The sequence below is a fragment of the Amycolatopsis sp. NPDC026612 genome, assembly GCF_040638285.1.
In the GTDB taxonomy this organism is placed as follows: Bacteria; Actinomycetota; Actinomycetes; order Mycobacteriales; family Pseudonocardiaceae; genus Amycolatopsis.
Window position 1 is genome coordinate 1 of the sequence record NZ_JBEZYB010000034.1, and the last position, 83,254, is coordinate 83,254.

The window sequence follows — 83,254 nt, forward strand, 5'->3', positions numbered from 1 at the left end:
GGGCGGGGGGGGGGGGGGGGGGGGCCGGCGGCCGGCCGCCGGCGGGGGCGCGGGCGACGCCGTGTCGGTGATCAACGCGCGCCGGGCGTCGGTGTACGACGGCGACAACAGCACGTCCAGGGGCACGTCGGTGTCGCCGTACCAGGCCTCTCGGTCCGCGAACGCCAGCTTCGCCGCTTCGGTCGCCAAGTGCACCGTGCGCTCCGACGGTACTCCGTCCACATAGGACAGCTCGTCGCGGAAGCCGTGCAGCAGCAGCGCCTGCTGGAGCAGCGCCGGGCCCTGCGTCCAGCCGCCCAGCTTGACCAGGCGCCAGTCGCCGACGTCCGCGAACGCCGGCTCTTCGTACGACGCCGACCACGACGCCAGATCGTCGCCGGTCAGCAGGCCCGCGTGGTCGCGGCCCGAATCGTCACGGAACGCGCGACGGCTGAACTCGTCGATCGCCTCGGCGACGAAGCCCTGAGACCAGGCACGACGTCCCGCGTCGATCTGCGCTTCGCGACCCGGGACCGACTCCGCCTCGCGCAGCAGCCGCTCCCACGTGTCGGCCAGCGCCGGGTTCCGGTGCAGGCCGGACGCGGGCCGGCCGTCCGGCATCCAGAGCGCCGCCGACGTCGGCCAGTGCTCGACGAACAGGCTCGAGACGGCGCGGATCGTGTCGGTGACCCGCGACACCAGCGGCACGCCGTTGCGCGCGTAGCCGATCGCGTACTTCAGGACTTCGCGAAGCGGCTTCGTGCCGTAGTCGCGAAGCAGCAGGAGCCAGCCGTCCCAGGCGCCGGGGACGGTCGCCGGGAGCAGGCCGCTGCCCGGGATCAGGTCCAGCCCCAGCGAGGCGAAGTGTGCCGGCGTGGCCCCCGCGGGCGCCGGGCCTTGGCCGGCCAGTGCCCGCGGGGTCGGGTCGTCCGCCGTCACGAAGAGGCCGGGTACCTGGCCCGCCGGGCCGCACAGGTGCGGTTCGGCGACCTGCAGGACGAAGCCGGCGGCGACCGCTGCGTCGAACGCGTTGCCGCCGTCTTCCAGCACCGCCATCCCGGTGGCCGAAGCCAGCCAGTGGGTCGATGCCACCATCCCGAAGGTGCCGGCCAGCTCCGGCCTCGTCGTGAACATGGTCCCGATAGTACGCATTGCTAAGGAACTGGCACCAGACAGCGTTTACCAGGACGTGGGCCGCCGCCGGTCCGGCTCGTACGGCTGCGTGATGATTTCCATCCCGTTCCCGCCGGGATCGAGGAAATAGACGCCACGGCCGCCGTGGTTGTGGTTGATTTCGCCGACCTGCTTCCCCATCGGGTCGGCGTGGTAGGTCACGCCGGTTTCGACGAGCCGCGCGAAGACGGCGTCGAAGTCGTCTTCCGGGATCAGAAAGCAGTAGTGCTGCAGGCGGAGGTCCTCTTCGGGGATGGTGGCGAAGTCCAGCCGGACGCCGTTGCGCACCTCGACGGGAATGAACGGACCCCATTCCTCCCCGACTTCGAGGCCGAGCAGGTTCGCCAGGAATTCGGCGGATTCCCGGTTGTTCCGGGACGGGACGATCAGGTGGTTCAATTCAACGGATACGGATACTGACACGGTTGAAATGCCTCCAGGGCACTCCCGCCACCTCCATGCCTCACCCAGCCGGTGACCGACACGCGATGCCGTGCGGCCAGCCTAACCAAGATCGAGCACTCAAGAAACCTTGATTCGTGCCGCCGCCCGCGGCCGTCCGACGCCCTGCCAGGACAGCCCGGCGTCGACGATCACCCGCGGATCGAGCAGGTTGCGCGTGTCGACGACGTCGGTGCCCTCCATGAGCTCGGCCATCGCCGCCCAGTCGAGGTGCTTGAACTCGGCCCACTCGGTCAGCACGACGACGGCGTCCGCGTCCTTCGCGACCTGGTAGGCGTCGTCGACGACGGTCATCCCGGAGAGCTCGCCGTCGACGGCGGGGTCGTAGGCGACCAGCTCGGCGCCCAGCGCGCACAACACCGACGAGACGGCGAGCGCGGGCGAGTCGCGCAGGTCGTTGGTGCCCGCCTTGAACGCCAGGCCCAGCACGCCGATCCGGGCACCGGCCAGCGTCCCGCCGACCGCGCCGGCGATCTTCGCGACGATCCGGTCGCGCTGGGCGAGGTTCTCGTCGATGGCGGAGGTCAGCATGGTGAAGTCGTAGTTCACCGACTCGGCCACCTTGACCAGCGCGCTGGTGTCCTTCGGCAGGCAGGAACCGCCCCAGCCGGGGCCGGGCTTGAGGAACGTCCGCCCGATGCGCCGGTCGTGGCCCATGCCCTCGGTGACCAGGTCGATGTCCGCACCCAGCCGTTCGCACAGCTCGGCGATCGAGTTGACGTAGGACAGCTTCAGCGCGAGGTAGCAGTTCGCGGCGTACTTCACCAGCTCGGCGCTCGCCGCGTCGGCGATGACGACCGGCGCGTCGAGTCCGGCGTACAGCTCGCCGACCCGGCGCGCGGCGGCGAGGTCGTCCGAGCCGACGACGATCCGGTCGGGGCCCAGGAAGTCCGCGACCGCGGTGCCTTCGCGGAGGAACTCGGGGTTCGACACCACCGGCACGTCGGCCCGGCCGACCAGCTCCCGGATCCGCTTCGACGTCCCGACCGGCACGGTCGACTTGGTGACCAGCGCACAACCGGCGGGCAGGACGTCACCGATCTCGGCCGTCACCGCCTCGACCGCCCGCAGGTCCGCGGAGCCGCCGGCGCCCATCGGCGTCGGCACGCAGAGGAACACCGCCTGCGCGTGGCGAACCGCGTCCCGCGCGCCGACGACGAACTGGAGGCGCCCGCTCGCGATCCCGCGAGCGACCAGGTCGGCCAGCCCCGGTTCGAGGATGTCGACGCGGCCCGCGCGCAGCCGGGACACCTTCGCGCGGTCGACGTCCACGCAGGTGACGCAATGCCCCAGACTGGCCAGGCAGGCCCCCGTGGTCAAGCCGACGTAACCGGTCCCTACCACCACGATCCGAGCTGGCGTCATGCCGCTGAAGGTGACAGCCGGAGTTGGCCACCGCGCTAACGGAACCGGTCGGGCCCGGAAGCGGTGAGCGAAGACACGAACCGCGCGTGCGAACGAGCGTTAACCTGAGTCGGCGAATCGGAGGACGAAGGGAACCGCACAGATGCAGATCACCGACACCGCGGCGCTGGTCACCGGAGGCGCGTCCGGCCTCGGCGGGGCCACGGCGAAGGCGCTCGCGGCCAAGGGCGCGCGGGTGTTCGCGCTCGACCTGGCGGCGTCGATCGAGAAGGCCGAGCAGATCGACGGCGTCACCTACGTCGAGGCCGACGTCACCGACGTCGAGCAGGTCGAGTCCGCGGTCGCGACCGCTTCGGGCGCCGGCGTGCCGCTGCGGACCGTGGTGAACTGCGCCGGCATCGGGCCGTCCGCGCGGATCCTGTCCAAGAAGGGCCGCCACGACCTCGCGCTGTACGCGAAGGTCATCCAGATCAACCTCGTCGGCACGTTCAACGTGCTGACCATCGCGGCCGAGGCGATCGCCAAGACCGAGCCCCTCGAGGACGACGCCCGCGGCGTCATCATCAACACCGCCTCCATCGCGGCCTTCGACGGTCAGATCGGGCAGGTCGCCTACTCGTCGTCCAAGGGCGGCGTCGTCGGCATGACGTTGCCGGCTGCGCGGGATCTGGCCTCGCACGGCATCCGCGTGCTGACCATCGCGCCCGGCATCGTCGACACCCCGATGCTCGCCACCGTGGGCGACGACTTCCGCGCGTCGCTCGCCGCCGGCGTCCCGTTCCCGAAGCGGCTCGCGCGCCCGGACGAGTACGCGCAGCTCGCGCTGTCGCTGATCGACCACGACTACCTGAACGGCGAGGTCGTCCGGATGGACGGCTCGCTGCGGATGGCCCCGCGCTGACGCCGAGGGCGGCACTTTCACGTGAAAGTGCCGCCCCCAGGTCGTAGCTTTCACGTGAAAGCTACGGTTCAGCGGGTGAGGCGGACCTCCAGGCCGAGGCCGTCGACGGTGACCGAGCAGCCGCCGAACGCGCTTTCCGCGGCCAGCGCCTCGAACTGCGCGGGCGTGAACGCGCGGCGCCGCAGCCACGACAGCGTCTGCCGCACGGTGAAGCCGCTCACCACGCCGACCTTCATCCCGGCGACCTCGCGGTCGATGTCCGCGCCGGTGGCCTCGTGGTTGAGGTCGTGGATCACCGCGAACCCGCCGGGCCGCAGCACCCGGTGCATCTCGTTCAGCGCGGTCACCGGCTGCCGGAAGTTCTTGAACGCGGCCTGGCAGATCACGAAGTCGAACGACTCGGCCGCGAACGGCGCCTGCGTCACGTCCCCCTGCCGGAAGCCGACGTCCACCCCGGCTTTGCGTGCCTCTTCGAGGGCGATCTCCACCATCGTGTGACTGATGTCGAGCCCGGTGACGCGGTAGCCGCGCTTCGCGAGCTCGACGGCGAAGAAGCCGGGGCCGGGCGCCACCTCGAGGATCTCGGCGCCGTCCGCCAGGCCCGCGGTGACCTCGGCCGCCTGCCGCCGGTACTGCGCGAGCTGGGCTTCGGTACCCCGGTTCTTGGCGTACCAGCGGGCCTGGAAGCCCTCCATTTCGGGCACTTTGTGCTTGCGGGTCGTCTCCATGGATCTCTCCTCTTCGGTTGAGCCGAACCGAAGAGCGCACCCGGTTATCCTTGCGGTGCCACCTCGTGACCGGGCGTGCTCGGTTCGGGGTCGAGGACCCCGGGCGGTGTGCCAGCACCTCCCGGGGTCCGTGCTATTCCTCTTCCAGGAGCTCCCCCACGTCGTCGGGGATCTCGCCGGTCTCGTGGTAGCGCCGCCACGCGTCGATCCCGGGCACGGCGCCACTGGTCAGTTCGCCGAGGAAGGCGTGCGTCCAGCGCTCCTCGGCCTCGGTCATCGCGAGGTCGTACTCGACCTCGACGAGGAACAGCCGCGGCAGCAGCGGCCGCAGCTGCTCGAGCATCGCCCGCTGGGCCTCGATGCGTTCGGTGAGCTGCTCGATCCGCTGCCGGAGCAGGGCGATCGTCTGGTCCGGGCCGAGGACGCCGACCATCGACAGCCCGGCCTGGAACCGCGGAGGTTCCTTCTCCACCGTGCCGACCAGCTCGCGGACCCAGTCTTCGAGTTCCTCGCGGCCGGCCGAGGTGATCCCGTAGACGGTCCGCTCGGGCCGTCCGCCGTCCTTGCGGCTTTCGACAGCCTCGAGGAAGCCGTGCTTTTCGAGGTTCGCGACGACGGTGTAGAGCGAACCCCACTTGATCGGCATGTCGGCGTCCTTGCCGCGCTCCTTGAGCACGGCCGCCATCTCGTACGGGTGGCGAGGACGGTCCAGCACCGCGGACAGCACAGCCAGGCCGAGCATGTTGCCGACCTTCCGCCGCTTCATCACTGCTCCTCGTCCACGAGTATTCGCAGACGAGTATCACCGAGGACGCGTCAGCCGGCAAGTGTCTCGGCCGATGAACAACTCAGAGGTCGAACATGTACGGGACTTCGGCCTGCGCCCGCGCGTCGATCCACCCGCGCAGCGCCCGCGTCGCCAGGACGTCGTCCTCGTTGTAGCGCAGCAGCCGCTCGCGCTGGTCGTCGTCCGGCGTTTCGCCGTCCATGCCCACGGCGTCGCGGTACCAGCGCATCGACGCCTCGCCGCCCGCCTCGGGGTCACGCCAGGAGAAGCCCGCCACCGGCGCGATCACCTTCAGCCCCTTGCCGTGGGAGCACAGGAACTGGTCGGTGACGCTGCGGAAGAGGTCCACCCACTGGTCGGAGTCCACAAAGGACTGGATGTCCTTCTTCGACGGCACGCCGGGGTGGTCGCCGAAGCGCTCCACGGAGCCGAAGAGCCAGCGGTTCTCGGCGAGCGCGTTGTAGCAGTAGGCGCGGAAGGTCAGGCCCGCCGCTTCGGTGCGCTCGCGGACGTCGGTGAGCCAGGCCCAGAACTCGGCGAAGGACCGGGCCTCGTCGCCGGTGGGCAGCGGGTCCCACGTCGCGAAGGCGCGATAGCCCTGCGGGATGCCGATGTCGGCGCCGCTGAGCAGGCACCCCCAGAGGTACGCACCGGCGTCGCCGAAGCTCTCCATGTCGACGTCGACCTCGACGTCGCCGCGCGGCACTTCGACCCGGTCGACCCGGCGCACGAGGGTGAGATCGGCCAGCCAGGCCCTGGCGAGGACGACGGCGTCCGGGAAGGTGATGCCCGTCCAGTTCACCGCCGGCGGCTCGCCCGCCGGGTCGAGTTCCGCCAGCTTGTCCACAGTGGACACGCCGGCGCGGCGCAGCTCGACGGCGTCCTCGCCGCGGACGACGAGGCTGACGTCGCGGGTTTCGGTGAGCACGACTTCGCACGTCGGCCACCACGGGCAGCGACGGCACTCCAGCACGCGCGACGGCTCCGCGAGGGGCTCCTCGCCGTTCGCGGCCGCGGTGGCGATGGCGAGCCGGTCGGCGAACCGGACCTGGTACTCGGTGAGCGCGTTGCGCCCGCCGGGCCAGGTGCCCGCCGTGAGGTCGTGCCAGACGACGACGTCGGCGTCGAGGCCGATCACGCCGCCGAGGGCGAGGCTCTCGTCGGCCTGCCCGAGTGTCTGCAGCATGCGGCGGATGTGCACGAGCCGGAGCTGGTCACGCGGCTGCGACCGGACCTTGCGGCCCTCGTCCGCCTTCCGGTGCGCCGGGTCCAGGTCCGTCATCCCGGTGACGATCGCCCCGGTGCCACGGTCGGTGATGCGGTGGCGCACGACGAGCACCGGGACGTAGCCGCGGCCGGTGCGGACGAGCAGATCGGTGCCGCCACGCCGGTGCCCGGCCGCGTCGACCGGCAGCAGCGCACCCCAGACGTAGCGCGCTTCGGCGGCGAAGGCCTGGAGCGTCTGCTCGACACGCTCGTGGGCGGGCAGGTCACGGCCGATCTTCACCCAGTGGTCCGGGTTGGCCGCCATCAGCCGGGCGACGATGTCCTCGCGGTGGGCGGTGGCGTCGTCGATCCGCTGCTGCGCCGTGGGGTCGGGCGGCGAAAGCGGCACCTCGCGCATGGTGGGATCGTGTTCGAGGTGCACGCGCCGGCGGCAGCGGCTGACCGCGCCCGCGTCGAGTACCACCTCGGTGTTCATGGAGATCACTCTAGATTCCCACCGCCGAGCCGACATGCCCGCCACCCGGGCGACCAGTAAGTTCGACCTCGACACGTCGCAGGAGGTGCCATGGCGCGCAAGGCCAAGGTCGAGGGTGATGCCAGGTTCACCCCAAAAAGGGCGAAGAACGCGCTCGCGGTGGCGAAGGTGCTCGGCCCGGCGGTGATTCCGGTGGTGGCGCCGTTCGCGGTGCGCGCCGCGGGGGTCGCCCGGGAGGCGTACGACCGCTACCAGGCGCGCAAGCTGGGAGTCTCGATCGACCGGCTGGGCGAGTACACCGGCCGCGGCGCGGCCCTGCACGCCCGGATCGCGGGCTTGGCCGAGGGCTGCCGCGACCTGCAGAAGTCGGAGAAGGCTTCCAAGGCGGACACGGAATTCGTGAAGGACTCCCTGGGGACGTTGGAGCAGCTGTCGGCGACGGTCCGGGCCGCGGAGCGGATGCCGGCGGTCCGCCGGAAGCCGGCGCACCGGGCGGTGGCCGGGGAGCTGGAGCGGCTCGAAGGGCAGCTGCTGCACCGGCTGGGGATCTGACACTACCGGCCGGCACCACGAAACTGTCGGTGCCGGCCGGTAGTGTCGAGAACGGGGGGCGCCCCCCGCGGGCTACTTGATGAAGCCCTTCTTGACCATCCAGTCGTGGGCGACCTTGCCCGCGTCCTGGCCGTCGACGTCGACCTGCTTGCAGAGCTGCACCATCTGCTCGTTGTCGATCGCCGCGCTGATCTTCTCGAGGGGGCCGCGGACCTCCGGGTGCTGGTTCAGCCACTCCGTGCGCAGCGTCGCCACCGCGTTGTACTGCGGGAACGCTTTCTTGTCGTCCTCCAGTACCCGCAGGTTCAAGCCCGAAATGCGGCCGTCGGTGGTGAAGACCTCGCCCACCGGGCAGGTTCCGCTCGCCACCGCCGAATAGATCGTGCCGATGCCGAAGTTCTTCACCGTCGGCTTCTGGAAGCCGTAGGCCTTGACCGCTGCCGGGAAACCGTCCTGGCGGCTGGTGAACTCCGTCTCCAGGCAGAACACCGCCTGATCCGGCTTCTGCTTGATGAAGGCCGCCAGATCGGACGTCGTCTTCAGGTTGTTCTTCGCGCCGTACTCCTCCGTGACCGCGAACGCGTACTGGTCGTTCAGCGGCGAATAGTTCAGCCACGTGACGCCGAACTTCTCCGCGTCCGCCTTGGCCGTGGCCTCGTACTGGGCCTTTTCGCCGCCGGGGACGGGGAGCTCGTTGCCCTGGTAGTTGATCCAGCCCGTGCCCGTGTACTCCCACGTGACGTCGGTCTGCCCGGACAGCAGCGCCTGGCGCGACGAGTTGGAGCCCTTGATGTCGGACAGGTCGACCACGTCCGCGCCCGCCGCCGTCAACGCCATCTCGGCCATGTACGCCAGGATGATGTTCTCGGTGAAGTCCTTCGACCCCACCGTCACCTTCAGTCCCTGCAGGGACGGGATCGGCTGGATCGAGCCCGGGTGGATGTCGTACGGCACGGCCTGGTTGACCGTCAGCCCGCACGCCGAGAGCGTGCCGCACAACAGGGCCGCGGCGAACGCCGCGGTGAACCGGTGGAGTTTCATCGCAGCCCCTTCGGCCCGAAGTACTGTTCGGCGACCGCGCCCAGCCAGTCCACCAGCAGCGCCAGCGCGACGGCCAGCACCGAGCCGGTGACCAGCACCGGGGTCAGGTTCAGCTTGTAGCCGGTGTCGATGAGCAGCCCGAAACCGCCGGCGTTGACGAACATGCCGAACGTCGCCGTGCCGACCGCCAGTACCAGCGCCGTGCGCAGGCCGGCCAGGATCAGCGGGACGGCCAGCGGGAGCTCGACCCGCCAGAGCACCGCGGTCGCCGACATCCCGATGCCGCGGCCCGCGTCGATCAACGCCGGGTCGACCTGCTGGATGCCGACCATCGTGTTCCGCAGCACCGGCAGCAGGGAGTAGAAGGCCAGCGGCAGCGCCGCCACCCAGATCCCGCCGGTGGCGCCGGTGACGATGAACCACAGCACCAGCACGCCCAGCGCGGGCGCGGCCTGGCCGATGTTCGCGATGGCGAGGAAGACCGGGGCCAGGAACCGGGCCCACGGCCGCGTCACGATCACCCCGACCGGCACCGCGACCAGCACGACGATGGCCGTCACCACGAGTGTCATCAGCAGGTGGTCCCACAGCGCCGTGAGCAGCGACGACGCGTTGAGCGTCTCCTTCTCCGTCGCGCTCAGGCTGCTGGAGAACACCGACACCAGCGTCACCGCGACGATCACCAGCACCACGACGGGCTGGGCGAACAGCCGGACGCGTTCCGCGCGTTTCGAGCCGGACTCGGTGCTGAAGCCGGTATCGACGGCCACCGTCATGCGGGCACCTCTTCACCGTTCGTGTGCTCGTCGCGCAGCTGCTGGATGGTCGCGATCACGGTGTCCAGCTGGATGGTGCCCGCGTACTCGCCGCGCGCGCCGGTGACCGGCACCGAGCCGCCTTCGGCGAGCATCGCCTCGAGCGCGTCCTGCAGCGTCGACTGCAGGCTGACGATGTCGCGCAGCGGCTTGCCGACGGAGGTCAGCGACGTCGCCGCCGCGAGCTCGCGGGCGTGCACCCAGCGGATCGGCCGGCGGCGCTGGTCGAGCACCAGCGCGAAGTGCTTGCGCTGCTCGTCGAGCTTCGTGCGGACGTCGGCCGGGTCGTCGGTCACCGTCGCCGTCAGCGCGTCCTGCTGGAGCTCGACGTCGCGGACCCGCAGCAGGGTCAGCTGCTTCAGCGACGCGCCCGCGCCGACGAACCCGGCGACCGTGTCGTTGGCCGGATTCGCCAGGATCGCTTCGGGGGTGTCGTACTGCAGGATCGACGACTGGTTGCCGAGCACCGCGATCTTGTCGCCCAGCTTCACGGCCTCGTCGAAGTCGTGCGTGACGAACACGATCGTCTTCTGCAGCTCGGTCTGCAGCCGCAGCAGCTCGTCCTGCAGGTTGCCGCGGGTGATCGGGTCGACCGCGCCGAACGGCTCGTCCATCAGCAGCACCGGCGGGTCCGCGGCCAGCGCCCGCGCGACGCCGACGCGCTGCTGCTGCCCGCCGGAGAGCTGGCGCGGGAAGCGGTCGCGGAAGTCGGCCGGGTCGAGGCCGACCAGGTCCATCATCTCCTCGACCCGGTCGTTGACCTTCTTCTTGTCCCAGCCGAGCAGGCCCGGCACCACCGCGATGTTCTGCGCGACGGTGAAGTGCGGGAACAGCCCGGCCTGCTGGATGGCGTAGCCGATCCGGCGGCGCAGGGTGTCGACGTCGAGCTTCAGCGCGTCCTCACCGCCGATGGTGATCCGGCCCGACGACGGCTCGATGAGCCGGTTGATCATCCGCATCGTGGTCGTCTTGCCGCAGCCGGAGGGACCGACGAAGACCACGATCTTGCCCGCGGGGACGACCATCGAGAAGTCGTCGACCGCGGGCTCGCGGGTGCCGGGGTACCGCTTGCTCACGTGCTCCAGCTCGATCTCGACGCCGGAGACTTCCTCGTTCTCAGCCACGGACACCCCTAGAGATGGTGAAGCGCTTGATCAGGACGTAGACGCCGTCGAGGAGCAGGGCGAGGATGACGACCCCGACCGTGCCGGTGACGGCTTGGTTGAGGGAGTTCGTGCTCCCCGCGTTCGTGAGCCCGGAGAAGACCTCGGCGCCGAAGCCGGGCCCCTTCGCGTAGGCGGCGATCACCGCGATGCCCATCAGCATCTGGGTGGCCACCCGCATGCCGGTGAGGATCGCCGGCCACGCGAGCCGCAGCTCGACCCGGGTGAGCACGCCGAAGCGGCTCATCCCGATGCCGCGGGCGGCGTCGGTGATCGCCGGGTCGACGCCGTCGAGCCCGACGATGGTGTTCCGGACGATCGGCAGCAGGCCGTAGAGCACCAGCGCGATCACGGCCGTCGTCGGACCGAGCCCTGAGATCGGGATCAGCAGGCCCAGGAGGGCGAACGACGGCACCGTCAGGATCGTGCTCGCCAGCGCGGTGGCCACCGCCGAGCCGATCGGGCTGCGGTACACCGCGACCCCGATCAGCACGCCGAGGACCGCGGCGATGATGGTGCACTGCACCACCATGCTGGTGTGCAGGTAGGCCTCCAGCCACAGCTTGCTCGCGCGGTCGGAGATGTAGTCGAAGAGGTTCATCCGTGTTCGCTCTCCCGCCCTTCGTACAGGCCTTCACCCGAATGGGCTAGTTCCTGACCGACGGCTCAGTACCCACCGCACGAGCCGCCCAAACCCCCGTCTTCGGCCCACCGTGGCCCACCCGGCCGTGATCGGCAACAACTGGGCTGAACCACGGCGTGGCGCGGGCCGTGAACTCGGTGTGTGCTCACTCGACGAGATCACACGTTCACGGCCGAGCAGATCCCTTAGGCTGCTCCGCATGAGCGATCCGGCACGGCGTCCCGCCGTGCTGGGTGCTACCCGTGGCGTGTTGCTCGCCGTGAGTGCTGCGGTACTTTCCGTGACCGCGCACCGGTTCGCCGACGGCGGGCTGCCGGACCCGGCGATGACGGTGCTGCTCACCAGTCTCTTCGGCTGGACCGCGACCGCGCTCGCCCGCAAGGCCCGCGGGGCGCTGGCCACGGTCGCCCTGCTCGGGGTCGCCCAGCTGGTGATGCACCTGCTGCTCACCACCCTCGCCGACCACCACATGCACGACCTGGCCGCGCAGTCCGGCAGCACCGGGCCCGGCATGATCGCCGCGCACGCCGTCGCGACCGTGCTCACCGCGCTCCTGCTCGCCCGCGCGGACACGATGCTGCTCACCGTGCTGGCCGTGCTGCGCGCGATCCTGCCGCGGCTGCTGACGCCGCTGCCGGTGCCGTCCGCGGCTCCCGCGCTCATCCCGGCCCGCCTGGGCGGTCCGGACCACCTCGTCGGCGTCGACCTGCGCCGGATCCGCGGGCGGCGTGGCCCACCCGTGCACTCCTGAACCCAGCTCGTCCCCGAACCGGCCGGTCCCCGAACCGAGCCGTCCCTTGTTCTTGAGTTCATCAGGAGTGAACCCATGTCCCAGCACGTCTTCAAGCGCGCCGGTTTCCTCGCCGCCGCCGTCGGTGTCGCCGGTCTTCTCGGCGCGGGCGTCGCCTCCGCGCACGTCACCGCCAACGTCTACGGCCCGCAGCCCACGAAGGGCGGCTACGCGGCGATCGTGTTCCGCGTGCCGAGCGAGGAGCCGAACACCATGACCACCAAGGTGGCCGTCGACTTCAAGGCCGACTACGGCATCGGCAGCGTGCGGACCAAGCCGCTGCCCGGCTGGACCGCCGAGGTGACCAAGTCCAAGCTGCCCACCCCGATCACCAAGGACAACGGCACGCAGATCACCGAAGCCGTCACGGCGGTGACCTGGACCGCGCAGCCGGGCAACGAGCTGAAGGCCACCGACTACCAGGAGTTCTCGGTGAGCTTCGGCCCGCTGCCGACCAATGTGGACGAGGTCGAGTTCCCCGCGCACCAGACCTACAGCGACGGCAAGGTCGTCGACTGGAACCAGGCGACGCCGCCGGGTGGCGAGGAGCCGGAGCACCCGGCGCCGGCCGTCAAGCTGGCCGCCAAGGCCGAGGGCGACGGCGACCACGCCGGGATGGCCCCGGGCATGGCGGCCACCACCGGGGAGCACACTGAAGCCGCGGCGAACACGTCGGACAGCACGGCCCGCTGGCTCGGCGGGGCCGGCCTGCTCGTCGGCGCCATCGGCCTCGGTGTCGGGGCCGGCGCGACCATCCGGGCCCGCAAGGCCACGGCCAAGTCGGGAGGCAACAGCTAGATGCGCGGTGTGCCTATCGTTACCAATCCGACCGGCAGTCACGGCGGAAACCCTCGCCTGGCGCGGACCGGCCGCGGACCGCGTCCGCCTGCTTTCGGCCGGATTGGTAAGGCGCTCGTCGCGCTGGCGTTGACCGGGGTGGCCGTGCTCGGCACGGCCACCCCGGCGCTGGCCCACAACGTGCTGATCTCCTCGGACCCGGCGAACGGCTCGTCCGTCGCCGCCGGCCCGCCGACGATCAGCCTGACCTTCGACCAGTACGTGCAGGGCGCGGACGTCAACCAGATCGCGGTGACCGGACCCGGCGGCGGCCAGTGGGCCGAGGGACCGATCAGTGTGGTGAACAACGTCATCAGCGCGCCCCTGCGGCCGCTCGGGCCGGCCGGGAAGTACACCATCGGGTACCGGGTGCTGTCCGCGGACGGCCACCCGGTGACCGGTGAGCTCACCTTCACCGTGACGACCGCGGGCACCGGCACACCGGCGACCGTCGACGCGGCGAGGTCACCGGGCAGCACCGGGCAGGCGTCCTCGCAACCGGCGTCGAGCGGGGTACCGATCTGGGTCTGGATCGCCGGCGCGGTCGTGCTGCTGGCGATCGGGCTGACCGTGGCCCTGCGCGCGGGCGGCAAGGCCGTCGACGAGAAGAACTAAGGCGATGACCCAGGCCGAGACCACCGCGAAACCCCGCTATTCGACGCTGCTCTGCGTCGTGACGGCGGGCCTGCTGGGCGCCCTCATCGGCGTCGCGCTCACCGCCACCACCCCGGTCCCCGGCGTGGTGCAGCCCGGCGCGGTGGTCTCGGCAGGCATCCCGGTCGTCCGGGTTCTGCTCGACCTCGCCGCGGTCACCACGATCGGACTGGCGCTGCTGTCCGTGCTCGTCGGGTACGACCGGCCGAAGCTCACCGAGCCGATCATGCGGCTGGCCCGGCCGGCCGGGGTCGCGGCCGCGCTGGTCTGGGCCACCGCGGCGGTGGTCGCGCTGATCCTGCAGACCGCGGAATTCAAGCCCGGTTCGTCGACGCTGTCGCCGCGCGACATCGGCCAGTACATCGCGGCCGTCGGCGCCGGCAAGGCGCTCGTCATCGTCGCCGCACTCGCCCTCGGCCACGCCGGCATCGGCGCACTGGCGCTGCGCTTCGGCGAGAAGGTGCCCGCCGAAGTCCGCGTCGGGCTCGGCCTGTTCGCGCTGCTGCCGCTGCCGGTCACCGGGCACGCGTCGAACTGGAGCTACCACGACTACACGATGATTTCGATGGAGCTGCACGTGATGAGCGCCGTCGCCTGGACCGGCGGCCTGGGCGCGATGACCGTGCTCCTCGTCGCGAACCGGACGCTGCTGGCGCACGCGCTGCCCCGGTTCTCGAAGCTCGCGACGCTCTGCCTGGTCCTCTCCGCGGCGACCGGCCTGTTCAACGGCCTGATCGAAATCTCGCTCAACCCCACCATCGGGTTCTGGGCGGCGATCTTCACGACGCCGTACGGGCAGCTGCTCATCCTGAAGGCCGCGTGCACCGGCGTGATCGCCCTGCTCGGGGCAAATGTTCGCTGGCGCCTGCTGCCGAGGGTCGTCCGGCACGACCGCACGGCGCTCGCCGCCTGGGCGACGCTCGAGCTGACCGTCATGGGACTGGCCTTCGGGTTCGCCGTCGTGCTGACGCGGGCGCCGGTCGTCGCCTCCTGAACCGCCGTCCCCGCAGGTAGACCCCGGTGCAGTGACCGCCAGTAGCTGCAACTTGCGCATTGGGATGACTGGTGATCCATTGGGGGTGACCGGTCGGGCTGAACTTTCTACCCAGAGCGGGCCGCCTTTCGGATGCGACGAACGGTCATTCGCGGCCGTCGAATGCACGTGCAGATTGTGGTCTCGATCACACCAAGTGACAGATCAGGGTCAGCGGTAACGCGTCCACCGGGTGTCGGTCCGCCCGTTCCGGAAGTCGTCCAGACGCCGGTACAGCTCCGGCCGCACCTGCGGCCGGCTGCGCAGGATCGGCAGCACGCTTGTCGTCAGCTTCAGCTCACGGATCCCGCGGAGGACGGCGAACCCGGGCCACGACGTCACGTCGAAGCCGTACGCCGCGGCGAACGTCCGGTAGCCCACCGGCGGGTCACCGAACCGCTCGCGGCCGACGGCCAGCGGCGTCAGGTCCCATTCCGGGGGGCCCACGCACGACGAATCGAAGTCGCAGAGCACCGGCCCGTCGGGGCCGGGGATGACGTTGCCGGGGTACGCGTCGCCGTGGACCAGGCCTCTGGGCAGCGGAAACTCCAGTTCGGCCAGTGCGGCTTCGAGCTCGGCACAGCGGTCGAGCAGGAATTCCCGGTCGGCATCGCTGATCTCCTCGGCGTCGGACACCCTGGCCCGCACGGCGGCGAACGGCGCCCACTCGGCGAGGCCGGGCGGCGCGGGCAGCGCGTGCACCTGGCGCAGCAGCCGGGCCAGGTCGGCGGGCGTCGCCGGCCTGCCGATGCTCGGCACCTGGTGCCACACGGTCACCAGGTGCCCGCCGACTTCCAGCGGCTGCTCGACGTCGCCGAGCAGCCGGATCGCCGGGACGCCGTGGCTTTCGAAGTGCCGGGCCACGCGCACGACGGTGCCGACGCGGTGCCGCAGCTGCGTCGAGCCGACGATCCGGATCACGAAAGGGGCGGTGACCAGCGCGTACACCGCGTTGTTGGTGAACCGCAGCAGCCGCGCGCCGGTGGGGTCGAGATCCAGCTGCGCGCAGGTCGCGGCCAGCACGCCGCGCAGCTTCCCGGCGGTGAACCGGCCGGCCAAGACGGTCCCGGTGTCCCCACTGCCGCCGGGACTATGCGGCGTAGAAAGCGTGGAGGCGATCGGCGAGGTCACGGGCGTCGACGTTGTTGCGGCGGCGCTCGGCCTCCTGCTGGAGAGGCCGCATCCGGTCCTTGACCCGCTCGGACTTGATGCCCTCGGCGCAGTCGATGGCCTTGCCGCCGACCTTGGAGCCGTGGTCGAGGTCGCCGTCCAGCAGGTGGTTGGTGGCGAGCGCGCTGAGCATGAAGGTCTTGGAGCGGGCCATTTCGTCGTCATAGGACTCGACGGCCCTGGTCAGCGCGGGGATCGCGTACTTGGTGTGCTCGGCGTTCTTCTGCGCGAGGACCGTGTGGACGGTGCCGACCATGGCGTAGACGTCGGTTTCGGTGAAGAACTTGACCCACGACTCGGCTTCGGCCAGGTTGGCGCGCTCGAACTCGTCCTTGCTCCGGCCGAGCAGCTTCACCGCCTGCTCTTCGTTGCCCATCATCGCGTAGGCCCACGCCTCGTTCGCGCACAGCACGGAGACGGCCAGTTCGGAACCGCTTTCCTGGGCGGCGATCTGGCCGAGCTGGAACAGCTTCAGCGCGTCGTTCGGGGCGTCCTGGTGCAGGTAGACGCGGCCCATGCGGTAGAGCACGTTGGCCACGAGCGGGTGGTTTTCGCCCTGCTTGGCCAGGTCCAGCGCGTTCGCGAAGTGGCCGCGGGCGGAGTCCATCAGGCCGGTGTCGAAGGAGGTCCAGCCGGCCAGCGAGTGGAGGTCGGCGAGCGCGACGTACAGCCGGTTCTTCACCAGGTCGGTGCCGTGCGCCTCGAGCATCTGCTGGCCCCAGGACAGCTGCGCCACGACGGCGTCGCGGCAGAACCCGCCGCCGTACTGGTAGTCCAGGGCCCGGAGCGCGCGAGTCGCGGCTTCGACCTGGCGCACGTCGGTCATGCCGATGCGGCCGGGCGCCGGCGTCCTGGCCGGTCCGGCCGCCCACGTGCCCGACTCCGGACCGAACACCGCCGCACCCATCGTGACCTGGGCGGCGTGCGCGAGGAACCTCCGTCGCTTCACGGACTCGTCCTCCTCAGCCTGCTGGCCGTCGGCGGAGCCGACGACCCGTATCGCCGTGGCCTCGTCGTAGGCGAGACCCATGTATCCACGGGGGACGCCCAGGCCATCGGCGATCCTCGTGAGCACGTCGTAGGCCATGACCTGGCGACCCTTGAGGATCTCCGACACCTCGGACTGGGATTGGCCGGTCATCGCGGCGATCTGGCGCTGCGAGACACCGTGCTTGCGCAGGAGCCGGTAGACGGCGCTGATCTCGCGTGACGCGAGAGCCGTCCTCATCTCCGGCTGCTCCCACGCGTCAGCGGGAACTGCGTGGCTCTGCCGGGCTTCGGCACTGCCACCGTTACTGGCGTCCATTGCGCCCCCTCCACTGTCCGGTCGGGCGTCTGTGAACCAGCGTAGGCAAACCTGCGGAACCGTGGGAACAGCCGGACTGACGCCCTGATCGGTCCGGCCGAAGTTCGCTGACCGCTTACCGTGGAACCGAGTCCAGTCACCGCTATGACGCCGATTCCACCTTCTATCGCCCTCGGTTTCACCTCACTGTAGTTGTCAGATCTCCGTCACCGCCCGGACACCGGTAGCGATCACGGAGAGCTACGAAAACCCGCAGTGTTGTCCCGGACGCGGCGACGTACCCGGTGCGACGGTGCAGAAGCATCTTCGAAGACTTCCGACAGAGCGGAGAAGGGCGTGGAGTTCGTGGACTCGTTCGCAGGGGGACATGCCGGCACGGCCACCCGCGCCATGCGGCCGGCGGTCGCAACGGTCTCTCCCGTCTCCGCCGTCCGCCCCGTCACCCCCGCCGCGGCGGTGGACCCCCGCACCGCGAGCGTCCGCCACTACGAGGGCGGTCAGCTCGTGTGGCGGGTGCAGTGCGGCGACCTCATCAGCCGCGAGCGGGCGGTGACGGTGTTCGTCGAGGACAACCAGGTGGTACTGGTCTCACCTCCCGGTGAGACCGCGCGGCTGACGTCCGGCCAGCTCGGCCAGCTGCGCGCCGCGCTCAACGAAGCCGCCAAGATGGCGGAAAGGTAACGGTGAGCTGACATGGATCAGGTACTCGGGCAGGTCCTCCGCAATGCGGTCTGGGAGCGCCTCGACATGCTGACCGACCTGGCGAACCGCGCCGACGCCCAGTCGCTCGTCTCGGTCGCGCGCTCCGAACTGCCCCGGTTGACCGAGGCGTGGCGCGCGATGCTGAAGATGCACGAGCCCGACGAGCGCGGTGACTGCCCGACCTGTTCGACCCGGTGGCACCGCTGCAAGGCGCCGTGCTCGGTCTGGCAGGTCGCCCACGAACACCTGGTGGCCGGCGGGCTGGCCCCGCAGCAGCAGTCCACCGTGGACAGCCGGCTGCAGGGCCGCCGCAAGAGCCCCGTCCCGACGCACCCCACGCCGCCCACCCCGGCCGAGACCACCGGGCGCCACGCGCTGGTGAATCCGCGCCGAGCGGTCACGGCCTGACCCCCTGGACCGGCGAGCGCGGCCGACCGATCGCCCCATCGGACCCGCTCTGCACTCGCCGCGGCCGAGGACTGTTTCGCCCGCACCCCCGAGCAGCGCGAACCAGTCCTCGGCCAACACCCCGGCCCCACCGCGATTAATCGAAAAAAATCCGCGTTAGCCCTAGCCCAGGCGGTAATCGCCCGCTAGATTGATCACCACACCCAGCGACGATCATGCAGGTGATCGCGCTCGTGAACCGCCTTGAGCGGCCCTGAATTCCGCGGGCCGGTGCCGTTGCACTCCCCTCCCCCGACCGGCACCGGCCCGCGGTTCCACGTCCGAATACGGGAAGGCCCCCGAGAGGAACTCCAGGTTCCTCACGGGGGCCTTCCCGTATGTCGGGCTAGCGGACGGCCTTGACGCGCAGCACCAGCACCGCGGCCAGGAGTGTCGCGACCGCTGAGGCCGCGAACAGTCCCGAGTACCCGCCGAGGTACGTGAGCACCAGCGGCGTCACCAGCGGGGCCAGCACCTGCGGCAGTGAATTCGCGATGTTGATGACGCCGAGGTCCTTCGCGCGGTCCTGCGCCGTCGGGAGCACCTGCGTCAGCATCGCCAGCGCGACCGCCATGTACGCCCCGAACCCGATGCCCAGCAGCGGCGACGCGGCGAGCGCGACCGGCCAGCTCTGCCAGATGACCAGCAGCAACGCGGCCGCGGCCATCACCCCGGACGCCAGCAGGACGTACGGCTTGCGGCGTCCGGACTTGTCGGAGAAGTGCCCTGCCAGCAGCGCGCCGACCACGAGCGCGACGCCGTACAACGCCATCATGATGATCAGCCCGGTGTCCGGGTCCGGGTAGTGCACCGAGTCCTTGAGGAAGAACCAGAGGTACAGCGTCCCGAACGCGTTGCCGAGGTTGATCATGAAGTGGCACGACCACGCCCACGCGAAGTCCGGGAACCGCCGCGGCGAGACCCAGAGGTTGCGGACCACCTCACCGGCTTTGGACGACGGCCGGAACTCCACCGGCAGACGCGCGTCCGGCGTGCGGAGGACGAAGAACGCGGCGCCGGCCACGACGATCCCGGCGCAGACCGCGTAGGCGAGCGGCAGCCCGGCGAGGTCGGCCACGGTGACGACCACGATCGCCCCCGCCACCGTGCCGAGCATCTGCGCGATGCCGACCAGGCCGCCGACCTGGGCCCGCTGGCCGACCGGGACGCGGTCGGCGATGGCGGACATCAGCGTCGCGAGCATCCCGTTCAACCCGGCCTGGACGAGGCACCAGCCGACGACCATCAGGGCGACGTTCGGCGCGAACGCCAGCACCAGCAGCCCGACGGCCGCGACCGCCGCGCCGATCACCGTCCACGGGTGGCGACGTCCGAACCGCGAGCACGTCCGGTCCGACAGCAGCCCGACCGTCGGGTTGACGACCAGCGCCACGGCCGCGCCGACGCCCATCACCAGGCTGAGCACGAACTCCTTGTTCACCTGGTCGAGCAGTTCGGACTGCTTCGGCAGCAGCACCTGGATCGGCGCGTAGACGCCCAGCCACAGCGCGATGTTCGCGAAGAACAGCAGGCTCATCCAGCCCGGCCGCACCCGCGCGACCGGCTCGGCGAGAGCTTCCGGCACGCCGGTGGCCTCGGTCGTCTCACTACTCATTCCGCACCAGCTTCCGGTACCAGTGGAACGAGTCCTTCGGCGTCCGCCGCAGGGTCTCGTAGTCGATGTGCACCAGGCCGAAGCGTGGCGCGTAACCCTTGGACCACTCGAAATTGTCCATCAGGGACCAGCAGAAGTAACCACGGACGTCGACACCGGCGTCCATCGCCTCGCGGAGCGCGACGAGGTGGCTGTGCAGGAAGTCGATGCGTTCGGGGTCGTGGACACCGCCGTCTTCGGCGACTTCGTCGGCGAAGCTGCAGCCGTTCTCGGTGATCTGGATCGGCGGCAGCTTGTCGCGGTAGCGGTGGTGGAAGTCGAGCAGCAGCTCGCGCAGGGCGTGCGGGACGATCGGCGAGGCGTTCGTCGTCATCGGGTAGCCCTCGACGTCGCGGAGTTCGAACGGCAGCGGGTTCCCCGGGCCGGGCGCCGCCACCCCCTGCGGCTCGTAGTAGTTGACGCCGTAGAAGTCGAGGGGCTGCGCGATGGTCGGCAGGTCGTCGGCGAACCCGGCGGGGAGGTGCTGGTGAAGCTGCTCCGGATAGCTGCCGAGCAGCACGGGGTCGGCGTAGAGCCGGTTGAGGAGCGCGTCGAGCCACTCGGCGGCCGCTTCGTCCGCCGGGGTGTCGGCAGCGGGCCAGATCGGCGAGTGGTTGTTGGCGGTGCCGACGGTGGTGGCGCCGGCCGCGCGCAGGGCCTGGACGGCGAGGCCGTGCGCCAGGTTCTGGTGGTGCGCGGTGGGAATGGCGTCGAGCAGGAGCGTCTTGCCGGGCGCGTACTCACCGATCCCGTAGCCGAAGATCGACGTGACCATGGGCTCGTTGATCGGAATCCACAGTTTCACCCGGTCGGCGAAGCGGTCACCGATGATCCGGGCGTATTCGGCGAAGCGCTCAGCGGTGCTGCGGGAGAGCCAGCCGCCTTCGTCCTCGACGGCCTGCGGGGTGTCCCAGTGGTAGAGCGTGACGGCGGGCGCGATGCCCGCTTCGCAGACGGCGTCGATGAGCTTGTCGTAGAAGCCGAGCCCTTCGGGGTTGGGCGCGCCCTTGCCGTCGGGCTGGATGCGGGGCCACGCGATGGACATCCGGTAGGCACCGACACCGAGCTCCCCCATCAGCGCAATGTCTTCGGGGTAGCGGTGGTAGTGGTCGGCGGCTACGTTTGCTTGTTCACCGCGGGCGATCTTGCCCTCGGTCGCGGTGAAAGTGTCCCAGATGGACGGTCCGCGCCCACCTTCGCTGGTGGCACCTTCGATCTGGAACGCCGATGTCGAAACACCCCAGAGGAAGTCGGACGGGAAGATCGGGTTCTGCACTGGCTGCTGACCCCTTCGTCTGGCCACCCCTACGGGTGAACATGAAAAGTTCTCATATACTAGGTCTTCACTCGTCCGTGGGGAAGCCCGTCGGCACGATAAAGTCCCAGATCAGACGAGGAGGAGTGCCGTGTCCGACATCCAGGCCGCGAAGGTGCCGGCAGAAGCCACCCCCTTACGCCGTCAACCGGTTCAGCAACGCAGCGCGAAGCGGGTCGAGCAGATGCTCGACGCGAGCGCGGCGTTGATCGACGAGCTCGGTTACGACGCGCTGACGACGACCTTGATCGCCAAACGAGCGGGCGTCGCCGTAGGTTCGCTGTACCAGTTCTTCCCGGACAAGCGCGCGGTCGTGCAAGCGCTCACGGCCCGCAACCTCGAACGCTTCGTGGGGGCGGTGAACGAGCGGCTGACGCAGCTGGGGCCGGAGCACTGGTGGGACGTCGTCGACTCGATCCTCGACATCTACCTGGAGATGCACCGCACGGTCCCGGGCTTTTCGAAGGTCCACTTCGGCGACATCATCGACCGCCAGCTGCTGGACGAGACGCGCGACAACAACGCGGTGATCGTCGATTCGCTGACGGACCTGGTGGCCAAGCAGGTCGATCGACCGGTCGAGGACCTTCGGTTCGCCATCACGATCGCCAACGAGGTCGCGGACGCGCTGTTGAAGCTGGCGTTCCGGAAGGAGCCCAGCGGCGACGAGAAGTTCGTCGCCGAGGCGAAGTACGTGGTGAAGGGGTATCTGGCGGCTCGGTTCGGGGAGCGCTCGTAACTGTCCACAGAAGTTGTCCACAGCTGTGCCTGCCTGTGGACAACGTCGTGGTTCCGAGCCGGGTTGTCAGTGGGGGCCGATAGACTGGAAGCGGGGGTTCCCCCAGGGAGGGTGGGCGCGCGCGTGAGGGCCGAGCGGCGCAGCACTGCCGACCAGGGGCCCGGGGAAATCGGGCCCGGTGACATCTACGAGGACTGCTCTTTCCACCCCGTGCTGTGCACCTACGTCGATGACGGCGACGAGATCGGGGGCATCTCGCTGATCGACGCGAGTTCTCCCCGGGCGTGCTCGCTCAGCGGGTGCGCGGTCGTCAAGCTCTCGATCGACGACGTCATCGCGGCACGCGCTGACTGGCCCACCTACCTCGCGCGCCGCCAAGCGGAACTCGACGCCTGACTCGGTCAGCCGAAGTTCTGGTGCTCGCCCCGGTACGTCGGGACCGTTCGTTCCACCCGGTCGCCCAGCAGCAGGTGGTAGTGCGTGAACCGCTCCGCCAGCTCGCCCGCCTTCGCGTGGCGCAGCCACACGCGGTCGCCCAGCTTGAGAGTGCGCGCCGCCCGGCCGGTGACCGGGGTCTGGACCTCTCCCGCTCCCTCGAAGCCGAGGAACTTCAAGCCCTCCGGCAGGTACGGCTTGGGCTGGCGGGACGGTCCCGTCGGCCCCGAGGCGATGTACCCGCCCGAGAACAGCGTGGCGATCTTGCGGGTCGGGCGCCGGACGACCGGCAGCGCGAACAACGCCGCCGGGCGGGGCTTGAAGCGCGTGTAGCCGTCGAACAGCGTGGGGCCGATCAGGCCCGAACCGGCCGCGATCTCCGTGACCACCGCGTCCGCACCCGTCGACTCGACGCTGCCCGTGCCGCCACCGTTGACGAACTCCAGCTGCGTCACCGCCTGGACCGCGCGGACCACTTCGCCGCGACGGCGGGCCAGCTCGGCCGCCGACCGGCGCTGCATCCAGCCGACCAGTGCCTGGTTCAAGCGGCGGCCTGCCGCGTCGCCGAGGCCGGCGATCTGGCCTTCGTACGCCATCACGCCCACCAGGCGGAAGCCCGGCCGGGCGACGACCTCGCGGGCGAACGCCGATGCCTGCTTCGGGGTGAACAGCGGGGAGCGCCGGGTGCCGACGTGGATTCCCGGCAGGGGGCGCCACGACGCGTCCAGCTCCAGGCACACCCGCACCTCCGGGTGGCCGTGGCCGAGGGCGGCGTCGACCAGGTCCAGGTGCTCGGTGGAATCCACCATGATCGTGATCGACGAGCGGGCGCGGTCCGACGCGGCCAGCCGGCGGAGGGCTTCGTGGTCGGCCGTGGGGTAGGCGACGACGATGTCATCGGTCGTGCCTTGCTCGGCGTGCCAGATCGCTTCGGCGAGCGAGTAGCACATCAGGCCTTCGAATCCCGGCATCGCGAGCACGCGTTCCAGCAGCGCGCGGCAGCGCACCGACTTGCTGACGACGCGGAGCGGCTTGCCCGCCGCTCGGCGCCGGAGGTCGGCGGCGTTCGCGTCGAACGCGGCCAAGTCGACCACGGCCAAGGGCGGATCGAGGTCCTTGGTCGCCAAGTCGTACACCGTCGCACTGGTCACGAGGTCTAAAGTACGACACGAAGGCTTGAAACGCGAATAGTATTCACTTACTGTTTCGAGCACTCGACCGATGAAGGGTGCGCTCGCATGACCCGGTGGACCAACTGGGCGGGCACGGCCTCCGCCTCGCCGCAACACGTGCACCAGCCGCGCAACGCGGCTGAGATCGCGGCGGCCGTCGAGCGCGTCGCCGCCGCCGGCCGCACCGTGCGCCCCTGGGGCAGCGGGCACTCCTTCACCGCGATCGCCGTCGCCGATTCGGACGCGCTCGACCTGCGCCACTGGACCGGCATCGAACGCGTGGACCTCGAAACCGGCCACGTCACCGTCCGCTCGGGCACGACGATCCGTGAGCTCAACACCGCACTCGACGCGCTCGGGCTGGCCATGGCCAACCTCGGGGACATCGACGCGCAGACCATCGCCGGCGCGATTTCCACCGGCACCCACGGCACCGGCGCGAAGCTCGGCGGCATCGCCACCCAGATCGTCGCGCTCGAACTCGTCCTCGCGGACGGCTCGGTCGTCACCTGCTCGGCCGGCGAGCGGCCCGACCTCTTCGCCGCGGCCCGCGTCGGTCTCGGCGCGATCGGCGTGATCACCACCGTGACCCTGCGCTGCGAGAAGTCGTTCTACCTGCGTGCCCAGGAGCGGCCGGAGCCGCTGGAGCAGGTGCTCGAAGGCTTCCACGACTTCGCCGACGACAACGACCACTTCGAGTTCTACTGGTTCCCGTACGGCAAGAACGCCCTGGTCAAGCGCAACAACCGGTGCGAGACCGCCCAGCCGCTGAGCAAGGTCCGGGAGTTCGTCGACTACCAGATCATGGAGAACGTCGCCTTCGGCGGGCTCTGCCGGACCGGGCGGCTGATGCCGCGGCTCGTGCCGTCGCTCGGCAGCTTCGCGTCGAACGCCCTCTCCGCCCGCGAGTACAGCGACCTCTCGCACCGCGTCTTCGTCACCGCACGGAACGTCCGGTTCACCGAAACGGAATACGCTGTTCCACGTGAATCAGTGCTCGACGTGCTCGCCGAGCTGCGCGCCCTGGTGCCCAAGCTGAAGGACCCGGTGATGTTCCCGGTGGAGGTGCGGGTCGCCGCCGCGGACGACATCTGGCTGTCGACCGCGCAGGGCCGCGACTCCGCCTACATCGCGATCCACCAGTTCGTCGGCATGCCGTACCGCGAGTACTTCAGCGCGTTCGAGAAGATCGCCGGCGCTGTCGGCGGCCGCCCGCACTGGGGCAAGATGCACGACCTCGACGCCGGCGTCCTCCGCTCGCGCTACCCGCACTTCGACGACTTCCTGCGCGTGCGCAAGGAAACCGACCCGAGCGGCGTCTTCAGCAACACCTACCTGGACCGGGTGCTCGGGCCGGCCTAGAACAACGCCGACACCGATTCGCCGTTGTGGATCCGGCGGATCGCCTCGGCCAGCGCCGGCGCGATCGACAGGATCTTCAGCTTCTCGGTGCGTTCTTCCTCGGGCACCGGCACGGTGTTGGTGCAGACGATCTCCAGCACCTCCGGCCGGCTGCCGATGCGCTCGATGGCCTTCGCCGCGAACAGCCCGTGTGTGCAGGCGACGCGGATCGAGCGTGGCTTCAGCTCGGCCAGCCGGTCCAGCAGCTCGAGCACCGTGCTGCCCTTGGCGATCTCGTCGTCGAGCACGATCACGTCCCGGCCGGTGACCTCGCCGATCACCGAAGTGATCTGGACGCGGTCGTCGGGGAAGCGTTCCTTCGCGCCGGCCGCGACCTGGACGCCCAGGAGCCGCGCGAAGTGCGACGCCTCCTTCGCGTTGCCCAGGTCGGGCGAGACGACGGTGGCGCGCGAAAGGTCGTACTGGCGGAAGTGCTTGGCGAGCTCCTGCAGGGCGTGCAGGTGATCCACCGGGACGCTGAAGAAGCCGTGGACCTGCGGGGAGTGCAGGGTCATCGCGAGCACGCGGCTCGCCCCGGCGGTCACCAGCAGATCGGCGACCAGGCGGCCGCCGATGGAGATGCGCGGTGCGTCCTTCTTGTCCGAGCGCGCGTAGGAGTAGTGCGGCATCACGGCGGTGATGCGGGACGCCGAGGCACCGCGCGCCGCGTCGAGCATAAGCAGCAGCTCGACGAGGTGCTCCTGCACCGGCTTCACCAGCGGCTGGATGATGAAGACGTCCCGCTCGCGGCAGTTCGCCTGCAGCTGCACCTCGAGGCAGTCGTTGGCGAACCGCTGGATCTCGACCGGCCGCAGCGGTACGCCGAGGTTGGTGCAGATCTCTTCGGCGAGCTCGAGGTGCGCGCTGCCGCTGAAGACGGCGATTTCTCTGGATGCCTGGGTGATCACAGCGCGGAGACCGCTTCGCCGATCGTGGCCTCACCGGAGATCAGCGTCAGGGTGCGGTGCACCGAAGCAGGCGCCTCGAGCAGGGCGGCGAGCACTGCGGCGACGTCGTCACGCGGGATCGGGCCGCGGCCGGTGTCCTCGGCCAGCAGGACCAGGCCGGTCCCGGGGTCGTCGGTCAGCTGGCCCGGCCGGAGGATGGTCCAGTCGAGGTCGCGGGCCTTGAGGTCGTCCTCCGCCGCGCGCTTGGCGCGCAGGTAGTGCCGGAATTCCTCGGTGACGTCGGGGTTTTCCGGGTTGTCGGCACCGATGGACCCGACCTGGATGTGCCGCCGGACCCCGGCTCGCTCGGCTGCTTCGGCGAACAGGGCCGCGGCACCCCGGTCCACAGTGTCCTTCCGGGCGGTGCCGCTACCCGGGCCCGCGCCCGCGGCGAACACCGCCGCGTCGGCGCCCTTCAGCACCTCGGCGACGGTGTCCACATCGGAGTTCTCCAGGTCGAGCACCGCGGCCTGGGCGCCGGCGGCTTCGAGATCGGCCGCTTGGGCGGGGTTCCGGATGAGGCCGACCGATTCGTCGCCGCGCTCGGCAAGCAGCCGCTCGAGCCGCAACGCGATCTGACCGTGTCCACCAGCAATGACGACTCGCATGAGCCCGACACTAGTAGGGATCCGGCAGGACCGTCAGTCGAGCGACGCGGGGGCTTCGGCCGTGCGGAGCAGGTGGTCGTAGACCAGCTCGTTCACCAGGCGGGAGACCGGGTCCTCGGCGAGCACGACTCGCTCGGTGCGGCCCTCGAGGTCGAGGTCGACGACCACGTTGGGGTCGGCGGTCACGATGGCGAGGCCGTACGCCCGGGCACGCGGCAGGCAGTTGCCGACGTAGTCCTCGGTCAGCACGACCGGCGACGGCAGCACCATCGCGGCCTCGCCGTAGCGGGCGAACGGAACCGCGGAGGCCATCGCGGTGCGCCAGTGGCGCGCGACGGCCAGGACACCGATGATCTCGGCGGCCGGGGCGGGGGCGGTTCCGGCCAGCTCCGGCCAGGTCCAGGTGTCGACGGTGGCACGGTCGGCCACCGGGCCGGCACCCATCGCGATGCGTTCGGCGTGCACGTCGGTGCGAAGCTTGGCGACCACACAGACCTTGCGGCCGAGGATCGTGGTCTCGGGGAGGACGATGCCGTTCCAGCCCAGCTGGGCGGCCGCCGTGCGGGCGAGCTCGTCGACGCTCGCGGGGAGCTCGATCGGCGGCACCACGCGGCTCGGCATCGACCGGCTGCGCTTCGCGCCACCGGCGACCGTCGAGCGCTCGGTGTTCTGAGGTGTAGCCGCCACGAGTCCGCCTCCTTCTAACCCTGCACCGCCTTGTGACCGGGGGAAACCGGCACCTCACTTGTCTAACAGCGCGGCGGCGCGGCGTCGCCGGGTAGCAGGAGTGGCTGCGATCGGCGGCGCCCATCGGTCGATGACCGGTCGGTAGGCGGTCATCGGACTTCGGTCGAACGGTGCGGCCAACCGAGTGAGAGCAAGGTGAGTGGCATTACCGTCCGCCCGCGATCGACTACCCGGAGCATGAACCGCGAAACCCGGATCACCCACCCGGGACTAGCCCGTTCGGCGCAACCCGCCCTGGATCCACAGTGGACGCGGGTCGCTGAGCTGCGGATGTCCGCCGTCACCCGCTCGGCGGTGAGCTACGCCGCAGCGGTGTCCCGCGCGCCGGACTAAAGTTACCCACCAGTCACTTAGCCGCCGCCGTGGAGGACCGATGCGCTCCCCGAAGGACTTCTTCGCCCCGCTCGCCCTGGGCGCGCCCGCCCCCGTGCGGGAGATCCCGGTGACGCCGTCCCGGATGATCCACTTCTTCGACCCCGGCAACGAGAAGATGGCGGCGAAGGTGCCGGACATCGCGAAGAAGGTCGACGTCCTGCTCGGGAACCTCGAGGACGCCGTCCGCGCCGACCGCAAGGAAGCCGCGCGCGCCGGCCTGGTCGCGATCGCCAAGGCGAACGACTTCGGGAAGACGCAGCTGTGGACGCGGGTGAACAGCCTGGACTCGCCGTGGGTGCTCGACGACCTGGTCACGCTGGTCACCGAGATCGGCGACAAGCTCGACGTGATCATGGTGCCGAAGGTCGAGGGCGCGCAGGACATCCACTACGTCGACCGGCTGCTGGCCCAGCTCGAGGCGCGCGCCGGGCTGACGAAGCCGTTGCTGGTCCACGCCATCCTCGAGACGGCGAGCGGCGTGGCCAATGTGGAGGAGATCGCCGGCGCGAGCCCGCGCATGCAGGGCATCTCGCTCGGCCCGGCCGACCTGGCCGCGAGCCGCCGGATGAAGACGACCCGCGTCGGCGGCGGGCACCCCGGCTACCTGGTGCGGACCGACCCGACCGGCGACGACCTGACCGAAGGCCGGACGACGTACCAGCAGGACCTCTGGCACTACACGGTGGCGCGGATGGTCGACGCGTGCGCGATGCACGGGATCCTGCCGTACTACGGGCCGTTCGGGGACATCCGCGACGTCGTCGCGTGCGAGGACCAGTTCCGCAACGCCTTCCTGCTCGGCTGCGTCGGCGCGTGGAGCCTGCACCCGGTGCAGATCGACATCGCGAAGAAGGTGTTCTCGCCTTCGCCGTCCGATGTGGCCTGGGCCCGCCGGGTGATCGCCGAGATGGGTGACGGCACGGGCGCGGTGATGATCGACGGGAAGATGCAGGACGACGCGTCGGTGAAGCAGTGCCGCGTGGTCGCCGAACTGGCCGACGCCCTCGCGGCGGACGACCCCGAACTCGCTGCGGCTTACGACGCGGCCACCAAGGAGGCCCTCGGATGACCACGCCCCGGCGCTCTGTCCTCTACATGCCCGGCGCGAACGAACGCGCGCTGGAGAAGGCCAAGACGATCCCGGCGGACGCGCTGATCCTCGACCTCGAGGACGCCGTCGCTCCCGACGCGAAGGAAGCGGCCCGCGAACGGGTCTGCGCGGCGGTGGGCCACTACGGCGAGCGCGAAGTGACGATCCGCGTCAACGGTCTCGACACCGAATGGCACGACGCCGACCTGCGCGCGGCCGCGTCGGCCGGCCCGGCCGCGGTCGTCGTGCCCAAGGTGAACTCGGCGGCCGAGGTGCACAACATCGAGCGTGCGCTGGAGCTGGGCGGGGCGCCGGACCACACGAAGATCTGGGCGATGGTCGAGACGCCGGTCGCGATGCTGCACGCCGAGGAGATCGCGGCGGCGTCCGAGCGGCTGACCGTGCTGGTGATGGGCACGAACGACCTGGCCAAGGAGCTGCACGCGGAGTTCGTGCCGGGCCGCGGCCCGCTGCTCGGCGGGCTCTCGCTGTGCCTGCTGGCCGCGCGGGCGACCGGCAAGGTGATCCTCGACGGCGTCTACAACGACGTGAAGGACCTTCCCGGTTTCGAGGCCGAGTGCGAGCAGGGCCGTCAATACGGCTTCGACGGCAAGACGCTGATCCACCCGGCGCAGGTGGAGCCGTGCAACCGCATCTTCGCCCCGTCCGAAGAGGAGATCGACCGCTCGCGGCGGATCATCGAGGCCTTCGAGGAGGCCAAGGCAGCGGGCCGCGGCGTGGTGACCGTCGACGGCCGGATGATCGAGAACCTGCACGTCGACAACGCGCGGCGGGTGCTGGCGCTGGCCGAGGCGGTCAAGAACTGAACCCCGGTGGCCGGGCGGGTCGCCCGGCCACCGGTGCGGTTCACTTCGGCAGCGAGTCCGTCCAGTCGGCACTGACCTGCGCGCCCTGCGGGTCAGCGACCTGGTAGATGGCGCCGTCCGGGGCCACGTACATCGACGTCCGGTTGATGCGGCCGGTCGACGGGTCGACCACCAGGCGGTAGTCGTCGGGCAGCAGGAAACCGTGGCCGCCCGGGACGGGGCCGAGGTCCTTAACACCGGGGTACGCCGCGATCGAGCGGAAGGCCGCTGCTCGGACGGCCGGCGGTGCGGGCAGGGTCGACACCAGCGAAACCATGGACAGCAGCAGCTCCCGTTCCCGTTCGCTCGCGGTCAGCGGGCCCGCGCTCGTCCGGGTGTCGCTGTGCGCGATCGCGTTCACGAGCCAGTCCCGCAGCGCCGCCGGGTCGGCGGGCAGGGTCCGGAGCTGCTCGAAGGTCACCTCGATGGCCGCCAGCCGCAACGGGAAGCGCCCCAGCGGCTGGACCCGGCCCTTGGTCTTCTCACCGCGGAACCACATGTGGCCGTCGGCGTTGAACCAGTACTCGTAGACGCCCTTGTCCGAGACGGTCTTGATGTACCAGTAGTTGCCGGTGCCGGCCGGGGCGTGCTCGGCCAGTGTGGCCGCCGCCAGCAGAACCTGCTGGCCGGTGACGACCGGTGCGACAGCCTGCGGGGGCGGCCCTTCGGCCGGGGCGCCGGGCAGGGTCGCCACCACGACGGCCGCCGCGGCCGCGGCGGCCACCAGACCGGCCCCGATCGCGTACGGGCGCACCCGGCGACGTGGTGCCGCCAGCATCCGGTTCTGCAGCCGGTGGCGGCTGCGGTCGACGACGTCCTGGGCCGGTCCGGCGGGGATCAGCGTGGCCCGAAGGGTCTGCAGGTCATTCATCGGACGCCTCCTGGGCGAGAGCGGGGGTGAGCTTCTTGCGGGCGCGCGTCAGCCGGGAGCCGACCGTGCCCGGGGAGATGCCGAGTGCTTCGGCCACTTCGGCGTATCCGAGGTCGCCGAGCGCGACGAGCAGCAGGACGTCGCGCTCCCCGGCGGACAGCTGGGACAACGCCTTTCCCAGCCGGGCAACCGTCACCGAAGCGACAACGCGGCTTTCGTGCCCTTCGGCGGCTTCGCGCGGGTCGAGCCGCGAGAGCGCGCGGTAGTGCCGGGCCTCCTTGCGGCGGTGCCGCGAGACGAGGTTCGTCGCGATGCCGAACAGCCAGGCCCGCAGTTCACCTCGGGAGGCGTCGAACGTCTTCCGGCGGTCGAAGGCGACGAGGAACGTTTCGGCCGCAACGTCCTCCGCGGCCTGCACGCCGAGGCGCCCGGCGACGTACCGGTAGATGTCCGCGAAGTAGCGATCGTGCACCTCCGGGAAGTGCTCGCTGTCCAGCACGGGGGCCGCCGTCATGGGGCTGCCTCTGTCATGGGGATTCCTTCCCGTCGGCGACATTCACCCCCACTTCGCCGAAGGTCCGGAACTTCTTCCCTACCCGATCGGCCAGGGCCGCTGCGGTGGGCGAAGCCGCTCGTACGCCGCAGCCGCGCGGAGGACGCCGACGTCGTCGAAGCGGCAGCCGGCGAGCTGGAGGCCGATCGGGCGGCCGTCGTCGGTGTACCCGCAGTTCAGCGACACCGCGGGCTGGCCGGACATGTTGTACGGCACGGTGAACGCGATGTGCTCGAACGGCCGGGCCGGGTCGTTCGTCGGGGACGCCCACTCCGCCGGCGGCGCCGCGACCGGGCAGGTCGGGGAAAGCACCACGTCGAAAGCGGAAGTCGCCCGCAGCGCCGCGACGCTGATCACGTCGATCTGGGCGAAGCCGCGGTAGACGTCCACCCCGGACACGTCCGCGCCGCCCGCCGCCCAGTCCGCGATGTACGGCAGGACCTTCGCCCGGCGCTCCGGCGGCAGGGCCGCCAGGTCCGACCAGGCCCGCGTGCGCCAGAAGACGTCGAGGCCATCGAGCATTTCGCGGGTGAGGAACGGCTCGACCGGCTCGACGACCGCACCCGCCGCTTCGAACGCCCGGGCCGCCGCGGTCACGGCGTCGCGGATCACCGGGTCCACCGGAAGGCCCGGACCGGACTCGAGCTGCAGGCCGACGCGCAGGCCTGCCACCGCGAGATCCAGCGAAGCCCAGTCGAGGTCCGACGGCGGCAGGCTCAGGTGGTCACGCGGGTCCGGGCGCGAGAGCACGCTCATCAGCAACGCCGTGTCGGCGACCGTGCGGGTCATCGGGCCGGCGACGCGGCCGAGGAACGGCGGGTCGACCGGCACGCGGCCGAAGCTCGGCTTCAGCCCGGTCAACCCGCACCAGCCCGCGGGCAGCCGGATCGAGCCGCCGATGTCCGTGCCGACGTGCAGCGGGCCGTACCCCGCCGCGGCCGCGGCGCCCGCGCCCGCGCTGGACCCACCAGGCGTGCACCGCACGTCCCACGGGTTGCGGGCCGTGGTGTGGAAGCTCGAGAGCCCGGACGTCAGCATCCCGTAGTCCGGCATGGTCGTCTTGGCCAGCAGGACGCAGCCGGACTCGCGGACCCGGGCGGCCGCCGGGGCGTCCTCGGCGGCCGGGGTCAGCGCCGTCGCCGCCGTGCCCAGCGGCACCGGGATGCCGCGGGTCGCGATGTTCTCCTTGAGCGTGAGCGGAACGCCGTCGATCGGGCCGAGCGGTTCGCCGGCCGCCCAGCGATCTTCGGACGCCTTCGCGTCGCCAAGAGCGGTTGAAGGGTCGTACTCGTACAACGCGTGCAGCTCCGGCTCTCGCGCTTCGATGCGGGTGAGAACGGCTTCGGTCACCTCGACCGGCGAGAGCGTCTTCGCGCGGTACTGCGCGACGAGCTCGACAGCGGTCAGGTCAGGCAGCTCGGTCATGAGCGCTCCTTACGAGGCAGGCGGTTCGAAGCGGCCGTCGACGGCGGTCCAGCCGCCGTCCACGGCCAGTACGGAGCCGGTCACGAACGACGAAGCGTCCGAAGCGAGGTACACGACCGCTCCCGCGAGCTCGTCCGGACGCGCCCAGCGGCCCAGCGCGCCTTTCGCCGCGTAGGCGTCGTACCACTCCGGGTTGGCCTTGATCTGCGCGGTCAGCGGGGTTTCGACGACACCGGGGGCGATGGCGTTGACCCGGACACCGGACGGGCCGAACTCCGCCGCCGCCGTCCGGAGCAGCTGGACGAGCCCGGCCTTCGTCGCCGCGTACGGCCCCTGGCCCGGCTCGACGGTCGTGCCGCGGATCGACGAGAACCCGATGATGCTGCCCCGCCCCCGCGCGGCCATGCGGGTGCCGAACGCCCGCACGACGTCGAAGCTCGCACCGAGGTTCAGCGCGATGACCCGGTCGAACTCCTCGCGGGTGTACTCCGCCAGCCGCTTGCGCACGTTCGTCGCGGCGGTCAGCACGACGACGTCGACGGCTCCCAGCTCGGCCGCGGCGCGCTCGACCGCCCCGGGGGCCAGGAGGTCGATCTCGTACGGTTCCCCCACCCCCGCCTCGCGCGCGGCTTCGAGGTCACGATCCGCACAGACGACGTCAGCGCCGTGCGCGGCCAGTGCCCGCGCGGCTTCGCGGCCGATGCCGCCCGCGCCGAGCACGACGGCCCGCCGCCCGTCCAGCCGGAACAACGTCGAGTAGTTCACGGACGCAGCACCGCCATCCTCGTCACGGTCAGTTCCCCGACGGCGAACCGCGGCCCCTCACGGCCGATGCCGGAGTCCTTCACGCCGCCGTAGGGCATGGTGTCCGAGCGGAAGCCGGGCACCTCGTTGACCACGACCCCGCCGACCTCCAGCTCGTCCAACGCCCGGAACGCCGTGGTCAGCGACTTGGTGTAGACGCTGGCGTGGAGCCCGTAGCGGGACGCGTTCACCGCGGCGAACGCTTCGTCCACATCGGACACCGTCCGCAGGCAGACGACCGGGCCGAAGATCTCTTCGTCCCAGGCTTCGACGCCTTCCGGGACGTCCAGGAGGACGGTCGGGCGCAGCACGGTGCCGTCGGCACCCCCGCCGATCCGGCGGGCGCCGGACTTCTCGATCCACGCGGCGACGCGGTCGGTGGCAGCAGGGTCGATCAGCGCGGACACCCGCGTCTTCTCGTCCCGCGGATCGCCGGCGACGACCTCGTCGAGCCGCGCCAGCAGCCGTTCGGTGAACTCCTCGGCGACCGGAGCGACGACCAGGACCCGCTGCACCGAGATGCACGCCTGGCCGGACGCGTAGAACCCGCCGCGCAGCACGGCGTCCACCGCGGCGTCCAGGTCGGCGTCGTCCGCGACCACGAGGGCCGCGTTCGAGCCCAGCTCCAGCAAGGTCTTCGTCGGGGCCGCGTCCCGCGCGATGCGGTGCCCGACCGCGGCCGAGCCGGTGAAGGACACCGCGCCGATGCGGCGGTCGGTCGTCAGCGCCGCGCCCACGGCGGCGTCGCCGGTCACCAGCTGGACCATCGCCGGGATCGGCGCGGCCGCGCGGACCAGGTGCACCAGCCACAGCGTGGCCAGCGGGGTCTGCGGCGCCGGCTTGACGATCACCGGGCAGCCCGCGGCGATCGCGGGAGCGATCTTGTGCGACGCCAGCAGCAGCGGGTAGTTGAAGCCGGCGATGCCGACGACGACCCCGATCGGCTTGCGCTTCCAGAACCCGACCAGGCCGTCACCCGAAGGCAGCAGGTCGAGCGGCACGGTCTCGCCGTGCAGCCGCGACACCTCTTCGGCGGCGGCTTCCCAGGTGACGATCGTGCGCGCGACCTCGACGCGGCAGTCGACCAGCGGCTTGCCGGTCTCCAGCACGAGCAGGTTCTCGAACTCCGCACGCCGCTCCCGGACAGCGGCAGCGACGTCGTTGAGCAGCGAACGCCGAGTTCGCGAAGGCAGTGAAGCCACTTCGCGCGCGACAGCGACAGCTTCGTCGACAGCGCGGGTAGCCAGCTCCGGTGTGCCGACCGGGGCGCGGCCGACCACGCTCCCGTCGAACGGGAAAACGATTTCCGACACGTCCACAGTGGACACCCAGCCGGCACCGACCGGCAGGCCGTCCGGGTACTCAGCCATCTCCACCTCCGCTCAGCCGGGCCAGCTCCGCGCGCAGGTTCGGCGCGGCGGCCAGCAGTTCCCGGGTGTACTCGTGCTGTGGCGACTCGTAGACCTGCGCCACGTCACCCAGCTCGACGATCTCGCCGCGGCGCATCACCGCGACCCGGTCGCAGACGTGCCGGACGACGCCGAGGTCGTGCGACACGAAGATCAGCGTCAGCGCGAACCGCTCCACCAGCGAGCCGAGCAGGTCGAGGATCTGACCGCGCACGGAGACGTCGAGGGCGCTGACCGGCTCGTCGGCGATCAGCACGCTCGGGTTCGGCGCCAGCGCGCGGGCGATCGAGATCCGCTGCCGCTGACCGCCGGAGAACTGGTGCGGATAGCGCCGGGCCGCGTCGGCGGGCAGGCCGACGGCGGCGAGCAGCTCGGCGACGCGCTCGGGCTGCCGCCGGCCCAACGGCTCGGAAATGATGTCCAGCACGCGCATCCGCGGGTCGAGCGAGCCCATCGGGTCCTGGAAGACGATCTGCAGCTCCGACCGCAGAAAGCCGAGGCGGCGTTCGGGCAGGTCGTCGATGCGGCGGCCGTTGAACGACACCGTGCCTGCCGTCGGCTTGTCGAGCGCCGCCAGCAGCCGGACCAGCGTGGACTTGCCGGAGCCGGACTCGCCGACGATGCCGAACCGCTGCCCGGCTTCGACGTCGAAGGTGAGGCCGCGCAGTGCGTGAACGTCCCGCCGGGCGTACCGGCGTTCGAGGTCGCGGACTTCGATGATCATCGCCGGGCCTCCAGGTCCGAGGCGTCCAGGAGCTTGCGCGTGTAGTCGTGCTTCGGTGCCGTCAGCACTTCGCGCGTCGAGCCCGCTTCGACGATCTCGCCGTCCAGCATCACCAGCACGCGCTCACACACCGAGGCCACCACCGCGAGGTCGTGGGTGATGAACAGCAACGCGCTGTCGGCGGGCAACGACGTCTTGATCAGCGAAAGGATCTGGGCCTGCACCGTGACGTCGAGGGCGGTCGTCGGCTCGTCGCAGATGAGCAGCGACGGCTCGTTCGCCAGCGCCATCGCGAGCACCACCCGCTGCCGCTGCCCGCCGGACAGCTGGTGGGGGTACGCGCGCGCGGTGCCCGGCAGGCCCACCGCGGCCAGCAGGTCTTCGGCGCGCTGACGGCGGCCGTGGATGCGGCCGGGCTCGGTGACCTGGCGGCCGACGCGCATGGCCGGGTTCAACGCCGTCATCGGTTCCTGGAACACCATGGCCAGCTCGTCGCCGCGCAGCCGGGACAGGTCCTTTTCGGACAGTTCCAGCAGCTCGCGGTCGTGCAGGACGACCGAACCGGACGCCGGCAGCTCTTCGGGCAGGAGGCCCATGATCGCCAGCGCCGTCAGCGACTTCCCGGACCCGGACTCGCCGATCAGGCCGACGCGCTCACCGGCACCGATCTCGAACGAGACGTCCCGGACCAGCGACGAGACGCTGAGGCCGCGCACCGAGAGCGTCATCCGCGGGCCGCCAATCGGGGATCCAGGCGGTCGCGGAGGCCGTCGCCGAGGAGGTTGAAGCCGAGGACGGCGACGGCGATCGCGATGCCCGGCACCAGCGCCAGCCGCGGCTGCACGGTCAGCAGTTCCTGGGACTCCTGCAGCATCCGGCCCCAGGACGGCGTCGGCGGCCGCGTGCCGAAACCGAGGAACGACAACGCCGCCTCGGCGAGCACGGCGATCGCGAACGACACCGACGCCTGCACGATGAGCAGGCCGGAGATGTTCGGCAGCACGTGCCGCAGCGCGATGTTCAGCCGCGACCGCCCGCCTGCGCGGGCCGCCAGCACGAACTCCGTGCTCATCACCTGCAGCGTGCCGGAGCGGGCGATCCGCGCGAACGACGGGATCGTGGCGATGCCGATCGCGACCATCGCCGTCAGCGTGTCGGCCCCGAACACCGCGCCGAACATGATCGCCAGCAGCAGCGCCGGGAACGCGAGCACCAGATCGTTGACGCGCATGACGAACTCGCCCAGCCACCGCGGGGACATCCCGGCCAGGATGCCCAGCGGCGTGCCGATGACAGCGGCGATCCCGACGGCGACGACGCCGACGTACAACGTCGTCCGCGCACCGACCATGAGCTGGCTGAGCAGGTCGCGCCCGAACTTGTCGGTGCCGAACCAGTGGGACGCGCCGAAGCCGAGCAGCCGGTGGGTCGCGTCGACCTTCACCGGGTCGAACGGCGTCCACGCGAACGACAGCAGCGCGGCCAGCACCACCAGGGCGACGAGCACCGAGCCCAGGACCAGATTGCGCATCACGAACCTCGCAATCGCGGGTCCAGCACGGTGTAGAGGAGGTCGACGACGAAGTTGACCAGCAGCACGCCGACCACCAGCACCAGCACGATCCCCTGCACGGTCAGCAGGTCACGCGCGGCGACGGCGTCCAGCAGCATCGAGCCCAGCCCGGGCAGCACGAACACGCGCTCGACGACGACGGCACCGATCAGCAACGTGGCCAGCTGCAACCCGAGCACCGTGACCACCGGCACCGACGCGTTGCGCAAGCCGTGGCGCACCAAAGCCTGGCCGGGCCGGAGCCCCTTCGACCGCGCGGTGCGCAGGTAGTCCTGGCCGAGCGTGTCGAGCACCGCCGACCGGACGTACCGCGTGAGGACCGCGCCCTGCACCAGGCCGAGCGACAAGGCGGGAAGCACGAGCCCACGCGCGAACTCGCCGAAGTCCTGGTCCGGCGGCGTCCACCCGCCCGACGGCAGCCAGCGCAGCTGCACGGCGAAGATCTGTACGAGGACGATCCCGGCGAGGAACGCGGGGATCGCGACGCCGATCTGTGACAACCCCGAGACCCCCGCGCCGGACGCCTTCCGGTGCTTCACCGCGGCGAACGTCCCGGCCGGCACGGCGATCACCAGCGCCACCAGCATGCCCGCGCCGACCAGCCACAGCGTGACGCCGAGGCGGTCGAGCAGCTGCGGGCCGATGGTGTCGCGCGTGACGTACGAGCGGCCGAAGTCGCCGTGCAGCACGCCACCGATCCAGTCGAAGTACTGCGTGCCGAGCGGACGGTCGATGCCGAACTCCGCGCGCGTCTTGGCGAGCAGCTCCGGCGTCGCGTTGACGCCGAGCGCGACCTGCGCCGGATCGCCGGGCAGCACGGCCATGAACAGGAACACCACGATCGACGCGACCAGCACGCTGACCACGAAGATCGCCACCCGGCGCAGCACCCTGGCCGTCATCGCGGCGCCAGCCCGGTGAGGTCGAACGACTCGCTGACCTGGTTCCGGACGAACCCGCCGACCTTCGCCTTCGCGACGATCACGTTGGGGAACAGGAACAGCCAGTCGGCGGCCGCGTCGGTGTTCAGCTGCCGCGCCACCTGCTTCATGTCCGCGACCTGCTGCTCCGGCGTCCCGCTGTCGGCCTCGGCGAGCAGCTGCTGGACGCGCTTGCTGTCGTAGCCCCAGTAGTACTTCGGCTTCCCGAACGTCGTGATGTCGCGGGCCTCGACGTGCTGGATGATCGAGAGGTCGTAGACGTGGTCGGTGAACACCTGCTTGAGCCAGACCGCGGGGAAGTCGAGGGGCTCGATCGTGGTCCGCACGCCGACGTCGGCGAGCTGCGACTGCACGACCTGCGCCGCCGACACCGCGTACGGCAGGTTCGGGATCCGCAGGCGCAGGTTCAGGTTCGTCGTGCCGGCCTCGGCCAGCAGCGCCCTGGCCTTCGCGGGGTCGAACGGGTGGACCTGCGCAAGGTCCTCGTACCAGGGGTCGGTCGGCGGGACCATGCTGCCGATCAACGTCCCGCGGCCCGCCCACGCCGTGTCCAGCAACGCCTTCCGGTCGATCGCGAACGTCAGCGCCTGGCGCACGCGGACGTCGTTCAGCGGCGGCCGCGCGTTGTTCATGGCCAGCGTGACCTCGGAGTTCGTCGTGCCCTGGACGACCTGGAACCGGTCGTCGGCCTGGAACTGCGGGATCGAGTCGGGTGCGGTGATCGCGGAGATGACGTCGATGCCGTTGCTGTAGAGCGCGTTGTTCAGCGCGGTCGGGTCCTTGACGTACTTGAGAACCACCGTGGAGTACGCCGGTTTCCGGCCCCAGTACGCGGGATTCGCCTTGAGCACCACGGAGTCGCCGCGCTTGCGCGCCGCCACGACGTACGGCCCGGTTCCCACGGGCTTGTTCGCCAGGTCGGCGACACCGGTGGGACTGAACATCGCGCCGAGCCGGCTGGTGAGGCTGAACAGCCAGCCGTTGGACGGCTTCGAGAGCACGACCCGCGCGTGGTCCGGCGCCATGACGTCGACGTGGTCGACGACGTCCATCGTGGACTTGATCGAGATCGTCCAGTCCGTTTTCACCCGCATGAGCGAGAACTTGACGTCCTCTGCGGTGAAGGGTCCGCCGTTGCTGAACTTGACGCCCTGCTGCAGCTGGAAGTCGTAGGTCTTCCGGTCCGGGCTGATCGTCCACGACTTCGCGAGCAGCGGCACGATCCGGCCCTGCGCGTCGAGCTTCACCAGGCCTTCGTAGACGTTGTAGAGCAGAGCCTGCGGGATCGCGGCGCCGTCGGTGCGGGTGAAGTCGAAGTTCGCCGGCTCCGCCGTGAAGCCGACGGAAAGCGTGTCCGGACCAGCGGAAACGCTGGCCGACGAGCCGGCCGAGCACCCGGACACCACGAGCAGCAGCGCCGCTGCCAGCACGGGAATCCGGGCTTTCATCTGGCCTCCAGGTAGGTACACTGGTCTGACCAGTAGCCTGCACGCGACGGACGTCGAGGTCAAGGGATGCGGTTCGAAACGGTGGCTCCGGTCCGCGCGTACGAGCGGGTCGTCGAGCAGATCGAGCAGGCCGTGGTCAGCGGCGCGCTCAAGCCGGGCGAACGCCTGCCGAGCGAGCGCGAGCTGATGACGCAGTTCGGCGTGGGCCGCTCGACGGTCCGCGAAGCCCTGCGCGTGTTGCAGGCGGCCGAGATGATCCGCTCCCGGCCCGGGGACCCGCGCGGCCCGGAGGTACTGGCCGCCTCGCCCGTCGCGTTGCACCGCTCGATGCACCGGCTCGCGCGCGCCGACCACGTCGGGCTCGCCGAACTGCTGCAGTTCCGGATGATCCTCGACGGCTCGGCGCACCTCCTCGCGGCCGAGCTGCGCACCGACGAGGACCTGACCGGCCTCGACACGGCACTGGAGTCGATGCGCGAAGGCGTCTCCCGCGGCTATGCCGACTTCAGCCGCGCCGACGTCGCCTTCCACGAGGTGATCGCGCGCATCTCCCGCAACCCCCTGCTGGTGGTCAGCGAAGAAGTCGTCCGCGGAGTCGTGCTGGAACTGATCGAGGACAAGCTCGAGCACGCCAGCAACCGGACGTCGCTGATGCGCACGTGGCTCGCCCACCACGCCGAGGTGCTCGACGCGATCCGCGCGGCCGACGGCGCTGGTTCGGCGCACCTGGCCAAACAGGCGTTGTACGACAATTACGCCGATTACGTCCCCGCCGGGCAACGGCCGCTGCTCACGCCGTTGCTCCGGCCCTAAACTCGGCGAGGTGGACGCGGCGAAACGGGACGGTGTCGGCCTCGCGCTTTCCGGCGGTGGCTATCGGGCGATGCTTTTCCACGCCGGCGCGCTCTGGCGGCTCAACGAGCTCGGCTGGCTGCCGAAGCTGACCACCGTCTCCAGCGTCTCCGGCGGTTCGATCGCGGCGGGCGTGCTGGCGCACGCGTGGCAAAAGCTGTGGTTCGGCGCGGACGGCGTGGCGGAGAACTTCGGCAAGGAGGTCGTGCAGCCGATCCGGAAGCTGGCCCGCACCAACCTCGACGTGCCGGTCACGCTGAAGGCGATGTTCATGCCCTGGCGCAGTGCCGGCGAGGAACTCGCTCGCCGGTACGCGAAGCACCTCTTCGGCGACTGCTGCCTCGCCGACCTCGATCCGGCAGGCCCGCACTTCGTGTTCACCGCGACCAGCCTGCAGGACGGCTCGCTGTGGTGGTTCTTCCGGCAGCCGGGCCCGCACGGCCGGATCCCGCTCGCGACCGCGGTCGCCGCGTCGTCGGCGTTCCCGCCGATGCTCTCGCCGGTCGTGATCGACGACCCGCACCAGGCCGGCCACAAGATCGTGCTCAGCGACGCGGGCGTGTACGACAACCTCGGCTTGGACCCGATCGAGAACCAGCGGGCGACCGTCCTGGTCAGCGACGCCGGCAAGAAGATGAAGCACGAGGACAAGCCCAGGCACAACTGGCCGATGCAGCTGCTGCGGGTGCTGACGGTGATGGACAACCAGGTCCGCGAGCTGCGCACCGGCTCACTGCTGAAGTCCTACGAAGACAAGGTCTACGCCGGGACGTACTGGGCGACCTACAGCGACATCGAGCACTTCGAGCTGCCGGACGCCCTGCCCGCCCCCGTCGCGCAGACCAGACGGCTCGCCGAGACCAAGACCCGGCTGACCAGGATGTCCGAAGCGACGCAGGACCAGCTGATCAACTGGGGGTACGCGGTCTGCGACGCGGGCATGCGGCGCTGGGTGTGCCCGGAAACGACCGGGCAGCCGGAATTCCCGTACCCCGGCTCAGGCGTCGGCTAGGTTCGCGTAGACGACGATGTTGTCCTTGTAGCTGTGCTCGGCGTGGTCGAACGCACCACCGCAGGTGATCAGCCGCAGCTCCGGCTTGGCGCTGTTGCCGTAGACGGCGTCGCGCGGGAACGTGTCCTTCGGAACCTGCGTGACGTGGTCGACGACGAACTTCAGCTTCTTCCCGTCGCTGCGGTCGACGTCCACCTCGTCGCCGGGGGCGAGATCCTTGAGCTTGAAGAAGATGCCGGGCTTCTTGTCGCCGTCGACGTGCCCGAGCACGACCGCCGGGCCGACGTCACCGGGCACCGGCGAGAGCTGGTACCAGGCGGCCTGCATCGGCTTGTGCACCGACGGCACGGAAATCGAGCCGTCGGTCTTGAGGCCCACCGAGATCAGGCTGGAGTCCGCGCCGATCTTGGGGATCCGCACCGACGTCGGCCGCAGGCCCTTGAACGGCGCGGTCACCGGAACCGACGACGGCACCGATGCTGCTTTGGGGGGATCCGTCGCGGAGCCGCAGCCGGCGAGCGTCAACGCGAGGGCGAGCGCGACGGCCGCCCGGCGGACGGTCACGGGGCCGTGCCGCCGAAGCCCGTCTCGATCCCGCCCTTGGGCGCGACCTTGACCTGGGCCTTCGGTGCCGCGTTGCCAGGAGCGGCCGAGGCCGGGGTCGCCGTGGTGACCGGCGCGGTGCTCGCCACCGCGGTGGTGACCGGCGCGGTGCTCGCCGTCGCGGTGGCGACCGGCGCGGTGCTGCTGTCCGGCGGCGGCGCCTGCTCGAAGACGACCACGCCCTCGCCGTCGATGCCGTCGCAGGTCCAGCTGAACTTGCCGGTGGTCGTGCCCGGCGGCAGCTGGTCGACGCGCACGGAGTAGTGCCAGATCCGGCCGTCGGCCCCGTCCTGGTCCGGGCCGCCGGTGACGCTCAGGTACTGGGTCGCCACGTTGCCAGGCGCTCCGGCTGCGCAGTTGATGGTCAGGCTGCCTTCGCCGCCGACGCCGACGAAGCCGGCCCCGGTGTTGTCCTGGTAGTCGTCCTTCGGCGGCTCGGACGTCGCCGTGGTCGTGTCCTCGGGAGTGGTGGTCCCGGGAGTGGTGGTCGACGTGACGTCGGTCGTCGCCGGAGCCGAGGTGGTGCCGGTCGTCGTGACCGGCACCGACGATGCCGTGGTCTCGGTCGTGGTCGGAGCCGTGGTGGTGGTCGTTTCCGACGTGGCCGTGGTCGTCTCGGACGTGGGGGTCTCGTCGTCGGCCAGCGCGGCGGGCGCCGCGGCGAAGGTGATCAGCGCACCCGCGGACACGATTCCCGCGACCCGGCTCAGCGTTCTACCCACGGTGACTCCCAACGGCGGTTGACCAAGACGTCGCGACTATCGACGATTCAACCACCTGCGTTACTCCGAGAGGGCGAACGCCAGGTCGCGCCACAGGTCATCCGGGTCCTCGAGGCCGACGCTGAACCGGATCAGCCCGGGCGGCACACGCTCCTCGCCCGCCAGCCACGCCCGCCGCTCGACCAGGCTTTCGACGCCGCCGAGGCTCGTCGCCGACCGGATCAGCCGGACCGACGCGCAGCACCGGTCCGCCGTCTCGGCGTCGGCCAGCTCGAAGGCGACCATCATGCCGAAGCCCGGGTAGCGCACCCGCCGCACCGCGGGGTGCCCGGCGAGCCGCTCCGCCAGCAGCGCGGCCGTGCGGGACTGCTCCGCCAGCCGGACGGGCATGGTCCGCAGCCCCCTGAGGGCGAGCCAGGCTTCGAGGGCACCCGGCGTCGACCCGACCCTCGTCCGCGCGCCGCGCAACTCGGCCGCGACGGCCGGGTCCTTGGCCACGGTGATGCCCAGCAGCAGGTCGCTGTGCCCGCCGATGAGCTTGGTGGCGCTGTGCACGACGACGTCCGCACCCAGTTCGAGCGGCCGCTGCTGCAGGGGGGTGGCGAAGGTGTTGTCGACGACGACCCGGCCGCGCGCCGCGGCGGCGATCGGCTCGATGTCCATCACGTCGAGGGTCGGGTTGGTCGGCGATTCCAGCCAGACCAGGTCGGCCGTCGCGGCCTCGGCGACCCAGGCATCGGTGTCCGTCGGCTCGAGTTCGGTGACGGCGAGCTTGCCGAGCTTCTGCGCGTGGGCCAGCACCCCGCGCGTCACCGCGTAGCTGAACGTCGGCACGGCGACCCGCGACCCGACCGGGAGCAGGTCCAGCACCGCGGACAGCGTGGCAACCCCGGACGCGAACGCCGTCGCCTGCCCGCCTTCCAGCGCCCCGACGGCTTCTTCGAGCGCGTGCCAGGTCGGCGTCCCGTCGCCGCGCGCGTACACGAAATCGCCACCGGCCTGGTAGGTGCTGGTGGCGACGAGCGGGGTGTTCAGCGGCTCACCGGGGCCGTGCGGCCGGCCGGCGGCGATGGCCTTGGTGCGGGGCGTCCAGTCGTCCATCCGCCCAAGATAAGGGGAGGCCGGGGCACCCACGCGTCCGCGAGTGCCCCGGCCGGGCTTTCAGGGTCGGCAGCTCAGTGCGCGTACACCTCGAACTCGTACAGCGAGTAGCCGTACTTGGTGCCGCGCTGGACGCCCTGCAGCTTGACGAACCGGGCCGGGGTCGCGGCGAACGAGAGGTTGTCCTGCCCGCCGTCGCCGTCGGTCACCACGGCCGCGTCCGTCCAGTGGACGGCGTCCGGCGAGGTCTCGATCCGGTACTCCTTGCCGTACGCGGACTCCCAGTTGAGCATCACCCGCGAGACCTGCTGGACCGAACCGAGGTCGACGGTGATCGCCTGGTCGTCGCTCCAGTCACTGGCCCAGCGGGTCGAGGCGTTCCCGTCGATCGCGTTGGACGCCGGCGAGGGGTAGAAGCCGGTCTCGGCGCTGGTGGCGCTGACCGTCTTCGTCGCCGCCAGGTTCGCGACGTTGTCCCCGCGGTGCGCGGCGTATTCGACGACCTGCTGGAACGTCGGCCGGTTCTGCCAGCTGATCTTGTCCTGCGTGATGCCGCCGAGCGGGTTGTGCACGATGGTGTCGGCGCACCACTGGTCACCCGCCGAGCAGTTCGCATCACCGGGGTAGACGGCGTTCGCGGGCTGGCCGGCGGCGGTGGTCAGCGAGTCGACGAGCGCCTGGCGGCACGCGGTGACGTCGCCGCCGCCGCAGAACGTCTGCCCGAGCGGACCCGCCACCGGCTGGCCGAGCACCTGCCGGATGTCCTTGCTGACGTAACCCCACCAGCCGTACTGGAACGACGAGCCCTTGTGCGGCTGGCCGGTGTGCTGGCCGTTGCCGTTCTGCCACCCGGACGGGCTTTCGTTGATGCCGAGCACCGCGGTCATCGCGTTGTAGGCGTTGTCGCCCATGCCCGGCTTGAACTCGGCCTGGACCAGCAGCGGCCACCAGGCGTCGAAGATGCGGATCGCGTCGGCGTCCGCGTACGCCTTGCTGCCCGCCGAGGACTCGGTGCGCAGGTGACCGTGGGAGAGCCAGGTCTTGAGCTTCGCCTCGGCGTCCGCCGCCGCGCCGGTGGCCGGTGTCTTGTCGAGCACCTGCAGCAGCAGCGGCAGCACGCGCTCGGCCCGCAGGTCGGCCAGCGCCGCCTCGGACATCGCCTGGGTCAGGTTGACCCGGGTGACCTTGGTGCCACTGTTGATCAGCTGCTTCACCCGCGAGTCGAGCAGGTCGACGCGGTGCACGGCCGACTTGTCCGCACCGGCCGCGGCGTAGCCGTTGGCCTGGGCGTTGTTCCAGCTGACGTAGTAGTCCTGGTTGATCGACTGCGGGTGCTGCGACGCCGGCGTGTAGTTCGCCAGGTTGCCCGCCGGGTTCCAGCCCACCCAGTCGTGGCCCTGGTCGCCCCACACCGGCATGTTCGGGTCCACGTTGGACTGCCGCACCGGGTTGCCGCCGGAGTTGAAGTAGGCGATGTCCTTGGAGTCGGCGTAGAACCAGTTGAAGGTGTAGTTGATGTCCGCCGCGGCCTTTTGGAAGTCCTGGGCCGAGTGGACGAAGGTCGGGTCGTTAAGCTCCTGGAAGCCGATCAGCGAGTCGACTTCGTGGAAGTAGGACGACCGCAGCGCCGTGTACGCCACCGGTTTGCCGCCGACGGTCGCCCGGCTCATCACCGGGCCGTACTTGGTCCGGTAGCTCCGCAGCGTGTACGAGCCCGCCGCGGTGCCGTCGGCCACGGTCGGCTTCCAGGCGTTCTTGACCTCGATGGTGTCCATCGGGACGCACTTGCCCTGGTAGGTGTAGTAGTTCGAGTCCTTCGTCGGCGCGTTGCCGCTCGGGTCGCACAGCTGCAGCGCGTAGGTGTCGATGATGTCCTGCGCCGACGTCGTCGCGCTCCACGAGTAGTCCTGGCCGCGGCCGAGGAGCACGTACAGGCTGAGGCCCGCGAACGCCGCACCGCGGGCACTGATGCCCGGACCCTGCAGCTCCTGCAACATCAGCAGCTGCGGAGCGAAGTAGCCGGTCTGCGGGCCGAACACCGCGACCGGGTGGCCGCTGGCGGTCTTCGCGCCGGAGACGACCAGCGCGTTGGACATGCCGTGCTTCTCGCTCAGCATGTTCCCCGGTAGCACGCCGTTCTCGAACATCCCGCGGGCGGGCTCCTGCTCGGCAGGGGCAGCGACGTCCACAGTGGACGCCGTCGCGGCCGCGGCCGACCCGGTCTTGTCGAACACCACGGGCTGTGGCGTCACCGAGCCGTTGTCCGGCAGCGCCTGCCCGACCGCGTTGGCCGGCGTCTTGCCGTACGGGAAGGTCTGGCCGTCGTGGAGCGTCTTGACGGCTTCGGGGTCGTCCTCGGCGCGCAGGCTCTGCCACACCTTCTCGCCCTGGACGACGCCGTACTTCTCCTGCATCGCGAGCTTCGCGATGGCGTTCTGCACCTCACCGCCGCCGCCGGCGCCGAACTCGGCCCCGACCAGCGAGGCGAGCGCGACCAGGTCGGTCAGCTTGAACGGGTCGATCGAGCCCGCGTTGGTGATCGAGTCGATGTGCCCGGTCAGCACGTACTCGCCGGGGAAGTACCGGCCGCTGTAGGAGTCGCTGATGTACTTGTTGATGCCGTCCACGTACGCCTGCGCGTCGGCGAGGCCCTGAGCGCCCCGCGGGCCGCTGGCGGAGACCTTGTCGATCTGCTGCTGCAGCTCGGCCTCGGTGTACGGCGCGTTCGAGAAGAACTGCTGCTCGAGCTCGCGGTTGGAGGCGGCGCCACCGGCGAACGGCGAGAGCTGCCCGCGGGCGGCGTGGCGCAGCACGTCCATCAGCCACAGCCGGTCCTGCCCGGCCGCGTACCCGGCGCCGAACTCGGTGCCGGCGCGGGTGGTCCCGGTGATGTGCGGGACGCCGAGGGCCTTGTCCCGCACGATCGTGACGTCCGCACGCGGCTTCGTGGTGCTCGCCACCTGATCGGCCGGGACGCCGAACGAGGAGTCGTTGAAGTACTGGTTGATCGCGCCGGTGGTCAGCGTCTTGTAGCCGTTCGCCAGCGAGGAGTACTTCCCGAGCTGGTCGGCGGCGTGCGCCGGGCGGGTGCCGAGCAGCTTGTGCGCGAGGATTTCCGCGAGGGTGGCACTGCCCTGCTCTCCGGGCGGGAGGATGTCGCTGCACTGCCCGCCGCAGTAGTCATCGGGCGACACGGCCGCTTGCGCGGCCGGCGCGGTGACGGCGACCTGGGTGAGTCCGGCCACGAGGGCCCCCAGTGCCGTAACGGTCAGGGCGCGGATGCGACGACGCATGCCGGGCTCCCCTCAGTCCAGAAAAGTGACGAAGCGCACGCTACCCAGCAGTAGCCGAAGTGTGAAGACTTTTCGCGTTTTTCCCCTCCTTGGGTGTAGTCCGATCGGCGCAGCGTCAGGGCCGTCGGTACGGTGAGGGCCATGACCTTGGAAAAGCCCCTCATCGACCGCCCGGACGGGCCCGCTCCGGCCGAACTGGAAATCACCGACATCACCGTCGGTGACGGCACGGAAGCCACGCCGGGCAAGAGCGTCACCGTGCACTACGTCGGTGTCGCGCACTCGACCGGCGAAGAGTTCGACGCGTCCTGGAACCGCGGCGAGCCGCTGCGCTTCGGCCTCGGCGCCGGCCAGGTCATCTCCGGCTGGGACCAGGGTGTCGCGGGGATGAAGACCGGCGGCCGCCGCAAGCTGGTGATCCCGCCGCACCTGGCCTACGGCGACCGCGGCGCGGGCGGCGTGATCAAGCCGGGCGAGACCCTCATCTTCGTCGTCGACCTGGTCGGCGTGAACTGATCCCGCTGGCCGGGTGTCACCCGATGGTCCACCGGGTGACGCCCGGCCAGGGAATTCCCCGTCCGCGGCGGCGGCCCTAACGTCGAACGTCGATCACCGACTCGACGAAGGGGAAGAATGCGCCTGCGCGCCTTGCTCGCCGCTGCCGTTTTGACCATCACGACCGCCCCCGCCGCGCTGGCCGCGCCCGGGGTCGCGCACGGTTCCGACGTCCCACCCGGCCAGTTCGGGTTCGTCGCGAAGCTCGCGATGACGAAGATCCCGCGTCCGGACGGCTCGACGTACAGCAGCTACTGCACGGGTGCGCTCATCGCGCCCACCTGGGTCGTGACGACCGGTCACTGCTTCCACGACGCCCACCGCAACCGGGTCTCGGGCAAGGTCCCGTACCCGACGACGGTGACGTTGGGCCTGGTCGACGAAGCGACGGAGTCGGGCATCGCCCGCCGGGCGACCGAGGTCCTCCAGGCCGAGGAGAACGACGTGGCCCTGATCCGCCTCGACTCCCCGGTGACCACGGTGCCGCCTCTGACGGTGGATCGCACGCCCCCGAAGATCGGCCGACGGTTGACCTTGGCGGGCTGGGGCAGCCTCACGGGCACGGATCCCCGGCCGGCCACCCGCCTCCAGCAGGGCACGGTGACGATCGCGAAGGTGGACGCAACGACCCTGGGCGTCCGCGGCGAGTCCCCCGAAACGACGACGAGCGCCTGCACCTACGACTCGGGAGCCCCCTACTTCACCGGCACCGAGCTGGTCGCCCTGGAAGCAACGGGCCCGAACTGCCCCCACGCGGGCATCGAGACAACAAGCCGGGCGGACGTCCTAGCCACCTGGCTCACCACCCACACGGCGTAACTTCGCCCAAGCGAACAGAGGTGACATAGCCCACGAGCCGTCAAAGCGGCCCACAAGCCGCCCACGGGTGCCTCTCCCGGCACCTCCCGGCGCCTCCCGGTACCTCCCCGGCTCCCGCTGGAAGGTGACGGGAGGCACCGTGGGGGGTCCGGGGGGCTCGGCCCCCCGGGAGAAGCAGGGCCAACGGGAAAGGGCCCCGATCGCGCTAGCGATCGGGGCCCTGAACAGCGTGGGCGAGGAGGGAGTTGAACCCTCACGTCCTTTCGGACACACGGACCTGAACCGTGCGCGTCTGCCATTCCGCCACTCGCCCGAGCGCTTCCTTGCTTCAGCGATGAGAAGACTATCAGGTGGTTTCCACGGGTTTCACCGGGGGCCGTGTCGAGGCTCGCCCACCCGGATAGGATCGGTGCGGAAGCACACGTGTGAGGAGGTTTTCCCCGGTGGGCCGCGCCGAACGATTTGACAGGCGACTCGAGAACCTGGTGGGGAACACTTTCGCGCGCATGTTCGGTGGCAATGTCGTCACGCAGGAAGTGGCGATCGCCCTGGAGCGGGAGAGTGAGGAGAACGTTCGTGAGCTGGCAGGCGGTCGGCAGCTCGCCCCGAATCACTACATCGTGTCGTTGGGGACGGCTGACCACGAGCGCATGGCCGGTGACGAGCAACGCGTCACTCAGGTGCTGGCCAAGGCGGTGGCGGAACACCTCGCCGCCGAAGGCCTGGACACCTATGGTGACGTCGTCGTATCACTCGAGCGCAACGAGGCGCTGCATACTGGACAGTTCAAGACCCGTTCGTCCGTCGATCCCGACGCCCGCCCCTCAGGCGCCGGTTCACCGCGGTCGGCACGACCCAGCAACGCAGGAGACCCAGCAATGAGCCAGCCCCCCGGCTACGGCCAATACGACCAGGGTGACCCGTACGGCCAGCAGGGCCAGTACGGCTACGGACAGCAGGGTGGCCAGCAGCCCGGGTACGACCAGGGTTACGGCCAGCAGGGTGGATACGACCAGTACGGCGCCCAGCAGCCGGGTGGTGGTTACGACCAGTACGGTCAGCCGCAGGGTGGGGGGTACGAGCAGGGCGGCTACCAGCAGCAGCCGCCGCCTCCCCCGGGCGGCGGTTACGACCAGGGTGGCTACGCGCAGCCCCAGGGTGGCGGCTACGAGCAGGGCGGCTACCAGCAGCCCCAGGGTGGCGGCTACGACCAGGGTGGCTACGCCCAGCCGCAGGGCGGTGGCTACGAGCAGGGCGGCTACCAGCAGCCCGGCTACGACCAGTACGGCCAGCAGCAGCAGGGCGGCTACGACCAGTACGGCCAGCAGCAGCAGGCGTACGGCCAGCCGGCCGCGGACCCGTACGCCCAGCAGCAGGGCGGCTACGGCCAGCCCGCGCCGGGCCGCCAGCTCGCGGCGAGCCTCCAGCTGGACGACGGCTCGAACCGGACGTACTCGCTGAAGCAAGGCGGGAACGTGGTGGGCCGGGGCCAGGACGCGGACTTCCGCCTGCCGGACACCGGTGTTTCGCGTCGTCACCTGGAGATCACCTGGGACGGCCAGAGCGCCACGCTCGCCGACATCGGCTCGACCAACGGCACGACCGTGAACGGCACCCCGGTCCAGACCTGGCAGCTCGCCGACGGCGACGTCATCCGGGTGGGTCATTCGTCCCTCGTGTTCCGTACACAGGGCTGACTCGGGACCCGGAATACTGTTCCCGCAGAATTGACGTGCGGGGGGACCGCGGCGTACCCGCGTCGCGGCTGCGCGGAAGAGTCGGGAGCGGACACACCAAGTGCCAGAGCTGGTCGTACAACTCACCAGGGTGGGCTTCCTCGTGCTGCTCTGGCTCTTCGTGTTCGCCGCGCTCAGAGTCGTCCGTTCGGACCTCTACGCGGCGTCCGGCATGCGCGTCCAGGTGCCGACCTTCGGGCGCAAGAAGGAGAAGAAGCCGCGCAACAGCAAGTCGCCGCAGCAGCTCCTCGTGACCCACGGCGCGCTGGCCGGGACACGCATCGCGCTCGACGGCAGGCCGATCCTGATCGGCCGCGCCGACGACTCCACACTGGTCCTCGACGACGACTACGCGTCGACCCGGCACGCACGGATCGCGCAGCGCGGTGAGGACTGGTACGTGGAAGATCTGGGCTCGACGAACGGCACCTACCTGGACCGGGCTAAGGTCACTGCACCCCTCCGGGTCCCGCTCGGAGTCCCCATCCGGATCGGCAAGACGGTGATCGAGCTTCGCCCATGACTCTCGTCCTCCGCTACGCAGCCCGCAGCGACCGGGGCCTGGTGCGTTCGAGCAACCAGGACTCCGTGTACGCCGGCCCTCGCCTGCTCGCGCTCGCCGACGGCATGGGTGGGCACGCGGCGGGTGAAGTGGCCAGCAAGGTCGTCATCGCCTCCCTCGCCCCGCTCGACGACGACGAACCGCGCGACGACCTGCTCGCCCAGCTGCGCGAAGCGGTGGCGAACGGCAACGCCGCGATCGCCGAGCTCGTCTCGCAGGACCCCGACCTCGACGGCATGGGCACCACGCTCACCGCGGTGCTGTTCGCCGGCACCCGGCTGGGGCTGGTGCACGTCGGCGACTCGCGGGCGTACCTGCTCCGCGGCGGTCAGTTCGCGCAGATCACGCGCGACGACAGCTTCGTCAACGAACTCCTGGAACAGGGCCGGATCACGCCCGAGGAAGCGGCGGTGCACCCCCAGCGGTCGCTGTTGCTCAAGGCGCTCACCGGGCACGAGGTCGAGCCCAGCTTGACCGTGCGCGAGGCGCGTTCCGGTGACCGGTACCTGATTTGCTCGGACGGCCTGTCCGGCATGGTCAGCGACGAGACGCTGGCCGAAGCCGTGCAGATCCCGGACCCGCAGCGGTGCGCGGACCGGATGATCGAGCTGGCGCTCAAGGGCGGCGGCACGGACAACGTCACGGTGATCATCGCCGACGTGGTCGACGTCGACTTCGGCGAGGACGCGCCCATCGTGGGCGGCGCCGCCGGGGACGGCAGCGACGAGCTGCACCAGGGCGACTCCCCCGCGGCGCGCGCGAGGGCGCTGACCCAGCCGCCGCCGCAGCAGCGTCCGGACCTGCCCCAGCCGCAGGAAGACCCGAAGGCCCGGCGCCGGAAGCGGTTCCGCTGGCTGGCCGGCGCGCTCGTGGTTCTCGTGGTGCTCGCCGCGGCGGCCATCGCGACCCGCTACTTCGTGCTGAGTCAGTACTATGTCGGCGAGGGAGCGGACGGGGAGGTCGTGATCTACCGCGGCGTCCCCGGCAGCATTCTCGGCATCGACCTGCACGCCTACGAGCAGGGCTCCTGCCCCCCCAGCCAGGTGTGCACGGACAAGCTGCGCGTCACCCAGCTCCAGGAAGACGCGCGGCTGGCCGTGCAGAACGGCGTCAAGAGGGACAACCTCGACGACGCCCGGAAGTACATCGATGACTTCCTGCAGCTGCGCAAACGCCTGAACACGTGCGCGCCGGCGGGCGGTCAGCCGTCCGCGACGCCGAGCCCTTCGGTCACGCCGACGACGACTCCGTCGGCTCCGGCCGGCTCGACCGCTCCCTCGTCGGCGAACCAGCCAGCGGGGAGGGACTGCTCGACGCCGAGTTCGACGGCACCGACGAACGGAGGCGGTAACTGATGAGCCAGTCTGCCGCGCGCGCCGCCGAACCGCTCGCCGCGCAGTTCCAGACGAACCCGCCGCGCGAGGTCCCGACCCGCCGCAACACCGAACTGGTGCTGCTGGGCTTCGCCACGGTCATCGTCACCATCGCGCTGGTCCTGGTGGAGGCGAACCAGGAGCAGGAGCTCACCGCCTCGATCATCTGGCTCGGCCTGGCCTACCTCGGGGTGCTGACCGGCGCGCACCTGGCCGTCCGCAAGTGGGCGCCGTACGCCGATCCCGTGCTGCTCCCCTGCGTCGCGCTGCTGAACGGCATCGGGCTGGTGATGATCCACCGGATCGACCTGGCGCTGGCCGAACGCGCCACGCAGCAGGGCAAGGACTACACGCCCGCCGTCACCGCGCAGGTGCTGTTCACGGTCATCTCACTGGTGTTCTTCGTCGTCGTGCTGATCGTGGTGAACGACCACCGCACGCTGACCCGCTACGGCTACACCGCGGGCCTGATCGGGATCGTCGCGCTGGCGCTGCCCGCCCTGCTCCCGTCGAGCCTGTCCGAGGTCAACGGCGCCAAGGTGTGGCTGAAGCTGCCGTTCTTCTCGATCCAGCCGGGCGAGTTCGCGAAGATCCTGCTGATGATCTTCTTCGCTTCGTTCCTGGTGTCGAAGCGGGACCTGTTCATGGTGGCGGGCAAGAAGCTCGTCGGGGTCGAGCTGCCGCGCGCCCGCGACCTCGGCCCGATCCTGATCGCCGCGTTCGTCTGCATCGGCGTCCTGGTGTTCGAGAAGGACCTCGGCACGTCGCTGCTGTTCTTCAGCGTCATCCTGGTGATGCTGTACGTCGCGACCGAGCGGGCCATCTGGGTCGTCCTGGGGCTCAGCTTCTTCGCCGTCGGCTGCGTGATCGCGTACAAGCTCTTCACGCACGTCCAGCAGCGCGTGGCGAACTGGCTGGACCCGCTGGCCACCTACGACCAGGCCGGCGGCGGTTACCAGCTCGCGCAGGGCCTGTTCGGGCTCGGCACCGGTGGCGTCGGCGGCACCGGGCTCGGCGCCGGCCGGCCGGACATGGTGCCCGAGGCCAACACCGACTTCATCACCGCGTCGATCGGCGAGGAGCTCGGCTTCATCGGGCTGGCCGCGGTGCTGATGCTGTACTTGATGGTCGCCATGCGCGGCATGCGGAGCGCGCTCGCCGTGCGCGACACGTTCGGCAAGCTGCTCGGCGGCGGGCTCGCGTTCACCATGGTCATGCAGATCTTCGTCGTCGTCGGCGGAGTCACGAAACTCATCCCGGAGACCGGTATCACCGCCCCCTTCCTGTCCAAGGGTGGTTCGTCGCTGCTCGCGAACTACATCCTGGTCGCGCTGCTGCTCCGCATCTCCGACGCGGCCCGCAAGCCCACCTCGCGCCCGAAGCCGCAGCAGCAGCCGCAGGCACCGATCGCGGAAGCGCACACCGTGCTCGTGCAGCGTCCACCGGCGGACGGGGGCGCGCAGGCATGAACACGCCGCTCCGCAAGGTCGGCATGGCGATGCTCGTCATGGTCGTCCTGCTGCTGGCCAACGCCACGTACATCCAGGTGGTGAAGGCCGACGACTACCGCACCGACTCGCGCAACGCCCGGGTGCTCTACGACGAGTTCGCCCGCCAGCGCGGCAAGATCGTGTCGCAAGCCAACGGCGAGGTGCTGGCCGGCATCGACCCGTCGAACGACAAGTACAAGTACAAGCGGACCTACGCCGACGGCCCGATGTACGCGCCGGTCACCGGCTACTACTCGATCAACTACGGCGCCGGCGGGCTGGAGCGCGCCGAGGACGACGTCCTCAACGGCTCCGACCCGCGGCTGTTCGTGCGGCGGCTGTCGGACATGGTCACCGGCCGGGACCCCAGCGGCGGCAACGTCCGGCTGACCATCGACCCGGCCGTGCAGAAGGCCGCGTACGACCTGATGACGCAGAAGGGCTACACCGGCGCCGTCGTCGCCTTGGAGCCCAAGACCGGCCGGATCCTGGCGATGGTGTCGACGCCGTCGTACGACCCGAACCAGCTCGCTTCGCACACGTCGAAGGCGCAGACCGACGCCTGGAACGCGAACAACAAGGACCCGAAGAAGCCCATGCTGAACCGGGCGATCTCCGAGACCTACCCGCCGGGTTCGACGTTCAAGCTGGTCACCGCGGCGGCCGCGCTCGAGGACGGCAAGGGCCCGGACACCCCGGTCAGCACGGCGTCGAACACCAAGCTGCCGAGCACGAGTGTCACGCTCGAGAACTACGCGGGCGAAACGTGCCCCGGCAACACCTTCAAGGACGCGCTCGCGCACTCGTGCAACGTGCCGTTCGCGGAGTTCGCCGGCCAGCTGGGCCCGGACAAGATGAAGAAGACGGCGGCGAACTTCGGCATCGGGCAGACCGACCTGACCGTGCCGATGAAGGTCGCCCCGTCGACGGTCGGCCCGCTCGACTCGCAGGGCGCGCTGTACCAAAGCGGCATCGGCCAGCGCGACGTCCGGATCACCCCGCTGCAGGACTGCTTGCTCGCGGCCACCGTGGCCAACGGCGGGATGGCGATGAAGCCCCAGCTGGTGCAGTCGGTGCTGGCGCCGGACCTGTCGACCATCGAGGACTACAGCCCCACCGAGCTCACCGGCACCGCGGCGCTTTCGTCGTCGAACGCCGCGATCCTCAAGGACATGATGATCGCTTCCGAGAGCTTCACCGCGGGCGGCGGCAAGCGCCCGGACATCCAGATCGCGTCGAAGACCGGCACCGCCGAGCACGGCACGGACTCCAAGAACACCGCCCCGCACGCGTGGTACACCGCCTTCGCCCCGGCGAACGACCCTCAGATCGCGGTCGCCGTGATCGTCGAAGACGGCGGCAACCGCGGGCTGGCCGCGACGGGCGGCAAGGTCGCCTCCGAAATCGGCCGTGCGGCCATCAACGCGAAGCTCGGGGGTGGATAGCGCATGCTGTCCTCCGGTCAGCTGCTGGCCGACCGCTACAAGCTGACGAGCCGGATCGCCGTCGGCGGGATGGGTGAGGTCTGGCAGGCCAGCGACACCCGGCTCGACCGGACCGTGGCCGTCAAGATCCTCAAGGCCGAACTCTCCGGCGACGCCGAATTCCTCCACCGCTTCCGCACCGAAGCGCGGATGACGGCGTCGCTGAACCACCCCGGCATCGCCGCGGTGCACGACTACGGCGAAACCATCTTCGACGGCGACCTGCCGATCGCGTACCTGGTGATGGAGCTCGTCGACGGCGACCCGCTGGCCGGCTTGCTGGCCAAGCACGGGCGGCTGTCGGCGGAGTTCACGCTCGACATGCTCGAGCAGGCGGGCAACGCGCTGCAGGCCGCGCACTCCCACGGCCTGGTCCACCGGGACGTCAAGCCGGGCAACATCCTGGTGACGTCGGCGGGCCAGGTGAAGATCACCGACTTCGGCGTGGCGAAGGCGGCCGACGCGGCCCCGGTCACCCGGTCCGGCATGGTCATGGGCACGGCGCACTACATCGCGCCGGAGCAGGCGCTCGGGCAACCGGCCGAGCCGGCGTCCGACGTCTACTCGCTGGCGGTGTGCGGCTACGAATGCCTCGCCGGGCACCGGCCGTTCCTGTCGGAGAACGCCGTGACGGTCGCGATGATGCACATCCGCGACATCGCCCCGCCACTGCCGCCGGACGTGCCACCCGCGGCGCGTGCGGTGATCGAGGCGACCCTGGTCAAGGATCCGCGGCAGCGCTACAACAACGGCGGCGAGTTCGCGGCCGCGGTCGCCGCGGTCCGTGCCGGGCTGCCGCTGCCGACGCCGTCCGGGCTGGTCAACGCGGCGTACGCGACCGGGCAGCAACCCCAGCAGCCGCAACATCAACAGCAGCAGCAGCCGCCGCCACCGTCGATGCCGGTGCCCGTGCCGCCGCAGCAGATGCACCAGCCGATGCCGGTCGGCCCGCCGTCCCCCGCGATGAACCCGATGCCCGTCATCGGCCCGCCGTCCCGGCCCGCCCCGCGCCAGGTCATGCTGCCGGCACCGCGGAAGAAGACCCAGTGGGGCTGGTGGGCACTTCTCGCGGTGATCCTGCTCGTTGTCCTGGTGGCGGGCATCGTGCTGGTGGCGAAGATGATCGGCGCCGGCGGCTCGACGCCGCGCAGCGGCCAGTCGACGAGTGAGGTGTTCCCGGGTAGACAGGCGCCCGTGGAGGGACCGACCGCTTCGAGCGCCGGTGCGGCGACCACTCCCGGCACCACCGACGATGGCCAGCAAGGCATCATGACCACACCTTGGACGGAATGGAACGGCACCCAGAGATGAGCACACCCAGACTGCTCTCCAACCGGTACGAGCTGGGCGAGACGCTCGGCTACGGAGGCATGTCCGAGGTCCATCACGGCCACGACGTGCGTCTCGGCCGGGAAGTCGCGATCAAGATCCTCCGTGCCGACCTCGCCAGGGACCCGCAGTTCCAGGAGCGCTTCCGCCGGGAGGCGCAGAACGCCGCCGCGCTGAACCACCCGGCGATCGTCGCGGTCTACGACACCGGTGAGGCGAACACCGACTTCGGGCCGTTGCCGTACATCGTCATGGAGTACGTCGAAGGCCGGACGCTGCGCGACATCGTCAAGACCGAGGGTCCGATGTCGCAGAAGCGGGCGATGGAGGTCATGGCCGACGTATGCGCGGCGCTGGACTTCTCGCACCGCCACGGCATCGTGCACCGCGACGTCAAGCCGGCCAACGTGATGATCACGAAGAACGGCGCGGTCAAGGTGATGGACTTCGGCATCGCGCGCGCGATGCACGACGGCCAGTCCGCCATGACCCAGACGGCCGCGGTGATCGGCACGGCGCAGTACCTGTCGCCGGAGCAGGCCCGCGGCGAGTCGGTCGACGCGCGTTCCGACGTCTACGCCGCCGGTTGCGTGCTGTACGAGCTGATCACCGGCGAGCCGCCGTTCACCGGGGACTCCCCGGTCGCGGTGGCCTACCAGCACGTCCGGGAAGACCCGAAATCGCCGTCCTCGGTGAACCCGGCGGTGGCTCCGGAGCTGGACGCGGTCGTGCTGAAGGCGCTGGCCAAGGGCCCGGCGAACCGCTACCAGTCGGCGGCGGAGATGCGCTCGGACCTGGTGCGCACCCTCTCGGGTCAGCGCCCGGTGGCGCCGATGGTGATGTCCGAAGACGAGCGCACGCAGGTGATGAACGCCGACCGGCGGCAGCCGCAGCGCTACGACGAGTACAGCGAGCCGGACGACGAAGACCCGAAGGCCAAACGCCGGCGTCGCACGATCCTGGCCGCGGTGGCCGCTGTGTTCGTGCTGGGCGCGGTGCTGCTGATCATGTGGCTGGCGGGCTCGTTCAAGAGCAACGACGCGACGCTGGTGGCGGTCCCGGACGTGCTGCACCTGACCGTGCCCCAGGCCCGGGAGACGTTGAACAACAAGGGTTTCAACGGCACGATCGAGCAGAAGCAGGTGACGTGCGGAGGGGTGCAGCCGACCGACGGCAGCCCCCAGTGCGGCCAGGACGACATCACCCGGGTCATCAAGATCGACCCGTCGGTCGGGACGCAGGTCGCGACGAGCCAGAAGATCACGCTGTACGTCGGCGTGGCGCCGGGCAAGGCGAGCGTGCCGGACCTCAAGGGCAAGAGCAAGGACGATGCCGAGAAGGCCTTGACCGACGCGAAGCTGACGCTCGACCCGAACGTCGGCCAGGTCGAGGTCGACGACCCGAACCAGGCCGGCCTGGTGCAGGAGCAGAACCCGGCGGCTTCGACCGAGGTCGCCGAGGGCAGCAGCGTGAAGATCACGGTGGGCAAGTCGAAGCAGCTCAAGACGGTCACCGACTTCACCGGCAGGCCCTACTCGCAGGCCAAGGCGGCATTGGAAGGCCAGGGCTTCAAGACGAAGAAGACCGAACAGGCGTCGGACACGGTGCCGAAGGACTCGGTCATCACCCAGAACCCGAACGGCGGTCAGCTGGCGATCGGTGAGGTCATCACGCTGACCGTGTCGACGGGTCCGGAGACCCAGACCCAGATCGAGATGCCGCAACTGGTCGGCATGCCCGTCGACGAAGCGCAGCAGAAGCTGCAGAGCATGGGCTGGACAGGCACCCTGACGCAGCAGTCCGACCGGGGCAGCAGGCAGCCGGAAGGCACGGTCACCAAGCAGAGCGTCAAGGCGGGTAGCCAGATCGCCAAGGACCAGCCCATCACCGTGCAGGTATCGGAAGGCAACGGCGGCGGCATCACGATCCCGACGGGTCCGACATCGCCTTCTGGCTCACCCTGACCGATCTCGCGCTGACAGATCGCGAAAGGCCCGCACGGTTCGCCGTGCGGGCCTTTTCCGTCGTTCAGGCCTTGTCGAGGAATCCTTGGACGGCCCCGAGAACTTGCTCGGCGTCGCTCGCGGTACCGAAGTCCAGCTGGAGTTCCTCCGCGGCGCCCGAGCGTTTGACCTTCAGGGAGACGCGGGATTCCCGGCCCCGCGTCAGCCACCCGAAGAGCGAGCGGCAGAAGACACCGGCGGAGTTGCTCGAGACGCCGACCACGACGGCGTCGAAGACTTGGACGCGGCCACGGAGCTCGTCTTCGCCACGCAACCACGCGGCGAGCGCCGGAAGCTCATCGGCGGAATTTGGCACGGTGATCGCGACGATCCCAGCCGTCACCCGATCTCCCTTCGCCCAGAACCGGAGAGGCCCCGAACCTTAGCCGTCCGCGGGGTTCGACTGGAAGTCCGGCGGGGGAATTGAACTCTGCAATTTGCAGTCAGGAGCGCCGGCGCACCAGGGCCGAGACGACGAAGAAGCTGACGGCCAGCATCCCCACCGCCGTGACGAGCGCCAGCACCAGCGGACCGCCGACCGGTTCCTCGTCGGTCAGGGCGTGCAGCAGCGGGTGGACCAGCGGGATCTTCGCCAGCAGGACGACGACGAGCGTGATCACCGCGGCGAGCACCGTCCAGCCGACGCGGTGGACGAGCAGCCGCGAGCACGGGAGGGCGATCGCGATACCCAGCACCGCGCAGGCGAGGTGGGCGAGAAACCCGATGCCGAGCGCCGACGGCTGGACCTTGAACGACTTGAGCGCCGACCACCCCTCGGTGATCACGGTGAGCACCAGCGCACAGGCGAGCACGGTGAGGATCGCGCCGGTGATCATCCGCCGCCACTGCCGCGCGTGGCTCAGGGTGATCAGGCGCTGGACGGGGTCTTCGATGTCGAGCAGGGCGATCGTCAGCCAGCACGAGACGACCAGCAGCCCGCCGGCACTCACGCCGAACAGCGGCAGCGGCGGTGAGTGCGGGTCGGCGTAGAGGATCACGCACAGCGCGAGGTAGGCCAGCAACGCCGGCAGGTACCGCTGCGAATGACCGAGCAGCGCCAGGTAGTACCGCGTCAGGGCGAGCACGGCGCCACCTCCCGGACCGACCAGCCGTCCTTCAACGCCCGCAGCAACACCGCGTCCACCGCAGCGACCTCGACCGTGAGCACCAGCTGCGGGCCTTCCGCGACCGCGTGCCGCACGCCGGGTTCGTCGGCCCAGCCGGTGCCGTCGCCGCGCAGCACGATCCGCGTGGTCGGCTCGGCGCTTTCCGCCGTGAGCCTGCCGTCGTTCATGAGGTGGACGACGTCGGCGTGGTCGTGCACCACCTGCGGCCGGTGATCGGTGAACACGACGCTCGCCCCGCGCGCCCGCGTCTCGGCGACGACCTCGCCGAGGATCGCGTGCGTCCCGACGTCCAGCCCGGACCACGGCTCGTCGAGGATCAGCAGGTCCGGCCGCACCATGACGGCCTGCGCGAGCCCGACCTTCTGCGCGTTGCCCTTGGACAGCGTCCGCAGCGGTGCCGTCGGCCCGCCGACGAGCGCGAGCCGCTCGAGCAGCGGGTCGATCATCGAGAGGTCGGCGAGCCCGCGGATGCGGGCCATGTGCCGCAGGTAGGCCCGGGCGCCCATGCGCTGGCCGGCCGGGAAGCGGTCCGGCAGGTAGCCGATCCGCGGGGTGCCGGTGACCGTGCCGGTGGTCGCGTGCGAGACACCGGCCATGATCCGCAGCAGGGTCGACTTCCCGGAGCCGTTGCTGCCGAGGATGCCGACGACGTGCCCCGGCTCGACGGTCAGGTCGACGTCGCGGAGGACGAAGTCACCCCGCCCGTACCGCTTGCCGACCCCCGCCAGCCGGATCACGCAACAGCGGCCTTCTGCAGCGCCTTGGTCGCCCGTTCGAGTTCGTTCACCCGCACCGGATCGACGGGGTGGCCCGCGGTGGCCAGCCAGTTCGCGAGCATCCGGTGGCCGCCCTCGGTGAGCACGGACTCCGGGTGGAACTGGACGCCTTCCAGCGGCAGCTCGCGGTGGCGCATGCCCATCACGATGCCGGACTCCGTGCGTCCGGTGATCTCGAAGACGGTGTCGGAGATGGTGTCGGGCACCACGGTCAGCGAGTGGTACCGAGTGGCCGTGAACTCCTCGGGCAGGTCCTGGAGGATGCCGGCGCCGGTGTGCCGCACCTGGCTCGTCTTGCCGTGGAGCAGCTCGGGGGCGCGGTCGACGGTCGCGCCGTAGACGACGCCGAGCGCCTGGTGGCCGAGGCAGACGCCGAGCATCGGCGTGCGCGTCTCGGCGCACTTGCGGACGACGTCCATGCTCTGACCAGCGCGTTCGGGCGTACCGGGACCGGGAGAGACGAGCACGGCGTCGAACTCGGGCACGCGGTCGAGGTCCACGACGTCGTTGCGCCAGACCGTGCAGTCGGCGCCGAGCTGGGCCAGGTACTGGACCAGGTTGTAGACGAAGCTGTCGTAGTTGTCGACGACGAGAACGCGCATGGCGCCGAGCTTACCGGCTCCCACCGGGTGGACCGTACGCCAAATCACATTTTAGGTTAGGTGATCCTAACTTACCGTGGGACCAGTGAGCCGATCTCTTCGTGTAGCCGTGGTGGGTGCCGGTCCCGCCGGGATCTACGCCGCCGACATCCTGGACAAGTCCGCCGCCGACGTCTCGATCGACCTGTTCGAACGCATGCCGGCGCCGTTCGGGCTGATCCGGTACGGCGTCGCGCCCGACCACCCGCGCATCAAGGGCATCGTCACGGCGCTGGAGAAGGTGCTCTCGAAGCCGAACATCCGGCTGCTCGGCAACATCGACTACGGCACCGACATCAAGCTCGACGAGCTGCGCGAGTTCTACGACGCGGTGATCTTCTCGACCGGCGCGTCCGCCGACCGCGCGCTCGACATCCCCGGCATCGACCTCGACGGCAGCTACGGCGCCGCCGACTTCGTGTCCTGGTACGACGGCCACCCCGACGCGCCGCACTCGTGGCCACTGACCGCGTCTTCGGTCGCGGTCCTCGGCGTCGGGAACGTCGCGCTGGACGTGGCACGCGTCCTGGCGAAGACGGCCGACGAGCTGCTGGCCACCGACATCCCGGACAACGTCCACCAGGGGCTCAAGGCCAGCCCGGTGACGGACGTGCACGTGTTCGGCCGCCGCGGCCCGGCGCAGGCGAAGTTCACCCCGCTGGAACTGCGGGAGCTGGACCACTCGCCGAACGTCGAGGTCATCGTGTCCCCGGAGGACATCGAGTTCGACGAGGGCAGCATCGCGGCGCTGCGCGCGTCGAAGCAGATCGACATGGTCGTGAAGACGCTGCAGGAGTGGGCCATCCGCGAGCCGGGTTCCCGCCCGCGCCGGCTGCACCTGCACTTCTTCCACTCGCCGGCGGAGGTGCTGGGCGCGGACGGCCGCGTCACGGGCCTGCGCACCGAGCGGACCGAGCTGACCGGCGACGGATCCGTGCGCGGCACGGGTGAGTTCCACGACTGGGACGTCCAGGCGGTGTACCGCGCGGTCGGCTACCTGTCGTCGCACCTGCCGGAGCTGCCGTTCGACCACGCGGCGGGCGTGGTGCCGAACCAGGCGGGCCGCGTGCTGGACCTGGACGAGAACCAGCTGCCGGGCGTGTACGTGACGGGCTGGATCAAGCGCGGTCCGGTGGGCCTGATCGGCCACACGAAGGGCGACGCGGCGGAGACGATCGCGAGCCTGCTGTCGGACGCGGACACGCTGGCGGCCCCGAAGCACGCGGCACCGGACGCGATCCTCGACTTCCTCGCGACCCGCGGGATCCCGTTCACCAACTGGGACGGCTGGGGCCGGCTCGACGCGCACGAGAAGGCGCTGGGCTCGGCGGCGGGCCGCGAGCGGATCAAGGTCGTGGAGCGCGAGGAGATGACCCGGATCTCGCGCGGCTAAGCCCCCGCGCCGAGGTAGGTCAGCACGGCCAGCACCCGGCGGTTCGTGTCGTCCGAAGCCGTGATGTCCAGCTTCGCGAAGATGTTCGCCGTGTGCTTGCCGACCGCTCCTTCGCTGAAGTGCAGCCGGGCCGCGATCGCCGCGTTGGAACAGCCCTCCGCCATCAGCGACAGCACCTCGCGTTCGCGCGCGGTCAGCGCCGCCAGCGGGTCGGACGCGTTGCCCGCGACCAGTTTCGCGATCACCTCGGGGTCCATCACCGTGCCGCCCGCCGCGACCCGGCGGACGGCGTCGATGAACTGCTCCGCGTTGAACACCCGGTCCTTCAGCAGGTAGCCGATCGCGCCCGTGCCGTCGGCCAGCAGCTCGCGCGCGTACAGCTGCTCGACGTGCTGGGACAGCACCAGGATCGGCAGACCGGGGGTCTCCCGGCGGGCCGCCAGCGCGGCCTGCAGCCCCTCGTCGGTGTTCGTCGGCGGCATCCGGACGTCCACAATGGACACATCGGGGCGGTGGGTGCGCAGCGCCGCCACCAGCTCCGGGCCGGTGCCGACCGCCTCGACGACGTCGAAGCCGTGCGCGGCCAGCAGGTGGGTCAGGCCGTCTCGGAGGAGATATTGGTCTTCGGCGACAAGGGTTCTCGGTCGCCCAGTATCTGACACGGGATCTCCAGGGTCGCCTTCGTCGGCCCGCCGATGGGGCTGGTCAGCGTCAACCTACCGTCGAACCCGCCCAGCCTGCGCTCGATTCCGCGCAGTCCCGAGCCCCGCGCCGGATTCGCGCCACCCGGGCCTTCGTCGGTCACCACCACCGTCAAGAGGTCGTCGGCGAACCTCACCTCGATCGACACCCGTTTCGCGCCGTGCTTCGCCGCGTTGCCCAGCAGTTCGGACACCGCGAAGTACACGCACGCCTCCACCGGCTCCTCGACCCGTCCCGGTAGCGAGCCCGTGACCTCGGCCTTCAGCGGGCTGTCCAGCGCCAGCGCGCGCACGGCGTCCAGCAGCCCGCGTTCGGACAGCACGGGTGGGTGGATGCCGCGGATCAGCACCCGCAGTTCGGTGAGCGCCTCCGACGACGCCGCCCGCAGCTCCGCCGCGAGCCGTTTCGCCGCCGCCGGGTCCGTGTCGACCAGCGCCTCGACCGCGCCCAGCTTCATCCCCATCGCCACCAGCCGGGACTGGATGCCGTCGTGCAGGTCGCGCTCGATCCGGCGCAGTTCCGCCGCCTGCGTGACCGTGACGTCGGAGCGGGTTTGCTTGAGCCGTTCGACGCGCTGGGCGAGCCGGGAGGACTCGGTCGGCCCGAACCACACCCGGGCGAAGCGCGCCTGCTGGCGGGCGAGCCAGGTCGTCGGCACCAGACCGGCGACGACCATCGCCAGCATGACCGGGGTCTGCGCGAGCGCGCCCAGGTGCGTCGACACCTCGGGCAGCGGAAACCACTCGACCGGCGACGAGACGAACGGCCGCCACACCCAGAGCGCGGCGAGGCCGATGATCCCCCGGCTGACCACCGTGATCGTCGGCAGGATCAGCAGGAACGAAACCAGCGGGACGAGCAGGCTGCCGGCGAGGTCGCGCCAGGTGGCGCGGTCGCGGTAGATCCACCGCGTGCGGGCGTGCTGGACCGGCCAGAACGGTTCCTCGTACAGCTGGTTGCCCGCCTGGTAGAGCCCGTCGGGACGAGGCACCGGCAACCCGGGCGGCGGCAGGTACGGGCGCGGGATCCGCACCCCCGTGAAGTTCTCGGCCTCCCGGCGCAGCGTGTCGGTGATCGTCCGGTTCCACAGCACGACCGGGGTCGCCAGCGGCACGAAGAAAACCATGACGCCCAGCTGGAAGACCGCGAAGACCAGCTGCACCACCGAAACCGCGAACAGCCCGGCCTGGTGACCCAGCGATTCGAGGTGCCGGTGCAGCCAGTTCTTGCGCGAGGGCTCGACGGGTGGGCGCGGCCCGATCCACCAGCGCGTCCACCGGCCGTAGCCGCGGAGCACCGCGGGTACGCCGAGCAGGACGGCCACCGGCAGCAGCAGCGTGACCAGCGGGTTCACCAGTTGCCAGCCGAATTCCCGGCCCGTGGACGGGTCTTCCATCGCCCAGGTGAGCCGGTGCTGCCAGCGGATCCAGAACGCCCGCTTGTAGAGCTGGTTGCCGTCGCGGTACCAGCCGTCGCGCTCCCGCACGGGCTCCGGCGGCTCGGGCCGGTAGGGCGCTTCGATCTCGACGCCGCACCAGCGCGCGGCCAGCGTCCGCGCCACCGCCGACCGCCCGCGGGCCCATTCGACCGCGGAGCCGAAGAAGAAGACCACCCCGACGCACAGCAGCGCGAACGTGATCAGCTCGACCAGGACGTCGAGCCAGCTGAGCAACGAAAACGCGGCCAGGGCCAGCGCCCGGCCGAGCGCACGCAGGTACGTCATCCGGCACCTCCTCCCCCCGGATCCTCGCCGGATCGCGCCGCCCGCGCACTGCCCACGGCCCCACGAACGGGGTGGGCCCAGCCCCACCCCCGCTTCAGCAAAACGCTACCTGAGCTGGGGTTTCAGCGTCATTCCGGCGGCGGCCGCCCCTTCGTAGGTTCGTAGCCATGCCTCTCATCGAAGTCACCGAGCTCCACAAGCGCTACGGCCCCCGGGTCGCGGTCGACGGCGTTTCGTTCACCGTCGAGCGCGGCGAAATCTTCGGCATCCTCGGCACCAACGGCGCCGGCAAGACCACCACGGTCGAGTGCCTGCAAGGCCTCCGCCAGGCCGACGGCGGCACGATCTCCGTGCTCGGCCTGGACCCGGCGACCGACCGCGCGGCGCTGACCCGCCGCGTCGGCGTCCAGCTCCAGGAAAGCCGGCTGCCGCCGAAACTGCGGGTGCGCGAAGCACTGGAACTGTTCGCTTCCTTCTACCCGGAGCCGGCCGACGTCGACGTCCTGCTCGACCAGCTCGACCTGCGCGACCACGCCCGCAGCTCCTTCGGGAAGCTTTCCGGCGGCCAGAAGCAGCGCGTGTCGATCGCGCTGGCGCTGGTGGGCCGTCCGGAACTGGCGATCCTCGACGAGCTGACCACCGGGCTCGATCCGCACGCCCGCCGCGAAACGTGGCGGCTCGTCGAGGGTGTCCGCGCCACCGGCGTCACCGTCCTGCTCGTCACGCACTTCATGGACGAGGCCGAACGGCTCTGCGACCGCGTCGCGATCTTCGACGCCGGCCGCGTGGTCGCCACCGGCACCCCGGCCGAGCTCCGCGCCGCGGCCGGCGCCGCCACTTTGGACGACGCGTTCGTTTCGCTCACGAGGAGTGCCCGATGACCACCTTCGCCAAGATCACCGCCACCGAAACCAAGCTCTTCCTCCGCTCGCCGCTGATGGCGGTGGTGGGCCTCCTGCTGCCGTCCGCTCTCCTGCTGGGCATCGGCGCGATCCCCGGCATGACGAAACCCAGCGAGGCGGCCGGCGGGTACCGGTTCATCGACGCCTGGGTGCCGTCGCTGATCGTCGTCACCCTCGCCGCGCTCGCGCTGCAGTCGATCCCGGGCGCCGTCGCGACCTACCGCGAGCAGGGCGTGTTGCGGCGGCTGGCCACGACGCCGGCGCACCCGGCGAACCTGCTGGGCGCGCAGCTGCTGATCCACGTGGTGGTCGCGCTGGCAGGCATCGGGCTCGTCCTCGGCCTGGCCGACGCGGTCTACGACGTCCCGATGCCGAAGCACCCGCTGGTCTTCCTCCTCACGCTGGTGCTCGGAGTCGTCTCGATGTTCGCGCTGGGCCTGGTCACCGCCTCGATCGCCCGCACGGCCAAGAGCGCGGGCGGCCTCGCGACGGTCTCGTTCGTGCCGATCATGTTCTTCGGCGGCGTCTACCTGCCGAGGCCGCTGCTGCCGGAGGTCCTGCGCCGGATCGGCGACTACGTGCCGCCGGGCTCGCAGGCGCTGCAGGACGCCTGGGTCGGCACCGGCGTGCAGCCGCTGCAGCTGGTCGTGCTGGCCTGCTTCGCGGTGCTCGGCACGGCACTGGCGGCCAAGCTCTTCCGCTGGGAGTGACGCCCGCTTCCGCCAAAGTGGTGATGATCATCGTTTTCTCTTGTGGCGGTGCCACCCGGCCGGTAGCCAGGAGGGTGGCCCTGCTCAAACTGGAGGTTCGATGTCCCTGGACGTGTCACCCGCGTTGCTGGAGAAGGCCGAGCGCGGGGAAGTCACCGACGCCGAGTTCGTCGCCTGCGTCAAGGAATCCCTGCCGTACGCCTGGGAGGTCATCACCGGCGTCATCGCCGACGCCGAGGGCGCCGCGGACGGCTTCGCCGACAACGAGACGCCACCGCCGAGCGAGGCCGCCCGCGGGCAGCTGCTGCGGGCGCTGGCCTCGGACGCGATCCGCGGTGGCCTCGAGCGGCACTTCGGCGTCAAGCTGGCGTTCCAGAACTGCCACCGGGTCGCCGTGTTCAAGGAGAGCGAGCTGGCCGGCGACCGCTACCGCGCGTTCGTCTCCCCGCGCGGCCAGCTGCTCAACCAGAGCCCGGAACTGCGGGACTGCTAGCCCGTCCGCGCACGGGCCCTCCGGCACGCCGGAGGGCCCGTGCCGCCGGTTCCGGGGTCAGTTGACCGCGACCTCGTTGAACCACAGCCGGGGCTCCAGCCACGGGAACACCACGAACATCAGCAGCGCGACGACGCCGAGGGCCAGCACGACCGAGATCGTCAGCTTCGCGGCGAACGGACCGGGCAGCTTCCGCCAGAGCCAGGCGTACATCAGGCCTCCCCGATCTTCGAAAGCAGGTCGCCGTAGTTCTTGACCTGGTTCTTCGGCACCTGCTGGGTCAGCACCGAGGTGATGATGAGCCGCTCCCGTGCCGAGAACTGCGGGTGGCAGGTGGTGAGCGTGAGCAGCGCGGCCTGCTGGGCCTTCGGCAGCGCGTCGGCCCCCTTGTACGGGACCGGGTTCACCGCGGTGCCCTGGCTGGGCAGCACGACCTTGCGGCCGACGGTCTCGCTGTAGGCGCCGCCGTCTTCGGCGCCCGGGTCGCGCAGGGTCGAGACGCCCTTGCACTTCGGGTCGGCGCCCTTGCCGCCGGCCCAGTCCTGCATCTCGCTGTCGTAGGGCAGGACCTTGTAGATGTAGAAGTCGGTGGAGGTTTCGATCACGATCTGGTCACAGGAGGAGAGGTTGTCCAGGTCGTTGAACGGGGCACCCTTGCCGACGCGGTGGCCGGCCACGGCGAAGTTGCCGGGCTCGCCGGGCAGCGAGGTGCCCTTGTAGTGGCCCGGGCCGACCTCGAGGGCAGCGTCGTCGGTGCCCTCCTGGATGGTGAAGTTGTAGTCGACGCCGAAGGTGGGGATGTGGATGCGGGCGAACGCCTTGCCGTCGATCAGCTCGGGGTGCAGCGTGCGGTCGTGGGCCCACTCGCCGTCGAGCTGGTCGCTCGCCTCGGACTGCTTGCCCGCCGAGAACAGGTCGGTCACGTAGAGCTCGTAGACCATGAACAGCAGCACGACCAGGCCGAGCGTGATGAGGATTTCGCCGGCGGTCCGGATCGCGACGCCGCCCTTGCCGAGCGGGGCCGGTGCGGGCCTCTCCTTGGTCGCCGTGCCGCCCTTCCCGACCGGGGCGAAGACGACGGTCTCCTCGGCCGCACCGGGCGGCGGAGGTGGGGCCGCGTAGCGGGGCGGCGGCCCCTGCGGACCCGGGGGCGGGCCCTGGGGGCCACGCTGCGGCGGGCCGGGCGGTACCTGGCCGTGAGGGGGCATGGCGGGGCGGTGCTGGGGCGTGGGCCGACCGTGCCCGGGGTATCTGCGCCGGTCGTCATCCGGTCCTTCGCGCGTAGCCACGCAAGCTCCTCTCAAGCCGCGTCGAACCCTCGGTGACCCCAATGTCACGGTGCGGGAAATCCGACCACTGCCGGCCGCTGCTTTCCTGCGGTCGTTTACGTTAACGTGTGCACGTGGCGCCGGTTGCGCACCCTCAGCGGGACATCGCCACCAGACGAGCCCGAAGAGCACCGCGAGGAACACACGATGCCCAAGTCCAAGGTCCGCAAGAAGACCGCTTACACCCCGCCTGCCGACCGGCGCACGCCGGTGAAGGTGCGGGCCGCAGGCCCGACCGGCCTCGCCTGGAAGATCCCGATGTTCGGGTTCATGCTCCTGGGCCTGGTGTGGCTGCTGGTCAACTACATCGCCGGGGACAAGATCTCCTGGATGGCCAGCTGGGGCAACTGGAACTTCGCCGGTGGGTTCGCGCTGATGATCGCGGGCCTGCTGATGACCATGCGTTGGCGCTGATTATTACTCCAATTAGCGGCTTGACGTCGAATTACAGCGGTGTGACCCATCCCCAGTGTGGATAACCCCTGTGGATAACTACCCCACCTCTTGGGCGCCCCGGCAGTCCGTTGTGGTATCGGCCTGGGCGGTCACCGCCTTGCTGCTGGCCGGCGTCGTGACCGATGCGCTGACCGGTGACCACGGCGGGCTGGTGCTGTTCGCGCTGGCGGCCGTGGCGGCCGGCGCGTTCGCCGCCCACGCCACCGTCGTCCGGCCCCGGCTGGCCGCCGACGCCGAGGGCGTGGTGGCCAGGACGCTGAGCGGCACGCACCGGCTGCCCTGGGCGCAGACGCGCACCCGGCTCCGCACCACCCGGCGGATGGGCCGCGACGGCGTCACGCTCGAAATCGAGCACGACGAGCAGCTGTACGTCTTCGGCCGGCTCGACCTCGGCGAGGACCCGCGGGACGTCCTGGACGTCCTCAGCACGCTGCGCGCGCGCAGCTAGGCGCAGAAGTAGGTCGGGACACCGCGGTACGGCACGAAGCCGCAGCTCGCCGCGCCGAACTGGCTCGACTGGTACGCCAGCAGGCCGATGATCGCGAGCGCGATGATCGTGAGCCCGACCGCCTGCCAACGCGCTTGGCCGACCTGCGGGGCGTAGAGCAGCGCGACGGTGACCAGCGCCCCGGTCACCAGGCCGCCGACGTGCGCCCAGATCGAGATGCCCGGGATGCCGAAGGTGATGAAGGCGTTCAGCGCGAGGGTGATGAGCAGGCCGGTCGGGTTCAGCCGCAGCTTCAGCACGAGCACCGCGTAGGCGCCCATCAGGCCGAACAGCGCCCCGGACGCGCCGACCGTCGGCGGACTGTTCTGGTCGAAGATCAGGACGGCGGCCGACGCGCCCAGCATCGAGATGAAGTAGAGCGCGAGGTAGCGGCCGCGGCCGCAGACCTGCTCCAGGGCCCGGCCCATCATCCACAGCGAGAACATGTTGACCGCGACGTGGATCGGCCCGTAGTGCAGGAACCCGCTGGTCAGGACGCGCCACCACTCGTCGTGGCCGAGGGTGGCGGTGACGTAGAGGCTGCCCCGCTGGAAGACGGCCGCGGCGTCGTTGTCGTTGAGGCTCTGCGCCTGGAAGACCGTGAAGAGGTAGACCAGCACGTTCACCGCGAGGATGACCTGGGTGACGAGCACCGACTGGGACAGGCGCGCCCCGAAGACCGTCCGCTGGCCGAGGCCGGCTTCCTGGTGGCCGCGGTGCTGACGGCGCTGGTCCTGGGCGCCGGCGTGGACGCAGTCGGTGCACTGGAAGCCGACGGGGGCATCGCGGAGGCAGTCCGGGCAGGCCGGACGCCCGCACCGGGCACAGCTCAATCCGGTCGGGCGGTTCGGGTGCCACCAGCACCCGGGTAGCGCGGCTTGCTCGGCGGCGGGGTTCGGCGGTTGGTTCACGATGGCACCAACCTACCGAAACCCTCGCCAAGAGGCCGTCAGTGCTCGATCGAAACCTTCTCGATCACGACGTCGGTCAGCGGACGGTCCGCCGGTCCGGTCGCGGTGCGGGCGATCGCGTCGACGACGGTGCGCGACTCCTGGTCGGCCACCTCGCCGAAGATCGTGTGCCGGAAGTTCAGGTGGCTGGTCGGCGCCACGGTGATGAAGAACTGCGAGCCGTTCGTGCCGGGCCCCGCGTTGGCCATGGCCAGCAGGTACGGCTTGCTGAACTGCAGCTCCGGGTGGAACTCGTCGCCGAACTTGTAGCCGGGGCCGCCGCGGCCGGTGCCGGTCGGGTCGCCGCCCTGCAGCATGAAGCCGTCGATGACCCGGTGGAAGATCGAACCGTCGTAGAACGGGCCGGAGTTCGTCCCCGACGCGTTCGGCTGGGTGTACTCCTTGGTGCCCTCCGCGAGCCCGACGAAGTTCGCGACCGTCTTCGGCGCGTGGTCCGGGAACAGGTTCAGGTGGATGTCACCCTGGCTGGTGTGCAGCGTAGCTTTCACAGACCTCATCGTGCCATCTGCGGCGGGGAGCTCAAAAAAGGGGCACGATAGGTTACGGGTAACAGAGCAGTGTCAAAACGAATGATGAGGTGAAGCCCATGTCCCGGGCGACAGCCCAGGCCGTCGAGACCGCCGACAAACTCGTCACCGAGGGTGTCAAGCAGGGGCGGCGCGCGCAGAAGAAGCTCGCGAAGAAGACGGATCTGACCCGCAAGGAGCTCAAGAAGAGCTCGAAGGCCGCTCGCGAAGAGGCGCTCGCGCGCCTGTCCGAGCTGCGCAAGCCGGGTCGCAAGGCGAAGAGGGCTGCCATCAAGGCCGCGAAGGCGGCCGGCGGCTCCAAGCGCCGAGGCAAGAAGGACTTCAAGGCGGCGAAGAAGGACTTCTACGCCGCGCTGTCCGAGGCCAAGTCGGCCGCCAAGGGCACCCGCAGCCGTCGCAAGTGGCCGTGGCTGCTCGGCCTGGCCGTGGTCGGTGCGGGCGCCGCCTACGCACTGCGGTCGAAGCAGGAGCCGCCGGTCGCCCCGGCGCCGCCGAAGGCCACCCCGCCGGCTCCGAAGCCCGCTGAAGCGGCGAAGCCGACCCCGCAGGCGAACGGGAAGGCGCCGTCCGCGGCGCCCGCCGAAAAGAAGAACTGAACACGACGCGAAGAGGCCCCCGGGGGTGCAACCGGGGGCCTCTTCAGTCTTGCTCGGAGTCCGATCAGACGGCAGCGGCGTGCTTGTCGATCAGCTGGCCGAGGCGGGGCAGCGCCTCCTCGACGTTCTTCTTGCCGTTCGGGCGCAGCTTGCCGTAGACCTTCTTGATGCTGTCGCGGCTGCTCTTCTCCGCGCGCGTGTCGGTGACGCTCAGCAGCGCGTCGGAAGCCTCGTCCGAGCGGCTGGACAGGTAGGCGCCGAAGTCGTTGCCGCCCTTGGCGCGGTAGTCGCCGTAGAACGGCTCGAGCGCGGAGGCGAAGTCCGGCAGCAGCGTGTCGACGGCCGAGGGGATGATGCCCGGCTTGATCTTCTTGACCGCGGCGAAGCCGGTCTTGACGACGGCACCCGAAACGCCGCCCTTGTCGGAGACCTCGGCGTCGACGAGGGTCTCGAAGTCGGACACGACGGCCGGGCGACGGCCGGAGTCGAGCAGGATTTCCTTGAGGGTGTCAGCCACGAATCTTGTCCTTTGTCGTTTGCAGAGTTGTGCCCCGCCCCGGGGTGGGGATTCCCCGGTGGCCGCGGTGCGCGAGTCCACGAAGCCTGCGCGTGCAGCACAGGGTAATACAAGATCAACATCACTCACCCGTGTGGAGGCCACTACCTAGAGCTTCAGGGCAGCGATAGCCTTCTTTGCCACTGTGCGTGCCTTGACGCTCTGCTTCTGGTTGGTGGTCACCACGACGGCTGATGCCCCTTTCGCGACCGCGTAAACAGCGCCGTCGTCGTTGGAGAGGTAGCCGCCCTTCCAGCCGGCCGGGTCGGTCGCCGGGTTGGACGATTCGATCGGGGCCGCCTTGTTGACCAGCGCCGTTGCCGTCTTCGCGTCCCCGACGTAGACCCGGACGGTGAGCTGGACCTTCCCGTCCGGGCGGTAGAAGAAGCACGCGGGGTGCGGCTGGTCGGTGGACACGCGGACCTTCGACACGTGCTGGCCGTTCGAATCGGCCACGAATTCGCTGCCGAGGTACGGGCAGTCCTCGGTCGCTCCCGGCTGGGGGTCCGGCGGCAGGCCGGCGCCCACGCCCGCGGCGGTGGAGGCGGACGGCGGGCCGGGGACCGCGGTGCCGGACACGAGGGTGGGGCTGCAGCCGGCCAGCAGGGCCACGGCGGGCGCCAGGAGTACGAGTCGTCGCATAGCGCGGACAGTCAACCACGAAGCATGTGTGAAACCCGCTGGCTGACGCCGGCGTGCGACGATGAAGCACGTGCTCACCCCCGAGCAGTACCTCGGCGAGGTGGCCGAGCGCGTCCAGCGGGCCGGTGGGCGGCTGAGCACCGTGCAGCTCGGGCCCGTGACGGCGGTCGTCGGCCTGTTCACGGAGCCGGCGCCGCTGCCGGCGACGAACCACTGCGTGATCGTCGCCGCCGTCCCCGAGGTCAGCGCGGCGGCGCTGGCGGACTTCACCGCCCGCGCCAGGCAGCACGCCCGCGCGAACCTGACCGGCTGGACGACGGCGTCCATCGTGCTCGCCGGGCTCGTCGGGCAGCGCGTGCACCCGGACGCCGCGCTGGCCGCTTCGGCGAAGCCGGGTCACCGGTTCGGCGGCGAGACGCGGATGGTCGCAGTGGATCTCTCGACAGGGCAGCTGTCCACCTTCGGCGGGGACACGGTGGTGCGGGGTTCGGTCAACGCCAAGTTGACGTACTGCTTCCCCCCACCCAACGAGGCCGGCCGGCCGCGGGTGCCACCTCCGCCGTACGCAGGCCCGGTCGGTCCGCGGCCACCGGTGCGCCCACCGCCGGGGCTCGCGCCCCAGCGGAGCCCGTACGGTGGGTGACATGGTGCAGTTGCGCGGCTGGCCGTCGTTCCCCGAAGAACTTCCCGTGTTCACGCCGGATTCGGCGCCACCGGGCCCGCAGGCGCTGTTCCTGGGGTGGCTGACCGAAGCCGGCGAGCACGTGCTGGCGCCGCACGCCGTCACACTGTCCACAGTGGATGCCGATGGAGCGCCCGACGCGCGCGTGGTGATCCTCAAGGACGTCGGCCCCGGCGGCTGGGCGGTCGCGACCAGTTCGGAAAGCCCGAAAGGCGTGCAGCTGCGCAAGGACCCGCGCGCCGCGCTGACGTTCTTCTGGCCCGGCCGCGGCCGCCAGGTCCGGCTGCGCGGCCCGGTCTCCCCCGCCACGCCCGAGGTGTCCGCGGCCGACTTCCTCGCCCGGCCGCCGGCGTCCCGTGTCGAGGCGTTCATCGGGCACCAGTCCCAGGTGCTGCACGATCCGGCGGATCTCCACGCGGCAGCCGCGGAGGCGGCACGCTGGGTGGAGGAGAACCCGGACGTCGCCCCGGAAACGTGGACCCGGTACCTCGTGGACCCGGACGAAGTCGAGTTCTGGCAGGCCAGTCACGACCGGCGGCACGTGCGGCTGCGGTACCGGAAGTCCGGCGACGGCTGGGTCCGCGAGCGCCTCTGGCCGTGACGGCCACCCTTTTCGGGGTATGCGAGCTCCGCGCCGGTGTGCGCATGATGCACCCATGCGCTCGAAGATGCTGACTGCCGGGCTGGTCCTGGCGCTGACCGCCGCACTCGGGGGCGTGGCCGACGCGCGTCCTGGGGGACGTCCGCAGCTGACGGACCCGCACCCGTGCCCGGGACAACCGGGCTTCACGTGCTCGACCCTGACCGTGCCGCTCGACCACACCGGCCGGGTGCCGGGCACGCTCGGCCTGCCCGTGGCCACCGCGGACAACGTGACCGCGCCCAAGGGCGTGCTGCTGTTCCTCACCGGCGGCCCCGGGCAGGGCGGCGTCGGCTCGATCACGCGGATCGCCACGCAACGGCTGCCGGAAGCCGCGAAGGACTACCGGTTCGTCATGCTCGACCAGCGCGGCACCGGGCCGTCGGGTGCCTTGAAGTGCCCCGGCTTGCAGGCGCAGATGGGCAGTTCGGACATCGCGACACCGTCGGCCGACGCGGTGCGGGAGTGCGCCCGCATCCTCGGCGACACGGCACCGCTCTATTCGACCGACCAGACCGTGGCGGACTTCGACCAGCTCCGCCAGGCGCTGGGCGTGCCGAAGATGGTCGTCGACGGCGTCTCGTACGGCTCCTTCACGGCGGCGCGGTACGCGGTCGCGCACCCGCACAACGTCAGCAAGGTCGTCCTGGACTCGGTGCTGCCGCACCACGCTTCCCCGTCGGCTTCGCTGTACCTGACGGGACTGACGGCGGAGGCGCGCGTGCTGCGCGCCGCCTGCGCGGTGGCCCCGGCCTGTGGCTACGACCCGGCCGAGGACCTGGCCTGGGTGGTCCGCCACCGCGGCACGGCCGACGGGGTGCGGATCTTCGACACGATCGTCACCTACGAATTCGTCGACCCGACCTACCGCGCCCCGGCGGGGGGCGACATCATCGGCGCCCTGCACGAAGCCCGCGGCGGATCGCCGGCGCACCTCGACGGGCTGCTGGAGGGCTACCAGTCCGGCGGCGACGACCCGGCGGCGTTCAGCGCCGGCCTCCACGCGGCCACGCTCTGCGCGGACCAGCGGTTCCCGTGGGGCTCCCCGGCGACGCCGGTCGCGCTGCGGCAACCCCTGCTGTCCCTGGCCGCCCGCGTCCTGCCGGCGAGCGCGACCTGGCCGTACACGACGGAAGTCGCGACGCAACAGGGGTTCGTCCAGAGCTGCCTGCCGTGGCCCGCGGAACGCCCCGGCTCGAACCCGTTCGCGCCGCTCCCGGACGTCCCGGTGCTCCTGCTCAACGGCGACCGCGACCTGTCGACGCCGTTGGAGTGGGCGCGCGAGGAAGCGGCCCAGGCCCCGGGCGGCGAGCTGGTGATCGTCCCGGGCGAGTCGCACTCGATCCAGAACCGCGAGCGCGGGCACGCGGGCCGCGACGCGGTGCTCAGCTTCCTGCGGTCCACGTGACCGGCAGCTCGTGGACGCCGTAGATGTTCATGTCCGTCCGCAGCTTCACGTCCCCGGCGGGAACGGCCAGTGCCAGGGTCGGGAACCGGCGCAGCAGCCCGTCGAACCCGGCGCGCATCTCGATGCGGGCCAGTTGCTGGCCGAGGCACTGGTGGACGCCGTGCCCGAAGGACAGGAGTCCGCGCGCGGTGCGGTGGATGTCCAGCGCGTCCGGGTTTTCGAAGCGCCGGGGGTCGTGGTTGGCGGCCAGCAGCGAGACGACGACCGTCGATCCCTTGGTGATCGTTTCCCCGCCGAGCTCGAGGTCCTCCGTGGCGTAGCGGAAGAAGATGTCGGCGACGGACAGGTAGCGCAGCAGTTCTTCCACGGCGCCCGGCAGCAGGTCCGGGTCGGCGCGGAGTTCGGCGCACTGCCCGGGGTGCTCCAGCAGGGCGAAGGCGCCCAGTGACAGCATGTTGGCGGTGGTTTCGTGGCCCGCGAGCAGCAGCAGGAAGGCGGCGCCGGTCAGCTCCTCGATGGTGAGGTCGTCGTGGCGGGCCAAGTCGGACAGGATGTCGTCGCCGGGCTCGGCACGCTTGGTCGTGACCAGCTCGGAGAGGTACGTGTTGAGCGCGATGTACGCGCCCATCTTCTGCTCGAGCGGCTGTTCCCGGACCATGAACTGGGCGGAGTCGGCCTGGAACTGCTCCCGGTCCGCGTAGGGCACGCCGAGCAGCTCGCAGATCACCAGCGACGGCACCGGCAGCGCGAACTCCTTGACCAGGTCGACCGGCGGGGCCAGCCGCGCCAGGTGGTCCAGCTGCCGCTCGACGATGTCGGCGATGTGCTCTTCCAGCTGCTTCATCCGCTTGACGGTGAAGGCGCCGGTGAGCTTGCGGCGCAGCCGGCCGTGGTCCGGGGGGTCCATGGCGACGAACATGCCCGGCAGCGGCGGGGACGGCTCGGTGGCGGCGGGCATGCCCGTCTCGTACGGCACGTGGATGACGTCGAGGTCCAGGCGGGAGCTGAACCGCGTGTCGGCCATCAGCTGCCGGACCTCGTCGTACCCCGTGACGAGCCAGCCCTCGTGCCCGTCCGGGAACACCAGCGGGCTGACCGGGCGGGCCTCGCGCAGCCGGGTGAGCTCGCGCGGCGGGTCGAAGGGGCCGGCGTCGCGGTCCATGGGCAGTCCGTGCGGGACGTCGACCTGCTGGCTCATCGGAGCTCCTTTCGTGGTGGTGGCGATGACGATCGCCGACCCGGCTGACACGGGCCTGACACGCCTCGGACACCGCCCGGCGTGGCAAGATCGGCCGGGTGCAGATCGGGATCCTGGGGCCCTTCGAAGTGCGCACGGACGACGGCGCGCTCGCCGATGTGCCGGGCGCCCGCTTGCGTGGGCTGCTGGTCGCCCTCGCACTCGAGCCGGGTCAGGTGGTCCCGAAGGGCACGCTCGTCGACTGGATCTGGGGTGAGCAGCCGCCCGCCGAGGCGGCGAACGCCTTGCAGCGCCTGGTTTCCCGGCTGCGGAAGGCGCTGCCCGAGGGGTCGGTCGACGGCAGGCCGACCGGCTACCGGCTGGTGGTGGCCCCCGACGACGTCGACGCCGTGCGGTTCGAACGGCTCATCGGCCAGTCCCGCACCGAAGACGATCCGCGACGCCTGCGCGAAGCCCTCGCCCTGTGGCGCGGTCCGGCCGCCCAGGACGTCGAGCTGCCGGAAAGTGCGGCGTTCGACGCCGCCGTCACGCGGCTCGAGGGGCTGCGCCTGGCCGCGTTGGAGGACCGGTTCGACGCGGAGACCCGGCTCGGCCACGGCGCGGAGCTGGTCACCGAGCTGACCGACCTGGTGGCCGCGCACCCGATGCGGGAACGACTCGTCGCCGCGTTGATGCGAGCCCTCGTCGCGACGGGCCGCGACACCGAGGCGCTGCTCGTCTACGAGCGCACGCGGGAAACCCTGGCCGACACGCTGGGCGTCGACCCGTCACCGGAGCTGTCCGAGGTGCACGTCGCGCTGCTGCGCGGCGAGCTGGGCCGGCGGGAGGAGAGCCGGAAGACGAACCTGCGGGCCGAGCTGACCAGCTTCGTCGGCAAGGAGGCCGATGTCGCGGCGGTTCGCGAGCTCGTCACCGAACACCGGCTCACCACCCTGATCGGGCCGGGCGGCTCCGGCAAGACAAGGCAGGCCACGGAAACCGCACGCACGCTGCTCGGCGACCTGCCGGACGGCGCGTGGCTGGTCGAACTGGCGGCGATCGGCACCGGCGACGACGTGGCCCAGGCGACGCTCGGCGCGCTCAAGCTGCGGGACTCGCTCGTCGGCGAGGCCCCGGACGCCGAGCCGACGGACCGCGTCATCGCGGCGCTGCGTGAGCGGTCGATGCTGCTGGTCCTGGACAACTGCGAGCACGTCATCGAGTCCGCGGCGGCCTTCGCGCACCGGGTGCTCGGCGAGTGCCGCCGGCTGCGGATCCTCGCCACGAGCCGGGAACCGCTCGGCATCACCGGCGAGGCGCTGTGGCAGGTCGCGCCCCTGGCCGTCCCCGCGGAAGACGCGGATCCCGCGGAAATCGAGTCCGCCCCGGCCGTCCGGCTGCTGCGGGACCGGGCCGGCGCGGTGCGCAAGGACCCGCTGGCGGACGCCCGCACCCTGGCGCGCGTCTGCCGCGCGCTGGACGGGATGCCGCTGGCCATCGAACTCGCCGCCGCCCGCTTGCGCACGATGTCCCTCGACCAGCTCGCGCACCGGCTCGACGACCGGTTCCGCCTGCTGACCGGCGGCAGCCGGACCGCGCTTCCCCGCCACCGGACGCTGCGCGCGGTGATCGACTGGAGCTGGGAGCTGCTCTCCGACGCCGAGCGCGTCGTGCTGCGCCGGCTTTCGGCGTTCTCCGGCGGGGCGAGTCTGGAAGCCGCCGAGCGGGTCTGCGGCGGCGACGCGGTCGACGTGCTCGAACTGCTGACCGCGTTGACCGAGAAGTCGCTGGTGGTAGTCGTGGGCGAAGAGGCACCGCGCTACCGCATGCTCGGCACGATCAAGGAGTACGCCCAGCAGCGTCTCGCGGAGGCGGGCGAGGCGGACTTCGCCCGGCGCGCCCATCTCGCGTACTTCACCGAATTCGCCGAAACCGCGGAGCCGCACCTTCGCCGCGCCGAGCAGCTCGGGTGGCTCGCCGTGCTCGAGACGGAGCACGACAACATCACCGCGGCGATGCGCGGGGCGCTCGCGGCGGGCGAGGCGGCCGAGGCGATGCGGCTCGCGGCGACCGCCGGCTGGTACTGGTGGCTCAGCGGACACCGGGCGGAGGGCAACGAGCTGGTCATGGCGGCCACGGCGGTGCCCGGCGACGTGCCGGACGAGATCCGCGGCGTGCTCTACACGTTCGTCGTCCAGTTCGTGACGGCCGGCCAGCAGAGTGACGAGTACCGGGCGGAGGAGTGGATCCGCAAAGCGCACGAAATCAGCCTGCGCGTCGAAAACCCCCGGCTGGCCCTGCGGTTCGCCGGCCCGCTGGAGCGCCTGCTGCACGGACCGGACGCGGCGCTGACGGCGTTCGAACCGCTGCTCGCCGACGAAGACCCGTGGGTGCGCGCGGTGGCCCGGCTGCAGCTGGGCAAGATGCGCGTCCAGCTCGGCCACGGCGACCGGGACGCGGACGCGCTCCTCGAGGCGGCGGTCGCCGAGTTCCGTGCGCTCGGCGAACGATGGGGCACTTCGTTCGCCCTGACCGAGCTGGCGGACCGCATCACCGTGCGGGGGGAGTTCGCCGAGGCGTGCGAGTACTACGAGCAAGCGATCGAGGTCGTGACCGAGGTCGGCGCCATCGAGGACGTCGTGCGGATGCGGTCGCGGCAAGCCCAGCTGTACTGGCTGATGGGCGACGAGAAGGCCAGTGCGGCCACGCTGGCCGAGGCCCAACGGTCCGCGGAGCGCGTGGCGTGGCCGAACGCGCTGGCCGAGCTGGCCCTGGCCAAGGCGGAACTCGCCCGGTGGACCGGCGACACCGTGGAGGCACGCCGCCAGCTCGACCTCGCCACGGCGATGTTCGGCGAAGACGCCCAGCGCGCGAACGTCCGCGCGGTCGCCCACGACCTGCTCGGTTACCTCGCCGAGGACCTCGGCCAAGCCCGCGACCACCGCACGGCGGCGTTCGACGCGGCGACCGAGACACAGCACCCGCTCACGATCGCGCGGGCCCTCATCGGGCTCGCGGACCTGGCGCTGCGCACGGAACGGGACACGCAGGCCGCGCGGTTGCTGGGGGCGAGCGCCGGCGTGCGGGGCCTGCCGGACCGTTCGCAACCGGACGTGGCCCGGATCGAATCGGCCACCCGAAGCCGCCTCGGTGACTCGCGGTTCACCGAGGCGACGCAGGAGGGGATGCAGGCGAGCTGGCCGGAACTCGCCGCGGTCACGCTCGCTTCTTGAACGTGGACGACGCCCACAGGTAGCCGACGACGGCGATCCCGGCGCACCAGGCGAGAGCGGCGATCAGGGTGCCGGTGGCCGGCGTCCCGTTGAGCAGCCCGCGCAGGGTTTCGATGATCGGTGTGAACGGCTGGTACTCGGCGAACTGCTTGAGGCCGGGACCCATTTTTCCGGCAGGCACGATCGCGCTGCTGAAGAACGGGAGCATGATCAGCGGCACCGAAGCCAGGCCCGCCGTTTCCGGGGTTTTCGCCGCCAGGCCCAGCGCGATCGTGAGCCAGCCGGTCGCGAACCCGAGCAGCACGACGACGCCGACTGCACCGAGCCAGTCGAGTAAACCCGCCGCCGGCTCGAACCCCAGCAGGAAGGCGACGCCGAGGAGGGCCGCGATGGCGACCAGGTTGGTCAGCACGCTCGCGACGACGTGCCCGGTCAGTACCGCGCCGCGGGAGACGTCCATGACCTTGAACCGGTTGATGATGCCCTTGGTCATGTCGGAGTTGACGGCGATCGCGGTGGCTCCCAGCCCGTAGCAGACGGCCAGCAGCATCAATCCCGGCGTCGCGTAGTCGACGTAGTTCACGCCGACGTCGAAGGCATCCCCGAACATGTAGACGAACATCAGCATGATCACGACCGGCATCAGGATCGCGTTGAAGATCGACATCGGATTCCGGGCGATGTGCTTGAAGTTGCGGCGCAGCATCACCATCGAGTGGGACTTCATCGGGCGAGAACCTCCGTGGTGTGGCCCGTCAGGGCGAGGAAGACGTCGTCGAGATCGGGGGTGTGGACGGAAAGCTCTTCGGCCGCGAGCGCGTACTCGTCGAGTCTGTCCAAAAGGGACCGCAGGGATTTCGTGCCGCCGTCGCTGGGCACCCGCAGGGCCATGGCTTCGTCGTCCCGGGTGGCGTCGGTGAGGACCCGCGCGGCCGCGTCGAGTTCGCCGGCGGTGGTGAACCGGAGCCGGACGTGCGTGCCGGGAATCCGGCGCTTCAGTTCGTCGGAAGTGCCCTGGGCGACGAGGCGGCCCTGGTCGAGCACCGCGATCCGGTCGGCGAGGTGGTCGGCTTCCTCGAGGTACTGGGTGGTGAGGAAGACGGTCACGCCGTCGGCGACCAGGTCGCGGACGATGGACCACATCGTGCGGCGGCTGCGGGGGTCCAGCCCGGTCGTCGGCTCGTCCAGGAAGAGGATCCGCGGGTTGCCGACGAGCGTCATCGCCAGATCGAGCTTCCGGCGCATGCCCCCGGAATAGGTCGACACGGGCTTCTTCGCCGACTCGACGAGGTCGAAGCGCTCCAGCAGCTCGCCGACAACCCGATCTCCGCCGCGGCCGCGGTGGAGATCGACCATCAGCTGCAGGTTTTCCCGCCCGGTCAACAGCTCGTCCACGGCGGCGAACTGCCCGGTGACGCCGATCGCCGCCCGCACGGCCTTGGCCTCGGTGGCGACGTCGTGCCCGGCGACGCGCACCGTCCCGCCGTCGGCCTTCGCCAAGGTGGTCAGCACGTTGACGGCCGTGGTCTTGCCGGCCCCGTTCGGCCCGAGCAGGGAGAACACCGTCCCGGCCTCGACGTCGAGATCGACGCCGTCGAGCACGGTTTTGTCTTGGTAGGCCTTCCGCAGTCCGGAGGCCGTGATCGCCAGGTCTGTCATGGGAGCCACTGTCACCGGGTGGCCTGACACGGACCTGACCCGCACCTGACACGGCCGCGAGCTGGGGAATCAGCGAAAACGGCCCGCACCCCCGACAGGGGTACGGGCCGTTCGGTTGTGGAGCTGAGGGGAATCGAACCCCTGACCCCCGCCTTGCAAAGGCGGTGCTCTACCAATTGAGCTACAGCCCCGGACGCGGGCGGCGCACCGCCCGCGGGGAAACCTCAGTTGTGGGAAGCACCCGCCGGCTTGGCGGGGGTGGTGCCGTTGGTGGAGGGGACCGGCGCGGTCGCCTCACGCCAGAGATCGGCCTCGGCCTTGGCCGCCTTGTTGCGCTTGACGACGAACAGGACGCCGCCCGCGATAACGGCGAGTGCCAGCAGCTTCTTCACCGAAGCCCCCTTCTCAGCTTGCTTCCCTTACCCCGCGATGTTACTGCACCGGTGCGGGGCCGGTGTCGGGCACTCGTGGTTCCACGTGGAACCACTGGTAACGCAAGTCACACGCACCGGGAAATACCAGCTCGTGCTGCCCGGTTGTACCCATTGGTCGGTGCGCCCACCGTGTCCCCCGGGCCTCACCTCACCGCCTTCGCGGAGTTCCGTACGGCTGGAGCCGCGATGCGCCTTTCGCCGAGAGGCGACCGTGCGGCGTGCCGACCGAACCGCTCAGCCCTGCCGGTCTTTCTCTTCCCGGCAGGGCTGACCTGTATCCAGTGGACGCTCGTCACGCTTTGTGGTCATGCCGACCATCCCGTCGTGGCGTCGCCGTGCCCGAACAGCGCTAGCGCCGAACTCCTGATCCGGCTGAGGCTGACTGCGTGCCAGAAATGCAGAGATCCCCCGCCGTCGAAGCGCTGAAGTACCAAGGGGATCCGCTCGCCGACGCGGTGGTCGCCGAACTGGTGTCCAGCGGAACGACCCGAGCGGTCAACGAGGTGCTGGCCCACTTCCGGGACAACGACCAGCCCATCCCCGAGGACGTCCCGGAGCCGGTGCGCCGCTACCTCGTGGCCACGGACGCCCCGCCGCACTGGGCCGATCTCGACCGGGTCGCGGGCGCGTACGAGTTCTTCGTGGACGACGGGGTGCACGTGGCCTCGGTGCTGTCGTTCGGCGCGATGGTCAACTGCTACGCCCAGCCCCGGCCATCGCGCGTGCTGTCGCTCACGCACCGGCTCAACCAGCCCCATCGCCGGCTGTCGGAAACCTCGCAGTTCGTGCTGAACCTGATGGGCCGCAACCCCTTCGGCTCCGGCGGCAGTTTCGTGCCCACGGTCCAGAAGACCCGGCTGATCCACGCCGCCGTGCGCCACTTCATCACCCGATCCGGCGAATGGGACGTCGAGGCGGACGGCGTGCCGTTGTGCCAGCAGGACATGCTGGGTGCGTTGCTCATCTTCTCCGTCCAGGTCATCGACGGAATGCGCCGGATGGGCATCACCGTCACCGACCGCGAAGCCGAGGACTACTACTACGTGTGGCGGGTGACCGGCGCACTGCTCGGTATCCCGGCCGACGCCATGCCCGAGACGCTCGCCGAGGCCCAGTCGCTGAACGCACGGCTCGTCGAGGCGAGTTACGGCCCGTCCGCCGAGGGGATCGAGCTCACCCGCAACCTGCTGCGCCTGTACGAGGACATGGTGCCCGGCAAGGCGTTCGACGGCGTGGTCGCCGCGATGGTCCGCCAGGTAGTCACCCCGGAAGTCGCCGACTGGCTCGAGGTCCCGCAGTCACGCGCCTGGAGCCGCACGGTCGGCGCCGGGGTGCGCTTGATGCGGCTGCTCGAACGGTCGGAGGACCGCAGCCGGACGGCCACGGCCGTGCTGGACAAGGCCGGAAGCCTGCTGCTGGGCGGAAGCGTGCGGACGCTGACCAACGGGCAGCCGACCGCCCTGACCATCCCGTCGGACCTGCGGGAGAAGTGGCTTGCCGCCGGGGCCTGCCCGGTGGCAGCACCGCCGGGAGCCGGTCGGGCTGACAAGTAGCCGGGCAACTGGTCACGCGGGCAGCAAAAAGCCCGGTTCACCAACACGGTGGACCGGGCTTCGACCTGCGTGGGCCTACCAGGACTTGAACCTGGGACCTCTTCGTTATCAGGCCAAGATGACCTGTTTAGGATCATGGGGACACGCCTTTGACCTC

Annotated in this window: 85 protein-coding genes and 2 tRNA genes; 37 read left to right on the forward strand and 50 right to left on the reverse strand. The window is 70.6% G+C overall.

The features are described 5' to 3' along the window. From AB0F15_RS26885 to AB0F15_RS26895, 3 genes are all read right to left on the reverse strand, one after another. On the reverse strand, positions 1 to 1,113 hold a 1,113-nt coding region (locus AB0F15_RS26885), incomplete at its 3' end, for a gamma-glutamyltransferase (RefSeq protein ID WP_360275744.1). A gap of 45 nt (positions 1,114 to 1,158) precedes the next feature. After that, a complete protein-coding gene (locus AB0F15_RS26890; protein WP_360275747.1) occupies positions 1,159 to 1,551 on the reverse strand; it encodes a VOC family protein in 393 nt (130 codons plus the stop codon). A gap of 123 nt (positions 1,552 to 1,674) precedes the next feature. After that, positions 1,675 to 2,979: a UDP-glucose/GDP-mannose dehydrogenase family protein gene (locus AB0F15_RS26895; RefSeq protein ID WP_360275750.1), complete on the reverse strand. Its 1,305-nt coding sequence runs from the start codon at positions 2,977 to 2,979 to the stop codon at positions 1,675 to 1,677. Positions 2,980 to 3,121: 142 nt separating this feature from the next. Between AB0F15_RS26895 and AB0F15_RS26900 the strand changes: the two genes are divergently transcribed. Beyond that, on the forward strand, positions 3,122 to 3,880 hold the full coding sequence (locus AB0F15_RS26900; protein WP_360275753.1) for an SDR family NAD(P)-dependent oxidoreductase: 759 nt from the start codon (positions 3,122 to 3,124) through the stop codon (positions 3,878 to 3,880). A gap of 68 nt (positions 3,881 to 3,948) precedes the next feature. Here AB0F15_RS26900 and AB0F15_RS26905 read toward each other — a convergent pair whose 3' ends face one another. The 3 genes from AB0F15_RS26905 to AB0F15_RS26915 all read right to left on the reverse strand — a co-directional run bounded on the left by AB0F15_RS26905 (position 3,949) and on the right by AB0F15_RS26915 (position 7,097). Further along, positions 3,949 to 4,608, reverse strand: a complete 660-nt coding sequence (locus AB0F15_RS26905; protein ID WP_360275756.1) for a class I SAM-dependent methyltransferase — start codon at positions 4,606 to 4,608, stop codon at positions 3,949 to 3,951. Positions 4,609 to 4,741: 133 nt separating this feature from the next. Then, positions 4,742 to 5,374 (reverse strand): PadR family transcriptional regulator, encoded by a 633-nt coding sequence (locus AB0F15_RS26910; RefSeq protein WP_360275759.1) that lies wholly within the window; start codon positions 5,372 to 5,374, stop codon positions 4,742 to 4,744. 82 nt (positions 5,375 to 5,456) lie between these two features. After that, positions 5,457 to 7,097, reverse strand: coding sequence for a TM0106 family RecB-like putative nuclease (locus tag AB0F15_RS26915; protein ID WP_360275761.1), 1,641 nt, complete (start codon positions 7,095 to 7,097; stop codon positions 5,457 to 5,459). A gap of 90 nt (positions 7,098 to 7,187) precedes the next feature. On the opposite strand from AB0F15_RS26915, the gene AB0F15_RS26920 reads away from it, so the two are divergent. After that, the gene (locus tag AB0F15_RS26920; protein ID WP_360275764.1) at positions 7,188 to 7,649 is read left to right on the forward strand and encodes a DUF6474 family protein; all 462 of its coding nucleotides are present in this window, start codon (positions 7,188 to 7,190) and stop codon (positions 7,647 to 7,649) included. Between the two features lie 72 nt (positions 7,650 to 7,721). Here the strand turns inward: AB0F15_RS26920 and AB0F15_RS26925 are convergent, their stop codons facing one another. Genes AB0F15_RS26925 through AB0F15_RS26940 form a run of 4 tightly spaced genes read right to left on the reverse strand, consistent with a single transcriptional unit; the run spans position 7,722 to position 11,269 of the window. Continuing rightward, on the reverse strand, positions 7,722 to 8,690 hold the full coding sequence (locus tag AB0F15_RS26925; protein WP_360275766.1) for a glycine betaine ABC transporter substrate-binding protein: 969 nt from the start codon (positions 8,688 to 8,690) through the stop codon (positions 7,722 to 7,724). Continuing rightward, positions 8,687 to 9,466 (reverse strand): ABC transporter permease, encoded by a 780-nt coding sequence (locus AB0F15_RS26930; RefSeq protein ID WP_360275769.1) that lies wholly within the window; start codon positions 9,464 to 9,466, stop codon positions 8,687 to 8,689. Before AB0F15_RS26930 ends, AB0F15_RS26925 begins: the two co-directional genes overlap by 4 nt. Next, a complete protein-coding gene (locus AB0F15_RS26935) occupies positions 9,463 to 10,629 on the reverse strand; it encodes an ABC transporter ATP-binding protein (RefSeq protein ID WP_360275771.1) in 1,167 nt (388 codons plus the stop codon). The genes AB0F15_RS26930 and AB0F15_RS26935 overlap by 4 nt, the downstream gene beginning before the upstream one ends. After that, the gene (locus AB0F15_RS26940; RefSeq protein WP_360275774.1) at positions 10,622 to 11,269 is read right to left on the reverse strand and encodes an ABC transporter permease; all 648 of its coding nucleotides are present in this window, start codon (positions 11,267 to 11,269) and stop codon (positions 10,622 to 10,624) included. The genes AB0F15_RS26935 and AB0F15_RS26940 overlap by 8 nt, the downstream gene beginning before the upstream one ends. Positions 11,270 to 11,561: 292 nt before the next feature. Between AB0F15_RS26940 and AB0F15_RS26945 the strand changes: the two genes are divergently transcribed. The 4 genes from AB0F15_RS26945 to AB0F15_RS26960 all read left to right on the forward strand — a co-directional run bounded on the left by AB0F15_RS26945 (position 11,562) and on the right by AB0F15_RS26960 (position 14,586). Further along, on the forward strand, positions 11,562 to 12,062 hold the full coding sequence (locus AB0F15_RS26945) for a hypothetical protein (protein ID WP_360275950.1): 501 nt from the start codon (positions 11,562 to 11,564) through the stop codon (positions 12,060 to 12,062). Positions 12,063 to 12,137: 75 nt separating this feature from the next. Next, positions 12,138 to 12,899, forward strand: a complete 762-nt coding sequence (locus tag AB0F15_RS26950; RefSeq protein WP_360275776.1) for a YcnI family protein — start codon at positions 12,138 to 12,140, stop codon at positions 12,897 to 12,899. A 102-nt stretch (positions 12,900 to 13,001) separates the two neighbouring features. Then, the gene (locus AB0F15_RS26955; RefSeq protein ID WP_360275953.1) at positions 13,002 to 13,553 is read left to right on the forward strand and encodes a copper resistance CopC family protein; all 552 of its coding nucleotides are present in this window, start codon (positions 13,002 to 13,004) and stop codon (positions 13,551 to 13,553) included. A gap of 4 nt (positions 13,554 to 13,557) precedes the next feature. Beyond that, entirely contained in the window at positions 13,558 to 14,586 is a 1,029-nt protein-coding gene (locus tag AB0F15_RS26960) for a CopD family protein (protein WP_360275779.1), read from the forward strand. A gap of 210 nt (positions 14,587 to 14,796) precedes the next feature. Here the strand turns inward: AB0F15_RS26960 and AB0F15_RS26965 are convergent, their stop codons facing one another. After that, on the reverse strand, positions 14,797 to 15,684 hold the full coding sequence (locus tag AB0F15_RS26965; protein WP_360275956.1) for an aminoglycoside phosphotransferase family protein: 888 nt from the start codon (positions 15,682 to 15,684) through the stop codon (positions 14,797 to 14,799). Between the two features lie 31 nt (positions 15,685 to 15,715). Beyond that, positions 15,716 to 17,101: a helix-turn-helix transcriptional regulator gene (locus AB0F15_RS26970; protein WP_360275782.1), complete on the reverse strand. Its 1,386-nt coding sequence runs from the start codon at positions 17,099 to 17,101 to the stop codon at positions 15,716 to 15,718. 336 nt (positions 17,102 to 17,437) lie between these two features. Between AB0F15_RS26970 and AB0F15_RS26975 the strand changes: the two genes are divergently transcribed. Then, complete coding sequence (locus tag AB0F15_RS26975; RefSeq protein ID WP_360275785.1) at positions 17,438 to 17,782, forward strand: hypothetical protein; 345 nt, start codon at positions 17,438 to 17,440, stop codon at positions 17,780 to 17,782. A gap of 12 nt (positions 17,783 to 17,794) precedes the next feature. Next, entirely contained in the window at positions 17,795 to 18,211 is a 417-nt protein-coding gene (locus AB0F15_RS26980) for a hypothetical protein (RefSeq protein WP_360275787.1), read from the forward strand. Positions 18,212 to 18,596: 385 nt separating this feature from the next. Here the strand turns inward: AB0F15_RS26980 and AB0F15_RS26985 are convergent, their stop codons facing one another. Then, positions 18,597 to 19,865, reverse strand: a complete 1,269-nt coding sequence (locus tag AB0F15_RS26985) for an MFS transporter (protein WP_360275789.1) — start codon at positions 19,863 to 19,865, stop codon at positions 18,597 to 18,599. Then, positions 19,858 to 21,180 (reverse strand): GH1 family beta-glucosidase, encoded by a 1,323-nt coding sequence (locus tag AB0F15_RS26990; protein ID WP_360275791.1) that lies wholly within the window; start codon positions 21,178 to 21,180, stop codon positions 19,858 to 19,860. The genes AB0F15_RS26985 and AB0F15_RS26990 overlap by 8 nt, the downstream gene beginning before the upstream one ends. Positions 21,181 to 21,310: 130 nt before the next feature. Between AB0F15_RS26990 and AB0F15_RS26995 the strand changes: the two genes are divergently transcribed. Together AB0F15_RS26995 and AB0F15_RS27000 are read left to right on the forward strand one after the other, a co-directional pair. Then, a complete protein-coding gene (locus AB0F15_RS26995; protein WP_360275793.1) occupies positions 21,311 to 21,958 on the forward strand; it encodes a TetR family transcriptional regulator in 648 nt (215 codons plus the stop codon). A 123-nt stretch (positions 21,959 to 22,081) separates the two neighbouring features. After that, positions 22,082 to 22,354, forward strand: a complete 273-nt coding sequence (locus AB0F15_RS27000) for a hypothetical protein (protein ID WP_360275796.1) — start codon at positions 22,082 to 22,084, stop codon at positions 22,352 to 22,354. Between the two features lie 5 nt (positions 22,355 to 22,359). Here AB0F15_RS27000 and AB0F15_RS27005 read toward each other — a convergent pair whose 3' ends face one another. Next, positions 22,360 to 23,544, reverse strand: coding sequence for an amino acid deaminase/aldolase (locus AB0F15_RS27005; protein ID WP_360275798.1), 1,185 nt, complete (start codon positions 23,542 to 23,544; stop codon positions 22,360 to 22,362). 87 nt (positions 23,545 to 23,631) lie between these two features. Here AB0F15_RS27005 and AB0F15_RS27010 point away from each other — a divergent pair, with 87 nt between their 5' ends. Beyond that, the gene (locus tag AB0F15_RS27010) at positions 23,632 to 24,927 is read left to right on the forward strand and encodes a D-arabinono-1,4-lactone oxidase (RefSeq protein WP_360275800.1); all 1,296 of its coding nucleotides are present in this window, start codon (positions 23,632 to 23,634) and stop codon (positions 24,925 to 24,927) included. Here AB0F15_RS27010 and AB0F15_RS27015 read toward each other — a convergent pair. The 3 genes from AB0F15_RS27015 to AB0F15_RS27025 are packed head-to-tail and all read right to left on the reverse strand — an operon-like array spanning position 24,924 to position 27,208. Then, entirely contained in the window at positions 24,924 to 25,874 is a 951-nt protein-coding gene (locus AB0F15_RS27015; protein WP_360275803.1) for a ribose-phosphate pyrophosphokinase, read from the reverse strand. The two genes, AB0F15_RS27010 and AB0F15_RS27015, sit on opposite strands and share 4 nt — an antisense overlap. Beyond that, complete coding sequence (locus AB0F15_RS27020; RefSeq protein ID WP_360275805.1) at positions 25,871 to 26,521, reverse strand: NAD(P)H-binding protein; 651 nt, start codon at positions 26,519 to 26,521, stop codon at positions 25,871 to 25,873. The genes AB0F15_RS27015 and AB0F15_RS27020 overlap by 4 nt, the downstream gene beginning before the upstream one ends. A 33-nt stretch (positions 26,522 to 26,554) precedes the next feature. Then, positions 26,555 to 27,208: a hypothetical protein gene (locus AB0F15_RS27025; protein WP_360275808.1), complete on the reverse strand. Its 654-nt coding sequence runs from the start codon at positions 27,206 to 27,208 to the stop codon at positions 26,555 to 26,557. 237 nt (positions 27,209 to 27,445) lie between these two features. On the opposite strand from AB0F15_RS27025, the gene AB0F15_RS27030 reads away from it, so the two are divergent. From AB0F15_RS27030 to AB0F15_RS27040, 3 genes are read left to right on the forward strand one after another with little or no spacing between them, the layout of a single operon-like run. Continuing rightward, entirely contained in the window at positions 27,446 to 27,601 is a 156-nt protein-coding gene (locus AB0F15_RS27030; RefSeq protein ID WP_360275810.1) for a hypothetical protein, read from the forward strand. A 40-nt stretch (positions 27,602 to 27,641) separates the two neighbouring features. Then, on the forward strand, positions 27,642 to 28,712 hold the full coding sequence (locus AB0F15_RS27035) for a CoA ester lyase (protein WP_086841768.1): 1,071 nt from the start codon (positions 27,642 to 27,644) through the stop codon (positions 28,710 to 28,712). Continuing rightward, positions 28,709 to 29,560, forward strand: a complete 852-nt coding sequence (locus tag AB0F15_RS27040; RefSeq protein ID WP_360275814.1) for a CoA ester lyase — start codon at positions 28,709 to 28,711, stop codon at positions 29,558 to 29,560. Before AB0F15_RS27035 ends, AB0F15_RS27040 begins: the two co-directional genes overlap by 4 nt. A gap of 40 nt (positions 29,561 to 29,600) precedes the next feature. On the opposite strand, the gene AB0F15_RS27045 is transcribed toward AB0F15_RS27040, so the two are convergent. From AB0F15_RS27045 to AB0F15_RS27090, 10 genes are all read right to left on the reverse strand, one after another. Continuing rightward, positions 29,601 to 30,470 (reverse strand): CU044_5270 family protein, encoded by an 870-nt coding sequence (locus AB0F15_RS27045; protein ID WP_360275817.1) that lies wholly within the window; start codon positions 30,468 to 30,470, stop codon positions 29,601 to 29,603. Continuing rightward, entirely contained in the window at positions 30,463 to 30,984 is a 522-nt protein-coding gene (locus AB0F15_RS27050; RefSeq protein ID WP_360275820.1) for an RNA polymerase sigma factor, read from the reverse strand. Before AB0F15_RS27050 ends, AB0F15_RS27045 begins: the two co-directional genes overlap by 8 nt. 78 nt (positions 30,985 to 31,062) lie before the next feature. Then, positions 31,063 to 32,448, reverse strand: coding sequence for an amidase (locus AB0F15_RS27055; RefSeq protein WP_360275822.1), 1,386 nt, complete (start codon positions 32,446 to 32,448; stop codon positions 31,063 to 31,065). A gap of 9 nt (positions 32,449 to 32,457) precedes the next feature. Next, complete coding sequence (locus AB0F15_RS27060) at positions 32,458 to 33,213, reverse strand: SDR family oxidoreductase (protein ID WP_360275825.1); 756 nt, start codon at positions 33,211 to 33,213, stop codon at positions 32,458 to 32,460. Further along, positions 33,210 to 34,622 (reverse strand): aldehyde dehydrogenase family protein, encoded by a 1,413-nt coding sequence (locus AB0F15_RS27065; protein WP_360275828.1) that lies wholly within the window; start codon positions 34,620 to 34,622, stop codon positions 33,210 to 33,212. Before AB0F15_RS27065 ends, AB0F15_RS27060 begins: the two co-directional genes overlap by 4 nt. Further along, a complete protein-coding gene (locus AB0F15_RS27070; RefSeq protein WP_360275831.1) occupies positions 34,615 to 35,385 on the reverse strand; it encodes an ATP-binding cassette domain-containing protein in 771 nt (256 codons plus the stop codon). Before AB0F15_RS27070 ends, AB0F15_RS27065 begins: the two co-directional genes overlap by 8 nt. Next, a complete protein-coding gene (locus AB0F15_RS27075) occupies positions 35,382 to 36,113 on the reverse strand; it encodes an ABC transporter ATP-binding protein (RefSeq protein WP_360275834.1) in 732 nt (243 codons plus the stop codon). The genes AB0F15_RS27070 and AB0F15_RS27075 overlap by 4 nt, the downstream gene beginning before the upstream one ends. Next, a complete protein-coding gene (locus tag AB0F15_RS27080; protein WP_360275837.1) occupies positions 36,110 to 36,916 on the reverse strand; it encodes an ABC transporter permease in 807 nt (268 codons plus the stop codon). Before AB0F15_RS27080 ends, AB0F15_RS27075 begins: the two co-directional genes overlap by 4 nt. Continuing rightward, on the reverse strand, positions 36,916 to 37,860 hold the full coding sequence (locus AB0F15_RS27085) for an ABC transporter permease (RefSeq protein ID WP_360275839.1): 945 nt from the start codon (positions 37,858 to 37,860) through the stop codon (positions 36,916 to 36,918). Before AB0F15_RS27085 ends, AB0F15_RS27080 begins: the two co-directional genes overlap by 1 nt. Beyond that, positions 37,857 to 39,347 carry an ABC transporter substrate-binding protein gene (locus AB0F15_RS27090; protein WP_360275842.1) on the reverse strand — a complete coding sequence of 497 codons (1,491 nt, stop codon included), beginning with the start codon at positions 39,345 to 39,347 and terminating at the stop codon, positions 37,857 to 37,859. The genes AB0F15_RS27085 and AB0F15_RS27090 overlap by 4 nt, the downstream gene beginning before the upstream one ends. A gap of 66 nt (positions 39,348 to 39,413) precedes the next feature. Between AB0F15_RS27090 and AB0F15_RS27095 the strand changes: the two genes are divergently transcribed. Then, the gene (locus tag AB0F15_RS27095; RefSeq protein ID WP_360275845.1) at positions 39,414 to 40,160 is read left to right on the forward strand and encodes a FadR/GntR family transcriptional regulator; all 747 of its coding nucleotides are present in this window, start codon (positions 39,414 to 39,416) and stop codon (positions 40,158 to 40,160) included. A gap of 10 nt (positions 40,161 to 40,170) precedes the next feature. Beyond that, entirely contained in the window at positions 40,171 to 41,211 is a 1,041-nt protein-coding gene (locus tag AB0F15_RS27100; protein ID WP_360275847.1) for a patatin-like phospholipase family protein, read from the forward strand. On the opposite strand, the gene AB0F15_RS27105 is transcribed toward AB0F15_RS27100, so the two are convergent. From AB0F15_RS27105 to AB0F15_RS27120, 4 genes are all read right to left on the reverse strand, one after another. Continuing rightward, positions 41,197 to 41,775 (reverse strand): class F sortase, encoded by a 579-nt coding sequence (locus AB0F15_RS27105; protein WP_360275850.1) that lies wholly within the window; start codon positions 41,773 to 41,775, stop codon positions 41,197 to 41,199. The two genes, AB0F15_RS27100 and AB0F15_RS27105, sit on opposite strands and share 15 nt — an antisense overlap. Then, positions 41,772 to 42,536 (reverse strand): hypothetical protein, encoded by a 765-nt coding sequence (locus AB0F15_RS27110; RefSeq protein ID WP_360275853.1) that lies wholly within the window; start codon positions 42,534 to 42,536, stop codon positions 41,772 to 41,774. The genes AB0F15_RS27105 and AB0F15_RS27110 overlap by 4 nt, the downstream gene beginning before the upstream one ends. 60 nt (positions 42,537 to 42,596) lie before the next feature. After that, positions 42,597 to 43,637 (reverse strand): PLP-dependent transferase, encoded by a 1,041-nt coding sequence (locus AB0F15_RS27115; RefSeq protein ID WP_360275856.1) that lies wholly within the window; start codon positions 43,635 to 43,637, stop codon positions 42,597 to 42,599. Between the two features lie 74 nt (positions 43,638 to 43,711). Beyond that, on the reverse strand, positions 43,712 to 46,930 hold the full coding sequence (locus tag AB0F15_RS27120; protein WP_360275860.1) for a penicillin acylase family protein: 3,219 nt from the start codon (positions 46,928 to 46,930) through the stop codon (positions 43,712 to 43,714). A 141-nt stretch (positions 46,931 to 47,071) separates the two neighbouring features. On the opposite strand from AB0F15_RS27120, the gene AB0F15_RS27125 reads away from it, so the two are divergent. Then, a complete protein-coding gene (locus AB0F15_RS27125; RefSeq protein WP_360275863.1) occupies positions 47,072 to 47,446 on the forward strand; it encodes an FKBP-type peptidyl-prolyl cis-trans isomerase in 375 nt (124 codons plus the stop codon). Between the two features lie 117 nt (positions 47,447 to 47,563). Next, positions 47,564 to 48,304: a trypsin-like serine protease gene (locus AB0F15_RS27130; protein ID WP_360275866.1), complete on the forward strand. Its 741-nt coding sequence runs from the start codon at positions 47,564 to 47,566 to the stop codon at positions 48,302 to 48,304. 230 nt (positions 48,305 to 48,534) lie between these two features. Here AB0F15_RS27130 and AB0F15_RS27135 read toward each other — a convergent pair. Then, positions 48,535 to 48,617 (reverse strand) — tRNA-Leu (locus AB0F15_RS27135). A gap of 130 nt (positions 48,618 to 48,747) precedes the next feature. Here AB0F15_RS27135 and AB0F15_RS27140 point away from each other — a divergent pair. The 7 genes from AB0F15_RS27140 to pknB all read left to right on the forward strand — a co-directional run bounded on the left by AB0F15_RS27140 (position 48,748) and on the right by pknB (position 58,242). After that, on the forward strand, positions 48,748 to 50,001 hold the full coding sequence (locus tag AB0F15_RS27140; RefSeq protein WP_360275869.1) for a DUF3662 and FHA domain-containing protein: 1,254 nt from the start codon (positions 48,748 to 48,750) through the stop codon (positions 49,999 to 50,001). 100 nt (positions 50,002 to 50,101) lie between these two features. Continuing rightward, positions 50,102 to 50,563 (forward strand): FHA domain-containing protein, encoded by a 462-nt coding sequence (locus tag AB0F15_RS27145; RefSeq protein WP_003079002.1) that lies wholly within the window; start codon positions 50,102 to 50,104, stop codon positions 50,561 to 50,563. Further along, entirely contained in the window at positions 50,560 to 51,957 is a 1,398-nt protein-coding gene (locus AB0F15_RS27150) for a PP2C family serine/threonine-protein phosphatase (RefSeq protein WP_360275871.1), read from the forward strand. Before AB0F15_RS27145 ends, AB0F15_RS27150 begins: the two co-directional genes overlap by 4 nt. Beyond that, complete coding sequence (locus AB0F15_RS27155) at positions 51,957 to 53,444, forward strand: FtsW/RodA/SpoVE family cell cycle protein (RefSeq protein ID WP_360275874.1); 1,488 nt, start codon at positions 51,957 to 51,959, stop codon at positions 53,442 to 53,444. Before AB0F15_RS27150 ends, AB0F15_RS27155 begins: the two co-directional genes overlap by 1 nt. Continuing rightward, the gene (locus AB0F15_RS27160; protein WP_360275877.1) at positions 53,441 to 54,910 is read left to right on the forward strand and encodes a penicillin-binding protein 2; all 1,470 of its coding nucleotides are present in this window, start codon (positions 53,441 to 53,443) and stop codon (positions 54,908 to 54,910) included. Before AB0F15_RS27155 ends, AB0F15_RS27160 begins: the two co-directional genes overlap by 4 nt. A 3-nt stretch (positions 54,911 to 54,913) precedes the next feature. After that, positions 54,914 to 56,260, forward strand: a complete 1,347-nt coding sequence (locus tag AB0F15_RS27165) for a serine/threonine-protein kinase (RefSeq protein WP_360275880.1) — start codon at positions 54,914 to 54,916, stop codon at positions 56,258 to 56,260. Further along, complete coding sequence (pknB, locus tag AB0F15_RS27170; protein ID WP_360275883.1) at positions 56,257 to 58,242, forward strand: Stk1 family PASTA domain-containing Ser/Thr kinase; 1,986 nt, start codon at positions 56,257 to 56,259, stop codon at positions 58,240 to 58,242. Before AB0F15_RS27165 ends, pknB begins: the two co-directional genes overlap by 4 nt. A 64-nt stretch (positions 58,243 to 58,306) precedes the next feature. On the opposite strand, the gene AB0F15_RS27175 is transcribed toward pknB, so the two are convergent. The 4 genes from AB0F15_RS27175 to AB0F15_RS27190 form a co-directional block, all read right to left on the reverse strand. Continuing rightward, positions 58,307 to 58,624 (reverse strand): hypothetical protein, encoded by a 318-nt coding sequence (locus AB0F15_RS27175; protein WP_360275886.1) that lies wholly within the window; start codon positions 58,622 to 58,624, stop codon positions 58,307 to 58,309. A gap of 100 nt (positions 58,625 to 58,724) precedes the next feature. Then, entirely contained in the window at positions 58,725 to 59,366 is a 642-nt protein-coding gene (locus tag AB0F15_RS27180; protein WP_360275889.1) for a hypothetical protein, read from the reverse strand. Then, positions 59,354 to 60,145, reverse strand: a complete 792-nt coding sequence (locus tag AB0F15_RS27185) for an ABC transporter ATP-binding protein (protein WP_360275892.1) — start codon at positions 60,143 to 60,145, stop codon at positions 59,354 to 59,356. The genes AB0F15_RS27180 and AB0F15_RS27185 overlap by 13 nt, the downstream gene beginning before the upstream one ends. Beyond that, positions 60,142 to 60,786 (reverse strand): aminodeoxychorismate/anthranilate synthase component II, encoded by a 645-nt coding sequence (locus AB0F15_RS27190; protein WP_360275959.1) that lies wholly within the window; start codon positions 60,784 to 60,786, stop codon positions 60,142 to 60,144. The genes AB0F15_RS27185 and AB0F15_RS27190 overlap by 4 nt, the downstream gene beginning before the upstream one ends. Positions 60,787 to 60,898: 112 nt before the next feature. Between AB0F15_RS27190 and AB0F15_RS27195 the strand changes: the two genes are divergently transcribed. After that, positions 60,899 to 62,218 carry an FAD-dependent oxidoreductase gene (locus AB0F15_RS27195; protein ID WP_360275962.1) on the forward strand — a complete coding sequence of 440 codons (1,320 nt, stop codon included), beginning with the start codon at positions 60,899 to 60,901 and terminating at the stop codon, positions 62,216 to 62,218. Here the strand turns inward: AB0F15_RS27195 and AB0F15_RS27200 are convergent. Together AB0F15_RS27200 and AB0F15_RS27205 are read right to left on the reverse strand one after the other, a co-directional pair. After that, positions 62,215 to 62,817, reverse strand: coding sequence for a response regulator transcription factor (locus AB0F15_RS27200; RefSeq protein WP_360275965.1), 603 nt, complete (start codon positions 62,815 to 62,817; stop codon positions 62,215 to 62,217). The two genes, AB0F15_RS27195 and AB0F15_RS27200, sit on opposite strands and share 4 nt — an antisense overlap. Beyond that, complete coding sequence (locus AB0F15_RS27205) at positions 62,814 to 64,643, reverse strand: histidine kinase (protein WP_360275895.1); 1,830 nt, start codon at positions 64,641 to 64,643, stop codon at positions 62,814 to 62,816. Before AB0F15_RS27205 ends, AB0F15_RS27200 begins: the two co-directional genes overlap by 4 nt. A gap of 167 nt (positions 64,644 to 64,810) precedes the next feature. Between AB0F15_RS27205 and AB0F15_RS27210 the strand changes: the two genes are divergently transcribed. The 3 genes from AB0F15_RS27210 to AB0F15_RS27220 all read left to right on the forward strand — a co-directional run bounded on the left by AB0F15_RS27210 (position 64,811) and on the right by AB0F15_RS27220 (position 66,748). After that, positions 64,811 to 65,524 (forward strand): ABC transporter ATP-binding protein, encoded by a 714-nt coding sequence (locus tag AB0F15_RS27210; RefSeq protein WP_360275898.1) that lies wholly within the window; start codon positions 64,811 to 64,813, stop codon positions 65,522 to 65,524. Beyond that, entirely contained in the window at positions 65,521 to 66,255 is a 735-nt protein-coding gene (locus tag AB0F15_RS27215) for an ABC transporter permease (RefSeq protein WP_360275901.1), read from the forward strand. Before AB0F15_RS27210 ends, AB0F15_RS27215 begins: the two co-directional genes overlap by 4 nt. Before the next feature lie 100 nt (positions 66,256 to 66,355). After that, positions 66,356 to 66,748: an SCO5389 family protein gene (locus AB0F15_RS27220; RefSeq protein WP_360275903.1), complete on the forward strand. Its 393-nt coding sequence runs from the start codon at positions 66,356 to 66,358 to the stop codon at positions 66,746 to 66,748. A gap of 57 nt (positions 66,749 to 66,805) precedes the next feature. Here AB0F15_RS27220 and AB0F15_RS27225 read toward each other — a convergent pair whose 3' ends face one another. Together AB0F15_RS27225 and AB0F15_RS27230 are read right to left on the reverse strand one after the other, a co-directional pair. Beyond that, complete coding sequence (locus AB0F15_RS27225; RefSeq protein ID WP_360275906.1) at positions 66,806 to 66,961, reverse strand: hypothetical protein; 156 nt, start codon at positions 66,959 to 66,961, stop codon at positions 66,806 to 66,808. Beyond that, complete coding sequence (locus AB0F15_RS27230; RefSeq protein WP_360275909.1) at positions 66,961 to 67,956, reverse strand: class E sortase; 996 nt, start codon at positions 67,954 to 67,956, stop codon at positions 66,961 to 66,963. The genes AB0F15_RS27225 and AB0F15_RS27230 overlap by 1 nt, the downstream gene beginning before the upstream one ends. Positions 67,957 to 68,223: 267 nt before the next feature. Between AB0F15_RS27230 and crgA the strand changes: the two genes are divergently transcribed. Together crgA and AB0F15_RS27240 are read left to right on the forward strand one after the other, a co-directional pair. Further along, positions 68,224 to 68,490, forward strand: coding sequence for a cell division protein CrgA (crgA, locus tag AB0F15_RS27235; protein WP_360275912.1), 267 nt, complete (start codon positions 68,224 to 68,226; stop codon positions 68,488 to 68,490). A 112-nt stretch (positions 68,491 to 68,602) separates the two neighbouring features. Next, on the forward strand, positions 68,603 to 68,980 hold the full coding sequence (locus tag AB0F15_RS27240; protein ID WP_360275915.1) for a PH domain-containing protein: 378 nt from the start codon (positions 68,603 to 68,605) through the stop codon (positions 68,978 to 68,980). On the opposite strand, the gene AB0F15_RS27245 is transcribed toward AB0F15_RS27240, so the two are convergent. Beyond that, complete coding sequence (locus AB0F15_RS27245) at positions 68,977 to 69,930, reverse strand: rhomboid family intramembrane serine protease (protein ID WP_360275918.1); 954 nt, start codon at positions 69,928 to 69,930, stop codon at positions 68,977 to 68,979. The two genes, AB0F15_RS27240 and AB0F15_RS27245, sit on opposite strands and share 4 nt — an antisense overlap. Before the next feature lie 38 nt (positions 69,931 to 69,968). Continuing rightward, positions 69,969 to 70,487, reverse strand: a complete 519-nt coding sequence (locus tag AB0F15_RS27250; RefSeq protein WP_360275921.1) for a peptidylprolyl isomerase — start codon at positions 70,485 to 70,487, stop codon at positions 69,969 to 69,971. Positions 70,488 to 70,576: 89 nt separating this feature from the next. Here AB0F15_RS27250 and AB0F15_RS27255 point away from each other — a divergent pair, with 89 nt between their 5' ends. After that, a complete protein-coding gene (locus AB0F15_RS27255; protein ID WP_360275924.1) occupies positions 70,577 to 71,113 on the forward strand; it encodes a hypothetical protein in 537 nt (178 codons plus the stop codon). A gap of 64 nt (positions 71,114 to 71,177) precedes the next feature. Here the strand turns inward: AB0F15_RS27255 and AB0F15_RS27260 are convergent, their stop codons facing one another. Both AB0F15_RS27260 and AB0F15_RS27265 read right to left on the reverse strand, forming a co-directional pair. Beyond that, positions 71,178 to 71,630 (reverse strand): hypothetical protein, encoded by a 453-nt coding sequence (locus AB0F15_RS27260; protein WP_360275927.1) that lies wholly within the window; start codon positions 71,628 to 71,630, stop codon positions 71,178 to 71,180. Between the two features lie 147 nt (positions 71,631 to 71,777). Next, on the reverse strand, positions 71,778 to 72,311 hold the full coding sequence (locus AB0F15_RS27265) for a DUF2020 domain-containing protein (RefSeq protein WP_360275929.1): 534 nt from the start codon (positions 72,309 to 72,311) through the stop codon (positions 71,778 to 71,780). Positions 72,312 to 72,381: 70 nt separating this feature from the next. On the opposite strand from AB0F15_RS27265, the gene AB0F15_RS27270 reads away from it, so the two are divergent. From AB0F15_RS27270 to AB0F15_RS27280, 3 genes are read left to right on the forward strand one after another with little or no spacing between them, the layout of a single operon-like run. Further along, positions 72,382 to 72,954 (forward strand): hypothetical protein, encoded by a 573-nt coding sequence (locus AB0F15_RS27270; RefSeq protein WP_360275968.1) that lies wholly within the window; start codon positions 72,382 to 72,384, stop codon positions 72,952 to 72,954. A 1-nt stretch (position 72,955) separates the two neighbouring features. Next, the gene (locus AB0F15_RS27275) at positions 72,956 to 73,594 is read left to right on the forward strand and encodes a pyridoxal 5'-phosphate synthase (RefSeq protein ID WP_360275932.1); all 639 of its coding nucleotides are present in this window, start codon (positions 72,956 to 72,958) and stop codon (positions 73,592 to 73,594) included. Between the two features lie 55 nt (positions 73,595 to 73,649). Then, positions 73,650 to 75,041, forward strand: coding sequence for an alpha/beta fold hydrolase (locus AB0F15_RS27280; RefSeq protein WP_360275935.1), 1,392 nt, complete (start codon positions 73,650 to 73,652; stop codon positions 75,039 to 75,041). Here AB0F15_RS27280 and AB0F15_RS27285 read toward each other — a convergent pair. Beyond that, positions 75,019 to 76,239, reverse strand: a complete 1,221-nt coding sequence (locus tag AB0F15_RS27285; RefSeq protein ID WP_360275937.1) for a cytochrome P450 — start codon at positions 76,237 to 76,239, stop codon at positions 75,019 to 75,021. The two genes, AB0F15_RS27280 and AB0F15_RS27285, sit on opposite strands and share 23 nt — an antisense overlap. Positions 76,240 to 76,337: 98 nt before the next feature. Here AB0F15_RS27285 and AB0F15_RS27290 point away from each other — a divergent pair, with 98 nt between their 5' ends. Next, the gene (locus tag AB0F15_RS27290) at positions 76,338 to 79,451 is read left to right on the forward strand and encodes a BTAD domain-containing putative transcriptional regulator (RefSeq protein ID WP_360275940.1); all 3,114 of its coding nucleotides are present in this window, start codon (positions 76,338 to 76,340) and stop codon (positions 79,449 to 79,451) included. Here the strand turns inward: AB0F15_RS27290 and AB0F15_RS27295 are convergent. From AB0F15_RS27295 to AB0F15_RS27310, 4 genes are all read right to left on the reverse strand, one after another. Beyond that, a complete protein-coding gene (locus AB0F15_RS27295) occupies positions 79,435 to 80,178 on the reverse strand; it encodes an ABC transporter permease (protein WP_360275942.1) in 744 nt (247 codons plus the stop codon). The two genes, AB0F15_RS27290 and AB0F15_RS27295, sit on opposite strands and share 17 nt — an antisense overlap. Next, positions 80,175 to 81,110: an ATP-binding cassette domain-containing protein gene (locus AB0F15_RS27300; protein WP_360275945.1), complete on the reverse strand. Its 936-nt coding sequence runs from the start codon at positions 81,108 to 81,110 to the stop codon at positions 80,175 to 80,177. The genes AB0F15_RS27295 and AB0F15_RS27300 overlap by 4 nt, the downstream gene beginning before the upstream one ends. 118 nt (positions 81,111 to 81,228) lie before the next feature. After that, positions 81,229 to 81,301: transfer RNA gene (locus AB0F15_RS27305), tRNA-Ala, on the reverse strand. A gap of 33 nt (positions 81,302 to 81,334) precedes the next feature. Continuing rightward, positions 81,335 to 81,502 (reverse strand): DLW-39 family protein, encoded by a 168-nt coding sequence (locus AB0F15_RS27310; RefSeq protein WP_003100602.1) that lies wholly within the window; start codon positions 81,500 to 81,502, stop codon positions 81,335 to 81,337. Positions 81,503 to 81,939: 437 nt separating this feature from the next. Here AB0F15_RS27310 and AB0F15_RS27315 point away from each other — a divergent pair, with 437 nt between their 5' ends. Further along, positions 81,940 to 83,097 carry an oxygenase MpaB family protein gene (locus tag AB0F15_RS27315; RefSeq protein WP_360275948.1) on the forward strand — a complete coding sequence of 386 codons (1,158 nt, stop codon included), beginning with the start codon at positions 81,940 to 81,942 and terminating at the stop codon, positions 83,095 to 83,097. The last annotated feature ends 157 nt before the right edge of the window (positions 83,098 to 83,254 follow it).

Bases quoted from the DNA above. Each gene is read 5' to 3' on its own strand.
- AB0F15_RS26895 (WP_360275750.1), bottom strand. From the start codon at position 2,979: ATGACGCCAGCTCGGATCGTGGTGGTAGGGACCGGTTACGTCGGCTTG.
- AB0F15_RS26900 (WP_360275753.1), top strand. From the start codon at position 3,122: ATGCAGATCACCGACACCGCGGCGCTGGTCACCGGAGGCGCGTCCGGC.
- AB0F15_RS26905 (WP_360275756.1), bottom strand. From the start codon at position 4,608: ATGGAGACGACCCGCAAGCACAAAGTGCCCGAAATGGAGGGCTTCCAG.
- AB0F15_RS26910 (WP_360275759.1), bottom strand. From the start codon at position 5,374: ATGAAGCGGCGGAAGGTCGGCAACATGCTCGGCCTGGCTGTGCTGTCC.
- AB0F15_RS26915 (WP_360275761.1), bottom strand. From the start codon at position 7,097: ATGAACACCGAGGTGGTACTCGACGCGGGCGCGGTCAGCCGCTGCCGC.
- AB0F15_RS26920 (WP_360275764.1), top strand. From the start codon at position 7,188: ATGGCGCGCAAGGCCAAGGTCGAGGGTGATGCCAGGTTCACCCCAAAA.
- AB0F15_RS26925 (WP_360275766.1), bottom strand. From the start codon at position 8,690: ATGAAACTCCACCGGTTCACCGCGGCGTTCGCCGCGGCCCTGTTGTGC.
- AB0F15_RS26930 (WP_360275769.1), bottom strand. From the start codon at position 9,466: ATGACGGTGGCCGTCGATACCGGCTTCAGCACCGAGTCCGGCTCGAAA.
- AB0F15_RS26940 (WP_360275774.1), bottom strand. From the start codon at position 11,269: ATGAACCTCTTCGACTACATCTCCGACCGCGCGAGCAAGCTGTGGCTG.
- AB0F15_RS26950 (WP_360275776.1), top strand. From the start codon at position 12,138: ATGTCCCAGCACGTCTTCAAGCGCGCCGGTTTCCTCGCCGCCGCCGTC.
- AB0F15_RS26960 (WP_360275779.1), top strand. From the start codon at position 13,558: ATGACCCAGGCCGAGACCACCGCGAAACCCCGCTATTCGACGCTGCTC.
- AB0F15_RS26970 (WP_360275782.1), bottom strand. From the start codon at position 17,101: ATGGACGCCAGTAACGGTGGCAGTGCCGAAGCCCGGCAGAGCCACGCA.
- AB0F15_RS26980 (WP_360275787.1), top strand. From the start codon at position 17,795: ATGGATCAGGTACTCGGGCAGGTCCTCCGCAATGCGGTCTGGGAGCGC.
- AB0F15_RS26985 (WP_360275789.1), bottom strand. From the start codon at position 19,865: ATGAGTAGTGAGACGACCGAGGCCACCGGCGTGCCGGAAGCTCTCGCC.
- AB0F15_RS27010 (WP_360275800.1), top strand. From the start codon at position 23,632: ATGACCCGGTGGACCAACTGGGCGGGCACGGCCTCCGCCTCGCCGCAA.
- AB0F15_RS27020 (WP_360275805.1), bottom strand. From the start codon at position 26,521: ATGCGAGTCGTCATTGCTGGTGGACACGGTCAGATCGCGTTGCGGCTC.
- AB0F15_RS27030 (WP_360275810.1), top strand. From the start codon at position 27,446: ATGAACCGCGAAACCCGGATCACCCACCCGGGACTAGCCCGTTCGGCG.
- AB0F15_RS27035 (WP_086841768.1), top strand. From the start codon at position 27,642: ATGCGCTCCCCGAAGGACTTCTTCGCCCCGCTCGCCCTGGGCGCGCCC.
- AB0F15_RS27040 (WP_360275814.1), top strand. From the start codon at position 28,709: ATGACCACGCCCCGGCGCTCTGTCCTCTACATGCCCGGCGCGAACGAA.
- AB0F15_RS27045 (WP_360275817.1), bottom strand. From the start codon at position 30,470: ATGAATGACCTGCAGACCCTTCGGGCCACGCTGATCCCCGCCGGACCG.
- AB0F15_RS27050 (WP_360275820.1), bottom strand. From the start codon at position 30,984: ATGACGGCGGCCCCCGTGCTGGACAGCGAGCACTTCCCGGAGGTGCAC.
- AB0F15_RS27055 (WP_360275822.1), bottom strand. From the start codon at position 32,448: ATGACCGAGCTGCCTGACCTGACCGCTGTCGAGCTCGTCGCGCAGTAC.
- AB0F15_RS27065 (WP_360275828.1), bottom strand. From the start codon at position 34,622: ATGGCTGAGTACCCGGACGGCCTGCCGGTCGGTGCCGGCTGGGTGTCC.
- AB0F15_RS27070 (WP_360275831.1), bottom strand. From the start codon at position 35,385: ATGATCATCGAAGTCCGCGACCTCGAACGCCGGTACGCCCGGCGGGAC.
- AB0F15_RS27075 (WP_360275834.1), bottom strand. From the start codon at position 36,113: ATGACGCTCTCGGTGCGCGGCCTCAGCGTCTCGTCGCTGGTCCGGGAC.
- AB0F15_RS27080 (WP_360275837.1), bottom strand. From the start codon at position 36,916: ATGCGCAATCTGGTCCTGGGCTCGGTGCTCGTCGCCCTGGTGGTGCTG.
- AB0F15_RS27085 (WP_360275839.1), bottom strand. From the start codon at position 37,860: ATGACGGCCAGGGTGCTGCGCCGGGTGGCGATCTTCGTGGTCAGCGTG.
- AB0F15_RS27090 (WP_360275842.1), bottom strand. From the start codon at position 39,347: ATGAAAGCCCGGATTCCCGTGCTGGCAGCGGCGCTGCTGCTCGTGGTG.
- AB0F15_RS27095 (WP_360275845.1), top strand. From the start codon at position 39,414: ATGCGGTTCGAAACGGTGGCTCCGGTCCGCGCGTACGAGCGGGTCGTC.
- AB0F15_RS27115 (WP_360275856.1), bottom strand. From the start codon at position 43,637: ATGGACGACTGGACGCCCCGCACCAAGGCCATCGCCGCCGGCCGGCCG.
- AB0F15_RS27120 (WP_360275860.1), bottom strand. From the start codon at position 46,930: ATGCGTCGTCGCATCCGCGCCCTGACCGTTACGGCACTGGGGGCCCTC.
- AB0F15_RS27125 (WP_360275863.1), top strand. From the start codon at position 47,072: ATGACCTTGGAAAAGCCCCTCATCGACCGCCCGGACGGGCCCGCTCCG.
- AB0F15_RS27130 (WP_360275866.1), top strand. From the start codon at position 47,564: ATGCGCCTGCGCGCCTTGCTCGCCGCTGCCGTTTTGACCATCACGACC.
- AB0F15_RS27150 (WP_360275871.1), top strand. From the start codon at position 50,560: ATGACTCTCGTCCTCCGCTACGCAGCCCGCAGCGACCGGGGCCTGGTG.
- AB0F15_RS27155 (WP_360275874.1), top strand. From the start codon at position 51,957: ATGAGCCAGTCTGCCGCGCGCGCCGCCGAACCGCTCGCCGCGCAGTTC.
- AB0F15_RS27160 (WP_360275877.1), top strand. From the start codon at position 53,441: ATGAACACGCCGCTCCGCAAGGTCGGCATGGCGATGCTCGTCATGGTC.
- AB0F15_RS27165 (WP_360275880.1), top strand. From the start codon at position 54,914: ATGCTGTCCTCCGGTCAGCTGCTGGCCGACCGCTACAAGCTGACGAGC.
- pknB (WP_360275883.1), top strand. From the start codon at position 56,257: ATGAGCACACCCAGACTGCTCTCCAACCGGTACGAGCTGGGCGAGACG.
- AB0F15_RS27190 (WP_360275959.1), bottom strand. From the start codon at position 60,786: ATGCGCGTTCTCGTCGTCGACAACTACGACAGCTTCGTCTACAACCTG.
- AB0F15_RS27205 (WP_360275895.1), bottom strand. From the start codon at position 64,643: ATGACGTACCTGCGTGCGCTCGGCCGGGCGCTGGCCCTGGCCGCGTTT.
- AB0F15_RS27210 (WP_360275898.1), top strand. From the start codon at position 64,811: ATGCCTCTCATCGAAGTCACCGAGCTCCACAAGCGCTACGGCCCCCGG.
- AB0F15_RS27215 (WP_360275901.1), top strand. From the start codon at position 65,521: ATGACCACCTTCGCCAAGATCACCGCCACCGAAACCAAGCTCTTCCTC.
- AB0F15_RS27220 (WP_360275903.1), top strand. From the start codon at position 66,356: ATGTCCCTGGACGTGTCACCCGCGTTGCTGGAGAAGGCCGAGCGCGGG.
- AB0F15_RS27225 (WP_360275906.1), bottom strand. From the start codon at position 66,961: ATGTACGCCTGGCTCTGGCGGAAGCTGCCCGGTCCGTTCGCCGCGAAG.
- AB0F15_RS27230 (WP_360275909.1), bottom strand. From the start codon at position 67,956: ATGCCCCCTCACGGCCAGGTACCGCCCGGCCCGCCGCAGCGTGGCCCC.
- crgA (WP_360275912.1), top strand. From the start codon at position 68,224: ATGCCCAAGTCCAAGGTCCGCAAGAAGACCGCTTACACCCCGCCTGCC.
- AB0F15_RS27250 (WP_360275921.1), bottom strand. From the start codon at position 70,487: ATGAGGTCTGTGAAAGCTACGCTGCACACCAGCCAGGGTGACATCCAC.
- AB0F15_RS27255 (WP_360275924.1), top strand. From the start codon at position 70,577: ATGTCCCGGGCGACAGCCCAGGCCGTCGAGACCGCCGACAAACTCGTC.
- AB0F15_RS27265 (WP_360275929.1), bottom strand. From the start codon at position 72,311: ATGCGACGACTCGTACTCCTGGCGCCCGCCGTGGCCCTGCTGGCCGGC.
- AB0F15_RS27275 (WP_360275932.1), top strand. From the start codon at position 72,956: ATGGTGCAGTTGCGCGGCTGGCCGTCGTTCCCCGAAGAACTTCCCGTG.
- AB0F15_RS27280 (WP_360275935.1), top strand. From the start codon at position 73,650: ATGCGCTCGAAGATGCTGACTGCCGGGCTGGTCCTGGCGCTGACCGCC.
- AB0F15_RS27285 (WP_360275937.1), bottom strand. From the start codon at position 76,239: ATGAGCCAGCAGGTCGACGTCCCGCACGGACTGCCCATGGACCGCGAC.
- AB0F15_RS27295 (WP_360275942.1), bottom strand. From the start codon at position 80,178: ATGAAGTCCCACTCGATGGTGATGCTGCGCCGCAACTTCAAGCACATC.
- AB0F15_RS27300 (WP_360275945.1), bottom strand. From the start codon at position 81,110: ATGACAGACCTGGCGATCACGGCCTCCGGACTGCGGAAGGCCTACCAA.
- AB0F15_RS27315 (WP_360275948.1), top strand. From the start codon at position 81,940: ATGCAGAGATCCCCCGCCGTCGAAGCGCTGAAGTACCAAGGGGATCCG.